We start from the raw sequence: 115,343 nt of genomic DNA, 5'->3' as shown, positions 1-115,343 counted from the left end.
GATAACTGGTGATCGGCAAGTTTCAGATCAGGAAAATCAATATGAAGCGACTACATAACAAAGTGGCATTGGTGACTGGCGGTGGGATGGGGATTGGACGTGCGATCGCCGAGCTTTTCGCCGAAGAAGGAGCCACCGTCATTGTTGGCGATGTGCACCAACCTGAGCCTTACAAGAACGATAGCGTCGTTGCCAGACATCTGGATGTTTCAAAACTGGAGGACTGGGAACTTCTCGTTAACGAGGTAATGCGTGAATACGGCAAGGTTGATGTACTCGTGAATAATGCGGGCTTGGTAGGTTCCTACCTTCCCATCGATGAGATCACCCTCGATGACTGGAACCGGGTCATTGATATTAATCAGAACGGCGTGTTCTACGGGATGAGAACCGTCATTCCTGTCATGAAGCGTCAGCACGCGGGCTCCATCGTTAACGTGTCTTCGATCTGGGGCATCGTCGGTGCCAGTGGTGTGTCGGCGTACCAGGCTAGCAAAGCAGCTGTACGCATGATGAGCAAGAACGCTGCTCTGTCCTACGTGGCCAATGGTATTCGCGTCAACTCGCTGCATCCGGGGCTGGTCGAAACACCAATGATTGATCGACAAGCCGCTGATATCACGGCAGCCGTAGTCGCAGCGACACCTATGAAACGTGCTGCGGATCCTAAAGAAATTGCCTACGCGGCTTTGTTTCTTGCCAGTGATGAAGCGAGTTTCATCACTGGGGCAGAACTCGTAGTCGACGGAGGTTACACGTCCCCCTAAGTGCTCTGTTCGCGCACCGAGCTTGCATCGCAGCGCTGGCAACCCCGTGTTGTAGTTTTGATACCCCTCTGAGGAGAACAAAAATAATGAAAGCGCAGAAAGGTGGTTTGTTGTGCAGTGTTGTTTTGGCAGCAGGTTTGACGTTCCAGCTATCACCAGCATTCGCAGCCGGTGAGAAGATTCTCATCAATTTCCAAACGTTATCCATTCCCTACTTTATCTACATGCATGAACAGGCCTCGCAGGAAGCCAAGGTTCTCAATGTAGAACTGCTTGTGCAGGATGCTCAGTCCTCTTCCACTAAGCAGTCCTCTGATGTCGAAAACGCCTTGACGCAAGGTGTTGATGCAATGGTCGTCGCACCCAATGATGTGACCGCCTTGGCACCTGCCTTGAACGAAGTGCTATCTGAAAAAGTACCCTTGGTGACAGTCGACCGCCGTGTCGAAGGAACCGATACCCCAGTGCCCTACGTCACTGCGGACAGTGTCGCAGGTGGCCGACTTATGGCCGAGTTGGTCACATCCAACGTGAAAAACGGTGCTCGTGTAGCGTTCATCGGCGGTACCCCAGGCTCGTCGACAGCCATTGACCGCGCTAAAGGCGTCCACGACGGACTCAAAGCTGGCGGGGGAAAATTCCAACTCGTGGCTGAGCAGTCAGGGGAGTGGGAGCGTGCCAAGGCCATGTCGGTGGCAGAAAACATCCTGACTTCGCTGAGTGCAAACCCTCCCGATGCAATTATCTGTGCGAGCGGCGACATGGCTCTGGGCGCTGCGGAAGCCGTGAGGGCCATGGGGCTGAAAGGCAAGGTCAAAGTTATCGGATTTGACGCCTACCCAGAGGTGCTGCGAGCCATTCGAGACGGAGATATCGCCGGTATCGTGGAGCAAAGCCCGAGCAAACAAATCAGAACGGCCCTTCAGATGGCGGTGAAGAAAGTACGTGGCGAAGGTGAACTCGAAACGGTCATCGTTCAGCCATTCATGGTCACCCAGGAAAACCTGAGTCAGGCAGAGCAATACAGCGCCATTCAATAGCCGGGCTGTTCTACGCCCAGTCAATCCGAATGCTTTATGTACCTATGCAATTTGAGGAATTCGAGAATGAAAACGAACAATAAACGTCGAGTGCTAACTACCGCAGTGGCCGCTGTCCTGCTGATGTCGAACGTATCCACGTTTGCCGCTGGCGAAAAGATTGCGGTCAGCTTCCAGACTCTTTCAATTCCCTTCTTCATCTTCATGCACGAGCAGGTTGTTCAAGAGGCTAAAACATTGGATGTCAAGCTGCTTGTCCAGGATGCCCAGGCTTCATCCTCCAAACAGAGTTCAGATATCGAAAATTCGCTGACACAAGGCGTGGCCGCAGTTGTATTGACGCCTAACGATGTCACGGCGCTCGCGCCTGCGATCAACGATGTATTGGACGAGAAGGTGCCGGTAATTGCAGTTGACCGCCGCGTGGAGGGAACTTCTTCACCGGTGCCATTCGTCACAGCAGACAACGTGGCAGGTGGTCGGCTTATGGGCGACTGGGTAGTAAAGAACCTGCCGACAGGCGCCAATGTGGTGCTCATCACCGGTCAGATCGGTTCCACGACTGCGATGGATCGGGCCAAGGGCGTGCATCAATCACTGAGCGCAGCCGGCAGCAAGTTCAAGCTCGTCGCTGAACAATCCGGGGAGGCTGATCGGGCCAAGGCGATGTCGGTGGTAGAGAACATTCTCACCGCTTCGGCGGGTAACCCACCTGATGTGATCATCTGCTCCACCGGCGATATGACGCTTGGAGCAGTCGAAGCCGTGCGAGGTATCGGGCTGAGCGACAAGATAAGGATTATTGGCTATGACGCCTATCCCGAAGTGCTCAAAAGCATCAAGGCCGGTGAGATTACAGGCATCGTCGAGCAGAGTCCAAGCAAGCAGATTCGCACTGCTCTGCGTCTGGCTGTGGACAACATCAGAAACGGCACCAAGATTGAGTCAGTGACGATTACGCCATTCATGGTTACTCGGGAAAACCTTGATCAGGCCGAGCAGTTCAGCGCTATCAAGTAATCCATGGGTTCACCTTTTGAAGGTGATGGGGGAGGGAGCAATGCTTCCTCCCGTGTCTAGCGAATCCAGAGCTGGGAGGCATCGAGATGAACGATAGGCTGCTGCAAGTTCGCAATATCAAGAAAACCTTTCCGGGTGTCGTCGCGCTCAACGGCGTACAGCTCGAAGTCGGGAAAGGTGAAGCCCATGCTTTGCTGGGTGAAAACGGGGCTGGCAAGTCCACCATTCTAAAGATCCTGGCCGGGGCTCAGCCTGCGGATGCTGGTCAAGGCTCACTTGAATTCAATGGTCACGTGCTTGGGGAGCATGACACCCCCATACGTCGCCAGGAGGTAGGCATCATTACGATCTACCAGGAATTCAATCTTATCGCCGACATGTCAGTCGCCGAAAATATGTACCTCGGTCGTGAACCACTACGACATGGTTTCGTTGACTGGAAGCAGATGTTCAGTGACGCGCAGCATGTTCTGGACGATCTTGGTCTGCACATTACGCCAAGGACGATGGTTCGCAAGCTGAGCGTGGCAGAGCAGCAAATGGTCGAGATCGCCAAGGCGCTCACCATGAATGCAAAGCTCATCATCATGGATGAACCTACTGCTGCGCTCAGTGGCCGTGAAGTCGACAAGCTGCACGAAATCATTGCAGATTTGAAGGCTAAAGGGATCAGCATCATCTATGTGTCGCACAAGCTCAACGAAGTGAAGGCTTGTTGTGATCGCTATACCATTTTTCGCGACGGAGCCTACATCACCTCTGGCGACGTTTGCGACGTTAGTGTTGATGACATTGTTCGACTGATGGTTGGCCGGGACGTGGAGTTTGTCCGCAAACCGCTCACGGGAGCACCAGGTGAGGTGATGCTGAAGGTGCAAAGTGTTTCCAGGACAGCCGCTGGTGGAGGACGGAGTCTTCATGCGACGCCATTGCTTGACATGTCCGTCGATGTACGGGCGGGGGAAATTGTTGGTTTCGCTGGGCTGGTGGGGGCAGGCCGCACTGAGTTGGCTCGCGTGATTTTCGGTGCCGACGGATGCGATGAAGGGATGATCTACGTCAATGGGCGCCAAGTCTCTCCGTTCAAATCTCCCAGAGAAGGTATCGCCGCTGGCGTTGCGCTTGTTCCGGAGGACAGGAAGCAACAGGCCTGCTTTTTGAGCCACTCAATCCGTTGGAATATGAGTTTGCCGAGTCTGGGCGGATTGCAGCGTTGGGGCATGTTTATCGATGACCGGGCTGAAACCCAGCTCATCCAGGACTACCAGAAGCGACTGCGCATCAAGATGCCTAACGACAGCGTGGCCATTGGAACCTTGTCTGGTGGCAACCAGCAGAAAGTGATCTTGGCCCGATGCATGGCCCTCAAGCCGAAGGTGCTCATCGTCGATGAGCCAACGCGCGGCATCGATGTAGGGGCCAAGGCGGAAGTTCATCAACTTCTGTTCGACATGGCCCGCGCCGGCATAGCCGTAATCGTCATTTCCTCCGAATTGCCTGAAGTCATGGCGGTCAGCGACAGGATTGTCACGTTCCGTGAAGGACAAATAACCGGAATTGTCTCCGCTGATGAGGCTACTGAAGAGCTTCTCATGGCGCGTATGGCTCAAGGAGTGAGTTCATCGTTTTCGCAGCAAGGCGTGGCCTGAACGGGTCGCACCCGCATCGTCTATCGAGTAAATAAAAATGATCAAGCCAGCATCGAGTGAATCAGTCGTGGAACGCCGGAAAAAGATTGAGATAGTCGGGTTCTTTGAGAAGTATGGCGTGTTGTTGTTTCTTGTCGCACTTATCGTCATTTTCACCCTATACAACCCAATGTTCTTGTCGGCGCGAAACATCAAAAACATTCTTACCGAAGTGTCGATCTACGGGATCATTGGTGTGGGAATGACCTATGTGATTCTCACCGGGGGAATCGATCTTGCAGTGGGGTCGCTGCTCGCATTCGCAGCCATCAGCGGTGCATTTTTGATGCAGGCACTGGGCGGCGACTTCTTCATGGGGTGGCTCGTTGCAATGCTCGCAGCGTGTGCTGTCGGCACTATGGCGGGCTACCTCCATGGCAAGGTGGTGACTCGGTTCGGCGTACCCGCATTCATTGTGACGCTTGGCGGTTTGACCGTATGGCGCGGTGCGACACTCATTGTGAATGATGGCGCGCCTGTGAGCGGTTTCAATGAAGCCTTCCGCTGGTGGGGAAGAGGGGACGTACTGGGCGTACCGGTACCTGTCCTGGTCTTTCTGGTTGTCGCTCTAGTGGGATACATCGCTCTGCGCTACACCCGATATGGCCGGCAGGTTTATGCTGTTGGCGGTAACCCCGAAGCAGCGCGACTCTCAGGCTTAAGTGTTCAATCCGTTGTTCTGAGTGTTTATGTAATCACCGGCTTCCTCGCAGGGCTGGCTGGATTCCTGCTCTCTGCCCGACTTGGATCGGCTGAGGCAGTTGCCGGCACGGGTTACGAACTGCGCATTATCGCTTCAGTGGTGATCGGTGGTACCAGTCTGTTTGGTGGTTTAGGCGGAGTCGGCGGCACGATTGTCGGAGCGTTGCTCATCGGCGTGCTCATCAATGGCCTCGTGATCATGAACGTGTCCGCGTACTACCAGCAAGTGGTCATTGGAATCATCATTGTTCTGGCGGTTGGTTTCGATACATATGCCAAATCCAGAGGCAAATCATGATTTGGCTGAAGCACCGGAGAAGGTGATCTTGTAATCGTCACACTGGAGCCGTATCTGTGGGTGTCTTTCCCGATCGACATCGCAAGGTTGGCTCCAGGCTGTAAACGCACTACCCAAACTTAAGAAAAGACCACGTCGCTGGAAGAGGAATCTTCCGGGCAGGGTTCGGCTGTGCCCAATAAAAATAAGAAGTGGAGACGCAATATGACGTTCAAGACTGTTTTCTGGAGTGTAGGTGTGGCTGTAGCGATGCCCCTATCTGCAAATGCGCTGGATTTCAGCGGCTATCTTCGTACTGGTACAGGTAACGCCCTGCAGGGCGGCCGTCAATCTTGCTTTCAGCTTCCGGGAGCGCAATCTAAGTATCGGTTGGGTAATGAGTGCGAACAGTACTTTGAACTTGATCTGCGGCAAGATCTTCTCAAGCTCGATGATGGCTCCGCCATTAGCGTCGAAGGTATGGCTCAGTTGTACAACCAGTACGGCCATACTCCAAAGTTTACGGGGGACTATGGCTTTGCACGAATGAATCAGATGTACGCTGAGTGGAGCAAAATGCCCGCTCTTAACGGAGGATCCTTTTGGGCGGGCCGCCGTTACTACAATCGAAACAGCATCGAAATGAGTGACTACTTCTATTGGAACCAGAGTTCGAATGGTTTCGGCTTTGATCAAGTAGGTATCGGTGATCTCAAGTACAGCTACGTTTTTTCGCGCAAAGACAACCTGTTCCAAGAGGACTACATCAACCGCCACGATTTCACCGTCAGTGGCTTCGATACCAACCCCGGCGGTGGTGTGCAACTGGGCGTGAGCTTTCTCGACAAGCCAGATAGCAAGGATGATGACTCCCACAGTGGTTGGTCGGCCATCGCGCAACACAAGCAGAAAGGCTTTCTTGGAGGGCTCAATACTTTCGCGGTGCAGTACGGACGAGGCCCGGGAACGGCTTTGAGTTACACCGGCGACCCAACCTTGGACAACAGCAACCAGAGTTGGCGCGTTGTGGAGTACTTCGACTGGCAAATGACTCCGCGATTCAGTGGGCAGTTCCAGGTGGTTTACCAAAAGGACAAACGTACAGATGGGGATGACCAAAACTGGCTTTCTGTGGGGGTACGTCCGGTCTATGCGTTCACTGATCAATTCAAATTGAGCACTGAGATTGGCCGAGACCAAGTGGAGGCTCCCGGTGGGACGCGCAAACTGACGAAATTCACCATTGCGCCAACTTGGTCTCCTGCAGGGCCTGGCTACTGGAATCGTCCAGAGCTTCGTCTGTATTACACCTATGCGTCCTGGAACGAAGCGGCCCAACGCGCAGCGAATCAAATGGCCGCCGGGTCAGCGCTTTCGGATACAGGTGCATTTGGTAACGCCTTGCATGGCTCGAACGTTGGTGTGCAGCTTGAGTATTGGTGGAAATAGGCGCGTCAGCCAACAGGGTTACGTCAACTGACCTCCGGGAAGCCCTACCGCCAGCTATCTCTAGGTAGGGCTTCGACTATCGAGTTGTAAGGGAGACCTGCACATGCTTTCGTTGTCTTCATTAATCGTTGCTGCTCCGAGCAAAGCCAGCGCGGATCCAACGAGTACGCACGATGAGGATTGATATGTTCAAGGTTAAAAAAACACGTCCAAAATTGCACGTTGTTGCTAGGGCATCCCGGGAGCTGGCACTCGCCTTCGCATTGGGAGGAGTGCCAGTTTTGTTAAATTCAGAGTCGTCAGCACAGTTCAAGGCAATGCTAGACCTTTTACTCGCCGCCCCTTTTTTGATGGGCTACTACGCGTGGCTGTGTTTAGCATTCGCGGTGGCTGCAATCGTTAAATACAAGTGGAGGTTCATGTCCGCTCGGTATCAGCGTTGGCTCGACGCTGTGCATCTTTTTTTAGGTGACATTGGTGGAAGTTTTTTGACAGCAGGCAGAACGGGTCTAGGAGCGATACTGGGATTCTTAACGGTTTGGCACTGGGTCGAACCGGACTCGTTGAGCGCTGAGAATGTAACTCGTACGCTTGTCATGGTTTTCAGTCTCACTTTACTTAGCGTGATGCTGGCGTTGGGCGAAGAGACTTTGAAAGATCCAAAGCAAGCAGCCGCCAGTAAATAGCTCAGGAAAGTGGGAGCACTCTGCCGAGGGCAAACATCTATGGGGGCTAGTACAGCCACTGAGCGGCATTCAGCGTTCGCTGCACGTTAAGGCCAAACTGAATTTGCTCGCAGACTGCTCTGGCTTGCATCGCAAGGGGGCATCCGCTGCTGAAATCAGCACCGCATAAGTAGCGGTTTCCACGTTCTCAAAAACGTAGCCAGCCATCTCACCTTTGATTACTTCATCACTCATGCTCGAACCGCCTATGGCTTGTCCCAACGCCATTAGCTTTCCGGTCACATCCTTGAGGTTCGAAGAACTGCCACCAAGGCGGGAAAGACATTCATCATTCAGTTTTGATGATTGTGACAAGCTGCTAAGGATGCTGGCAGCGTAGGCAAACTGGGGTTCTAGGTGTGGTAATTTCTCCGGCATCAGCACAGCACATAGCCAAAGGAATTCGTGTGGATAGGGAATGGGTAAGAGATTTCATTGAGAACATTTCGTCGGCCACTATCGGTGATATGGACATCCCGAAGCTAGTCAACGGGAAAATTCTGCACACGCCCAATCGGCTTTTCAAAATCAGAAAATGCGGCGAGTACGCATTCAAAAATTTGGCTGAGAAAACCCTCTATCTGGGCGTCGCCAATGAGTTCAACGACCCATACGACACGGCGTTCTGGATTGATTACCGGAAGCTCGCTGCTTGGAAAAAACTCGATGAACTGAGCTTCAGCGATGATCAGGTCGTCACTGCTCTGGCCTCCGATGACCCCATTGCAGCGGTAGTAGCACTGGCATCGGCTCAGGAGCCACCCCGCCTGAACGTGGATCAATGGCTCCATGAAGTAGAGGTTTTGGCGCCGAATCACCAGGCCGGGCAGCTCCCGACCCTCATTGATCAGCTCAAAACCAGCTACAAAATCTGCAGCCTAAGTGCGCGTGTGGATTCGGTGCTGATGTGGAGTCACTATGGCCACAACCACACCGGCTTTGCCATGGAGTACGACTTCACAAGGCTCCATCGGAATGAGCTTCCCACCCTCACGCTATGGCCGGTTGCCTATACAGACAAGCTGTTCGACGTCACCCCGATCCTCAGAGCCCACAACTTGGGCAAAGACTACAACGCTCTTTTTGGCATTGCTGCATCGTTGTGCAAGGCTGTCGACTGGCAGTACGAGCGTGAGTGGCGCTGGGTAGTTCCAGATGGCGATAGAGAGGTGAAAGGCTCCAACTTTCCCGCGCCCCTCAAGGCCGTTCATCTAGGGGCCAAAATCCCAGATGCTGATGCGCTCGAGATCTTGAAGATCTGCAGAGGCATCGATATACCAGTCTACAAAGTCACGCTTGCGCCAAACGAGTACCGGATGGTCTCGTTGCCTACCAGCTTGGACGATTGGTGTTCCAGGGGGGGACGGCAGCAGGGCAACATGCCTCGGTGGGAATTAATCCATGAGTAACCAGAAACTTCGCTTGGACGAGAAGTGGGAGCCACTGGTGGTACGAAACACCTGACTTGGCATTCTTTGGTGCTACCTGACGGAAGAGGGGATGCTACACGCCGAACGCTAATCTTGTAGACCTTGTTCCGGATGGAATGCTTTTCGTGGGCGAAGCTGTGAAACTCTGTGAGTGCCCTTATCGTCGACATGCCTCATCCGGTTGTTGGGAAATGGCTCAATGAGAATGTAGGTGAAACGCGTATCCGCCATTCATTACCTGAAAATGACGATTGCGGGCTAAGATCTAGCCTCCGATCTGATGACTGAGAACGCTCCGTCGATCATCAACTGAGGTAGCTGTATAGCGCTCTACGGCGGCTGGGGACAGCCGCGAGTGATATTTCGCGAAGGGAGTGTTGGACCTTGAACTGGGGGCATCTGTTTCAACGTCCCCAAAGCATGCCCTCCGATATGCCCCCAGGTATCTCATCCTCTGGAAGTGTGTAGATCTCCATGGTCTATGAAAAGCCAGAAATGATCAGCTAAACAGCCTGCCCGACGAAACCTAAAGACTCTCAGGATCGCCGAAGAACATCTGAATCCGCGACCTTAACCACCGCTCACCCGGGTCATTATCCTGCGACCCGCGCCAAGCCATGTGCAATTCAAAACTGCGCACCGGCAACGGCGGATCTTCGGCGCGTACACCGCCAGCCGCGGTCAACGCTTCAGCCGTGTAATCGGGCACGGTCGCGACAATATCGGTGCCACTGATCAGCGTACTGAGCCCGTTAAACTGCGGTACAGCCAGCACCACATGCCGTTTGCGGCCGAGTTTCTCGAGCTCTTCATCTATAAAGCCGCTCAGGTCGCCCGCGAACGAAACCAACGCGTGGGGGCGGGCGCAGAAATCATCCAGGCTCAATGGCCCCGGCACCGTGTCGGCTCGCAACAGTTTCGGCATGCTGCGGCGCAGCACTTTGCGCTTGGCGTTGGCCGGCAGGTCGGCGGTGTAGCTGACGCCGATGGAGATCTCGCCCGAAGCCAGCAGGCTGGGCATCAGGATGTAGTTGGCCCGACGCACCACCAGCACGATCCCCGGCGATTCAGCGCGCAGCCGTTTGAGCAGCATTGGCAGCAGCGCAAATTCAACATCGTCCGACAAGCCGATGCGGAACACCGTGGTGCTGGTCGCCGGGTCAAATTCCGCCGCACGACTGACAGCGGTGGAAATCGAATCCAGGGCCGGCGAGAGCAGGGCGAAGATTTCCACCGCCCGGGCGGAAGGCTCCATGCTGCGGCCGGTGCGCACGAAGAGCGGGTCATCGAACAGCCCGCGCAGGCGCGAGAGCGCCGCGCTGATGGCCGGTTGGCCGAGGAACAGTTTTTCCGCAGCGCGAGTCACGCTGCGTTCGTGCATCAGTGTTTCGAAAACGATCAACAGGTTCAGGTCGACACGACGCAGGTCATTACGATTCATCTGGAGTCCTGGCAGATTCAGCAAACTTGACGTGAGCGACCATATGAGAACAATGGCCGGCATGAATCTTACGGGCAAAGGCTGGTACTCTGCACAGGGTAATTCAGTTTTTTCTGAAAGGCTGCTTCGGTTTTTACGGCATTGGATGATGTCGCCGTCGCTGCGGAATCAATGACAGGCATGTCGACTATTAATAGCCACTGATGGTCTTGGGTAGAAAGCCCAGATAAAGTTCAGGGCATTAGAGGTTTCTTTGACGAGGTTTGCGATGTCCCGCACGATCCGTTTTCACAAGTTTGGTCCGGCCGAGGTGCTCAAATGCGAAGAGCATGCGGCAGCCCTGCCTGCGCCGGGCGAAGTGCAGGTGCGCGTCGAAGCGATTGGCATCAGCTGGTACGACATTCTCTGGCGCCAGAACCTGGCTTCATCCCATGCTCGTCTGCCTTCTGGCCTCGGTCATGAAATGGCCGGCGTGGTCACGATGGTCGGCGAAGGCGTCGATGACCTGGCTGTTGGTGACAAGGTCGCCAGCTTCCCGGCCGAGAGTCCCAACGATTACCCGGTCTACGGCGAACAGATCGTTCTGCCGCGCTCGGCACTGACTCTCTACCCGGACGTGCTCAGCCCGATCGAAGCCAGCGTGCACTACACGCCACTATTGATCGCTTATTTTGCCTACGCCGATCTGGCGCGAGTAAAACCCGGGCAATTTGCCCTGGTGACCGATGCCAGTCACTGTGCCGGACCGTCGTTCGTGCAACTGGGCAAAGCCCTCGGTGTGCGAGTGATCGCTGCGACTAAAACCGCGGATGAGCGTGAGTACCTGCTGTCCCTCGGCGCCGAGAAGGTCATCGTTACCGAGGAAGAAGATCTGCTCATGCGGATCAACAAAATTACCGACAATCGCGGTGTGGACGTAGTGTTCGATGGCCTTGGCGGGCCGCAGATGTCGCTGCTCGGCGATGTGCTGGCGCCTCGCGGCAGCCTGGTGCTCTATGGCCTGCAAGGGGGTAACCAGACGCCATTCCCCGCCTGCGCGGCGTTCCAGAAGAACATTCAGTTCTTCGTGCATTGCATCGGTAACTTCACCGGCAAGCCAGAACTGGGCATCATCCAGGACCAGGCCGCACTGCAACGTGCCCTGCGTGACATCAACCAGTTGACCGCGGACCGTGTGCTGCTGCCGCTCAAGACCCGGGTGTTCCCATTTTCCGAGTTTGTCGAAGCCCACCGCTATATGGACGAATGCCCATGCCGCGAACGGGTCGCCCTTCAGGTCGAGTCTGCCTGAGCCCTTCCTCTGCAAGAGTCCGTGTGAACACGGACTCTTCTGCTGGCAGTCGCTCCAAAATGAGACGTTCCATCGATCTGTCGGTGGTCTGGTTCAGCAACTGAACTGGTTTTTGCTCTCAATCTGTATCTTCTAATCATTATATAAGCCCTGATAATTGAATGATTATTTTCATCTCAAGGAAAGAGTCATGGCTGAGTATCTGGCTGAAACTCCTCAATGCGCGCCGGCAATATATGCTCAACAAATAATGCGGCGCCGCTCAGTTGTCTTACATTCATTGGCAACTTCTTTCTTTATTTCCTGTGCTAAGTGTCTGTGGGACGCTGTCGGAAATTTCCTAGGAAATCGCGCGGGAGCGCAAGAGGCCCATTCTGCCTGGCGTTGCGGCGATTTGTATCTCCTTGGGGTGCCCGTCAGATTCAATCATTTCAAATAATTACACAGTGCTTAAGTGCTAGCATTTGAACAACAACCCCGGCATTCCATTTCATGACAGATAACCTGTTGCGCACTCCATTTCGTTGTTTGCGTGGCACTGAACTTATGAGTTACAGGTAAATAATGATGACCGCTACCCATGATCAGGCAATGAACTATGTTTACCAGCAAATGTTGCAGCGTTTGCTGGGTTTTTTCTCTCGCGCCGAGCGCACGGCATTGCAATTGCTGATTCAGCGCCTGGTGGTGTCCGCAGGAGGTTTTGAGCGTATTGGCGATTACAAAGTGCTGGCAATCCAGTCCGGGTCTCGCGACAGCTGCTACACCCTGGCGCTACTGCGCGCCGCGCAGCTGAGTATCGCCGGCAGGGCTCCGGCGACGTTTCAATTGCGAGTGGCGACTTTGCGCTTGAACGGTACTGCTTCGACTGCCCTGGAAAATATTCATCGCAGCTGCTCTGCGTTGTTTCTCTACGACGATCCCCGGGTCGAAGTGTTGATGGTCGATAATCGTGAAGTCCTGCCGTTCAACCATCTGGCGCCGATTTCCGAAGCCGGTCGCGAGTCGAATCGGCTCAATCTGCTGATGGTCGGGCACCGCCGTGCCTGGGACGGGCCGCTTGATCTGTGGGATGACGGGTACCTGGCGACCGGTGAGTTTTACGGACAGATCGCCCGCTGGGACAAGGGGGTGGATGCATTGATCAGTAGCGATACGCCCCGTCGGCAGAAACAGTTTCTCGAGGGATTGAATCGTGCGGCGGCCAAAGCCGGGCTCAAGACACCGGACCCTCATGAAACGGGCTACGAGTGTCTGTTCGCGCGACTCGATGAACTGGGCAGCGATTGCTACCGCGAGTTTTATCCTGAATCGGCCCAGGCTGCGTGGCGTCCCTCCGATCGTTTTGAAACCTGTCGCCGCACGACCTTCATTGATATTCACGACATGCTGGTCAGTAATCTGGAAGATCGCTGGCCACTGCTCACCGATTTCCTCGGGTTCCAACCTGACGAGTTGTCGGCTCAGCTCAGTGATAACGACTACGTAAGTCTGTCGATATCCGCGCATCCTCGTGGCTTGCAAGCGTGCTTTGTACACGGTCGCACCTACGAGAGGGGCGTCGGCGAATACCTGCAGCGGGCGCTGGTGATGATGCGTCGTAAACAGGTTCCAGAGCGCTTTTGCGAACAGGCAATGGAGACCTTCGGCAACCCGATGACAATGACCGACCAGCGCGCATTGGCGGCGGCCGAAGCACAAAAGAACCTCGGTTTGAGCGAGGCTCAATTGGTGTGTCTGCTGTTCGCCCCTTTTGCCGATAACGGTGCGGCGCTTGAGCATTTTCTTCGTCAATGCCATCCCGGCATGCTCGTGGCGTTACCGGACTTGCACCGGGCGATGCAGGGCGGTCCGGCACCCGAGCAGGTTCTGCAGTGGATGGTCGATGTCAGCGGGTTGCCCGTGAGCCTGATCGGTACGCTTTACCGCATGGGGCCGCTGGTTCGGGATGAGGGCGGGGCGCTCGTCATGGAAAGCGGCGACGTGGGAGTGCAAGCTGAAACCACGGAACCCGATAGTGGAGCGACCGTGGCTGGCGAATGGTCGACGGGCCGGTGAAAGTGCCAGGTTTGACGGATTCAGCAAGGATGCGTCACGACGTTCGCAGCCTGTTCGGCCATTACCCATGAAAGGACCACGAGATACCGATTTTGCGTATCAGGCGGTGTACCGTTACCTGACTAACCTGATCAATGAGCCGGGCAGTGACGTGCAAGTGCGCCTGCCTTCATTGCGACAGCTGGCGCACCGCCTGAGCGTGTCGATCTCGACCATTCAGTACGCCTACTCGCTGTTGGAGAAGGAAGGGCGCGTCTACTCGGTGGCCAAGTCCGGCTACTACGCACTCCCCGTGTCCTCAATCGGCATACCCGGTAGCGGCAAGGACCTGCTCGAAACGGTTTATGTCAACGCCAGACGTCCCGGCATGCTGGTGCTGAGCGCCGATGAGCCGGCGTCATTACAACCCCTGGATAGCCCGTTGCTGCTGTTGGAGAGAGAACTGCTGCGCCAGTATCCGCGCCAGCCACAACCGTCCTCGCAACCCTGCGGCGAGCTGGAGCTGCGTACAGCTCTCGCGGCGCGCTACACCACTTCGCCGACACGTTGCTGGCATGCCGATGATGTCTATATCGGCGCCGACCTGCGAGGAGTCCTGGAAATATTGATCGCCATCCTTGACCTCAAAGACGCTGTGGTGGTGGTCGAATCGCCTTGCGACTGGGTCATTCTGCGCCTGCTCCAGGACGCGGACGTGCAGGTGATCGAGCTGCCGCTGCAAGCCAATGGCGGCCTGGATCTTGAGCAGTTGAAGGAGCTGCTTGAGACCAAGCGGGTGCGGCTGGTGATGCTTTCATCGGGGCTGAACATGCCCCGGGGCAGTGTGGCGCCTGACGGCCACAGGCAAACCACCGCACAACTTCTGGAACGACATGGCAGTTGGGTGCTGGAAAATGACTGTTACGGCGAGCTCGAATTCGAGCCTGGCGGCCTGCGGTTTCGCGATCTGCTGGACCCGGATCGGCTGATCGTGTTTTCCACATTCGAGAAGATCATCGGGTCGGAGGCGCCCTTCGGCTATCTGTTGTCACGACAACTGCGTGCCGAATTGCAACGGCACTTTTTGCTACGCGCTTTCCGTTTGTCGCTGATTCGTCAGAAGGCCATTGCGCGGCTGTACAGCAACGGACGCATTGATCAACACCTGCTGGTGTTGCGTCGATTACTCAAGGAACGCATGGTGCAGATGACTCAGTTGCTTGAAGAACGTCTGCCTGATGCGCTGCACTTCGTTGAACCCCAAGGCGGGGCGACGATCTGGATCCGCTCGTTGCGCCAGGTTGATGTGCGTCGAGTGTTCGAGCGTTTACTCAAGCAGCATGTAGTCATTGCGCCGGGAGAATTGTTCAGCTTGCAGGGCCTGCACCGGCAGCACTTGCGCCTGAGCCACACCTTCGGTGGGCACCACGACCTCGCCGACGCACTGGGACTTTTGGGGGATGCCTTGCGTCTGGAATCGCTCGACTGAGTCGAAGTGCAAATCCTCCCCTGAACCTGACAATCGATAACATCGCGCCAGGGGCAAACTGTCAGTAAACTGCGTTCTATTCCCGAACCACTCTCTCTCAGAGGTTTTGCATGACACTCAGTCCTTTTGCGGGCAAACCGGCACCGGCAGAACTGTTGGTCGACATCCCGCGACTGGTAACGGCCTATTACACCGGCCAGCCCGATGCAGCCATTTCTACCCAACGCGTCGCCTTCGGCACGTCCGGACACCGAGGTAGCTCGTTCGACCTGAGTTTCAACGAATGGCACGTTCTGGCCATCAGCCAGGCGATCTGCCTGTACCGCGAAGCCCAGGGCATCGACGGTCCGCTGTTCGTCGGGATCGACACCCACGCGCTGTCCACGCCGGCCGGTGCCAGTGCCCTGGAAGTCCTGGCGGCAAACGGTGTGACGGTGATGATCGCCGAAGGCGACGAATACACGCCGACCCCGGCCATTTCCCACGCGATTCTTTGCTACAACCGTGGGCGCACCTCGGGCCTGGCGGACGGTATCGTCATCACCCCGTCCCACAACCCGCCACAAAGCGGCGGCTACAAGTACAACCCTACCAACGGCGGCCCGGCCGATACCCACATCACCAAGTGGATCGAAGCCAAGGCCAACGAGTTGCTGGCGGCCAAACTCGCCGGTGTCAAACGCATCAGCTACGAGCAGGCGCTGAAGGCTAGCACCACCCATCGTCACGATTACCTCAACACCTATGTCGCCGACCTGATCAATGTGATCGACTTCGACGTCATCCGCGATGCGAAGCTGCGTCTGGGTGTCGATCCGCTGGGCGGAGCAGGGGTGCGCTACTGGTCGGCGATTGCCGAGCACTACCGCCTGGACCTGGAGGTGGTGAATAAAGAGGTTGATGCGACATTCCGTTTCATGACCGTCGACTGGGACGGGCAGATCCGCATGGACCCATCGTCCAGCCACGCCATGCAAGGCCTGATCGGCCTGAAAGAGCGTTTCGACGTGGCCTTTGCCTGTGACCCGGATCACGACCGCCATGGCATCGTGACCCCGTCCGGCGGTTTGCTGGCACCCAACAACTACCTCGCGGTGTCGATCGATTACCTGTTCCAGAACCGTCCGCTATGGCGCGCCGATGCGGCCGTGGGTAAAACCGTGGTCAGCAGTGGCTTGATCGATCGTGTTGCCAAGCGTCTGGGCCGTCGTCTGTACGAAGTGCCGGTCGGCTTCAAATGGTTTGCCGACGGCCTGTTCGACGGCTCCCTCGGTTTTGGCGGTGAAGAAAGTGCTGGCGCGTCGTTCCTGCGCAAGGACGGCAGTGTCTGGTGTACCGACAAAGACGGCTTGATTCCGGCATTGCTGGCCGCGGAAATGACCGCTCGCACGGGCCGTGACCCTAGCCAGGCCTATCGCGCATTGACCGATGAGCTGGGCGAACCTTTCTCGGTACGGGTCGATGCCAAGGCAAACCCTGAGCAGAAAGCGCTGCTGAGCAAATTGTCGCCGGATCAGGTCACCTCGACTCAACTGGCGGGTGAAGCGATCCAGAGCATCCTCAGTCATGCGCCGGGCAACGACCAGGCCATTGGCGGTCTGAAAGTCATGACCGAGAACGGTTGGTTCGCGGCGCGTCCGTCGGGCACTGAGGATATCTACAAGATCTATGCGGAAAGCTTTGTCAGCGACGACCACCTCAAACAGTTGGTAGCGGAAGCTCAGACACTTGTGGATGGCGCGATTTCTGCGAAGTGATTGAGGGCCCTGTGGCGAGGGAGCTTGCTCCCGCTGGGGCGCGAAGCGGCCCCAAATCGGTTGGCGAGGTGTAACAGGTACACCTCGCTGGTTGGATACAACTGCTTCGCAGCCGGACGGGAGCAAGCTCCCTCGCCACAAATGGAAAATGAAAAAAGGGGCGACCATTAACGGTCGCCCCTTTTTTGTCCCGCCTTTACCCCATCAAGCCACATCCACCAACACAATCTCACTGTCCTCAATCGCGGTCACGCGCAACACCTGCTCATCGGCAATCGCAACACCGTCTCGAGCTTGTGCACGTAAGCCATTGACTTCAATGACCCCAGTGGCTGGGACCAGATAGGCGCGACGGCCGCTATCCAGGTGATACTCCGCGGACTCACCGGCCTTCAGATTCGCCGCCACCAGACGCGCATCAGCGCGAATGTGCAGGCTTTGATCGTCGCCGGCCTTGCCGCTGGCCAGGGTCACGAAACCTTCGCGCTCGCCTTTAGGGAACGGTTTGGCACCCCACGACGGCGCCGAACCGACTTCGTTGGGGATGATCCAGATCTGAAAAATCCGGGTCTCGGTCGCTTCCAGGTTGTACTCACTGTGAGCGATCCCGGTGCCGGCGCTCATGACCTGCACGTCGCCCGCTTCGGTGCGGCCCTTGTTGCCAAGGTTGTCTTGGTGGGTAATCGCGCCTTCACGAACGTAGGTGATGATTTCCATGTCGCGGTGCGGGTGTTGCGGGAACCCGGTACCGGCGGCAATCACATCGTCGTTCCACACCCGCAGGTTGCCCCAGTTCATGCGTTTGGGGTCGTGGTATTCGGCGAACGAAAAGTGGTGATGGGCATCCAACCAGCCATGATGCGCGCCACCCAGCGAGTTGAAAGGTCTGAGTTCAAGCATGATCGTCTCCTGAAAAGGTTCGTCATGGGGCAGAACGCCTGAGCCACAAACGAGAACCGGTGGTTGATGGCAAGCATCATCTATCAGGCAATCATCGATAAAAAGCGTAAAAAATGCCTCAATACAATCGAATTAGCTGATATCAAATAACCTCGAAACATTCTCACCCAGCCTTCACTTCATCGTATAAGCCAATGACCTATAAGCATTTCACTAGAACTCAACGGCAAATGCAGACACCATAGCCCTCAACAGCCTCACACCCTGGAGTCCGTCAGCGTGCCGCAACACACCCCCGATCTTCCCCCCGAACTTCGTCCCTTGGCCGAGATGCCTTTGTTCAAGCGCCTGGCCGCCCGGTTCTTTGGCCACGGTCTTACCCGTCTGCGCGCGCAACACCGTGCGTCCTGGCTGCATGGCCAAGCCGACGGTTTTCGCAGCGGTCACAGCGCCGGCGTGGAGTACGGCTATAAGGAAGGCAAACTCGAGGGGCTGGAGGAAGGTCGGCAGGTTCTGTTGATTCGTGACTCGCGCTCAACCGAACATCGACCGCCCAATGTCGATGACAATCTGTTCGACGATTGGCGCCTGCCATTGAGTGCTGAGCTGAAGAAGCGCATGAAGGCCGACGTGGCGCGACTGCTGCCCGCGCATGCCCAACCGAGCGCCGCCCAATGGAAGATGATTTTCAGCGACACACCGTCGACCTCGGTGATCGCCGGGGCGGGCGCGGGCAAGTCGACCACCCTGGTGCTGCGAATTCTGCTGCTCAGCCACTACCTGGGGTTTGAGTTGAGCTCGATGACCGTGGTGACCTTCACTCGCGAATCGCGCAAGGACTTCATCAATAAGCTGATCGAGCTGTTTGCAGTGTGGGGCCGGGGAATCAACCTTAAAGAAGCGCGGGATCTGGTGCGCACTTTCCATTCGCGCATCCTGCCGATGGTCCGCAGCCTGCCGGGTTTCGAGCGGCTGCAAGCCTTCGAAAACCTCAGTCACCGCGCGCAAGGCGGCGACGAGGAGGTCGACAGCAACCCCTTCGACCTGCGCATCAACGACGCCCAGCGCCAGCAACTCAATGCCTGCTATCACAGCCTGCACACTCGCGATGAGCGTTTTCGCGAACTGATCAAGCCGTTGTCGCGTCACGCCTTGCAGCTCAAGGAGCTGGAGCGTGATCACCCGGACGTGCAGAAGCGCATGGCGGTGACCGAATTGGCCGCCAAGCGCGATGAAGAACTGTGCGACACAATCGAAGACCTATGGTTTCGCGCCGGTGCCTGGCCGATCAAGGGCATCGAACCGAATCGTCAGACCTTCGATATCAACGGTTCGACCTTTCATTGCCACGGCTACATTCCGACGCTCGACGCCTGGGTAGTGCTGGGTTTCGATCCCCGGGAAAATCCCCAGGTCAGCCGTCCGAATGCCAAACTCTCAGTGCGCGCAGAATGGGCGGTAAAGCGCACGTTGTTTCAAGCTTTCTGTCGTAAGCCTTTGATATGGTTAGACAGTTATGAGTCTTCACGGCGTGTTTTGGCATCGCTTGCCGGGGACGCCAGCGCCGGGCCGGGCTTCGATTACAAGGTCAAGGGCGAGCTCGGTTCCGCGCCGTTGCTGGACTGTTTTGTCGCGGCGGCCGGGTTTATTGAAAACCTCGGCCTGGATGTGCCGAATGCCGTGGGCCAGATGAGCTTCGCCAAGGATGACCCGGACCGGTTTTTCTTTGAGGCCTTGAGCCTGTTCTGGCGAGCGCTGGAAGATCATCTGCTGGATCAATCGCCACCGGTAATGACTTACAACCGGATGTTCGCCTTGTTCAGTGAGCATTCGCCGGAGAATCTCAAGCTGCTGAGCGATGAGCTGCTCAGGCCAATGTCGCACTTGATGATTGACGAGTTTCAGGACGTGTCGCCGCAGATCGTTTCCTGGATTCGCGCCAGCCTGGCCGAGATCCGCAGTCGCGGACCGACCATGCATGTGGGGCGCGGGGCGCAACGTTCGTCATTGCTTTGTGTCGGCGATGACTGGCAATCCATCTATGGCTGGCGCGGCAGCTCGCCGACGTACTTCATGGAGTTCAACAAGGAGTTCCCGTCGCCGAGCACGACCAAAGTGATGCTCAGTGACAATTACCGCAGCCATCAGCACATCATCGACGCGGCGGAGCATATTGTCCGCGCGGCGCCGGCGATCGCTGGCAAGAAGGCCAAGGCCAGTGGCGAGCCCAAGGCGCTGCTGCCGGTGAATGTGCTCGATCGGGATGACCAGGGTATGGCCCAGCGCTTGATCGAGCACTACAGAAAGGGCGATTCAATCTTGATGCTTTATCGAAAAAGCAGTGATAAGTCATTGATAGAAGAGCATATTCAATCTGTAGTTAATCTGGATTCAAGCTTGCCGTATGAGGCTCGACGGCTCAAACAACTGACTTACCACAGCGCCAAGGGCCTGCAGGCTGATGCGGTATTTCTGCTGGGCGATTGCCAGCACTTGACCAGTTCTCCTTACAAGAACCAGGTCTATCGCATGGCCGGGCTTGGCAAGGCTGGCGACAGCGAAGCTTACGACAGCGCACAGAAAGACGAGATTCTGCGACTGGCTTATGTGGGCATCACCCGGGCAGTCAGCCATTGCTACTGGTATGTCGATGGCCAGGATACCCAAGCGGCGAACATGCCCAAGGCCTCCGACCGGATCGGCAAAGGCAAGGCGTTCTTCGTGGATCATCGCCAAGGAAAAGTCTCTGCCTGACGCCTGAAGCCGTTCACTGAGAGTCTTGAGTCAGAAAAACCTGTGGCGAGCGAGCTTGCTCGCGTTGGGTCGCGTAGCGGCCCCAAAAAATCTGACAAACATTGCTGATTGTTTGTGAGCGCTGCGCACTCAAGCGTGAGCAAGCTCGCTCGCCACAGAGACAGTACCGAATGGCTGCGAAAAGTTGCGGGAGGCGCGATCCCGGCCTATGGTCCAAGGCGAGGCTTTGCTTGCGACTGGCGCGCAATGATTCGCCGCAGGTCGCTGTCCATCCAGTGCGGATACATGCAGCGAGGTGACGACATGCCGAACGACTCCCGTCCCGCCGTGCTCGAACTGATCGGCAATACGCCGCTGGTGCGCGTCAGCCGCTTCGATACCGGCCCATGTACGCTGTTTCTCAAGCTCGAATCGCAGAACCCCGGTGGCTCGATCAAGGACCGCATCGGCCTGGCAATGATCGACGCCGCCGAGCGCGATGGGCGCCTGCGCCCCGGTGGCACCATCGTCGAGGCCACCGCCGGCAACACCGGTCTGGGCCTGGCCCTGGTCGGTCGGGCCAAGGGTTATCGGGTGGTGTTGGTGGTGCCGGACAAGATGTCCACCGAGAAGGTCCTGCACCTCAAGGCAATGGGTGCCGAGGTGCATATCACTCGCTCCGATGTCGGCAAGGGTCATCCCGAGTATTACCAGGACGTCGCTGCGCGGCTGGCGCAGGAAATTCCCGACGCCTTCTTCGCCGATCAATTCAACAACCCGGCCAACCCGCTGGCCCACGAGTGCAGTACCGCTCCGGAGATCTGGGCGCAGACTCAGCATGATGTGGATGCCATCGTAGTCGGCGTCGGTTCGGCCGGCACGTTGACCGGGCTGACCCGTTTCTTTCAGCGCGTACAACCGAACCTGGAAATGGTGCTGGCCGATCCGGTCGGTTCGGTGATGGCCGAATACAGCCGCAGCGGCACCCTCGGTACGCCCGGTTCCTGGGCGGTGGAGGGCATTGGCGAAGACTTCATTCCGTCGATTGCCGACCTGTCCAGCGTGCGTAAGGCCTATTCGATCAGCGACGAGGAAAGCTTCGATCATGCCCGCCAACTGCTGCGCGCCGAAGGCATTCTCGGCGGCTCTTCGACCGGCACATTGCTGGCGGCGGCATTGCGTTACTGCCGCGAACAAACCGAGCCGAAGCGGGTGGTCAGTTTCGTCTGCGACACCGGCACCCGTTACCTGTCGAAGGTCTACAACGACCAGTGGATGAACGATCAGGGGCTGCTTGCGCGCAAGCGTTACGGTGATTTGCGAGACCTGATCGCGCGGCGCTTCGAGGATGGCCGGGTGGTCAGCGTGGGGCCGGACGACACGCTGCTCACCGCGTTCCAACGCATGCGCCTGGCGGATGTGTCGCAACTGCCGGTGCTGGTGGACGGGCAACGACTGGTCGGCGTGATCGACGAGTCCGATATCTTGCTTGGTGTGCATGAAGACGCTTCACACTTCCGTATGCCGGTGAGCAGTGCGATGACCGACAAGCTGGAAGTCCTGCCACCCGGCGCCAGTCTGGGCGAGCTGGAGGCGAAGCTCGACCGTGGGTTGGTGGCGATGATCGCCGACACCTCGGGTTTCCATGGGCTGATTACTCGTGTCGACATGCTCAATTACCTGCGGAGATCCCTTACATGAGTCAGCACGATGAAACCGCCAAGCCACGTGCCTTCGCCACCCGTGTGATCCATGCCGGACAGACGCCGGACCCGACCACCGGGGCGCTGATGCCGCCGATTTATGCAAACTCCACCTATCTGCAACAGAGCCCGGGTGTGCATAAGGGCTTCGATTACGGGCGCTCGCATAACCCGACGCGCTTTGCGCTGGAGCGTTGTGTGGCGGACCTCGAGGGCGGTACTCGGGCCTTCGCCTTCGCTTCCGGGCTGGCGGCGATCGCCAACGTGCTCGAATTGCTCGATGCTGGCGCCCACATCGTCTCCGGCAATGACTTGTATGGCGGTACATTCCGACTGTTCGACAAAGTGCGCCAGCGCAGTGCCGGGCATCGCTTCAGTTTTGTTGATCTGACCGAGCTGACGGCCTTCGAAGCGGCGCTTCAGGACGACACGCGGATGGTTTGGGTCGAGACGCCGAGCAATCCTTTGCTGAGCCTCACTGACCTCGCCGCCGTCGCGCGTATCTGCCGCGAGCGAGGCATCATTTGTGTGGCCGACAATACCTTCGCCAGCCCTTGGATTCAGCGTCCGCTGGAGTTGGGCTTCGATATCGTGCTGCACTCGACGACCAAGTACCTGAACGGTCACTCCGATGTGATCGGCGGCATTGCGGTGGTCGGGCAGAATGCTGAACTGGCCGAGCGCCTGGGTTTCCTGCAGAACGCGGTGGGGGCGATCGCCGGGCCATTCGACGCTTTTCTCACGTTGCGCGGGGTGAAGACATTGGCGCTGCGCATGGAGCGCCATTGCAGCAACGCGCTGGAGCTGGCGCAATGGCTGGAGCGTCAGCCGCAGGTGGCGCGCGTCTATTATCCAGGCCTGCCATCGCATCCACAGTACGAACTGGCGCGGCGACAGATGCGTGGATTCGGCGGGATGATTTCCCTCGACCTGAACTGCGACCTGGCCGGCGCCAGGCGTTTCCTCGAGAGTGTGCGGATCTTCGCCCTGGCCGAGAGCCTGGGCGGAGTGGAAAGCCTGATCGAGCACCCGGCGATCATGACCCATGCCAGCATCCCGGCAGAAACCCGTGCGCAACTCGGTATTGGCGATGCGCTGGTGCGTTTGTCAGTGGGTGTCGAGGATGTCGAAGACCTGCGCGCCGATCTGGCACAGGCCCTGATGCAGATTAGTTAAACGCAATCAATGTGGGAGCGGGCTTGTGTGGCGAGGGGGCTTGCCCCCGTTGGGCCGCGCAGCTGCCCCCCCAAAAAACACCCACCGCGATCCTCCAGCTAAAAACGCATCAACCGGTTTTGCGACTGCTTCGCAGCCGAACGGGGGCAAGCCCCCTCGCCAAAGGCAAGCCCTATAGCCACAGGCCGCTCTCACAGGGCCGACCATCAGGCATAGCTTCTGAGGGCCTCCGGTGGAATGAACGCCTCCAGCTCAGCTTCCACAGCTTCGATGATTCGTTCTACATCCGCCGCATTCATGACCGTTGCGCAAGGAATGCCGGCAATGGCGATCATGGTTTCGCCACTGGCGCGGTCGAACAGCCGGGCAACCATACTGCCCGGTGCATCCATGGTCGCCTCGAAACCCATGGGATGAAAATGCCAGCGCATCAGCTGGCAGGCATTGGGAAAAGTGACTTTGCTGAAAGACCTTTCATTCATGTGTTGCCCACCTTCATCATCGAGCGCTTCCTTTAGCTCATGTTAGGAGGGAAGAACCTTCAATGGCTCAACCGGTGACTGTCTTTAAAAGTAGCATCCAGATGTGAAAATCATGTGGATTTTTTCAGTCCGTTTAGCGATTGGTTCATTTTTTTTTGACGCAGATCACGAGATACCGATTTTGTGGCGAAAGGCCAATATTGCCGGGGCATTCCACGGGGCCACAGACCAGCGGCATCGCCTTGTCCGGCGGTTATGGCGGGGAGGGCGTCGGTGCCAGCAACCTCGGCGGGCGAACCCTGGCCGACCTGATTCTTCAGCGCGATACCGAGTTGGTCCGCCAGCCGTGGGTCATTCCTCAGGGCGGTCTCGACATGCTCAAGGCCTGGGAGCCGGAGCCCTGCCGCTGGCTGGGCTACAACGCAATCATCCGGCCTGCCAGCTCTCCAATAATAAAGAAACAGCACCAGCGACCTCGCCAACGGTGACATCTGCGTGGCTGTCTACAACTAACTGATCGTTTAATTTATTTGATGGCAATGCGCTGGCACTTATATTAATAAGTCCAGAAAAATGCGAACTCATCTACAGAAAAACAACTTACCCCTATTTAATATTTAGATAGAAGATTGTCAGACAATCCGGCTAAAACCTTCAACTAAAAACTATATTTCGACAGCGCACGTACTGTTTGCTGGAGTTCGCCGGAACAGATCAATTTGACGTCAAAAAAAATGTAGACGTTTGATTTCGAATTGTGTCAGTTTTTATACGCCTTCATTGGGCGAGTGATAGGACGATCTCGCCAGAGATTGTCGTATCGGACAAAAACTGTTCCATTGCTAAACAAGGAAGTGTGTTTATGTCGAAAGTAAAAGACAACGCTATTGATCTTGCCGAACAGGCCTTTGCGCCATTGCAAGCGCTGGCTGCACCCAGTTCCGCCTACAACCAGATCGATAGTTTCAGCCATCAGTATGATCGGGGTGGCAATCTCACGGTCAATGGCAAACCCTCCTTCTCCGTCGACGAGGCTGCTACCCAGCTGCTGCGTGACGGCGCTGCCTACCAGGACAAGGACGGCAGCGGCAAAATCGAACTCACCTACACGTTCCTGACCTCGGCTTCGTCGAGCACCATGAACAAGCACGGCATCACCGGGTTCAGTCAGTTCAGCGCGCAACAGAAAGCACAGGCTGCACTCGCCATGCAATCCTGGGCCGATGTGGCCAATGTCACTTTTACCGAGAAGTCCTCAGGTGGTGACGGTCACATGACCTTCGGTAACTACAGCGGCGGTCAGGACGGCGCGGCGGCATTCGCCTACCTGCCTGGCACGGGTGCAGGTTATGACGGTACTTCCTGGTACCTGACCAACAGCAGCTACACGCCGAACAAGACGCCGGACCTGAACAACTACGGCCGTCAGACCCTGACCCACGAAATCGGTCACACCCTGGGCCTCGCTCACCCTGGTGATTACAACGCTGGTGAAGGCGCACCCACTTACAATGACGCGACTTACGGGGAAGACACCCGCGGCTACAGCGTCATGAGCTACTGGAGCGAAAGCAATACCGACCAGAATTTCAGCAAGAGTGGTGTGGAAGCCTATGCGTCCGGCCCGCTGATGGACGATATCGCCGCCATCCAGAAACTCTACGGTGCCAACACCACCACCCGTACCGGTGATACCACCTACGGCTTCAACTCCAACGCCGGTCGCGACTTCCTGAGCGCGTCTTCGTCGTCGGACAAAGTCGTGTTCTCGGTCTGGGATGCGGGCGGCAAGGACACCCTGGACTTCTCCGGGTTCACCCAAAACCAGAAGATCAGCCTCAATGAAGCCTCATTCTCCGACGTTGGCGGCATGGTGGGTAACGTGTCCATCGCCAAGGGCGTCACCGTCGAAAACGCGATTGGCGGTTCGGGTAGCGACCTGCTGATCGGTAACGGCGTGGCCAACGAATTGAAGGGCGGTGCCGGCAACGACATCCTCTTCGGCGCGGGCGGTGCGGACAAACTCTGGGGCGGTTCGGGTTCGGACACCTTTGTGTTTGCGGCCAGCAGCGACTCCAAGCCAGGTGCCGTCGACCAGATCCTCGATTTTGTCAGTGGCCTGGACAAGATCGACCTGACCGGCATCACCAACGGCGCAGGCCTGCACTTCGTGAATTCGTTCACCGGCGCGGCAGGTGATGCGGTATTGACCACTTCAGGCGGCAACAGCCTGTTGTCGGTGGACTTCTCCGGGCACGGCGTGGCTGACTTCCTGGTCAGCACCGTTGGCCAGGCGGCGTTCTCGGACATCGTGGCCTGATTCAGGGCAAAAAGGAGGGCGGCGCTTGAGGCGTCGTTCTCTGTCCCTTGTAGGCAGGTGCCATAAGTAAGGCTACAACATGAGTAAAACGCCCTATGATCCAGAACGCTTTTACCTACAAAGCAACCGCGTGGCTGTTGGCGACGCTGATGATGTTTCTTGGAGATGTAGCCATGGCACGCAGTCTTAAATTAGCCGATCCGTCGGAACTCGCCGGGAAATGGCAGGCCACCTTGAACACCGCGCAAGATTCGCCAGAGTCCCAGGCGCTGCAGGACAAACCGTCGAATGTTTGCTCGATCGAGCTCAAAGTGAACGAGACCCTGGGTGAGGGGGCTGACTGCCTCGGCGCCTGGCTGAACGAATCGGCGATTGGCTGGTTCCCGGAACCGGACGGTATTGCGGTGACCGGAAAAGAAGGCTCAAGAATTGTGTTTTTCAGCCGACAGCATGAGGGGTTTTATAAAAGCACCTTGAAGTCAGGTCTGATCATTACGCTCGAGCGCGCAGCGCTTAAGTGAGAAATGCCGGACCGGCACCAGGCGCTGAATATAAAGCTCGTTATTGCCGTTATAAGCAGCCGTTCAATAACCGGAGCTCTTTGAAGAACACAAAGAGTTGTTATTAATGTGTAAGCAATATCGGCGAAAGAACGTCTCGACCCATGTGCGGACAGTTAATTGGAACCTCGCCAAGTAAGGCGAGGATTAATACCTCAGGAAAAACCAATGAAGATGGCGAAGAGCCCGGCCACTGCACCGTTATTCAAGGCGCTGGGCGACTATAAAAGCATCCTGATCAGCGTCGGGTGTTTTACCGCACTGATTAATGTGCTGATGTTGGTCCCGTCGATTTATATGCTCCAGGTCTATGACCGGGTACTGTCTTCGCAAAATGAAACCACACTGGCGATGTTGTCGTTGATGGTGGTCGGATTCTTTGCCTTCATCGGTCTGCTGGAGATCGTGCGCAGCTTTATCGTCATTCGTATCGGCAGCCAACTGGAGCGCCGTTTTAACCTGCGGGTGTATCAAGCCGCTTTCGAACGCAACCTGTTCAAAGGCGAGGGCAACGCCGGGCAATCCTTGGGCGACCTGACCCATATTCGCCAATTCGTCACCGGCCCGGCGCTGTTTGCCTTCTTCGATGCACCGTGGTTTCCGGTCTATCTGTTTGTGATCTTTCTGTTCAACGTCTGGCTCGGTGTATTGGCCACCGCAGGTGCGGTGCTGCTGATCGGTCTGGCCTGCCTCAACGAGGCGATGACCAAAAAGCCTTTGGGCGAAGCCGCGGGGTTTTCCCAGAAATCCAGCCAACTGGCCACCAGTCACCTGCATAACGCCGAAACCATTCAGGCCATGGGCATGCTCGGTGTCTTGCGCAAGCGCTGGTTTGGGGTTCACTCGCGTTTTCTCGGCTTGCAGAATCAGGCCAGCGACACCGGCGCGGTCATCAGTTCCCTGAGCAAAACCCTGCGCCTGTGCCTGCAATCCCTGGTGCTGGGGTTGGGCGCCTTGCTGGTGATCAAGGGTGACATGACCGCCGGGATGATGATCGCCGGTTCCATCCTGATGGGCCGGGTACTGAGCCCCATCGATCAGTTGATCGCCGTGTGGAAACAGTGGAGCGGCGCCAAACTCGCTTACCGCCGTCTCGATGCCTTGCTGCAAGCCTTTCCACCGAGTGACGAGGCCATGGCGCTGCCGGCGCCGAAAGGCCAGATCACGTTCGAACAAGTCAGCGCCGGCCCGCCAGGGCAACGGGCAGCGACCTTGCACATGGTCAATTTCAACCTGGGCGCCGGGGAAGTGTTGGGCGTGCTCGGGGCTTCCGGCTCCGGTAAATCGACCCTGGCCCGGGTGCTGGTCGGCGTCTGGCCGACGTTGGGCGGCACGGTACGCCTCGACGGCGCGGACATTCATCGCTGGAACCGCGATGACCTTGGCCCCTACATCGGTTACCTGCCCCAGGACATCGAATTGTTCAGCGGCAGCATCGCCGAAAACATCGCCCGATTCCGTGAGGCGGACCCGCAAAAAGTCGTCGAAGCCGCGCAACAGGCCGGCGTTCATGAACTGATCCTGCGCATGCCGCAGGGCTACGACACGGTGCTTGGCGAGGACGGCAGCGGTTTGTCCGGCGGCCAGAAGCAACGTGTGGCCCTGGCTCGTGCGCTGTACGGCAACCCGAGCCTGGTGGTGCTGGATGAACCGAACTCCAACCTCGACACCGTCGGCGAAGCGGCACTGGCCGGCGCCATCGCGCACATGAAGGCCCGAGGCACCAGCGTGATTCTGGTCACCCATCGCTCTTCGGCCCTGGCCCAGGCCGACAAGTTGCTGGTGCTCAACGAAGGTCGCTTGCAGGCCTTCGGCCCAAGCCAGGAAGTGCTCAAGGCGCTTGCCGGTAACCAGTCAGGAGCCCAGGAGCAACAACGTGAAAAACCTGCGCAAGCACCGGGCGGGCTCAGCATGAGCCGGCAGTATCAGCCCACGACAAGGAATTCGGGTGTATGAGCAGCGCACGCATGAACGACGACAGCGAAGCGACCATGGAACACGATTATATCGCTGCACGCCCTGAGCGCGACGCGCGTTTCTTCGCCCGCATGGGCTGGATTCTGGCGATTGTCGGCGCCGGCAGTTTCTTCACCTGGGCGAGCCTTGCGCCGCTCGATCAAGGGATTCCGGTGCAGGGGACCGTGGTGGTCTCGGGCAAGCGCAAAGCCGTGCAATCGATGAGCAGCGGTGTGGTCAGCCAGATTCTGGTGCGCGAAGGCCAAGTGGTGAAGCAGGGTCAGCCGCTGTTCCGCCTCGACCAGACCCAGGTCGCGGCAGACGTTCAATCGCTGCAAGCGCAATACCGCATGGCGTGGGCCAGCCTGGCACGGTGGCAGAGTGAACGGGACAACCTCAAACAGGTGAATTTCCCCGTCGAACTGAGCAACGATCCTGACCCGCGTCTGGCCTTGGTACTCGAAGGCCAACGGCAATTGTTCAGCAGCCGTCGCGAAGCCTTTTCCCGTGAGCAAGCCGCCCTGCGCGCCAACATCGAAGGCGCGAGCGCGCAACTGGCCGGCATGCGCCGCGCGCGCACCGACCTGACGGCCCAGGCCAGTTCACTGCAACAACAATTGAGCAATCTGCAGCCCTTGGCGGATAACGGTTACATCCCGCGCAACCGCTTGATGGATTACCAGCGTCAGTTGTCGCAAGTGCAGCAACAGCTGGCAGAAAACACCGGCGAAAGTGGCCGCGTGGAGCAGGGCATCCTTGAATCCCGCCTGAAACTGCAACAGCACAGCGAGGAATACCAGAAGGAAGTCCGCAGCCAGCTGGCCGACGCGCAGCTCAAAAGCGTGACCCTGGAAGAGCAACTGACTTCCGCCGGCTTCGACCTGCAACACAGCGAAATCATCGCCACTGCCGACGGCATCGCCGTTAACCTTGGGGTTCACACCGAAGGCGCGGTGGTACGTCAGGGCGAGACACTGCTGGAGATCGTCCCGCAAGGCACCCGCCTGGAAGTGGAAGGGCACCTGCCGATCAACCTGATTGACAAGGTCGGCACGCACTTGCCGGTGGACATTCTGTTCACCGCGTTCAACCAGAGCCGCACCCCGCGGGTCCCCGGCGAAGTCAGCCTGATCTCCGCCGACCAAATGGTCGACGAAAAAACCGGTGTGCCGTACTACGTGCTGCGCAGCAGCGTCAGCGATCAGGCCATGGAAAAACTCAACGGTCTGGTGATCAAGCCCGGCATGCCGGCAGAAATGTTCGTGCGCACCGGTGAACGTTCACTCCTCAACTATTTGTTCAAACCGCTGCTCGACCGGGCAGGCTCCGCGTTGACCGAGGAATAAGGATGTTCGGCTGTATGAATAAGCTTTCCCTGCTCGCAGCGACCCTGGCGTTGCTGACATGCAACAGCGCGATGGCCATGGGGCCGTTCGACATTTATGAGCAAGCGTTACGCAATGATCCAGTGTTCCTCGGCGCCATCAAGGAGCGCGATGCAGGCCTTGAAAACCGTGCCATCGGCCGCGCCGGGCTGCTGCCGAGACTGGGTTACAACTACAACAAGGGGCGTAACACCTCCAAGGTCACTCAAATTAATGAGGGGAGACCAGACTTCACCGAGGACCGCAACTACAGCAGTTACGGCTCGACCTTGACCCTGCAACAGCCGCTGCTGGACTACGAGGCCTACGCGGCGTACCGCAAAGGCGTGGCGCAATCGCTGTTCGCTGACGAAAATTTTCGTGGCAAGAGCCAGGAACTGCTGGTTCGCGTGCTGGAAAATTACACCAAGGCGCTGTTCGCTCAGGACCAGATCGACATCGCGCGGGCCAAGAAAAAAGCCTTCGAACAGCAGTTTCAGCAGAACGAGCAGATGTTCCGCCAAGGGGAGGGTACGCGCACCGATATCCTCGAAGCCGAGTCACGTTACGAGCTGGCGACCGCCGAGGAAATCGAGGCGCGCGATGAACAGGATGCGTCCTTGCGGGAGCTGGGCGCACTGATTGGCGTGCCAGCCATCGACATCGGCGACCTGACGCCGCTGGATCAGAACTTCCAGACGTTCACCCTGCAACCGGCCAATTACGACACCTGGCACGAGATGGCGGTGGCCAACAACCCGAACCTGGCCTCCCAGCGCCAGGCGGTGGAAGTGGCGCGTTACGAGGTCGAACGCAATCGCGCTGGCCACCTGCCAAAAGTCAGCGCTTACGCCTCGGTGCGCCAGAACGAATCGGAAAGCGGCAACACCTATAACCAGCGCTACGACACCAACACCATCGGTATCGAAGTCAATGTGCCGCTGTATGCCGGTGGCGGGGTCTCGGCCTCGACCCGCCAGGCCAGCCGCACCATGGAACAGGCCGAGTACGAGCTGGACGGCAAGACCCGGGAAACCTTGATTCAGCTGCGCCGCCAGTTCAGCGCCTGCTTGTCGGGGATCAACAAGTTACGGGCTTATCAGAAAGCGTTGACGTCGGCGGAAGCGCTGGTGGTCTCGACCAAACAAAGCATTTTGGGCGGTGAGCGGGTCAACCTCGATGCGCTGAACGCAGAACAACAACTGTTCACCACCCGCCGGGATCTGGCCCAGGCGCGTTACGACTATTTGATGGCCTGGACCAAGTTGCACTACTACGCGGGAACCTTGAACGAGCAAGACCTGGCCAAGGTGGATGAGGCCTTCGGCCAGGGCCCGAACATGGAAAATCGCACATCCCCGTAGGAGCTGCCGAAGGCTGCGATCTTTTGATCTTCCGGCGTCTTGCTGACGCTAAAAGATCGCAGCCTGCGGCAGCTCCTACAAAAAACAAAAAAAGCGAGAGTCATGAACATGGACGTACAGATCAAGCCGATGTCGGTCGGCACGCTATTGCTCTTGATTTCATCAGTACCAGGCCCAGCCCAGGCGCTTTACCTGGAAACCGGCAAACCCGGCGATCCCGCCAGTTGGCGCTCGGCAGAGTTCCAGCGCGATTGGGGGCTGGCGCGCATGCAGGCCGATCAAGCCTATGCCGCCGGCATCACCGGCAAGGGCGTGAAAATTGGCGCGCTGGATTCCGGTTTCGATTCCAGCCATCCCGAATTTGCCGCCGACCGTTATCACTCAGTGACCGCCAGTGGCAGCTATGTCGATGGCTCGGCGTTCAATGTCGACGGCACGCTCAACACCAACAACGACTCCCACGGCACCCACGTCACCGGCACCATGGGCGCTTCCCGGGATGGCAGCGGCATGCACGGCGTGGCGTACAACGCGCAAATCTACGTTGGCAACACAAACAAGAACGACAGCTTCCTGTTCGGCCCCAATCCGGACCCGCGCTATTTCAAAGCGGTCTATAACGCCCTGGCAGATGTCGGTGTACGCGCGATCAACAACAGCTGGGGCAGCCAGCCGCCGGATGTCAGCTACCGAACCCTCGACGACCTGCACGCCGCCTACGCCCAGCACTGGAACAAAGGCACCTGGCTCGATGCCGCCGCCGACGTTTCGCGCCGCGGCGTGATCAACGTGTTCAGTGCCGGCAACAGCGGTTACCCGAATGCCAGCGTGCGTTCAGCCTTGCCGTATTTCCAGCCGGACCTGGAAGGCCACTGGCTGGCGGTGTCGGGGCTGGATCAAAGCAATCAGCAGAAATACAACCAGTGCGGGATCGCCAAGTACTGGTGCATCACCACACCGGGCGCGAAGATCGACAGCACCATTCCCGGCGGCGGTTACGCGATCAAGTCCGGCACCTCCATGGCTGCGCCGCATGCCACCGGAGCACTGGCGCTGGTGATGGAACGCTATCCGTACATGAACAATCAGCAGGCGCTTGAGGTGCTGCTGACCACCGCGACCCAGCTCGACGGTTCGGTCACCGACGCACCGAGCACGCGCATCGGTTGGGGGGTGGCCAACCTTGAACGGGCGATGCGCGGGCCGGGGCAATTGCTCGGGGCGTTCGACGCCAATCTGGGGGCAGGGCAAAGCGATGTCTGGAGCAACGGCATTTCCGACAAGGCGCTGATTCAGCGTCAGGCCGAAGACGCCGCCGAACGCAGCGCCTGGCAACAGACGTTGAAGGACAAGGGCTGGGAGAACGGTGTCCCGGCTGGCGCCAGTCAGCAGGATCAGACCGATTACGCAGTGGGCACAGCTCGCGATTCCGCCGCCGCCAACCGAGTCTACGAAGGCAGCCTGATCAAGTCCGGTGCCGGGCGGTTGATGCTCACTGGCGACAACACTTATCGCGGCCCGACTACGGTCAACGGCGGGTTGCTGGCGGTGAACGGCTCGCTGACGTCGGCGGTCACCGTCAATGACAGTGGCACCCTCGGCGGTAACGGACGAATCGCTGCCTTGACCGCCAATCCCGGCGGCACCGTGGCGCCCGGTAATTCCATCGGTACGTTGCAAGTCAGCGGCGATGTGACGTTTGCGCCGGGTTCGACCTATGCCGTCGAACTGTCACCCACCAGCAGCGACCAGATTATTGCGGGCGGTACGGCCACGATCAGCGGCGCCACCGTGAGCCTGTCGCTGGAAAACAGCCCGACCTTGCTCAGCACCCAACAAGTGCAAAGCCTGCTGGGCAATCAGTACAACATCCTGCAAGCGGCGGGCGGTATTCAAGGCCAGTTCGGCGCGGTGCTGCCTAACTACCTGTTCATCGGCGGCAGCCTTGATTACGCCGCCACCGGCATTCAGCTGAGCGTTGAACGCAACGCCACAACCTTCGCCAGCGTCGGGCAAACCCCAAATCAGCGTTCTGTCGCCGCCGCAGTGGAAGGGCTTGGCGCGGGTAACGCCGTCTACGAAAGCCTGCTGCTGTCGCCCACCGCAAGTTCGGCGCAACAGGCGTTCCAGCAGTTGTCGGGAGAAATTTACCCGGCGCTGGGCTCGGTACTGATCAACGACAGCCGTTATCTGCGGGATGCGGTCGGTGAGCGTCTCAACGACGCCAACAGTTCCCGAAGCAACGGCTGGATCAAAGCGTTGGGCGCTTGGGGCAAGACCGATGACAGCCACGACACCGCCGGCTACACCACCTCGATTGGCGGTTTGCTGGCGGGTGTCGATGGTGCGGTGGATGACCAAACCCGTGTGGGCCTGGTCGCCGGTTATAGCGACAGCTCGGTCAGCATGGGCTCCGGAACTCATTCATCAGCGCAGGTCGACAGTTATCACCTGGGCGCCTATGCCGGCCACGAAATGGGCGCCTGGCGTCTGAGTGCCGGCGGCGCCTACAGCTGGCATCGGGCCGACGTCAAACGTGACCTGCAATACGGCGACGTCAGCGCCAAACAGAAAGCCAAAGTCGATGCCGGGACCACCCAGGTGTTTGGCGAAGCGGCCTATCGCTTGAACCTGCAAACACTGGCTTTGGAGCCGTTCGCCAACCTGGCTTACGTACACCTCGACACTGAGGGCTTCACCGAAAAAGGTGACGCCGCAGCGCTCAAAAGCAGCGGCGACCGGCGTGACGCGGTACTCAGCACCTTGGGCATGCGAGCTCTGAAAACCCTGAGGCTGTCCGGTCAGCAACAGCTGGACCTGAGCGGCAGCCTTGGCTGGCAGCACAACCTGAGCAACACCGATTCCGAGGAACACCTGGCGTTTGCCAGCGGTGGCACTCCGTTCGTGGTGGAAAGCTCGCCACTGGTTCGCGATGCGGCGCTGGTGGGCGCCCATGCCAGCCTGGCCTTGAGCCGAGATGTTCGGCTGAACCTCGATTACACCGGCCAACTGGCCAGCCGCGAGAAAAGCCACGGCGTCGGGCTGAGTCTCAATTGGCAGTTTTAACGGCGGCGAAGGGATTGCCCTCATGCCTAGTCAAGGTGCGCAAACCTGTGGGAGCGAGCCTGCTCGCGATGACGGCGGAACATTCAGCATCAATATTGACTGACCCGACGCTATCGCGAGCAGGCTCGCTCCCACAGGTTCCGAGCCTTGACTGACAGGAATTGGGTGGGCCTTGAGGCACAAGGATTTTGGCAACATAACTAAGGATGGTCGCTGGATGAGAGCTGAAAACAACAATTCGCCCGCTCGGTCGGGCAGCACGTTTACTACTTTAAAAACCCTCAATCGCGCCTTGCTCTGCGCATTGGCCACCCTGGGCACCGCACACGCGGCGCCCTACGTGGAAAACGGCCGGACAGGCGATCCCGATAGCTGGCGCAGCACGGAGTTCAACGCCGACTGGGGCCTGGGTGCGATCAATGCTCAGGAGGCCTACGCCGCCGGTTACACCGGCAAAGGCGTGAAACTGGGGATCTTCGACCAACCGGTTTACGCCTTGCACCCGGAATTTTCCGGGGCCAATAAGGTGATCACGCTGGTCACCAGCGGCATCCGCGAATACACCGACCCGTACATTCCGGTCAAAGCCGGGGACGCCTTTCTGTATGACGGTTCGCCCTCGGTGGGCTCCAACGGCAAACTCGGCGCCCACGGCACTCACGTCGGCGGGATCGCCGCGGGCAGTCGCGATGGCGGGCCGATGCACGGCGTCGCCTTTGGTGCGCAAATCATCAGCGCCGACAACGGTGACCCGGGCCCGGAAGACGGCATCATTCGCGGCAACGACGGCGCGGTGTACAAGGCCGGTTGGGATGCCCTGATCGCCAGCGGCGCGCGGATCATCAACAACAGCTGGGGCATCGGTATCACTGATCGCTTCGACCTGGGTGGTCGGGACCCGGCGTACCCGCACTTCACCGTGCAGGACGCACAACTGCAATTCAACGAGATCCAGACTTTGCTGGGGACCAAACCCGGCGGTGCCTACGACGGCGCCATCGCGGCGGCCCGCAGTGGCATCGTGACGATCTTCGCCGCCGGCAACGACTACAACCTCAACAACCCGGACGCCATCGCCGGCCTCGGTTACTTCGTCCCGGAGATCGCGCCGAACTGGATGACCGTCGCCGCGTTGCAGAGGAATCCGGACACCAGCAGCTCCGATCCTTATAACATCAGCACCTTCTCGTCGCGCTGCGGCTACACCGCGAGCTTCTGCGTGTCGGCGCCGGGCAGCCGGATCTACAGCTCGATCATCAGCGGCACCAATGCCGACAACCTGACCACCGGCTACGCCAATTACAACGGCACCTCCATGGCGGCGCCGCACGTTGCAGGCTCGGTGGCGGTGTTGATGGAACGCTTCCCGTACATGACCGGCGCGCAAGTCGCCAGTGTGCTGCGCACCACCGCCACCGACCTCGGCGCACCCGGCGTCGACTCGCTGTACGGCTGGGGCATGATCAACCTGCGCAAAGGCATCGATGGCCCGGCGATGTTCGTGACCGAGCAGGACATTCCCGAGGAATTTCGCATCGAAGGCGCCTACGGCTCCAGCCAGTTTGTCGCGGACTTGCCAGGTATCGGCGCGATCATCGACGCCGGCAAACCCACCGAGCGCGTGTGCAATGACGTGCACTGCGGGCTCGACGTCTGGCGCAACGACATTTCCGGTCATGGCGGCCTGACCAAGCAGGGCATCGGCACGCTGGTGCTGACCGGCGCCAACACCTACGCCGGCCCGACCCTGGTCAATCAGGGCCGGTTGGCGATCAACGGTTCACTGCTTTCAGCCGTCACCGTCAATGACAGCGGGATCCTCGGCGGTAACGGCAGCATTGCGGCGCTGACCGCGAAAAGCGGCGGTACCGTGGCGCCCGGCAACTCCATCGGCACCTTGCAAGTGGCGGGCGACGTGACCTTCGAGCCTGGTTCGACCTACGCGGTAGAACTGTCGCCCACCAGCAGCGACCAGATCATTGCCGGCGGCAAGGCGATCATCGAGGGCGCAACCGTCAGCCTGTCCCTGGAAAACAGCCCGACATTGCTGACCACCGGCGAAGCGAAAACCCTGCTCGGTAATCAGTACAACATTCTGCAAGCGGCCGGTGGGATCGAAGGGCGCTTCGGTGCGGTGGTGCCGGACTACCTGTTCCTCGGCGGCACCCTCGACTATGCGGCTAACGGCATTCAACTGGCTGTGGTGCGCAACGCGACGTCCTTCACCAGCGTGGGCCAAACCCCGAACCAACGCGCCGTGGCCGCTGCCGCCGAACAATTGGGCGCAGGCAATCCGCTCTACGAAACCCTGCTGCTGTCGCCGACCGCCGCTGTCGCGCAACAAGCGTTCCAGCAACTCTCCGGTGAGATTCATCCGGCAATCGGCACGCTGCTGATCAACGACAGCCGTTACCTGCGAGATGCAGTCGGCGAGCGTCTGCGCGAACACGATCTGTTCGACGCGGCGGCACCCACCGATGATCGCAGCAATGCCTGGCTCAAAGTGCTCGGCGCCTGGGGCAAGAGCGATGGCGGGCATGACAACGCCAGTTCCAACAGCTCCATTGGCGGGTTGCTGGCCGGTGTCGATGGCCTGATCACTGAAGATACGCGGCTGGGTTTCGTCACCGGTTATAGCGACAGTTCATTGAGCATGGGCGATGGCACACATTCGTCGGCCTCGGTCGACAGCTACCACTTGGGTGCCTACCTGGGCCATGAAATCGACGCGCTGCGCCTGAGCGTCGGTGGCGCCTACAGCTGGCATCGCATCGACGTCAAACGTGACCTGCAATTTAACGGCGTCAGCGGCAAGCAGAAATCCAAACGCGATGCGACCTCCGCGCAACTGTTCACCGAAGCGGCGTATCGCCTGGACCTGCAACCGATCGCTCTGGAGCCGTTCGTTAACTTGGCTTACGTGCATTTGAACACTGAAAGCTTCAGCGAAAAAGGTGATGCCGCAGCACTCAAGGGCGGTGAAAACAACCGCGACGTGGTGCTTTCGACCCTTGGCCTGCGGGCGAGCAAAGCCATTGCATTGTCCGACCAGCAACAGCTGGAACTGTCCGGCACGCTCGGTTGGCAGCACAACCTGAGCAACACCCGTTCCGAAGACCACCTGGCCTTCGTCAACGGCAACACCGTGTTCAGCGTGCAAAGCGTGTCCATGGACCGTGATGCCGCAGTGGTCGGTGTCCGTGCCGGCTTGGCGCTGGGCCGCGATACCCGTTTGAACCTGGATTACAACGGGCTGCTCGGCTCCCGGGAAAAAGACCACGGTGTGGGCCTGACCCTGGACTGGCAGTTCTGATTTGACGCTAAGGAAGCAAGAAGATGGGACTGTTTGATTACAAAAATGCCGGCAGTGAGGCCGGCAAGGCGCTGTACTCCGACGCGATCGCTTTGACGCTCTATGCGTACACGCCGACCGGCCAGCCACTGCCGGCGACCGCTTGGGCGCCGATTGGCGCGGCCGCGTTGGGCTATCAGGGCAACGTCGGCGCTCAAGGCACCTTCTATGGCGAGAAGGACGGCTTCACCAGCGCCGAAGCCGAAGTGCTCGGTAAATACGACGGGGCAGGGAAGCTGATCGGCATCGGTATCGCCTTCCGTGGCACCGGTGGCCTGGGCTACAGCGACACTTTCGGCGACATGAAAAACAATCTGTTGGCCGCGGTCGGCCCGGTGGATTACGCGACGAACTACGCGAAAAACGCCTTCGACACTTTGCTCAAGGACGTCGCCGCGTTTGCCATCGCCCATGGCCTGAGTGCCAAGGACGTATTGGTCAGCGGGCATAGCCTCGGCGGATTAGGGGTCAACAGCCTGGCGGAGTTGAGCGGGAACAATTGGGGCGGTTTCTTCAAGGACGCCAACTACATTGCCTTCGCCTCGCCGACCCAAAGCGCCACCGGCAACAACGTGCTGAACATCGGCTACGAGAATGATCCGGTGTTTCGAGTGCTCGACGGCACCACCTTCAGCAGTGGCTCGCTGGGCAAGCACGACGGTCATCAGGATTCGGCGACCAACAACATCGTCAACTTCAATGACCAATATGCCTCCACCGCGCAGAACCTGGTGCCGTTCAGCATCCTCAACCCGCTGAACTGGTCGGCCCACGGTTCGTTGGGCTATGCCGATGGCTTGAACCGGGTGATCGACTCGCGCTTCTACGACCTCACCGACAAGGACTCGACGCTGATCGTGTCCAACCTGTCGGAATCGTCTCGAGGCAGCACCTGGGTCGAGGACCTGGGCCGTAGCGGCGAGCCCCACACCGGCAGCACGTTCATTATCGGCACCGACAGCAATGACTTGCTCAAGGGCGGCGCGGGCAATGACTTCATCGAAGGCCGTGATGGTAACGACCGGTTCCGCGATGACGGTGGCTACAACCTGCTGCTGGGTGGCAAGGGCAGCAACACCTTCGAGCTGCAGAAGCCGTTGCAGAACTTCAGCTTTGCCAATGACGGCGACGGCACGCTGTATGTGCGCGATGCCTACGGCGGCATCAGCATGACCCGCGACATCGGCGCGCTAGTGAGCAAGGAATCGGGTTCGTGGTGGGGCAGCAAGGACATCACCTACAACGTCACCGCCAATGGCTTGCTCAATGGCACGGAACTGACCCATTACAACCACTCGCTCAACGGCGACGCCTACGGCAACACGCTGATGGCCAGTGTCGACGGTGACTGGCTGTTCGGCAACGCCGGCGACGACCTGCTGCGCAGCGACAAGAGCCACGTGACCTTCGTCGCTGGTACAGGCAATGACGTGATGCATGCCTCGGGGAGCGGCAACAACACCTTCCTGTTCAGCGGCGCCTTCGGCTTCGATGCGATCAATGGCTACCAGGGCAGCGACAAACTGGTGTTCATGGGCGTCCAGGGCGCGGGGCAGGGCTATGACTACACCCAACACGCGACCCAGGCCGGCAACGACACTGTGCTCAAGATTGGCGATTACGCCGTAACGCTGGTGGGCGTGGGTCTGGATAATCTCTCGGCTTCGGGAATTACGTTTGCGTAAAGGCTGCATGCACTAGAGGCTCCGGGGCGCCTCGTCAGTGAGGCGTCCTGGTTGTGAGCTATCTCTGACAATTCCAACAAAGAGAGAGGCAATACCAATGGGTGTGTATGACTACAAAAACTTCGGCACAGCAGACTCCAAGGCGTTGTTCAGCGACGCCATGGCGATCACGCTGTATTCCTATCACAACCTCGACAACGGTTTTGCCACTGGTTACCAGCAAAACGGCTTCGGCCTGGGCTTGCCGGCAACCCTGGTTACCGCACTGATTGGCGGCACCGATTCCCAAGGCGTTATTCCCGGCATTCCCTGGAACCCCGATTCGGAGAAGGCTGCTCTCGAAGCTGTGCAAAAAGCCGGATGGACGCCGATCACCGCCGCGCAATTGGGCTATGACGGCAAGACCGATGCTCGCGGAACCTTCTTCGGCGAGAAGGCCGGTTACACCAGCGCTCAAGTCGAGATCCTCGGCAAGTACGACGCCCAAGGCCATCTCACCGAAATCGGCATCGCTTTTCGCGGCACCAGCGGCCCGCGAGAAATCCAGATCGGCGACTCCATCGGTGACGTGATCAACGATTTGCTGGCGGCCTTGGGTCCCAAGGATTATGCGAAAAACTATGTGGGCGAAGCCTTCGGCAATCTGCTCGGCGACGTTGCAGCATTTGCCCAGGCCAATGGGCTGTCGGGCAAGGACGTGCTGGTCAGCGGCCATAGTCTCGGTGGCCTGGCGGTCAACAGCCTGGCGGACTTGAGCAGTGAAAAATGGTCCGGGTTCTACCAGGATTCCAACTACATCGCCTACGCATCGCCGACCCAAAGCAGCAGCGACAAAGTGCTGAACATCGGTTATGAAAACGACCCGGTATTCCGCGCCCTCGATGGCTCGTCGTTCAACCTGTCCTCGGTTGGCGTGCACGATGCCGCCAAGGATTCGACGACCGATAACATCGTCAGCTTCAACGACCACTACGCCTCGACGGCGTGGAACGTGCTGCCGTATTCCATCCTCAACATCCCCACCTGGATTTCACACTTGCCCACCGGTTACGGCGACGGCATGATCCGGGTGCTGGAGTCGCAGTTCTACGACCTGACCAGCAAAGATTCGACCATCATCGTCGCCAACCTCTCGGACCCGGCGCGCAGCAACACGTGGGTCCAGGACTTGAACCGCAACGCCGAAACCCATAAAGGCAGCACCTTCATCATCGGCAGCGACGGCAATGACCTGATCCAGGGCGGCAAGGGCAGCGACTACCTGGAGGGCCGCGACGGCAACGACACCTTCCGTGATGGCGGCGGCTACAACATCCTGTTGGGCGGCAAGGGCAGCAACGTGCTGGACCTGCAGCAGTCGGTGAAGAACTTCACCTTCGCCAATGACGGTGCCGGCAACCTGTACGTGCGCGACGCCAATGGCGGCATCAGCATCACTCGCGACATCGGCAGTATCGTCACCAAGGAGCCGGGTTTTCTCTGGGGGGTGTTCAAGGATGACGTGACCCACAGCGTCACCGCCAATGGCCTTGCGGTTGGCAGCAACCTGACCCAATACACTTCAAGCGTGAAGGGCACGACCGGCGCCGACACCCTCAACGCACACACAACGGGCGACTGGTTGTTTGGCCTCGATGGCAACGACCATTTGATTGGCAGCACCGGCAATGACGTGTTTGTCGGCGGGACGGGTAATGACCTGATGGAGTCGGGTGGCGGCGTCGATACGTTCCTGTTCAGCGGTGCGTTTGGCCAGGACCGGGTGGTGGGCTATCAAGCCAACGACAAACTGGTGTTCTTCGGGGTTCAGGGCGTTGCGCCGAACGACGATTATCGGGCCCATGCCACGGCGGTGGGGCAGGATACGCTGCTGACATTTGGCAGTGATTCGGTGACTTTGGTGGGTGTCGGGCTGGACAGTTTGGCCAGTGGGGGGATTGTGATCGCCTGAGGGTGATGCGGCGCCGGTAAAGGCCTCTTCGCGAGCAAGCCCGCTCCCACATTTTGATCGCAGGCGTACCCATATTGGGTGCTCACTGAAGATCGAATGTGGGAGCGGGCTTGCTCGCGAAGAACGATAACGCGGTAATCCTGTCTACCTACGTGACTCGTTGGGCACTCCTTGGCTCCAATACCTGCACCAACAGGAACCTGGCACTAAACCATCAGCCCATCCACGCGTTATCCCTATGACGCCGGTGCTGCATGCCGCCATTGAGTACAGGAGATTTTGCAACGTGAGTAACAGCAAGAGGTACACCTTCGGTTTGGCGCTGGCCTTGTTATCGGCAACCGCCGCCGCAGAACTGCCTCAAAGCTCGATTCTGACCCGTTACGGGGTCACCTCCGATCAACTGCCAAAACCGGCCGCGATCGAAACCACCAAACCCACCACGCCCGTCGAAGGAAAAAGCCGCTTTCAGGTCCAGCCGGAACAGCCCTGGGTGACGTTGCGCCTGGGCGACCGCAAACAACCGGAGAAGACCGGCAATATCAGCATCGATCGTTCGATGCAGCAGGAACGGGAGCGTTGCCAGCGGATGCAGGAACGACTGATGCTGAAAGGAGGGCAGTCCTTTTCCTGCGACAACAGTATTCCGGGAATTCACTGAGCATAACGGGTGTCTTTGAGAACAATGCTGTTCACTTAAGAGCGTCTTGAGTCAGAGAAACCTGTGGCGAGGGAGCTTGCTCCCGCTTGAGTGCGTAGCACTCACAAAAATCGGCAATGGTTGTCAGATCTTTGGGGCCGCTACGCAGCCCAACGCGAGCAAGCTCGCTCGCCACATACTGCAGGGCAGATCAATAACCCTGCGCACGATCGATCTCACCGAGCATCGGCTCCCCCCGTTGATGTCGGCGAATGTTCTCCAGCAACACCCCAAAGGCACTTTCTGGCTGGGTCATCGCCGCGATGTGCGGTGTCAGCAGAATCTGCGGGTGGTGCCAGAACGGATGATCCACCGGTGCCGGTTCCTGCTGCAGCACATCAAGGACCGCGCCGCTCAAATGCCCGCTGTCCAATGCCTCAAGCAAATCATCCTCAACCAAATGCCCGCCACGGCCCATGTTGATCAGCGCTGCGCCACGGGGCAGTTGTTCAAACAACCTGCGATCAAGAATGCCCTGGGTCTGTTCGGTCAACGGCAATACACACAACAGAATGTCGCACTGGCTGAGGAACGCTGGCAGCTGCTGGTTGCCGGCATAGCAATCGACTCCCGGAATTTGATGGGCACTGCGCGCCCAGCCTGACAAGGCAAAGCCCAGCGGTTGCAAGGTCGCCAGAATCTGCTGCGCCTGAGCGCCAAGCCCCATGACGCCGACCCGACGCCTGGCGGCCGGTTGCAGCAAGTGCGCTTGCCAGCAGCGGGCCATTTGTTGCTGGCGATAGCGCAACATGTCCCGGTGCAGGCTGAGCACGGCAAAACTGGCGTATTCGCACATGCCACGGGTGATGCCGGGGTCCAGCAGGCGCACCACTGGCAAGCTCGTCGGCAGGCGATTGAGGTCGAGTTGATCGACGCCGGCGGACAAGGCAAACAGCACTTGCAGATTGGGCAGCACAACCTCGAGATCGTCGGGTGCCTGCCACGCGGCCAGGTATTGAATGTCCTTCGGGTCGCCGATGTCCGGCCACGCGCGCCATTCGATATCCGGGGCGTGTTCGGCGAACAGCGCTTGCCACTGTTCGCCGCGCACAGGGTCAGCTTTATACAGCAGGGCCATGGGCATTTCCTGATAGGTGAAGGTGCTGCCCATCATCGCGCAACGCCAGCGCAGGATCTGTCGAAAGCAGCAGGTTTAACGCGTTGCGTAACGTTGTATCGGCCACGCACCGGCAGATTCGGCCGGCTAAAGGAATCTGCCGTTTGGCGGGGTGAAAACAGTCGATCCGAACTTCTCAGGGGGCAAGTTCGGCGTAGTTCGTTTCGCGCAAGCCTTAACCTGAACACCATCGCAACCACTTCCCGGTTGCCGGACTCACGATGGGAAATGCCATGAATAGCAAAGTCGACGAAACCCCTCATTTGCTCCGTCAGCGCGATCAATTCGTGCCACGTGGCCTGGTTACCGCGCATCCGTTGGTGATCGATCGGGCCCAAGGTTCAGAGTTGTGGGACGTGGACGGCAAGCGCTACCTGGACTTTGTCGGCGGTATCGGTGTGCTGAACATCGGTCACAACCACCCAAAGGTGGTCGCGGCGGTGCAGGCGCAGTTGCAAAAAATCTCCCACGCCTGTTTCCAGGTGGTGGCCTACAAGCCTTATCTCGACCTGGCTCAGCGCCTGTGCGAAATGATCGGCGGCCAGGAATCCTATAAAGCCGCGTTCTTCACCTCCGGCGCCGAAGCCGTGGAAAACGCGGTGAAAATCGCCCGCGCCCACACCAACCGCTCGGCGGTAATCGCCTTTCGCGGCGGGTTCCACGGCCGGACCTTGCTCGGCACCACGCTGACCGGCATGAGCCAGCCCTATAAGCAGAACTTCGGGCCGTTTGCACCGGAGGTCTTCCACACTCCGTATCCGAATGCTTATCGCGGCGTGACTAGCGACATGGCGCTCAAGGCGCTGGACGAATTGTTGGCCACCCAAGTGGCGCCCGAGCGGGTCGCGGCAATCATCATCGAACCGGTGCAGGGCGATGGCGGTTTCCTCTCGGCACCGACAGAGTTTCTCCAGGCCCTGCGTGCCCTGACTGAAAAACACGGCATCGTGCTGATCCTTGATGAAATCCAGACCGGTTTCGGTCGCACCGGCAAATGGTTCGGCTTCCAGCACGCGGGCATTCAGCCGGACCTGGTCACTGTCGCCAAAAGCCTGGCCGGTGGTTTGCCGCTGTCCGGTGTGGTCGGCAAGGCCGAGATCATGGACGCGCCGTTACCCGGCGGCCTCGGTGGCACTTACGGCGGTAACGCGCTGTCGTGCGCGGCGGCGCTGGCGGTGATCGAGGCTTATGAACAAGAGCAGTTGCTGGCCCGCGGTGATGCTTTGGGCGAACGTCTGCGTCAGGGCTTGTTGAGCTTGCAGGCTCGTTACCCGCGCATCGGCGACGTGCGCGGCAGCGGCTTCATGCTGGCGATCGAGCTGATCAAGGATGACGACGCGCGCACCCCTGATGCCGACCTGAACCAACGGCTGATCGACGAAGCCCGGGCCGGTGGCCTGCTGGTGATCAAGTGCGGCGTGTACCGCAACGTGCTGCGCTTCCTCGCGCCGCTGGTGACCACCGAAGCGCAGGTCGACGAAGCGCTGCAGATTCTCGACGCGGCGCTGGCACGAGTCTTGAACTGAGCTCACGCCTGCTCCGGGCGGTGCCACTTGGCATCGCCCGTGAGCACTTATGGAGCATGGATTGATGGAATGCATCATCGGAGGCTTTACACACCATGGGGCTGACTGATTATCGAGCGTTGTTGATCGATTGCGATGAGGTCCTGGTGGATCGCGATTCCGGGGTCTGGACGGCGTTGCAGCCGCTGCTCGACAGCCGTGGCGGCCACCCGGACAAAACACAGGTGCTGGCCGAGTTCAGCGAGGTGGTGCATGCGCTGTACCCGCGCTTCGGCGAACTGGGTTTCAGCGGTTTGCTGTGTTTCGCGCACCGTCAGTTGGCCGAGCGCTGGGGGCTGAAAGCCAGTTGGGAGGAGGGCATGAGCTTTGCCCGCTCGGTGGCGGGTTGGTCGTTGTTCGAAGACGCACCCGGCGCCATGCTGTACCTGCGCAAGTTCTATCGCCTGTTGGTGCATGGCGATCGTGATGCCGAGGATCGTGGCCTGCTGTGTGAACGCCTGGGGATCATGCCCGACGATTTTATTTCACTGGCCAGTGATCCCCTGCGGGATCACGATTGGCTGGCGGCCAATGAGCTGGACGCCAAAACCATCCTCCAGGTGACCCGGCCTTCCGCCCGGCAGCAGGGCGCGGGCGCTGTCTGTCTGATCTGTCGCGGCCGGGGCAAACACCCGACGCCGTGCGCTGCGGATTACTGCATCAACAGCATGGCGGATCTGGTGGCTCAGCATCAGCTGTCTTTACGGCGCTGATTTTGCTAGAAGATTGTCTTACAAACGGCAGTCAAGAGGTACGCAATGGAAGGTTTAGTAAAACTGGACCGGATCGACATCAGCATCTTGGTTGAGCTGCAAAAGGATGGGCGCATGACCAACGTCAGCCTGGCCGATGCCGTGGGCCTGTCGGCCAGCCCCTGCCTGCAACGGGTCAAACGGCTTGAGTCGGCCGGGTATATCTCCAGCTACAAGGCTCACCTGAACCTGGCCAAGATCACCGATTCGGTCACAGTGTTCACCGAAATCACCTTGAGCGACCACAAGCGCGAAGACTTCGCCAAGTTCGAGTCCAATATCCGTCTGGTCGATGAAGTGCTCGAATGCCACCTGATCAGTGGCGGCTACGATTATCTGGTGCGCTTCATGACCCGTAGCATTCAGCATTATCAGGAAGTGATCGAAAGCCTGCTGGACAAGAACATCGGCATCTCCAAGTACTTCAGCTACATCGTCATCAAGTCACCCGTGCTCAAGGACGGCGTGCCGCTGCGCAAATTACTGCGTCACTGAAACTGACTCGGCCATTCCCTTGCAGCCTGCCGCAATCCCTGTGGGAGCGAGCCTGCTCGCGATGACGGCGGTACATTCACATCAGTGTTGACTGACACGCCGCTATCGCGAGCAGGCTCGCTCCCACAGGGGCTGCGGTGTTCAATTCCTTTACTGATTGGCATTAGGGCTTGCCCGCGATGGCGGCGTCACATTCAACACATTCGTTGACTGACATTCCGCAATCGCGAGCAAGCCCGCTCCCACAGGTTCCTCACCTGACTGACATTGTGCATGCACCCCGATTGGACATCGGCCGCGCCAAACCCCTCTACGCGCGTCATGCTGGCGCAGGCCGCATAAATAGCTGTTTACGCCACGAAAACAGTCTTCGTTTGCGTTATGAGCGATGAATTCGGCGCAAAGCACAAAATAGCCTGCGTTGTAATGCGTTCAGAGAGAGGGGCAGATCGTTGCGGGGCTGCGACGATCCGTTGAACAACACCAATCGGAGCGCAAAAAAATGCGAATGAGCCACGCAAAAAAAGCACTGTTGGGTTACGGCGTCTTCATGCTGGCAAGCAGCAGCGAAGCGCATCAAATCTGGTACGAGCAGCCACCGGGGCAACCCCTGGCGTTGTACTACGGGGAATATGACAAGAACATGCTGGAAGTCACACCGGGCGGGATGGACCGGTTTCGGCAACTCAAGGGCTGGTCGATCAGCAACAAGTCTCAACCGTTGAGCCTGACCTTGCAGCGCCAGGCATTTGCCGTGACGCATCAATCCAAGGTGGATGACTCGCTGCTGGCCGAGGACGCGCATTACCCGATCTTCGACCTTCACGACGGCGATAAAACCCAAAAGGCTTACTGGACGCCCGCCACCCGTTGGGTCGGTGACTTGCGCGCCCGCACGCCGGAACTGACGCTGGATATCGTGCCCACCGGTGTCGCCGATGCCGGCAAGGCGCAGTTCCAGGTGTTCTATGCGCACAAGCCCTTGGCCGATCACGACGTGGTGCTGGAAACCGGTTCCGGCGAAGTGTTTACCCGGCGCACCGATGCGACCGGCAAGGTCAGTTTCGAGCTGCCTTGGCAGGGCATCTATGTGGTGGCCGTCGAATACAAGGACCACACCGCCGGCGAGCGCATCAATCCCCAGGGCCAGGCCGAACCCTTTGACGTGAAGAGCTTCAGTTCGACGTTGTCGTTCTATCGAAAGGAAGGTCAGGTACCTTTGCCGCGGGCGCCGTCGCAGCTGCCGGCATCGGAAGTTGCCAAGCTGAAGAAACAGGGCTGAGCCAGCGGTAGTCCACTGACCACGACATGAGTGACTGATATGACCTTATCCACAAGCGTGGCAGGGCAGGCGGGAAGTGTTTCCCCTGCGCTTGCCTCCAGCGCTGCAAAAACCAACACCCGGATGCTCGCCATCGATGCCCTGCGCGGCTTCGTCATGCTCTGCATGCTCGTCGACCATGTGCGGGAAACCTTTTTGCTGCACCGCCAGGTGACCGACCCGATCGACGCCTTGAGCGTGACCCCGGACCTGTTCTTCACCCGATTGCTGAGCACCATCTGCGCCCCGGTGTTCATCTTCCTCACCGGTTTGTCGGCCTGGCTCTACAGCCAGAAACACACGGCCAATGAGACTTCAGTGTTCCTGCTCAAACGCGGGCTGTTTCTGGTGCTTCTGGAACTCACGTTCGTCTGCTTTGCCTGGAACGCCGAGTTCCCGCCCAAGACGTTGTGGCTGCAAGTGATCTGGTGCATCGGCATCTGCATGATCGTGCTCGCCGGGTTGCTGCACTTCAAGCGCGGTTGGTTGATCGTGCTCGGGGTGGCGATTGTCGCCGGGCACAACCTGCTCGACGGCGTGACTATTGGGCCGGAGTCGCCGTTCTACGTGCCGTGGTCGATCCTGCATCAGCGGGTGTTCATCGACATCACCGAGTTCACCCGGGCTCGCACCACGTATCCGGTGTTGCCGTGGATCGGGGTGATTCTGCTGGGCTGGGCCATCGGGCCGTGGTTTGGCAAGGACATGGAACCAGCCGAGCGGATTTCCCGTTTGCTGAAAGTCGGCGTTGGCCTGCTGGTGGCGTTCGTATTCATCCGTTACCTGAACGTCTACGGCGAGAAGCCTTGGATGCAGACCGGTGATTCCCTGCGCACGTTCATGAGCTTCATGAGCGCGAAGAAATACCCGCCGTCGCTGATGTTTCTGATGCCGACCCTCGGCCTGGGGCTGATCCTTTTGGCGTTGTTCGAGAAGGCCCAGGATCGCTGGTCCACCGCGACTCTGGCGATCTACGGCGGTGCGCCAATGTTCTTCTATTTGCTGCACCTGTACGTGCTCAAGGCCATGTACCTGGTGTCCGTTGCGATCTGGGGCGCCAATCAGGGCACCTATTATGGTTTCGATAACCTGCCCATGGTCTGGCTGTGGAGCGTGATCCTCGGGGTGTTGCTGTTCTTCCCGACGCGCTGGTTCGCCAACCTAAAACAGCGCCGTCGCGACATCGCGATTCTCAAATACCTCTGATTTACAGACGCTGATTCCCAGAGAAGTTCTGAGGCTCTGAAAAATAAAAGCAGCGCAACCGGCTGATGGCAGTCAGTTAAGGACTGAATATCGCAGTGCTGCGGGGGGCATGGCTGACTGCAAGTTTTGCGGTGTTTTTCAGGCCTCATCGCGAGCAGGCTCGCTCCCACATTGAATCGGCGTCGTTCACGAATAATGTGTTCACAGCAGATCCCCTGTGGGAGCGAGCCTGCTCGCGATAGCGTAGGTTCAGCCAACAATAATGCTGAATGCTCTCTCCCACAGGTTGCACTGCGTCAAATCGGTCAGCGTTATTTAACGGCATACACCTTGCGCACATACCGCGCACTGCTCCAGGCGCACGGTGCGCCTTGCGGTACGAACACGGTGTCACCGGGGTTGACGGTTACGCTGGTTCCATCCGGTGCCTGCAAGGTCACGCTGCCTTCGATCAAGTGCATCAGCTCATTGAGTTTATGCGCTCGGCCATGGCGGGTGTACGGCGTCGAATCCCAGACACCGACGCGCAGATCAGTGGCGTCATCTTCGAAGGCATTGCGGGATCGGCACTGCGGTGTAGGTCCGATCAGTATTTGCGGTTCCGGTGCCGCCGAAGGTGACAGCATCGCCAACGGGTCGAGGGCTGTCAGCCCCGGCGTCGGTTCGGCAGTGGGGATGCTGACGGCGCAGAAGGCCCAGCAAGTATCGGGTTGTGCCTGAAGCTTGAGTGCCGTACCGCGACCGATCACAGCGCTGGCACCGATCCCCAGTTCCAGCGTCTGTTCCCGGGATTGCAGCACGACATGCCCGGCGTGGACCACGATCACTTCGGTGTGCGGAAAGTCATCGATATCGACGGTTTTACTGGTGTGAACAATGCCCGCCGATGCGCCGTCGGGCCCGGTGTAGGCGACCTGACGACTGTCCATGAACGGATCGATGGAGCTCAAGGGGGCTGCTTTGAAAGGCGTAGAAATACGGCTGCCGTCGGCGCGAGCCAACAGCAGAACGGTAGGTTGAGACATACGGGTGACGCTCCCTGCAAATGGGGGATAGAAGGTGTTGGATGGCGCTTGCTTCATCGCGCGCCGGGGTCAACCAATGGCTTGGGTGACGAGGGCAAATTGGCGGACGCCGTTGACCGCTTGCGGCGGTGTGCCGAGTGCCATTTGTGCCACCGTGTCGACCTGCTTGAGGCCGGCCAGCTCCAGCCATTCGCCCAAGACACTGTCCGCCGGAATGTCGATCCGCACGAAGGCATCCGGCACCTGGGCCAACAACACGGCGATCAGGTGTTTGGCCTGCTCAGGAGTCTCGGCGATGACCGGGCCGAGGCAACGACCACGACCGAAAGGGCGCAGCAAGGCGAAGGCACGCAATTGACCGTCGCGCTCAATGCCCACCGAATGCTCGACCACCTCGAACAGATCCGTAAGCACCGCTTGGCGGTCCAGCCCGCTGCCGGCGTTGGCCAGTTCCAGTTGACGTGCCTGATCAGCCGCGCGCAGTGGACGACATTCTTCACCGTCCGCCAGTGCTTCCAGCGCGGGTGCTTGCGCCTGGCCTTGATGCTGCTGAACCCGGCCGAATTCGACAAAACCCTGGCTGGCGTAAAGCGGTGCGCCGGCGAGGGTGGCATTGAGCATCGGCATGCATGACTGGCAAGCCTCCATCGCGTATTCCATCAATCGACGACCAATCCCCTTGCCCTGATAGTCGTCACTGACGATCACCAGGCCGATGGTCGCGAACTTGCCTTGCGGGCAGGTGAATGCGCTGCCGATCAGTCGCTCACCATCGAGCACCACAAAGCCTTCGCTGACCCGCTGCAACATCGCCCAGTCTTCCTGGCGATGGGGCCACTTCAACTGCACGGACAAGGCATGGGCCGAAGGAATATCGGCGGCGGTCATCGGCCGATAGACATAAGTGGAAGGTTGCGAGGCGGACATGGCGAGTCTCCGTTTTCAGTGTGCGCGATCAACCGGTTTTCCGGCGCTAGGGTGCCTGTATCCCATCTGCGTGAAGGCCTGACAAGGGGGCCTGGAAGATTCGGCAGATTCCTCACGTCGCAGGCCTGCAGACCACACTTACTACTTAATTGCCCCATAAGGTCGGCAGCAAATGCTTGGGCTTTTTTTCTACGATGGAAGCCTGAGTTCACGCCTCGCCGTCCCTTTTTGGAGTGCTCCATGGATAGCTTCGATCCTCGCCTTATCGCTGTGCGCAGTGCTCACTTTATTGCCGGTCAATACCGCGATGCCCAACCGGGACTGGAGGTGGTTCGTCCTTCGGACGGCCAGGCCTATGCCCAGTTGCCGATCGCCGATGCCGACCTGGTGGATGAGGCGGTCAATGATACCTGGCAGGCTTTTAATCGCAGCGACTGGGCCAGTCGTCCACCCCGGGAACGGGCGCGTGTCATGCGCCGCTGGGCCGATCTGATCGAAGCCGATGCCGCCGTCCTGGCACCGTTGGAAGCGATGGGGTCGACCCGCCCGCATAAAGATGTGATCGCTTGGGATATTCCTTATGTCGCCGAGGGCATTCGCTTCTTTGCCGAACTGGCGGACAAGCACGGCGGCCATGTCGCGGCCACCCAGACTGATCGATTGGGCATGCAGATCGCCGAACCGTACGGCGTGATTGCCGCCATTGCGCCGTGGAATTTCCCGTTGAGCATGGCCTCCTGGAAAGTCGCTCCGGCACTGGCCGCCGGTAATGCCGTGGTGCTCAAGCCGTCGGAGCTGACGCCGTTCTCCAGCCTGCGCTTCGCCGAGCTGGCGGTGCAGGCGGGTATTCCAGCAGGGATTTTCAATGTGGTGCAGGGTGATGGCCGCGTCACCGGCGATGCCTTGTGCCGTCATCCTCGGGTGGGCAAGGTGACCTTCACCGGCTCCACGGCGACCGGGTCGAGCATCATGTCTACCTGCGCGCTGGTGGGGCCGAAACCGGTGACGCTGGAGCTGGGCGGCAAGAGCCCGCAACTGGTGTTCGCCGACGTGCCGGACATCGCGAAAACCGCGCGCACCGTGGCACTGGCAATTACCGGTAACGCCGGGCAGGTGTGCGTGTCCGGTTCGCGGCTGTTGATTGAACGCTCGATCATGGAACCGTTCATTGCGCACTTGCAGGCGTATTTCGAAGAGCTGCGCCCGGGGCCGACCTGGTCTTCCGAGAGCACACTGTCGCCGATCATTTCCCGGCTGCAGGCCAGCCGCATTGATGGCATCGTCCAGCGCTCGCGTCAGGCCGGGGCCGAGGTGTTGACTGGCGGTGGGTTGTTCGAAGGGCTGGGCGGGGCTTATTACCGACCGACCTTGCTGGCTGGTCTGGACAACCACAACCCGGCGGTTTGCGAAGAGATCTTCGGCCCGGTGCTGACGGTGCAGGCGTTCGATGATGAAGAGCAGGCGTTGAGCCTGGCCGCACACGCCACCTACGGCCTGGCGGCGGGGGTGCACACCGCTGACATCAATCGTGCGTTGCGGCTGGTCCGGCGCCTGGAGGCGGGGACGGTGTGGGTCAACCGTTACGGACGCAGCAACGACTACATCCTGCCGACCGGCGGCTACAAACGCTCCGGCATCGGCAAGGACCTGGGGCGCGAAGCGTTCGAAGCCAACTTGCGCTTCAAGAGCGTGCTGATCGATATCGTGCAGTAGCGCCCACTGATTGTCCCCTGTGGGAGCGAGCCTGCTCGCGAAGAGGGAGGGTCAGTCGACATTAATTTTGCCTGACACTCCGCTATCGCGAGCAGGCTCGCTCCCACAGGTTCCATATAACCTCCGGATCTTCAACACTCTTTAATCAGCACCCAAACGGGCGCTTCCTGACGGATGCGCCCGTTTTCGTTCCGCCCGGCGCAGGTTCTGCCGTGAATGCGGGCGTTTTTGAGCCTCGCGCGGCCATCAAGGTCCATAAAAGCGCACAAATACGGGGTTTGCCCAAGGCTGGAGCGAGCCGCAAAGTCTGCTGAGGGGGATGGCTAAAACGGTGGTTTGTATCAAGCAGAGGTCGCTTTTAACGCCATCTGCTGGTTTCACGGTGTTGTAATGACGGTGTGCTGCAGCGTTGCATCGCCGCTCCCGAAACGCAGCGAATGCCTGTCGCGCCATGACCTCAACGAACTTCAGGACCGCACTCAATGAGCTTTCTTCGCCCCAAATTCATTACGTTCGACTGCTACGGTACGCTGACCAATTTCCACATGGGCACGATGACTCGCGAACTGTTCGCCGATCGCGTGGTACCCGAGCAGATGGATCAGTTCGTCAAGGATTTCTCCGCCTATCGTCTGGATCAAGTGATGGGTGACTGGATGCCATATGACGAAATCCTCAAGACCTCACTGGCGCGAGTCTGTAAGCGTTGGGGCATCGAGTACCGTGACGAAGGTCAGCTGTATTACGACGCCGTACCGACCTGGGGCCCACACCCGGACGTGCCGGCCGGCCTGTCGAAAATTGCTGACAAGATTCCTCTGGTGATTTTCTCCAACGCCAGCGACAGCCAGATCATGTCCAACGTCGACAAGCTCGGCGCGCCGTTTCACAAAGTCTTCACCGCCGAACAGGCCCAGGCCTACAAGCCGCGTCTGGCCGCATTCGAGTTCATGCTCGACAACCTCAACTGCGGCCCGGAAGACATCTTGCATGTGTCTTCGAGTTTCCGTTACGACCTGATGCCGGCCCACGACATGAAGATCAAGAACAAGGCCTTTGTCGCCCGCGGTCACGAGGTTCCGGGCAATGCGTTCTACGGCTACCAGCAGATCACCGACATCGGTGGGCTGGCGGCGCTGGTCGGTCTCTGAGTCGAACGGTAACGGCATTCTTCATTTGGCATAGGCGGGTTAGACATGGGCAGTGAATCCTACTGGCTCGACACCGCACCGGCGTTTACCGGTGCTCAGCTCGGTGCATTGCCCGGGCAGGTTGACGTGGCCATCGTCGGTGGTGGTTTCACCGGCCTGGCGGCGGCGCGGGCATTGGCGCTGAAGGGCGCCAGTGTGGTGGTGCTGGAAGCCGGAAGGGTGATCGGCGAAGCCTCCGGGCGCAACGGCGGCCAGTGCAATACCGGCGTTGCCCAGGACTACGCCGGGCTGAGCGCCAGCCTCGGTGCCGACAAGGCCCGCGCTTATTACCAGGCCTATGAAAGCGCGGTGCAGAGCGTGGTGTCGCTGGTGGAGCAGGAGCAGATCGCCTGCGACCTCAAGCGCAACGGCAAGCTCAAGCTGGCGGCCAAACCGATGCACTACGAAGGCCTGGCGCGCACCTGCGAATTGATTAGCCAGGAAGTCGATGCCGAGGTCGAGTTGCTGACCGCCGAACAGACCCGCGCTGAAGTGAATTCCGCTCAGTTCCACGGCGGCTTGCTGCAGCGCAACGGCGTGCAGATGCACGTTGGGCGTTTCGGCGTCGGGCTGGCCGAGGCCGCTGCACGTCACGGTGCGCTGATCCATCAAGGGACGCCGGTGACGGATTGGAAAGCCCAGGTCGGCGGCTATCGGGTCAATACCAGCAAGGGTTCGCTGCACGCCGGGCAAGTATTGCTGGCGACCGGCGCCTGCCAGCACGGCGGTTTGGGTTGGTATCGGCGGCGGATCGTACCGGTCGGCAGTTTCGTGATCGTCACCGAGGTGCTGCCACAGGTCCTGATCGATCAGCTGCTGCCCGGTCGGCGTGCCTATGTCACCAGCCGCATGATTGGTAACTACTTTCGCCTGACCCCGGACAACCGCTTGCTGTTCGGCGGGCGTGCGCGGTTTGCGATGTCCGACAGCGTGTCCGACGCCAAGAGCGGCAAGGTGCTGCAAGCGGCGATGGTGCAGATGTTCCCGCAGTTGGCCAACGTCAAGATCGATTACTGCTGGGGCGGACTGGTGGACATGACCTCCGACCGCTTGCCTCGCGCCGGTCAGCACGGCGGGGTTTATCACTCCATGGGCTACAGCGGCCATGGGGTGCAGATGTCGGTGCACATGGGCCAGGTCATGGCCGAGGTGATGGCTGGCAAGGTCGAGGCCAACCCCTGGCGCGAACTCGACTGGCCGGCGATTCCCGGGCATTTCGGCAAGCCGTGGTTCCTGCCGTTCGTGGGCGCTTATTACCGCTTCCAGGACTATTTGCATTGAGTTGATGTTGTGGCGTCACCGTCGTTTGCGTTTCCAGGACGCCCCGGATATCCGTGGGCACTCGAGCCTCATTTTTTCGACAGGTACAACTGATATGACTGACAACAAAATCGACTCGACACTGATTTCCGGCCAGGAAAGCCTGCGGGTATTCGAAGGCCTCAATCGCGGCATGTCGCGCCGCAGCGCCTTGCAGATGCTCGGCGTGGCAGGTGTCGCCGCAGCGGGTGCCGGTAGCCTGTTCGGCGCCGCCGGCAAATTGTTCGCCGAAGAAGCGGCGACCCCGGGCAAAGGCAAGCCGGGCGGGCGGATTCGCGTCGCCGGCATGTCCAGCTCCACCGCCGATACCCTGGACCCGGCCAAGGGTGCGCTGTCCACCGACTACGTGCGCCACTTCATGTTCTACAACGGCCTGACCCGTTTCGACAGCCATCTGGTGCCGCAACTGGAACTGGCCGAGCGCATCGACAACACCGACGCGACGCTGTGGATCATCACCCTGCGCAAGGACGTGACCTTCCACAACGGCAAAACCCTGAGCGCCGCCGACGTGGTGTACTCGCTGTCGCGCCACAAGGATCCGCTGACCGGTTCCAAGGTCATGCCGCTGATGGCGCAGTTCGAGGAGATCAAGGCCACCGGCACCCACGAAGTGCAGATCCGCCTGAGCGCGCCGAACGCCGAACTGCCGTCGATCCTCGCCGTGTCGCACCTGATGATCGTTCCCGAAGGCACCACCGACTTCAATCAGGGCATCGGCACCGGGCCATTCAAGGTCAAGGAATTCAAACCGGGCGTGCGCTCGATTGCCGCGCGCAACACCGGCTATTGGAAACCGGGCCTGCCGTACCTGGACGAGATCGAGTTCATCGCGATTGCCGACGAACCGTCACGGATCAATGCGTTGCTGTCGGGCGACGTGCACATCATCAACGAGGTCAACCCGCGCTCGACCACGCGGATCAAGGCCAGCACCACCCACCGCGTCGTCGATGCACCGTCGGGCAACTACACGGACCTGATCATCCGTCAGGACCAGATGCCGGGTAAAAGTGCGGAATTCACTCAGGCCATGAAGTACCTGCTGGACCGTGAGCAGGTCAAATCCGCGGTGTTCCGTGGCTTTGCCGTGGTCGGTAACGACCATCCGATTTCCCCCGGTTCGCGCTATTACAACGCCGACCTGCCGCAGCGGGTCTACGACCCGGAAAAAGCCAAATTCCTGCTGAAGAAGGCCGGCATGGAAAGTATCAGCATGCCGCTGATGTGCTCACCGGCCGCGACCGGTTCGGTGGACATCGCCGTGCTGTTGCAGCAATCGGCGAAACAGGCCGGGCTCAAACTCGACGTCAACCGCCTGCCCAGTGATGGCTACTGGTCCAACCACTGGATGAAGCACCCGCTGAGCTTCGGCAACATCAACCCGCGGCCGAACGCCGACGTGATGTTCTCGCAGTTCTTCCAGTCGAGCGCGCCATGGAACGAATCGGGCTGGAAGAACGATCAGTTCGACCAGTTGCTGATGCTCGCCCGCGGTGAAACCGACGACGCCAAGCGCAGCAAGATGTACGCCGACATGCAGGCCCTGGTGCACGACAACAGCGGCATCGGCGTGCCGGTGTTCATCAGCAACATCGATGGCGTCGACCAGCGCATCAAAGGCTACGGCAGCAACCCGTTGGGCGGTTTCATGGGCTACATGTTCGCCGAGCAGATCTGGCTGGATGCTTGATCGGCCGCACACGCGTGTAAGCGGGGATATTGCATGAGGGTAGGGCGATGAATAGCAACACACTGTGGTTGATCGGCCGGCGCCTGGGCGCGGCGGTCGTGACCTTGTTGATCGTGTCCATGGTGGTTTTCGCCATCACGGCGGTACTGCCGGGGGACGCGGCGCAACAGGCTCTCGGGCAATTCGCCACGCCGGAACAGGTGGCGGCCTTGCGCCTGAAACTGGGGTTGGATCAACCCGGTGTGGTGCGTTACCTGCATTGGTTGATGAACCTGCTCAGCGGTGACATGGGGCAGTCGGTGTCCAACGCCATGCCGGTCAGCGACTTGATGGCCGGGCGGGTGCCCAACACGTTGATGCTGGCGGCCGTCACGGCGCTGGTGTCGGTGCCGGTGGCGCTGATCCTCGGCATCGGTTCGGCCATGGGCCGCGGCGGGCGCATCGACAGCTTCCTCAGCTTTGTCACCCTGGCGCTGGTCGCGGTGCCGGAGTTTCTGGTCGCAACCCTGGCGGTGCTGATCTTTGCGGTGAACCTGGGCTGGCTGTCGGCGTTGTCCTATGCCAGCGACATCACCTCACCGCTGCAATTTCTGCGCACCTACGCCTTGCCGGTGATGACGCTGTGCTGCGTGATTGTCGCGCAAATGGCGCGCATGACCCGGGCGGCGGTGATCGATCAACTCGACAGTGCCTATGTGGAAATGGCCCGGCTCAAAGGCGTGAGCCCGATGCGAATCGTCCTGCGCCATGCCTTGCCCAACGCCATCGGGCCGATTGCCAATGCCATCGCCCTGAGCCTGTCCTACCTGCTGGGCGGGGTAGTGATCGTCGAGACCATCTTCAACTACCCCGGCATCGCCAGCCTGATGGTCGATGCGGTGACCAACCGCGACATGGCGCTGGTTCAGGCCTGCACCATGCTGTTTTGTACGGCGTACCTGGGGTTGGTGCTGATTGCCGACCTGTGCGCGATTCTTTCCAATCCGAGGCTGAGAAACCAATGAACGATCTCATTGCGAAATCGGCGCCTGCCGGCCCCGAGCTGGCGCTAGGCAAGGTCTCCCATGGGCCGTCGTGGCTCGGTCTGGTCGGCGCTGCGATGTGTGTGATCTGGTTGCTGGTGGCCATCTTCGGTCCGTGGCTGGCGCCGCACCCGGTGGGCGAAGTGATTTCCGACAACGTCTTCGACAGCCTCAGCGCGGCTTACCCGCTGGGCACCGATTACCTGGGCCGCGACATGCTCAGCCGCATCCTCGTCGGCGCGCGGTTCACCGTTGGCCTGGCGTTGATTTCGGCAGTGCTGGCCAGCACGCTGGGCACCGGATGTGCGTTGCTGTCGGTGGTCTCGCCAAAGTGGCTGGACGAGGTGATCAGTCGTTTGATGGATGCCTTTATCTCCATCCCGAGCAAGATGCTGGCGCTGATCATGGTCTCGGCTTTCGGCTCCTCGGTGCTGTTGCTGATCTGCACCGCGGTGCTGAGTTTCACCCCCGGTGCATTCCGCATCGCCCGCAGCATGGCGGTGAACATCGAAGCGCTGGAATACGTGCAAGTGGCCCGCACCCGTGGCGAACGCCGACTGTACATCGCTTGCGTGGAAATCCTGCCGAACATGCTCAACCCGGTGTTGACGGATCTGGGGCTGCGCTTCGGTTTCATTGTGCTGCTGCTCAGTGGCATGAGCTTCCTCGGCCTGGGTGTGCAACCACCGGATGCAGATCTTGGCTCGCTGGTACGGGAAAATATCGGCGGCCTCAATCAGGGTGCGCCAGCCATCGTGATTCCGGCGCTGGCCATCGGCACCCTGACCATCGGCGTGAATCTGTTCATCGACCGGCTGTCGTCACGGCGTAGTCGACGTGCGGGAGGTCATTGAAATGAGTGATTTGATTCGAGTCGAAGACCTGCGCGTGGTGGCTTGTGGTGAGCGCGGCGAGGTGGAAATCGTCAAGGGCGTGTGCTTCTCCCTGGCAAAAGGTGAAGTGCTGGCGCTGATCGGTGAGTCTGGCTCCGGCAAGACCACCATCGCCCTGGCGTTGCTCGGCTATGCCCGGCGCGGTTGCCGGTTGGCGGGCGGGGTGGTGCAGGTTGGTGAACACGACATGCTGGCGTTGAGCGAAAGCGAGCTGCAAGGTCTGCGCGGTAACCGCGTTTCGTATATCGCCCAGAGTGCCGCCGCCGCGTTCAACCCGGCGAAAAAGCTTATCGACCAAGTAGTGGAGGGCGCCTTGATTCATGGTTTGGGCAGTCGGGCCGCGCTGGAAGCCAAAGCCATCGAACTGTTCCGCGACCTGGCCCTGCCGGACCCTGATCACATCGGCCAGCGTTATCCGCATCAGGTATCCGGCGGGCAGTTGCAACGAGTAATGGCGGCCATGGCGCTGATCAGCGATCCATTGCTGGTGGTGCTCGACGAGCCAACCACTGCCCTCGACGTGACCACCCAGATCGACGTGCTGCGTGCCTTCAAACGCGTGGTCCGCGAGCGTGGGGCGACGGCGGTCTATGTGTCCCACGACTTGGCGGTCGTAGCGCAAATGGCCGATCAGATTGTGGTGCTCAACGGCGGGCAAATCTTCGAGCAGAACGCCACCGCGCCGTTGCTCAAAGCCCCGGCCCATGAATACACCCGCAGCCTGCTGCTGGCTGCCCGCCCGGACACGACAATTCGCCCGCCCTGCGGCATCGCCGAAGAAGCGCCGCTGCTGACCATTCAGGGGCTGACCGCCGGTTACGGCAACAAGAATATGCAAGGCATGCCGGCAATCCGCGTGCTGGAAGACATCGACCTGACCGTGCGCCGGGGCCAGGCCATCGGCGTGATCGGGGAGTCGGGTTCCGGCAAGTCGACCCTGGCGCGGGTGGTGGCCGGGTTGCTGATGCCCGCATTGGGCGGCCTGACGTTCGATGGCCAGCCATTGGGCGGCAGTTTGTCCGAGCGCACTGACGAACAGTTCCGGCGGATTCAGATGGTGTTCCAGAACGCCGACACAGCGCTCAACCCGATGCACAGTGTTGGCACCATTCTGAGTCGTCCGCTGAAGATGTACTTCGGCCTCAAGGGCGCCGCACTGCGCGAGCGTATCGGCGAACTGCTGGACCTGGTGCGCCTGCCGCGGGCCATGGCGGAACGACGCCCGAATGAACTCTCCGGCGGGCAAAAGCAGCGGGTCAACCTGGCCCGGGCCCTGGCGGCCAAACCGGACCTGATCCTTTGCGATGAAGTGACCTCTGCGCTGGACACCGTGGTCGGTGCGGCGATTCTTGAACTGCTGCGCGATCTTCGTCAGCAACTGGGCGTGTCGTATCTGTTCATCAGCCATGACATCTCCACGGTGCGGGCGCTGTGCGACGACATTGTGGTGATGTACAGCGGCCACAAGGTTCAGGCCGGCACTCGGCAGTCTTTCGCGCAGGCACCGTTTCACCCCTACACCGACCTGTTGATCCATTCGGTGCCGGAGCTGCGACAGGGCTGGCTGGAAAACTGCGGCACCACTTGCGGCACGCTGCCGCCGATCGGCGCCAAGGCCAATGTGCCAGAGCTGTGCACCTTCCTCAGTCGCTGCCCGGTGCGGGTCGACGGCCTGTGCAATCGCACCGCGCCGAACCGCCGGATCATCGACGGCGGCAGTGAAATCCTTTGCCATCACGACAGTGCCGAGTTGCGAAAGACTCAGCAGGATTTAACCACCATGACCTTGGGAGCCTACGCATGAGCGGGCGTTTTGTGAGGCTGGCCGAGCAGGGCCGGCCGACAGTCAAACTGACGGTGGACGGTTCGCCCATCGAGGCATTGCGGGGCGATACGCTGATGGTCGCATTGCTGATCCAGGGCAACGCGCTGCGCCAATCGGAATTCGATTCAGGCCGTCGCGCCGGTTTCTGCCTGATGGGCGCGTGCCAGGATTGCTGGGTCTGGACCCGCAGCGGCGAACGCCTGCGTGCCTGCTCCAATGAAGTCCGCGAAGGGCTGGACATCGTCACCACACAACCGGAGGCGATATGGCCACTGCACGGCTGAGCACTCATCGGGTCGTTATCGTCGGGGCCGGGCCGGCCGGCATTCGCTGTGCCGAGACGCTGTTGGCGGCCGGCCTCAAACCGATCCTGATCGACGAGAATCGCCGGGATGGCGGGCAGATCTACCGTCGCCAGCCTGAAGGGTTTACCCGGGACTACGTCACCTTGTATGGCACCGAAGCCGCCAAGGCCAAGGATTTGCACCAGAGCTTCGACCGCTTGCGCGGGCAGATCGACTACCGTCCGGACACCCTTGTGTGGAACCTGACGCCGGGGCAATTGTGCTGCGTCAGTCAGGGCAAGCACTCGACGGTGGATTACGACGAACTGATCCTCTGTACCGGCGCCACCGACCGTTTGATGCCGATTGAAGGCTGGCAGTTGGCGGGTACCTACAGCCTCGGCGGGGCGCAGATCGCACTGAAGTCCCAGGCGGTTTCCATCGGCCACCGCGTGGCGTTCATGGGTAGCGGGCCGTTGCTGTATCTGGTTGCCAGTCAATACGTCAAAGCCGGAGCCACGGTTGCGGCGGTGCTCGATACTTCGCCGCTAAGTAAACGGATCGGCGCCTTGCCCAAGTTGTTGGCGCGGCCGGGGTTGCTGTTCACCGGGATGAAACTGCTGGCGCAGCTTTATCGGGCGAAGATCCCGGTGCACTTGGGGATCAACCCCCTGCAAGTGCTGGGGAACGCCGCCAGCGGGGTCAGTGGTGTGCGGATCAGCACGGCGAAAGGCGAAACCCTGACGATCGATTGCGATGCCGTGGCCTTGGGTTATCACTTGCGCCCGGAAACCCAATTGGCCGACCTGGCAGGTTGCCGCATGCGTTTTGACGAGGCTTCCAGCCAATGGTGGCTGGCCGTCGATGAAGCGGGCCGGACCTCGGTCAGCGGTGTGTATGCCGCCGGGGACGGTTCGAAGATTCGCGGTGCCGATGCCGCCGAGCATGCCGGGCGATTGGTGGCGATGGCGTTGCTGGAAGATTTGCAGCAACCGGTGAACGTCGGGTTGCGCGACGAACAACGGCACGCCTTGGCGGTGATGGATCAGTTTCGCCTCGGCCTGGCCCAGGCGTTTCCCTGGCCTGCGGCGCAAGCCAAAGCGCTACCGGATTCAGCCATCGTCTGCCGCTGCGAGATGATCAGTGCCGGCGAGTTGCGCCGCACCGTGAGCGAGAAGGGCGCCTGTGAAGTCAATCGGGCCAAGGCCTTCAGTCGGGTCGGCATGGGCCGCTGTCAGGGCCGTTATTGCTCCCAGGCCGGGGCCGAAGTGATTGCCGCCGCTGCGGGCGTCAGTGTGCAACAGGTCGGTCGGCAGCGTGGCCAGGCGCCGGTCAAACCCCTTTCGATGCTCACCGAGGAGGTGTCGCCATGACGCTACACAAAGCCGATGTGGTGATTGTCGGCGGCGGCCTGATGGGCTCGGCGGCGGCGTTTTTCCTGCGCCAGCGCGGGCAGTCGGTGATTCTGCTGGAACGCGACCAGATCGGTCAGTACGCCAGCGGGGTGAACTTCGGCAATGTCCGGCGTCAGGGGCGATTTCTCGGTCAACTGGAGTTGGCCAATCGATCCTGGGCGTTGTGGAAACGCCTGCCGGAATTGATCGACGACGACCTCGAGTTCATCGCCAGCGGGCACATGCGCGTGTGTTATCGCGAAGACGAAATCCCTGAGCTGGAAGCCTACGCAGCGGCGCCCGAGGCGGCGCAGCTGGATTTGAAGATCTATCGCGGCGCTGAGCTGCACGAGCGCTTCCCGTTCCTCGGGCCGGATGTGAAGGGCGGTTCCTATGCGCCTCATGATGGCCACGCCAACCCGCGTCTGGCCGCGCCGGCCTTCGCCCGGGCGGCACGACGCCTCGGAGCGCGGATCGAGGAACAGACCGAAGTCGCCGACGTGCAGAAGGTCGGCGGCGAGTTCACGGTGACCACCACCGATGGCCGTCAATTCATCGCCGAGCGCTTGCTGATCACGGCCGGTGCCTGGGGCCAGAAACTCTCGGCGCAGTTCGGCGAACCGGTGCCGCTGGACACCCACGGCCCGCAAATGGCCGTGACCGAACCGGTGCCCTACGCCTTGCCAACGGTGATTGGCGTGTACACCAAAATTCCCGAGGAAGTGATCTACTTCCGGCAAATTCCGCGCGGCAACATCATCATCGGCGGCGGTTACCGGAGCAAACCGGACATGCTCAACCGCCGCGCCTATGTCGAGCCGCGCAGTATTCTCAATCAGATGGACCAGATGCGTCGCCTGCTGCCGGGTGTCGGCAACCTGAACATCATCCGTGTGTGGAGCGGCATCGAAGGCTATCTACCCGATTCCCTGCCGGTGATGGGACCGAGCGGCAACGTTGACGGCTTGTACTACGCGTTCGGCTTCTGCGGTCACGGCTTCCAGCTCGGCCCCGGCGTCGGCGACGTGATGGCTGAACTGATCAGCACCGGCAGCACTAGCACCTCGATTGAGCCGTTCTCCATCCGCCGGTTCGCCCCTTCAGCCGAGCAACGGACAACTGAGCAAAGGAGCAGGGCCTCATGAAACCCCGTGTACTGGAAATTCTCAAACGCCTGATGGCCTTCGACACCGTATCGTCGGAGTCGAACATGGGCCTGATCGAGTACGTGCGCGACCTGTTGCTGAGCAAGGGCATCGAGTCGCTGATCGTCAAGGACGAAACAGGCAAAAAGGCCAATCTGTTCGCCAGCACCGGCCCCAAGGAATTGCCGGGGATTTTGCTGTCCGGGCACACCGATGTAGTGCCGGCAGCGGGGCAGGCCTGGACCTTTCCAGCGTTTCAGGCGACGGTGCAGGACGGGCGGATTTACGGCCGTGGCAGTTGCGACATGAAGGGGTTTATTGCTTTGGCGATCGACGCCATGCTCGATGCCGCCGACCATTCCTTGAGCCGACCGCTTCAAATCGCCCTGTCCCATGACGAAGAGACTGGTTGCGTCGGTGTTCGACGTTTGCTCGACGTGCTACACCTGGCGCCGGTGCGGCCGTTTTTGTGCCTGATCGGTGAGCCGACCAATATGCAGTTCGTGCTGGGGCACAAGGGCAAGGGTTCTTATCGCACTTACTGCCGTGGGCTGGAGGCCCATTCCTCCCTGGCACCGCGTTCGGTCAACGCGATTCACGTGGCGTGCGATTTCATCGCGGCACTGCGCCAGAGCCAGCAGCAACTGCAAGCGCAGGGCGCGCAGGATGCCGACTACGACGTGCCTTATAGCACTGTGCATGTCGGGCAGATTGTCGGCGGCAAGGCGCTGAACATCGTGCCCAACCTGTGCACCCTGGATTTCGAAGTGCGCAACTTGCCGGCGGACAATCTTGATCAGTTCCTGGAACAGATGCGCGAGCGTGCCGAAGTGATCGTGCGCGAGGCGAAAAAGCTGTCCAGTGTCGCAGCGATCGAAATTGAAACGGTCAACGTCTATCCCGGCCTCGATACCCACCCAAGCGTCGAAGCGGTGCGCTTCCTGAAAAACTTTGCCGCCCCGGACACCGGCACCGCCAAAGTCTCGTTCGGCACCGAGGGCGGGTTGTTCAAACAGCGTCTGGATGTGCCCGTGGTGGTCTGCGGCCCGGGCTCGATCGAACAGGCGCACAAGCCGGACGAGTTTATCGAGATCAGCCAGATGGAGGCTGGGGAGCGGTTTCTTGAGGGCCTGCTCGGTTCCCTGAAGTTGTAAAAAATCAAATGTGGGAGCGAGCCTGCTCGCGATTGCAATTTATCAATCAACATCAATGTTGCCTGATCCACCGCTATCGCGAGCAGGCTCGCTCCCACATGGGTTTTGTGTTTGTCTGAAGGGCCATGCCCCTCGGTAGAGCCTGCCGTCCCACCGCAAATTTCAGCATCCAACACTGCCCATCAAACGCTTTCAGCATCCTCATCCGTGGCACCTCCCTAGACTGGAAAGGTCTCGGATCAGGACTCGACCATGCTCAAGAATCGTTTGAAAGACCCCAGCCTTTTGGCAGAACTCGCTTACCTCGACGGTCAGTGGATCGGCGCCGATAACGCCGCAACCCTGGACGTCATCGACCCGGCCACCGGCCAATTGCTCGCCCGAGTCCCGGCCATGCAAGGCGCGGAAACCCGGCGTGCCATCGAAGCTGCCGAACGCGCCTGGCCTGCATGGCGCGCACGCCCGGCGGCGGAACGTGCGGCGCTGCTGGAGCGCTGGTATCTGGCGATGATCGACAACCTCGATGACCTCGCCTTGATCATGACCTGCGAGCAGGGCAAACCGCTGAACGAGGCCAAGGGCGAAATCCGCTACGGCGCCGGCTTCGTCAAGTGGTTCGCCGAAGAGGCCCGCCGGGTCTACGGCGAAACCATGCCGGCCCCCAGTGGCGACCGCCGCCTGCTGACGCTCAAGCAACCGGTTGGCGTGTGCGCCGCCATCACCCCGTGGAATTTCCCCAACGCGATGATCACGCGCAAGTGCGCGCCGGCCTTGGCTGCCGGATGCCCTATCATCGTCAAACCTTCGGACCTGACCCCGCTGTCGGCCCTGGCCCTGGCGGTGCTGGCCGAGCGCGTCGGCATTCCGGCCGGGGTATTCAACGTGTTGACCGGGATGCCCGCCGGCATCGGCGAAGAGCTGACCGGCAACCCGACGGTGCGCAAAATCTCCTTCACCGGCTCCACCGCGGTCGGTCGTCTGCTGATGCGCCAGAGCGCCGAACACATCAAACGCTTGAGCCTGGAACTGGGCGGCAACGCGCCATTCATCGTGTTCGACGACGCCGATCTGGAGCAGGCAGTCGCCGGCATCATGCTCAGCAAATTCCGCAATGCCGGGCAGACCTGCGTCTGCGCCAACCGCATTCTGGTGCAGGACGGCATCTACGAGCGCTTCGCCCAGCGTTTGGTGGAGGAGGTGGGCAAGCTCAAAGTCGGCAATGGCCTTGACGCCGACGTCACCATCGGCCCGCTGATCAATCCGGCAGCGGTGAGCAAGGTCGCCCGGCACATCGACGATGCCCTGAGCCAGGGTGCGCGTTTGCTCTGCGGCGGTATTCCCGAAGGCGACAACCAGTTCGTTCAGCCAACCGTCCTCGGCGACACCCACGCCGGCATGCTCCTGGCCAACGAAGAAACCTTCGGCCCGGTGGCGCCGTTGATGCGTTTTACCGATGAAGCCGAAGCGCTCGCATTGGCCAATGCCACGCCTTATGGTCTGGGCGCCTACTATTTCACTCAGGACTTGCGCCGTTCCTGGCGTTTCGGCGAGGCGCTGGAGTTCGGCATGGTCGGTCTCAACACCGGGATCATTTCCATGGAAGTCGCGCCGTTCGGCGGCATCAAGCAGTCGGGCGTTGGCCGTGAAGGCAGCAAGTACGGCCTGGACGAATACCTTGAAGTCAAAGCCTTCCACATCGGCGGGCTGTGATAACGATTGCACAGCCATTTTGCGAGGCATGATTAATGAGTAAACCATTCAGAATCGCCGCGATTGCCGGCGATGGCATCGGCAAGGAAGTCCTGCCGGAAGGATTGCGGGTATTGGAGCAGGCCGCGAAGAAGTGGCAGCTGGATTTGAGCATCGAAGTGCTCGACTGGGCTCACTGTGATTACTACCTGGAACACGGGCAGATGATGCCCGATGACTGGTTCGAGCAGCTCAAGGGTTTCGACGCCATCTACTTCGGCGCCGTGGGCTGGCCGGACAAGGTGCCGGACCACATTTCCCTGTGGGGCTCGCTGCTGAAGTTTCGCCGCGACTTCGACCAGTACGTGAACATTCGCCCGGTGCGGCTGTTTCCCGGCGTACCGTGCCCGCTGGCCGGACGCAAACCGGGCGACATCGATTTCGTGGTGATCCGCGAGAACACCGAGGGCGAGTATTCCTCGGTCGGCGGCAAGATGTTTGAAGGCACCGAGCATGAATTCGTGCTGCAAGAGTCGGTGTTCACCCGGCGTGGCGTGGACCGGATTCTCAAGTTCGCCTTCGACCTGGCCCAGACCCGACCGCGCAAGCGCCTGACGGCGGCGACCAAGTCCAACGGGATTTCCATCAGCATGCCGTACTGGGACGAGCGCACGGCGTTGATGGCCGCGCAGTACCCGGACATCACCTGGGACAAGCAACACATCGACATCCTCTGCGCGCGTTTTGTGCTGCAACCGGACCGGTTCGATGTGGTGGTGGCGTCGAACCTGTTCGGCGACATCCTGTCCGACCTCGGTCCGGCTTGCGCCGGTACCATCGGCATTGCGCCGTCGGCCAACCTTGATCCCGAGCGGCGTTTTCCGTCGCTGTTCGAACCGGTGCATGGTTCGGCCCCGGACATCTACGGGCGCAACACCGCCAACCCGATCGCCATGATCTGGTCCGGTGCGTTGATGCTGGATTTTCTGGGGAACGGTGATGAGCGCTATCGCGCCGCGCACGACGGGATTCTGCAGGCGATCGAACGGGTGATTGCCGAGGGGCCGATCACGCCGGATCTGGGCGGGAAGGGCTCGACCCAGGAGGTCGGAAAGGCGATTGCAGAAGCGCTTTAAAGACCAAACCAAAGCGGGCAGCGCTAATGCCGGTAAGTTAAAACGCAGAACCTGTGGGAGCGTGGCTTGCCCGCGAAGAACGATGACGCGTAATACCTGAAAAACCGCGGTGCATTCTTCGCGGGCAAGCCACGCTCCCACAGGATTTGCGTCGCTTAGCTTACCGCCAAGGGAGATCAGTCTTCCTTGCGAACCGTGGCCACGTCATCCGCCCGGACTTTCACCTTCGCCCCGGAAATATCTTCGAATTCAAAGAAGCCGTCCTTGGTTTTGGTGTTCGGCATGTCCTTGGTCAAATACTGGGTGCCGTTCTGCAGGGTCACGACCGTTGGCGTCGAGCAGCCGGCCAGGGCCAAAAAGGCCGCTACTGCCAGGGGCAAACCCAGAGTCTTGATATTCATACACACCTCTCATCACTGAATAAAAACAGCGCGGCAGCCTCGCTTGAGGTCAATCGTCGCTGTGCCTCTAACGCGGTTGGTGCGATGGAATGGCAGAAAGTTCGATGGTCACCCGAAAATTGCCGAATAGCGTCGCCACTGATCCTTTTCCGTTTGCACCGGGTGGGGCATAGCTGGTATCTGTACGCATAACCAGTACTCGTTTGCCATGGCCCTTTTGCCCGTGATTGTAAATCCTCTCGATGATCCGTTCTATTACTTGAACAACTTCATGCAAGTGCTTGATTGGCTTGAGCATCGTTATGCCGATGTGTTGAGCGTCGAGGAGCAGGATTTCATCTGCGACTTCAATCGACTGCCCCGCGAGTCCCAGGCCTTGCTGGTCAGACTGGTGATGCGCAAGGGCGTGCATTTCAGGGCCGGTAAATTGAGTTACGTCGAGATCGGCGACATCGACAGCGCTGCGGCGCCGCTGCTGGCATCGGGCTGGATCGATGAGCAGTCGCCATTGCACATCGAGGACTTGTTCGAGGTGTTGCTCAAGGCCGAGATTCTGCAGTGCTTTGGCAGCGCCATCGATCAGCCCAAGGGCAAAAAGACCGATTGGCTGCCGACCCTGAGCGAGCAGTTTCCCGAAGCGCAAAGTTTTGCCCAATGGTGTCCGGCACTGAATGACCGGTTGTTCAGCCTGACCGTCATGGGCCTGTGCGACCGGCTGCGGCTGATGTTCTTTGGCAACCTCTACCAAGACTGGTCGGAGTTCGTGCTGGCCGACCTGGGCATCTTTACCTACGAAAAAGTCGAGTTCTGCACCGAGTCCCGAGGGTTGCGCAGTCGCGAGGACGTCGATGCCTGTCTGTTTCTGCACAGCTATCAGCAGCGTTTCGAGGCCGGTGAAGACGTGGCGGACATTGTCGAGCAGATCAACGGTCTGCCGCTCGACAATCCCTGGCTGCAAAGACGTCGCGGCAAACTGCTGTTCCAGATCGGTCAGCACTGCGAGCGCGTCGCGGATTTTTCCACCTCCCTGAGCCTTTACCGCGAATGCGCCTACCCCGGCGCGCGTCTACGGCTGATTCGCGTGCTGGAGCGCTGTGCTGAATACCAACTGGCGATGGACCTGGCCATCCACGCCGAGCAAGCCCCTGAAAGCGCTGCCGAGCATCAGCATCTATCGCGTGTGCTGCCCAGATTGCGGCGCAAACTGGGCGGGCCGCCGATCAAGCGGCCAGCTCCTCGGGCCATGCAGCGTCTGGACCTGCAACTGCCCAGGCACGATCCGGCGTTGTCGGTGGAGTCTTACGTTCAGGCCCACCTGGCGGACGAGTCGGCGCCGGTGCATTACGTCGAGAACAGCCTGATCAATTCACTGTTCGGGCTGCTGTGCTGGCCGGCAATCTTCGCGCCGTTGCCGGGGGCGTTTTTTCACCCGTTCCAGCGCGGGCCGGTGGACCTGCTCAACGAAGATTTTCATGCGCGGCGCGCGGATCTGTTCCAGGCCTGCCTGGCCGAACTCGATGACGGGCGTTATGTGCAAACGGTTCGCGAGCGTTACAGCGCCAAGTGGGGCGTGCAGTCACCGTTCGTCTTTTGGGGCGTGCTGAGCGAGGAACTGCTGGAGCAGGCACTCGACTGTCTGCCTGCCGAACACCTCAAGCACTGGTTCAATCGACTGTTGCTCGACATCAAGGCCAACCGCGCCGGCATGCCGGACCTGATTCAGTTTTGGCCACAAGACAAAACCTACCGCATGATCGAAGTCAAAGGCCCCGGCGATCGGTTGCAAGACAATCAATTACGCTGGCTGGAATTCTGTCACGAGCACCAGATGCCGATCGCCGTGTGCTACGTGCAATGGGCGGAGCAGGGCGCGTGAGCTACAGCATTGCGGTGCGGGCGCTGTGTGAATTCACCGCCAAGGTCGGCGACCTCGACCTGCGCTTCACCCCGTCACCGACTGCGCTGGAAGGCATCGTCGGGCATCGCACCGTGGCGTCACGGCGCAGCGAGGGTTACCAGAGCGAGGTCGCGCTTGAGGGCCAGTATCGAACCTTGACGGTGAAGGGCCGGGCGGACGGCTACGATCCGGCGCAAAACTGCCTCGAAGAAGTCAAAACCTACCGTGGCGACCTGAGCAAGCAACCGGCCAACCACCGGCAGCTGCATTGGGCGCAGGCGAAGATCTACGGTGGGTTGATGTGCCAGAAACTGCAGTTGGAGCAGATTAATCTGGCGCTGGTGTACTTCGACATCGTCAGCGAAAAGGAAACCTGCCTGGTCGAGACCTTCAGCGCCGCCGAACTACAGCTGTTTTTCGAACACCGTTGCGGGTTGTTCCTGCACTGGGCCGAGCAGGAAATGGCCCATCGCGAAGGGCGCAATCTGGCGGCGCAACAGCTGGCATTTCCTCATACCGATTTTCGTCCCGGGCAACGGCATCTGGCCGAATCGGTGTTCAAGGCTGTCAGCACCGGTCGCTGCCTGATGGCCCAGGCACCGACCGGTATCGGCAAGACGGTCGGCACGCTGTTCCCGATGCTCAAGGCCCTGGCACCGCAACAACTGGACAAGGTGTTTTTCCTTACGGCGAAAACCCCGGGGCGCAAATTGGCGCTGGACGCCGCGCAGGTCATCCTCGACAGCGCCGACGCTCCGCCCTTGCGAGTCCTCGAGATGATCGCCCGGGACAAGGCTTGCGAGCACCCGGACAAGGCCTGCCATGGCGAGTCCTGCCCGTTGGCCCAGGGTTTTTATGATCGTTTGCCCGCCGCGCGTCAGGCCGCCAGCCAACTGAGCCTGCTGAACCAGAGTGCGTTGCGCGAGGTTGCCCTGCAGCATGAGATCTGCCCCTACTACCTCAGCCAGGAAATGGCCCGCTGGGCGGACGTGGTGGTCGCTGACTACAACTACTATTTCGACTTCAGTGCGTTGCTGTTCGGGCTGGCCCAGGCCAATAACTGGAAAGTCGCGGTGCTGGTGGACGAAGCCCACAATCTGGTGGAGCGTGGCCGGCAGATGTACAGCGCCAGCCTCGACCAGGCGACGTTGAACAGCGTGCGAAAAACTGCGCCTGAGCCACTGAAGAGATCCTTGCAACGGGTCAATCGTGAATGGAATGCCCTGCATGATCAGCAACTGAGCCCCTATCAAGCCTACGACAAAGCCCCGGAAAAACTGCTTCAGGCGCTGTCCTTATGCTGCGCGAGCATCGGCGACTACCTCAACGATCACCCTCAGGGTCTGGACAGCGGGTTGCAGAATTTTTACTTCGACATGCTGCAATTCGGCCGCGTGGCTGAACTGTTCGATGAGCATTTCCTGTTCGACATCAGCAAACGCGACCTCGACCGCAAGCGCAACCTGTCGCAGCTGTGCCTGCGCAATGTGGTGCCCGCCGCTTTCATTCGCCCGCGCCTGACTGCTGCGCGTAGCGCCGTGTTGTTTTCCGCCACCCTGAGCCCTCGGCATTACTACGCCGATTTGCTGGGAACACCGGCGAATACAGTCTGGATCGATGTGGAGTCGCCGTTCAGCGCCGAACAGCTGCAAGTGCATATCGTCAGCCAGATTTCGACCCGCTATGTCCATCGTCAGGCATCCCTTGAGCCCATCGTCGAGCTGATCGCCAAACAGTTCACCCAACGCCCCGGTAACTATTTGGCGTTTTTCAGCAGTTTCGATTACTTGCAGCAAGTGGCCCAGTTGCTGGCCGAACGGCATCCGCACATCACGCTGTGGTCGCAGTCCCGGGGAATGGGGGAAGGGCCGCGTCAGGCGTTTCTCGATCAATTCACCGTCCATAGTCAGGGCGTAGGGTTTGCGGTGCTGGGTGGAGCATTCGGCGAAGGCATCGATTTACCCGGCGCGCGGTTGATTGGTGCTTTCATTGCCACCCTGGGGCTGGCGCAACTGAATCCGGTCAACGAACAGATGAAACAGCGCATGGCGGCGATTTTCGGTGCCGGTTATGACTACACCTACCTGTTTCCTGGCGTGCAGAAAGTCGTGCAAGCAGCGGGGCGGGTGATCCGCACCCAGCAGGATCAAGGGGTGGTGATGCTGATCGATGACCGGTTTGGCGAGAGCAAGGTCAAGCAATTGTTGCCGCGCTGGTGGTCAGTTGAATCGACGCATTTTCCTTCTGGCTTGTAGGAATTATTACGTTATAAAACAGCGACATATCTTGAAAGACACGCTCATTTGAACAAACAACGAATCAGCGCTTTATTCAAAAAGGCAGCAATCACTTTCAAGCGAATCTTTGATAAGGAAATCAAGGTATGTCAGCAGCCCCGAATGTAGCCCCGAACTACACTTACACCCCAGACCAAGTCACTGCAGCATTCACTGAAATCACCGCGACGCTGTTCACCGGCATCACTGCCGAGGCAATCCCCAAAATGCTGATCGTTGCCGGACTGCAAGGGTCAGGTAAAACGTATCTGCTGGAAAAAACCCTTCTGCCCTCCAACCGCTATGACAAGTATGTTCGTCTGTATCTACCCGACTACCGAGAAAAACACCCTCAATACGCCGAGATGATCAAACTCGGTGTCCTGCACGCTTATGAGCATACGGAGGCTTTCGTCAGGGAGGTCAGCGCGAAGATCTTCGAGGAGGCATTCAAGCGCAAATACAACATCATCATGGAGTGTGCCTTCGACAGTATCGATTTCGCCGCCTTTCCACCGATGGCAACGGCAGCCGGTTACCAATTCGAGACTCATATTGTTGCCTGCAATCAAGAGTTCGCTCATGCATCGAGCATCAAAAGAGCGCTCAAGAGCCTGGAAAAGCAGGAAATGGAAAGGTTCGTCACGGTGTCGATGCTGAATGCCAGCATGAGTAACGCGCTAGCGATCATCCTGGCCTTCGAAACGGCCGCCAAAGCGGTCAGCGGCTCGCAAATCACCTTGTACGAGCGAGGGTTCGGGGCGTTGAAGGAACGGACCTTGCGCGCTCAAAGTACTTATACCAAAGCCGCCGACGGGAGCTTGACCATCACCGGAACAACGGCGCCTTATATGTACAGCGCTTACGGGACGATCGTAGACAATCACATCTACACCATGAGTGATCGCGACGAAATGATAAAAGAGTGTCATCTGGCACTGCTCAAAACGCAAACCTACGCTGAGCACGTGCCGGACTTTGTCTACAACGATCTATACGCCTATATCGTCAAATACGTGTACCGATAATCCATCGCGCCACTGCGGCATACCAACGTATTGGTTTTTTTGAATTTCCAAACGTGCGGTTTGTCGCATACTCCAGAAGAACAACAACAAGGACAGGGATCCATGAGCGATGACCGGACCAAGACCAATGCCATCGAGGAGATGCGCTTTCGTCTGCTGATCGATGCCGTGGTCGACTACGCGATCTACATGATCGACCCTGACGGCATCATCACCAGTTGGAACGCTGGCGCCAAGCGTTTCAAAGGGTATGAGGAAGCGGAGATTCTCGGTCAGCATTTCTCGCGTTTTTATACCGAGGAGGACCGCAAGGCCGGTTTGCCTCAGCGCGCCCTTGATACCGCTATTCACGAAGGGCGTTTCGAGGGTGAAGGCTGGCGGGTTCGCAAGGACGGCACGCATTTCTGGTCCCACGTCATCATCGATCCCATTCTGGATCCGTCGGGAAAATTGCTGGGTTTTGCCAAGATCACCCGGGATTTGACCGACCGCAAAATGGCCGAAGAAACCCTCAAACAAAGTGAGCAGCAGTTCCGGCTACTGGTGCAGAGCGTCACCGACTACGCCATCTACATGCTCGCCCCGGATGGACGTTTGACCAACTGGAATCTGGGGGCTCAGCGAATCAAGGGATATCGCCCCGAAGAAGTGATCGGCCAGCATTTCTCGATGTTTTACACCCCTGAAGACCGCGAAGCCGGTGAACCGCAACGGGCGCTGGCGATTGCTACGCGCGAGGGGCGATTTGAAAACAAGGCCTGGCGCGTACGCAAGGATGGCACACGGTTTTTTGCGCATGTTGTCGTCGATCCGATTTGGGGCGACACCGGTACGTTGCTTGGATTTGCCAAGATCACTCGGGACATCACCGAGGTCACCCAAGCCCAGCAAGCGCTTGAAAAAACCCGCGAAGCGTTGTTTCAGGCGCAGAAAATGCAGGCCATCGGTCAACTCAGCGGGGGGATTGCCCACGACTTCAATAATCTGCTGACCGTTATCCTTGGCAATCTGGAAGTCGTTCGCAAACGTGCGGCGGACGACCCGAGAATTACCCGTTTGCTCGACAACGCCACTCAAGGCGCCTTGCGTGGTGTTTCCTTGACCCAGCGCATGCTGGCATTTGCCAGGCGTCAGGAGCTCAAGACCGAATCCGTCGAAATCCCGACTCTGATTCAGGGGATTACCGGGCTATTGCGCAGCTCTCTGGGGCCTTCGGTGAGCATAGAAACGCGCTTTGCGCCTGGACTTGAACCGGTCATGGCCGACGTCAATCAGCTCGAACTGGCGGTACTGAACCTGGCGACCAACGCCCGCGATGCCATGCCCGACGGTGGGAAACTTGTCATCAGCGCACAGACCGAAGAGATCTGCGATCAGGCGAAATTAGCCTTGGCGCCAGGCCGCTATGTCTGCCTGAGTGTCACGGATATAGGGGAGGGCATGGATGACGCTACCCTGGCGTCGGCAATGGACCCTTTCTTCACCACAAAAGGCGTCGGCAAAGGCACTGGCCTGGGGTTGTCGATGGTTCACGGGTTTACTGAACAACTGGGTGGACGCTTCATTCTGAAAAGCCAGAAGGATATCGGCACCACCGCCGAACTCTGGTTACCCGTTGCGCTAGCCGATTCGACCACCGAACCCGCTATTGAGGAGGCCGTCATGTCGCGGGTGCCTCGTTTGTGTGTATTGGTCGTGGACGACGACAGTCTGGTGTTGACCAGTACCAGCCTGTTGCTTGAGGACCTGGGCCATCGGGTGATCAGTGCAGCGTCCGGCGCACAGGCACTGGGGCTGTTCGACAGCGAGCACGATTTTGACCTGGTCATTACGGACATGGTCATGCCCAAGATGAGTGGCGCTCAATTGGCGCAGGCTATTCGGGTGATAAGACCACACCTGCCGATCATCCTCGCTACCGGTTACGCCGAGCGCCTGGAAGGCTTCGCGGCCAGACTTCCACGCCTGTCCAAGCCTTTTACCCAACTTAATCTGGTGGAAGTCATTGCCTTGGCGATGAAGTGACACCTTCCATTCGGGGCATGGTGGTGCTCCTTTGTGGCGAGCGAGCTTGCTCGCGCCGGGCTGCGCAGCGGCCCCAAAAATCTGACAACCATTGCCGATTTTTTGTGAGTGCTACGCACTCAAGCGGGAGAAAGCTCTCTCACCACAGGTTTCTCACTGACTCAAGACTCTCGTAAGTATCGCCGGGCTTTGCTATTCCCCCATCAAGCAGCGAGATTGGGCACGCCCAGCTCTTTTTTGTATCGGGCTTTCAGGCTTTCCATCTCTGCACCCAATTCGTCGAGCGTCGTTTTGCCCAGCAGTTTTTTGGCCTGAGGAAACATTTCCTTTTCCTCTTCTTCAATGTGATGTTCCAGCAACTCCTTGACCACTTTCACTCGACCGGCAAATTCGACGGTAGAGGGATCAGTGGTTTTCAGGTCGGGAAGCACCAGCGTATCGACGGTGCGATGTTCTTCCTTGGCTTCGTAATACATGATGTCCTGCTCCTTGCCGCCGGCTTTTTTATACGCCGGATACAAGACTTCCTCTTCCAGACGGGTATGGATCTTGATTTCCATTTCCAGTTTGGCCAGCAACTCGGTGCGCTTTTTAACCCCACGCTCGGTGGACTCACTCAACTGGGCCAGGATGCCTTTTACGCGTTCATGGTCGGCTTTCAACAGCTCAATGGCGTTCATGGTCAAACCTCTTGTTTAGTCACGGGTCATGCGCAAACGGTCTTCCTGCCGTTGTCGCTCACACTGCTGGAGCATTTCTCGTGCCTGTTTCAAGGATTACCAAAAAGCCATAAAAAACAGTGGGATGCGATCGAATAGAAACGACGTTTGTCGTGCAACCTGCATGAATATTCGTTGCTGCTCAATGCAGGTTGACCGAAGGAGGAAACCGTCAGACGTCCTGCTGATTGCGCCGCTCATAACGAGCCAGCATCGGTTGAGTACTGATGCCATGCGCCAGAATGCTCAGCGCCACCACCGACAACGTCAGGTCGGTGCACAGCGTTGCCGCCGCCGGACCGAGGTCATGGTTCAAGGCGTAGAACAGGTAATAAAAGCTCCCGATCCCGCGAATCCCGAACCAGCCGATCAACAACCGCTGACGGCTGTCCAGCAAGCGCCCCCACGGCATGAGCCATACGCACAAGGGCCGAATGGCACAGAACAACACCAGCGCTACCACCAACGCTCGCCAATCCCAGTGGCCCACCAGCACCACGCCCAGCAGGGTGACCAGAAACACTTCCATGGCGCGTTCCACCAAACTGCCGAATGCCAGCATGTCGCCCATCATGATGCCGGCCGCGACTTGGGTTTCTGGCAGATTCGCCACATCGCCGTGGACGGCGGCCTCAGGTTCGACGTTCTGGTGACCGACCACCGGTTGCACCAGATGCTCGGCGGGCATCTGGGCGTCACCGGTGGATTTGACTTCGGCCTGCCGCAACCCAAGGCCGGCGGCGAATACCGACAAAAAGCCATAGGCATGTATCTCCTCGGCCGCGACATAAGCGAGGGCGATCAGGGCCAGGGTCAGGTAATCGTTGGGAGAAATGGTGCTGTCGGCATTGCGGATGCGCATCGACAAGGTCAAGCGACCGATGCCGTGGCCCATCCAGTAACCGGTGAACAAACCGGCAGGCACGGCCCACAGCACACTTTTCAATGCCCACTCACCGAGCCAGGCCTCGCTATTGCCGCTCTGTTGCACAAACAACAAACCGAGGATCACGAAGGGGAAGGCGATGCCGTCGTTGAGGCCCGCCTCACCGGAGAGCCCGAAACGCACCGAATCGTAATCCCTGGCGTCGTTGACCTGCACCAGCGAGGCCAGTACCGGATCGGTGGGGGCCAGAATCGCCCCGATCAGCAGCGACGGCCCCCAGGCCACGGCGAAGCCGTAATGCAGCAACAGGCCCACGCCAATGATGGTCAGGATCATCACCGGTCCCGCCAGGCCAAACGCTATTCGCCATTGGCGATCCTTGAGCGGCAGGCGCAATTTGAGTCCGCAGACAAACAGCGAAAAGAGCACCGCGACCTCAGTCAGGTGCTCCATCCAGACCGCCGCGTCCTTGATGTCCAGCTTCAGCCAGCCCAGGCCCGCCGGACCGATTGCCACGCCCAGCGCCAGGCACACCGCCGACGTGGTCACCGGCATCCAGCGCAGATAGGACGAGGTCAGTGCCAGGGTCAGCAGCACCGCACCCAACACCGCCACCCATACAATGAAGCTCATGCCCGGTTCTCGGAGGTGTGCCGCCGACCGCCGGCGGATGGCGGAATCAGGAGAGTCACACGCCGGTCACGCGCACGTACTCAGGCCCCAGATAGTTGAACCAGAGCAGAATCATCTCCACCAGGATAGTCACCAGCACCAATAGCCCGACGCCCCATACGCTCGCCGCATTCAGCAAGCCTTCCTCTTTGCGCTCGTGCATGAAGATCGGCAAACCGACGAACAGCAGAAACGTCGAATAGAGGGAGGCGGCCCCCAGGACGGTGATCGCCAGCCAGCGGCTCGGGTAGAGCCCGGCGATACCTGCGAGGAAGAACGGGGTGACGGTGTAGGCGGCAAAACCGATGCACTGATTGACGTTGGGGCGTGAGTCGAAGGTGCGCGACATCCAGCGGATGAACAGCCCCATCAGCACCACGCCGGCAATAATGCTCAGGTACAGCAGCCCGCAGAGTTGCAGGGCGCTGGTGGTACTGAGCTTGACCGTTTCGTTCTCGGCCAGGCTCCAGCCGACGTAGGTGGTCCCGATAAACAGGCACACGGCGGGGATCAGGGCGAGCAACAGCAAATGAGCGAGGTAATGGCGCGGATGCGCTTCCTCTTCCTTACGAATATCTGTCCAGACGAAATTGGGCTGAGTGAACAGCCTGACGAAAGGTGCGGACATGACGACCTCCAGATAGCGAGCGGCCCGGCATAGGGGCCCCTAGAAGTATTGAGGTGCATCCATCGCCGGGGGTTCATTTTTTATCAGGGGCGTCATGGGCGGTCTGCCCGAGGGAATGTTTGCAAGCGTCGAAGGTCAACCGAGCAGTTCCTCTTGCTGGATGCCTGGTCATGAGCGTCAGCCAAACCGTCGTCGAATATTTGCGGCAACACAAGTTGCGTCTGACAACGGCCGAGTCCTGTACTGCCGGAAAGATTGTGACCTTGCTGGCCGAAGTGCCGGGCAGCGGGGATCTGATCGAGAGCGGCTACGTGGTTTATTCCCCCGAAGCGAAACAACGGTTGCTCAACGTCAGTCCCCTTACGATCAAAACCTTCAACCTGACCAGTTGCGAAGTGGCTCGCGAAATGGCCTTGGGGGCCTTGCTCGACAGTCCCGCCAATGTTGCCGTGGCCACCACCGGCATCCTGGGGCCGGAGGATGTCGACGGGATTCCGGCCGGCACCATCTGTTTCGCCTGGGCGTACCAGACTGAGCAAGGGAAGCGCGTATTCACTCACCAGCACCGGTTTTTCGGATCCCGCAGCAAGGTTCAGTTACTGGCCGCAGAACATGCCTTGAAGCGGGTGTCGTTTTTTCATAAACGTGCGCTAGCCGGTGAACAAGATCAGGTAAATCAATGAACGACGAATCCCGCCGCACCGAATACCACAGCCGCGATTTTCCGGTGCGCGAAGACATGGCGTATCAGGTCAAGGTCTGGCGATTCGAGCGCTGGGGCTGGTATGTGTTGGTGCTGCTGGTGGTGCTGGCCTTGCTCGGTTTGTTTTCACGCGGCCCGCTCAGCTCCCGGGACGTTCATGGCAGCGATGGCAAGGTACGGGTGGAGTACGAGATGTTCCACCGTCATGGCTCGACCAATCCGATGAAGCTCAGCGTGATCGGCCAGCCGGATGCCACGGTTGAACTGGAGCTGACTGGAGAACTGCTGGAAGGCTTCGACATCGAAACCCTGCAACCGGAACCTGTGCGTGCACTCAGTGGCGAGCAGGGCATGAAACTGTGGGTGCAAACCGACGCGCAAGGGCAGGCCAGCCTTTACCTGACGTTGCGCGGGGATGGGCTGGGACTGTTTCGCAGCCGTATCGCCTCGCCCGGTGCCGCCCCCGTCAAGGTGGATCAATTCATTTTCCCTTAGGTGACTTATGGATTCGGTATTGCGCGCGGCCGTGATGTACCTGGCGTTGATGGTGCTGTTCAAGATCGCCGGTCGGCGCTCGCTGGCCGAACTGACGACGTTTGATTTCGTGCTGCTGATGATCATCGGCGAGGCGACGCAACAGGCGCTGTTGGGCAATGATTTTTCCCTGACCAATTCGATGCTGGTGATCGTTACGCTGATTGCCATTGACGTCGGGCTTTCATTGCTCAAACAGCGCTCGCAATGGGTGCAGCGGCTGATCGATGGTGGGCCGACGATCATCGTCGAGAACGGCAAGATCCTGCACAAACGCCTGCGTCATGCGCGACTGGTCGAAGCGGATGTCATGGAGGCCGCGCGTTCGAGCCAGGGTATTGAAACCCTTGAGCAGATCAAATTCGCCATCATCGAGCGCAACGGCAAGATTTCGGTGATTGCTCAAGAGCCCTGATTCACCGCGATCCCCGTAGGAGCTGCCGAAGGCTGCGATCTTTTGATCTTGCTTTCGCTGACATCAAAATCAAAAGATCGCAGCCTTCGGCAGCTCCTACAGGGGCCGAACGCAGGCCAGGCCAGCAGCATCAAAGCATCGGCTTGCCACCCGTGACGCCATACCGTTGCCCGGTGATGTAGCTGGCTTCATCCGAGGCCAGCAGCACATAAATCGGCGCGACTTCCACCGGTTGACCGGGACGGCCGAGCGGGGTTTGCGATCCGAAGTTTTGCACTTCTTCATCGGGCATGGTCGAGACAATCAGCGGCGTCCAGATCGGCCCCGGTGCCACGCTGTTTACCCGAATGTTTTTCGGGCCGAGCATCTGCGCCAGGCCGCCGGTGAAGTTGGCAATCGCGCCCTTGGTGGTCGCGTAGGCCAGCAATGTCGGCTTGGGCATGTCGGAGTTGATCGAGCTGGTGTTGATGATCGAACTGCCGGGCTTCATGTGCTTGAGCGCGGCCTGACAGAGCCTGAACATGGCCGTGACGTTCACATCGAAGGTCATCACCCATTCTTCGTCCGGGATGTCCTCGATGTTTTCGTGGGTCATCTGAAACGCGGCGTTGTTGACCAGAATGTCGATCCGGCCAAAGCGCTCGACCGTTTTGTCGATCAGCGCCTGGCAGTGCGCTTTCTGCGCCACATCACCGGGCAGCAGCAGGCATTGACGACCGGCCTGTTCGACCCAGCGCGCGGTTTCCTGCGCGTCTTCAGTTTCATTCAAGTAGGCAACCACCACATCCGCGCCTTCCCGGGCGAATGCAATCGCCACCGCACGGCCGATGCCACTGTCGGCCCCGGTGATCAGGGCGATCTTGCCCTCCAGCCGACCCGAACCTTTGTAGCTCTGCTCGCCACAATCCGGGTAAGGGTCCATTTTCGTTTGAACCCCGGGGACTGGCTGGCTTTGTTTGGGGAAGGGTGGTTTTGGATAGTCAGTCATCGGGAAATCTCCTCTGTTCAAGGCAAAAGACTCAAGCGCCACAAGCGCTCGTTGAGGGTTGACCCCGGTCTTTTGTCTTGAGTTCGGTTGGATTTCCGCAATCCACAAAAGCACACAAATCCCTTGTGGGAGCGGGCTTGCTCGCGAAGACTGCCTTACAGTCAAGAGGGATGTCGCCTGACACTCCGCCTTCGCGAGCAAGCCCGCTCCCACATTTGATCCTTGTTGTTCTTGAGTTCGTGAAAGAGTCAGCGGTTACGCAAACTACGCTCCATCCGCGCGATTCCTTCCTCCAGCAGCGCCCGCGGGCAGCCGAAGTTCAAGCGCACGAACTGCCGGGCGTTATCGCCGAAATCCAGCCCTGCGCTCAGCCCGACCTTGGCCTGTTCGAGGAAGAATTGCTGCGGGTTATCCAGCCCCAGCGCCGTGCAGTCGAACCACGCCAGGTAAGTGCCCTGAGGAATGTTCATGGTCACACCCGGCAACCGCGTGCGAACCGCCTCCACCAGATAATCCCGATTGCTTTGCAGGTAGGCCATGAGTTCAGCCAGCCACGGACCGCCTTCGCTGTAGGCGACGCGGGTGGCTTCCAGGCCCAGCGGGTTGACGCTGTCGACCATGCCGCAACGGGCGCTGTTGACCCGATGGCGCAGCGCCGCGTCTTGAATGATCATGAACGCCGTCTTCAAACCGGCGATGTTGTAGGCCTTGCTCGCCGACATCAGGGTGATGGTGTGCTTGGCGATCTGCGGGCTGAGCGAGGCGGTCGGAATGTGTACGCGCCCGTCGAAGCACAGTTCGGAATGGATCTCGTCGGAGATGATCCAGGCGTCCTGCTCCAGGCAAATGTCGGCGACCGCTTGCAGTTCCTCGCGCGGGAAGACCTTGCCCAGCGGGTTATGCGGGTTGCTCAGCAACAGCGCGCCGCCCCCTTGCAGCGCCTGGCGCAAGGCTTCGAGTGGCGTCGCGTACGTACCATCGGCCAACGCGTCGAAGTCCAGCTCGACCTTGTTCAACTGCCAGTGGCCCGGTGCATGGCGCAGCGGCGGGTAGTTTGGCGTCTGCACGACCACGTTCTGCTGCGGCTGAACCAGCGCATGCAGGGCCATGTTGAAACCCGACTCGATACCCGGCAGGAATATCAGCTCTTGAGGTTGCACACGCCAGGCGTACTTGTTCCAGAGGTCGGCGACGATGGCGTCACGCAAGTCATCCTGAGCCACGCTGTAACCGAGCATCGGGTGTTCCAGGCGTTTTTGCAGCGCCTGAATGATCGCTGGTGGCGCGGCAAAGTCCATGTCGGCGACCCACATCGGCAACACGTCGGCCGGGTAGCGGCTCCATTTGGTACTGCCGGTGCCATGGCGGTCGAACACCTGATCAAAATCGAAAGTCATGCTCAGTCTCATAAAAGGCAGGGGGTTAATCCGGCGGCCATGATAAGCGCCAACCTTGATCGCTGGCGAATTGCGCAACAGAGCATGACCGGCAAGCCGCCGACGGTCGGTTTTCAGACGGCGCACGGCAACATTGTCTAAAGTTCTAAGTGGCGGTAGATAGGTTACCGTCACCGTGATCGTCCAGAAAAACCCGGCCAACGCACCGGGTTTCCACCTGATCAGGAGTGCACGATGGACCTCAACCGTCGTCAGTTCTTCAAGGTCGCTGGTCTCGGCCTTGCGGGCTCAAGCCTCGGCGCGCTGGGCATGGCCCCGACGCCGGCTTTCGCCGAACAAGTGCGTCATTTCAAGCTCGCCCATACCCATGAAACCCGCAACACCTGCCCGTACTGCTCGGTCGGTTGCGGCTTGATCATGTACAGCCAGGGCGACAACGCGAAGAATGTCGCCCAGAGCATCATCCACATCGAAGGCGATGCCGACCACCCCGTCAATCGCGGCACCCTCTGCCCCAAAGGCGCAGGCCTGCTCGATTTCATTCACAGCCCCAGCCGTCTCCAGTACCCGCAGGTGCGCAAGCCCGGCACCACGGAGTGGACGCGAATCTCCTGGGATGAAGCGCTGGATCGCATCGCCGACCTGATGAAGGCCGACCGCGACGCCAACTTCATCGAGAAGAACGCTCAAGGGCAAACGGTGAACCGCTGGCTGAGCACCGGTTTCCTCGCGGCGTCGGCATCGTCCAACGAAGCGGGGTACATCACCCACAAGGTAATTCGCAGTCTCGGCATGCTGGGGTTTGATAACCAGGCACGTGTCTGACATGGCCCGACGGTGGCAAGTCTTGCCCCGACGTATGGCCGTGGTGCCATGACCAACCACTGGACCGATATCGCCAACGCGAATCTGGTTCTGGTGATGGGTGGCAACGCCGCGGAAGCGCACCCTTGCGGTTTCAAATGGGTGACCGAAGCCAAAGCCCACAACAAGGCGCGGCTGATTGTGGTCGACCCGCGTTTCACCCGCACCGCCTCGGTGGCCGACTATTACGCACCGATCCGCACCGGCACCGACATCGCCTTCATGGGCGGGCTGATCAATTACCTGCTGACCGAAGACAAGATCCAGCACGAATACGTACGCGCCTATACGGACGTGTCGTTCATCGTCAAGGCCAACTACGGCTTCGAAGACGGGTTGTTCAGCGGTTACGACGCAAGCAAGCGCACCTACACCGACAAGTCCGGCTGGGGCTATGAAATCGGCGAGGACGGTTTCGCCAAAGTCGACCCGACCTTGCAAGACCCACGCTGCGTCTACCAATTAATGAAGCAGCATTACAGCCGCTACACCCTGGAGCTGGCCAGTCAGGTCTGCGGCATGCCCGTGGACGCGATGAAGAAAATCTGGGAGGAGATCGCCACCTGCTCGCAACCGGGCAAAACCATGACGATTCTCTACGCGCTAGGCTGGACCCAGCATTCGACCGGCTCGCAGATGATCCGCAGCGCGGCCATGGTGCAACTGCTGCTGGGCAACGTCGGCATGCCGGGCGGGGGCGTCAACGCCCTGCGCGGGCACTCCAACATCCAGGGCCTGACCGACCTGGGCTTGCTGTCCAACCTGCTGCCCGGTTACCTGACCCTGCCGGCCGAAGCCGAACAGGATTACAACACCTATATCGCCAAGCGCGCACTCAAGCCGTTGCGTCCCGGGCAGATGTCCTACTGGCAGAACTACGGCAAGTTTCACGTCAGCCTGATGAAAGCCTGGTACGGCGCCAATGCCACCGCCGAGAATAACTGGGGCTACGACTGGCTGCCCAAGCTGGATATTCCCGGCTACGACATCCTGAAAATGTTCGACATGATGGGCAAGGGCGAGGTCAATGGCTACATGTGCCAGGGCTTCAACCCGATCGCCGCCTTGCCGGACAAGAACCGGGTGATGAAGGCGCTGGCCAAACTCAAGTGGCTGGTGGTGATGGACCCACTGGCCACCGAAACTTCGGAGTTCTGGCGCAACGCCGGGCCTTACAACGATGTGCAAACGGCCGAGATCCAGACCGAAGTCATCCGTCTACCCACCACCTGTTTCGCCGAAGAAAACGGTTCGCTGGTCAACAGCGGTCGCTGGCTGCAATGGCACTGGAAGGGTGCTGATGGCCCGGGGCAGGCGCGCACGGACGTGAAGATCATGGCCGAGCTGTTCTTGCGCCTGCGCAAGCGTTACCAGGCCAACGGCGGTGCCTGGGCCGAGCCGATCCTCAAGCTCGACTGGCCCTACAAGGTACCGGATGACCCGACGCCGGAAGAGCTGGCCCGGGAATTCAACGGCTACGCCATCGCCGATGTCACTGACGCCTCGGGCGCGGTGGTCAAGGCCGGTCAGCAGCTGTCCGGCTTCGGCCAACTCAAGGACGATGGCAGCACGGCGTCCGGGTGCTGGATCTTCTGCGGCAGCTGGACCGAGCAGGGCAACAACATGGCCCGGCGTGACAACAGCGATCCTTTCGGCATGAAGCAGAACCTGGGCTGGGCCTGGGCCTGGCCGATGAACCGACGGATTCTCTACAACCGCGCCTCTTGCGACCCTCAAGGCAAACCATGGGACCCGAACAAGCGGCTGGTGTGGTGGAACGGCAAGGTCTGGACCGGCACCGACGTGCCTGACTACAAGGCCGATGTGCCGCCGGAAGCCGGGATGAACCCGTTCATCATGAACCCCGAAGGCGTGGCGCGTTTCTTCGCCCTCGACAAGATGAACGAAGGGCCGTTCCCCGAACACTATGAGCCGTTCGAGACGCCCATTGGCATCAACCCGATGCACCCCAACAACAAGCAGGCGACCAGCAACCCGGCCGGGCGGATCTTCGATTCAGTCTGGGACACCCTCGGGCAGGCCAAGGACTTCCCTTATGCGGCGACCAGCTACCGGCTGACCGAACACTTCCACTTCTGGACCAAGCATTGCCCGATCAATGCCGTGACCCAACCTGAGCAGTTTGTCGAAATCGGCGAGGTGCTGGCCAAGGAGAAGGGCATTGCTGCCGGTGACAGGGTGCGGGTCAGTTCCAAGCGCGGGCATATCGAAGCGGTGGCGGTGGTGACCAAGCGGATTCGTCCGCTACAGGTCAACAACCAGGTGGTGCATCAGATCGGTATCCCGTTGCACTGGGGCTTCACCGGCGCCACCCGTCACGGTTACCTGACCAACACCCTGGTGCCGTTCCTCGGCGATGGCAACACACAGACCCCGGAATCCAAGTCATTCCTGGTCAACGTGGAGAAAGTCTAAATGGCCAGCCAAGACATCATCGCCCGTTCGGCCACCACCACCATGCCACCCTCGGTGCGCACGCAAGAGGAAGTGGCCAAGCTGATCGACACCACCAAGTGCATCGGCTGCAAGGCCTGCCAGGTCGCCTGTTCGGAATGGAACGAGCTGCGCGACGATGTCGGTCACAACCTCGGCACTTACGACAACCCTCAAGACCTCAGCGCAGACACCTGGACCTTGATGCGCTTCACCGAGCATGAGACCGACGCCGGCAACCTCGAATGGTTGATCCGCAAGGACGGCTGCATGCACTGCGCCGAGCCCGGCTGCCTGGCGGCGTGCCCGAGCCCCGGCGCGATCATCAAGCACGCCAACGGCATCGTCGATTTCGATCAGGACCATTGCATCGGCTGCGGGTATTGCATCACCGGGTGCCCGTTCAACATTCCGCGCATCTCGCAAAAGGACCACAAGGCTTATAAATGCACGCTGTGCTCGGACCGGGTGGCGGTGGGGCTGGAGCCGGCCTGTGTGAAAACCTGCCCGACCGGCGCCATCGTTTTCGGCAGCAAGGAAGACATGAAAGAACACGCCGCCGAACGTATCGTCGACCTCAAGAGTCGCGGTTTCGAAAACGCCGGTTTGTATGACCCCGCAGGCGTCGGCGGCACCCACGTTATGTATGTGCTGCACCATGCCGACACGCCCAGGTTGTATGCCGGGTTGCCGGATCACCCGGCGATCAGTCCGCTGGTGGACCTGTGGAAAGGCCTGAGCAAACCCCTGGCGTTGCTGGCCATGGGCGCGGCGGTGCTGGCCGGGTTCTTCCATTACGTGCGCGTTGGGCCGCAGTTGGTCGAGGAAGACGAACATCCAGTCATCATCGACCCGGCGGTGCATGAATTCGATCCATCGGTGCACACCTTTGATCCGACGAAACCCGGCGGGGAGGACAGGCCATGAACGACAAACCGATCCTGCGCTACACCTCCAACCAGCGCACCAACCACTGGCTGGTGGCAATTGTGTTTTTCATGGCCGCGCTGTCGGGGCTGGCCTTGTTCCATCCGGGGTTGTTCTGGCTCAGCAACCTGTTTGGCGGCGGTTCGTGGACGCGCATTTTGCACCCGTATATGGGCGTGGCGATGTTTGTGCTGTTCCTCGGCCTGGTGTTCAGTTTCGGGCGGGCGAATTACTTCAGCGCCAACGATCGGTTGTGGCTCAGGCGCGTCGGGACGGTCATTCGAAACGAGGAGGAGGGCGTGCCTCCGATCGGCAAATACAACCCGGGGCAGAAGCTACTGTTTTGGGTGTTGCTGATTTGCATGCTGGTGCTGCTGTTCAGCGGGTTGGTGATCTGGCGTGCCTGGTTCAGCGCGTACTTCGGTATCACCAGCATTCGCTGGGCGATGCTGCTGCATGCACTGGCGGGGTTCATCCTGGTGCTGAGCATCATCGTTCACGTTTATGCCGGTATCTGGATTCGCGGCTCGGTCCACGCCATGGTGCGTGGCAGGGTCAGCCGCGCCTGGGCGAGAAAACACCATGAGCTCTGGTACCGGGAAGTGACCCAAGACGAGACGCCCGAGCGACCGATCAGCAAAAAAGGATGACCCCTTGGCCACGATCCTCGAGCCTGGGCAGATAGAAGCGGCGGCGAGTTCACCGCCGTTTCTGTACCTGCCACCGAACAACCTGTTCACCTTGCGCGCGCTGCGCCTGGAACGCCTGGCCGATGGGCATCCATTGGCGGATTACCTGCGTTTGGTTGCCGGACTGTGCCACGTTCAGCAGAACCTGATGGACGATCCGCCCATGGCCGCCATGCCCGATCCCGAACGTCTTCGGGTGTGCGTGGAACATGGCTTGCCACCGTTCGCCGCCGACAGTCTGGTGCGTGAAAATGTTTGGCTACCCTTTCTCGAAGCCTTGTTGCAACGCTATCAGCCACCGCCACAACCAGCGGTAGAAAACGCCGTGGCGACGTTGCGCAGTGCCAACCCAGGGCTGCTCAAAGCCTGGGCGATTGCCTTGGTCAGCGGCCAGTATTCAATGCTGCCGGCAGAGCTGGTGCCGTTCCTCGGTGCAGCGCTGCAAGCGGCCTGGAGCCATTGGCTGCTGAGTTCACCCAACCTTGAACTCAAGCGCGGCGACAGCCTCAGCCAATGCCCGGCCTGCGGTTCGCCGGCGATGGCCGGGGTGATTCGTCATCGCGGCAAATACAACGGTTTGCGTTATCTGGTGTGCTCGTTGTGTGCCTGCGAATGGCACGCGGTGCGGGTCAAGTGCGTGTATTGCGAACAGAGCAAGGGGCTTCAATACATCAGTTTCGAGGATGACCGTCATGCTGCCAATCAGGCGCCGTTGCGGGCGGAAGTCTGCCCCGGCTGTAACAGCTACCTGAAGCTGATCTACCTGGAAAACGACGCCGAAGCCGAAGCACTCTCGGCGGACCTGTCCAGCCTGATGCTGGACATGCGCCTGGAGGAGGAAGGCTACCAGCGCCTATCGCCCAATTTGATGTTGGCACCGGGAGCATAGGTATATACACATCTTTGGGGTTACAAAGATTCACTTTACACGCATTACCCTGTAGGAGCTGTCGAGCGAAGCGAGGCTGCGATCTTTTGATGTTGCCGTTGCTGTGGGAGCAGGCTTGCGCGCGAAGGGGTAGGCAGATCAAAAGCCAAAGCCACGGCAAGATCAAAAGATCGCAGCCTCGCTTCGCTCGACGGCTCCTACAGGGACAGGCCGGTAGGCCGCCTCGCTTTTACGGTGCACCTCCATCGAGAGGCCCACGGAGCAGGACCGGAGCGAGGGAGAGACGACTGAGCTTATCCCTTTGAGCAATGAGCCCAGCGGCTACACTCAGACGCGACGGTCAATCGCTTCCGGGAGCCTCTGATGTCTGCAACCTCCGCCAGCCACGCCTTGCGGCTGCCCTCCATCGACAGCTTGCTGCGCCATCCCGCCTGCCAGGCATTGGCCGAGCGTTATGGGCGTGATGCGCTGCTGGCCGGCCTGCGGCAACTGCTTGATGACTTGCGCGAACCGGTGCTCAAGGGTGAACTCAATGCCGTTGAAATCGCCCCCGACGTATTGGCGGGCAGGGCGGGTGAGCGTCTGGCGATCCAGCATCGCAGCCAGGTCCGGCGGGTATTCAACCTCACCGGCACGGTGCTGCACACCAACCTCGGCCGCGCGTTGTTGCCGGAGTCGGCTATCGAAGCCGTTCAGCTCGCCGCCCGCTATCCGCTCAATCTGGAATTCGACCTGCACAGCGGCAAGCGCGGCGATCGCGATGATTTGATCGAAGGGTTGATCCGCGAGCTGACCGGCGCCGAAGCGGTGACCGTGGTCAACAATAATGCCGCCGCCGTGTTGCTGACGCTCAACAGCCTGGGCGCTCGCAAGGAAGGCATCATTTCCCGTGGTGAACTGATCGAAATCGGCGGTGCGTTTCGCATTCCCGACATCATGGTCCGCGCCGGGGTGCGGCTGCACGAAGTGGGCACCACCAACCGCACCCATGCCCGCGATTACGAGGCCGCCATCGGTCCGCGCAGTGGCCTGGTGATGCGTGTACATGCGAGCAATTACTCCATTGAAGGTTTCACCGCCCGGGTGCCGACGGCGGAGTTGGCGGAACTGGCTCACCGTCACGGGCTGCCGCTGCTCGAAGACCTGGGCAGCGGCAGCCTGCTGGACCTGACTCGCTGGGGCTTGCCCGCCGAACCGACGGTGCGCCAGGCGCTGCTTGATGGCGCGGACATCGTTACTTTCAGTGGCGACAAACTGCTCGGCGGTCCCCAGGCCGGGCTGATAGTCGGCCGTAAAGACCTGATCGCGAAGATCAAGAAGAACCCGCTCAAGCGCGCGCTGCGGGTCGACAAACTGACCCTCGCCGCCCTCGAAGCCGTATTGGCGCTGTACCGCGATCCTGATCGACTGGCCGAGCGCCTGCCGAGTCTGCGCCTGCTGACCCGACCCCAGGCCGACATCTTCGCCCAGGCCGAGCGCTTGCAACCGTCTCTGGCACGAGTGTTGGGTGACGGCTGGAGCGTCAGCGCGGAGCCGGCGCTGGGCATGATCGGCAGCGGCAGCCAACCGGTGGCGCGACTGCCCAGTGCCGCGTTATGCCTGCGGCCGAACGTTTCCAAACGTCTGCGCGGGCGGCGATTGCTGGGGCTGGAGGCCGCGTTTCGCTGGCTGCCGATTCCCGTGCTCGGTCGCATCGACGGCGATGCACTTTGGCTGGACCTGCGCCAACTGGACGACGAAGCCGCGTGGCTGGCGCAACTCGATCAGCTGGCGCAATTCGATCAACTGCAGGAGGAGGGCGCGCACGGGTGATTGTCGGCACGGCGGGGCACATTGATCACGGCAAGACCTCCTTGCTCCAGGCATTGACCGGCCAGGCCGGTGACCGTCGTCGGGAAGAACGTGAACGCGGCATGACCATCGACCTCGGCTACATCTACGCGGCACTGGAACCGGGCGGCGCCCTGACCGGTTTTATCGACGTGCCGGGCCATGAACGCTTCACCCACAACATGCTGGCCGGGGCTCAGGGCATTGATCTGGTGTTGTTGGTGGTGGCGGCTGATGACGGTGTGATGCCTCAGACCCGCGAACATTTGGCGATTGTCGAGTTGCTGGGCATCCCTCGGGCACTTATTGCGATCACCAAATGCGACCGGGTCGATCCTGCTCGTGTGCAAGCCGTCCGTGAACAGATCGAAGCATTGCTCGCACCCGGCCCTTATGCCGATGCGCCGCAAATCGCGCTGTCGAGTGTGACCGGCGAAGGCGTCGAGGCACTGCGTAAGGCCTTGCTGGATGCGCAACATGAGGTGCTTCAACGCAGCGCCAGCGGCGGTTTCCGCCTGGCGATTGATCGGGCTTTCAGCGTGGCCGGTGCCGGTATTGTGGTGACCGGTACGGCGTTGTCCGGCCAGGTGGTCGTGGGCGATACGCTGATGTTGAGTCCGCTGGGCAAACCGGTACGGGTGCGAGGCCTGCATGCGCAGAATCAGGCGGCTGACAGCGCAACGGCCGGGCAGCGAGTCGCGCTGAACCTGAGTGCCGACCGTTTGGCCCTGGAGCAGATTCACCGGGGCCACTGGCTGTTGGCCGAATGGCTGCATGCGCCGACCCAGCGTCTGGATATCGAGATGACCTTGTTGGTCAGCGAGGCGCGAAGCTTCGAGCACTTTCAGCCAGTGCACGTGCATCTCGGCACTCAAGACGTGACCGGGCGAGTGGCGTTGCTGGAGGGCAGCAGCCTGGCGCCGGGTGAGCAGATGTTTGCGCAACTGCTGGTGAACGCGCCGGTGCTGGCGGTGAAGGGCGACCGTTTGATCCTGCGCGATCAAAGCGCGCAACGGACCCTCGGTGGTGGACGGGTGCTCGACCCGTTCGCCCCGGCCCGACACCGTCGCAGTCCCGAACGATTGGCGCAGCTACAAGCGCTGTCCACCACGAACAGCCTGGAAGAAGCACTGCCGACGCTGCTGGCCAACAGCGACACAGGGCTCGACCCGCAACGTCTGGAGCGTCAGTTCAATCGCCCGCGCGAAACTTGGGAGCTGCCCGACGACGTGCGCTTGATCGATACGCGGCAGGGGCCGTTGCTGTTCAGCGCGGTGCGCTGGGAAGCCCTGAAGGCGCCGCTGCTGGAACACCTCGCCCGCTTTCATCAACTCGAACCGGATCAAATGGGACCGGACAGGGATCGCCTGCGTCGCTTCGCCGGCACCGCGCTGGACCGGCCGACCTTTATCAGCCTGCTCGATGAATTACTGGCCAGCGGTGCGATCGTTGCCAGTGGCCCCTGGCTGCATTTGCCCGATCACCAAGTGCGTTTGAGCGAGGATGACGAAACCCTGTGGCAACAATTACAGCCGCTGTTCGAACAGGCGGGTTTCGATCCACCGTGGGTGCGTGATCTGGCTAAAGCGACAGGCTATCAAGAGGCGGTCGTACGCCTGCTGCTGCGCAAGATGGCGCGGCTGGGGCTGGTGCATCAAGTGGTTCGCGACTTGTTTTATACCGAGACGCTGGTGTGCCGATTGGCGGCTATGCTGGTGCAACTGGCCAGCGATGACCCGGTGATTCAGGTCATCGCGTTTCGCGATGCCGTAGGCCTGGGGCGCAAACGCAGCATTCAGATTCTTGAGTACTTCGACCGGATCGGCCTGACCCGACGCTTTGGCGACCGGCGCCATATCCGGCTCGACAATGCACTGGCCCAACAAACAGAAGACTGAGTTCAAGGAAGGCAATCGCGCCCGGTGGCGCGGCCGGGCTTCAAACCCGGTTGGGGACGGCATCCGTTCCCGGGCAGGTTCGACTCCGGCTGCCTTCCGCCATTTGGTAGAACACAGGGACAGGCGCAATCCCTGTGGGAGCGAGCCTGCTCGCGATAGCGGTGTATCAGCTGATAGAAATGTTGAATGTGAGTCCGCCATCGCGAGCAGGCTCGCTCCCACAAGTTTGCGCACCTTAACTTACCGGCATTGGGGCTGCCCCCTCGCCACAGGTTCTGCAGTTGTCATGCATTAGGGGCAGACAGCCCATTGAAAGCACGCCAACAAACACAACTATGACCTACGCTTATTCCAGACGCATGTTCAACGAACAGGGGCTCTTCCCTGATCGAAAACAACAAGAACAGCTATCCGGAGACGACTCATGTTTGCATTGGCCCGTCGATTCAGCAGCAACCTCGCCGTTTTAGTTACCGCCGCCGCGCTCGCATCACCGGTGTTTGCGCTGGACACCGTCAAGTTCATGGCCCCGGGCTCCGTCGGTGGTGGTTATGACCAGACCGCACGCGTCCTGGGCAAAGCCATGGTCGAGGCCAAAACGGCAAAGGCCGTCACCTTTGAGAACAAGGGCGGCGCCGGTGGCACCCTGGGGTTGGCGCAATTTGCCAACGGCACCAAGGGCGACGCCAATGCCCTGATTGTGGTCGGCGCGATCATGGTCGCGGCCATCGAGCAGAACAAACCGCAAATCACTTTGAAGGACGTGACACCGATCGCCCGGTTGTTTACCGAATACAACGTGATTGCCGTGCGGGACGACTCCCCGTACAAAACCCTGGACGACTTGCTCAAAGACTTCAAAGCCAACCCGTCCAATATCAAATGGGGCGGTGGCTCCAAGGGTTCGATCGACCACATTGGCATCGCCGAACTGGCGAGCAAAATGGACGTCCCCGTCAATAAGGTGAATTACGTTGCCTTCGCAGGTGGTGGCGAAGTCGTCGCCGCGGTGCTGGGCGGCCACATCACGGTGATCACCGGCGGCTACGCCGAGCTTGCCAAATACATCCAGTCCAAGCAGTTCCGCTTACTCGCCATCGGCGCACCCAGCCGCGTTGAAGGCATCGATGCACCGACCCTCAAAGAAAGTGGCTATGACGTGACGATCGGCAACTGGCGTGGCGTTTACGGTGCAGCGGGCCTGACACCTGACCAGCGCAAAGAACTGACCGAAGCCGTCCTGACCGCCACCAAAAGCAACGTCTGGCAAGAAAACGTAAAAACCAATGCATGGTCACCGAGCATTCTGACCGGGGATGACTTCGGCAAATTCGTCGAAGAAGAACATGGGCGCCTGCGCGCGATGCTGGTCAAGGTCGGGCTGCTTTGAGATGGCCGGGCGCTGGAGAGTCATGCCGGCCCAACTGGCAATTGGCTTAGCTGTCGTCGCCATCAGCGCGGTATTGGCGTTCGGCGCCTCGCGGTTTCCTGCCGAAATGGGCTTCGTCATCATGGCGGCGTACGTCTATCCCTACGCCGTCGCGGCGTTTCTGGGCGTCGTCGGTCTGTTGATGTGCTATCAGGCGCTCACCGGTGGTTTTCGCAACCTTCCCGACGACCATGAGACCACCCAGGCTCAGCCCGGCGGCAAACTCGGCGCAACCTGGGTCACGGCGGGGCTTGTGGGCGTTGCCTTGCTCATTACCTACATCGGCTTCGTATTGGCGGCCGCACTGCTGTTTGCCTGTTCTGCACGGGGTTTTGGCAGTCGCAGCCCGCTGCGGGACCTGGCCATCGGCATCGCCCTGACGCTGCCGATTTACTGGCTTTTCACTGCCGGGCTAGGGGTTTCCCTTCCGCCCTTGATCAACGCCTGGATCTGATCCGGGCCGAAGGAGGTCGAAAAGGTGGACATTCTCTCGAGTCTGGCAACCGGCTTCGGTGCCGCGTTGGCGCCGATCAATCTGATGTGGGGTTTTATCGGCTGTCTGCTGGGTACCGCGATCGGTGTTTTGCCGGGGATCGGCCCGGCGCTGACCGTCGCCTTGTTGCTGCCGATCACCGCCAAGGTCGATCCTACCGGCGCGCTGATCATGTTTGCCGGTATCTATTACGGCGCTCAGTTTGGCGGCTCCACCACCTCGATTCTGCTCAACACCCCGGGGGAGTCGTCCTCGATGGTCACGGCCCTGGAAGGCAACCTCATGGCCCGCAACGGGCGGGCAGGCCCGGCCTTGGCGACGGCTGCTATCGGTTCATTTGTGGCCGGCACCATCGCGACGATCTTGCTGACCCTGTTCGCTCCCCTCGTTGCGACGCTGGCACTGAAGTTCGGGCCGGCGGAGTATTTTGCGATTCTGGTGCTGGCCTTCACCACGGTGTCGGCGGTGCTCGGTGCATCGATGTTGCGCGGCTTTGCCTCATTGGGCATCGGATTGACCATCGGCTTGATCGGCCTGGACTCGACCTCAGGCATAGCCCGCTACACATTGGCGGTGCCCGAACTGGTCGATGGCATCGAAGTGGTGCTGGTGGCGGTCGGCTTGTTTGCCGTCGGTGAGGCCTTGTACAGCGTGCTCTACCAAAAGGAAGAAATGGGCAGCCGACACCGCATGACCTCGTTGTGGATGACCCGCGCCGACTGGAAACGCTCGATTCCCGCGTGGCTACGGGGCACCTTGATTGGCTTTCCATTCGGCTCGATTCCGGCCGGTGGCGCGGAAATTCCGACGTTCCTGTCTTATTCGACCGAACGCAAACTCAGCAAATACCCGAAAGAGTTCGCCGCCAGCAAAGGCGAGGGCGCCATCGAAGGTGTCGCCGGCCCCGAGGCGGCGAACAACGCCAGCGCCACCGGTTCGCTGGTTCCGCTTCTGACCCTGGGCATACCGACCTCCGCGACGGCGGCGATTCTGTTGGCCGCGTTCCAGAACTACAACCTGCAACCGGGGCCGCTGCTGTTCCAGACCTCGGGCGAGCTGGTCTGGACGCTGGTGGCCTCGCTGTACATCGGCAACGTCATCCTGCTGGTGTTGAACCTGCCGTTGGTGGGCCTGTGGGTCAAACTCTTGCAGATTCCGCGACCGTACCTGAACGCCGGCATTCTGGTGTTCGCCACCATCGGCGTGTACGGCATGCGCCACTCATCATTCGACCTGTTTCTGATGCTGGGCATCGGCTGGGCCGGGGTGTTGATGCGGCGTTTCGATTTCCCCGTCGCCCCGGTGATCGTCGGCATGCTGCTGGGGCCGATGGCGGAAAAACAACTGCGCAACGCTTTGTCCATCAGCCAGGGCGACTGGATGGTGTTTGTGACACAACCCATTGCGGCTTCGGTCCTGGTGCTGACGCTGTTGGTGTTGCTGGTGCCCTACCTGCTGCATAAACGTGGCATCAAATTGCATGAGGATGATTGAGTGCCGATCGTTCCCACGCGATCGTAAGAACGATCAACTTTGTGGCGCACAACTTTCCAAGACGTTTCCTACAACGTACCCTGTTGCCGCGTTTCGGTATCGACCCCTATAGTTCGGGCTCGCGGAAAACACCGCGAACGACCTTGGCCGGTCGATAACCTGAAATGCAACAGCGTCATTGTTCAGACCGTTTTATGTCTGGACATGTCTTATGGCAGCTGTGCGCGGGACACCTTCGGGTGTGCCGGATCTTTCAGGTGTCTGGTCGGCCAACCCGCACACAGCCGCCACCTTTATTCGCTTGGCCGCGAACGGTGGTAGCTTTACCTGGAGTTACACCATGTCCGACCAAGTCATGCCCCGTTACCTCCCCATCGACACCTACGACGCCGATAACCCGGTGCTCTTCATCAACACCCATAAAGAACTCAGCGACATGGCCGCTTGCGCCATGCACCGCTTCACCGTGGTTCGCGATCTGACCGACACCTTGTCCAGCCTTAACCTCAACGGCATTTCCGACTGCGACCTGACCCGTGTTACCCGTGCGGTGCATCTGCTGATGCGCGAAGGTTGCGCAATACTGAATGTGATTCAGGCTCGGGCGTTGCAGCGGGAGGAGGGGTTCAAGACTGCTGTTTAGCGGTGTTTCATCTGACGTCATCGCGAGCAGGCTCACTCCCACACTGAACCGTATCCACCTTGAGAACGCGGTCAAATGTGGGAGCGAGCCTGCTCGCGAATGGGCCTCAAGATCGCCAACGCTTAACTGATTGTCAGAAATCAGAAGCGGAACGCTTGTCGTCCTACCAGTAGCCATTTGCCTTTCTGTTTTTGCCAGATCTGGAAGTTCTCGATTTCCGTCGGAACGATCTCTTCACCCTTGATGGCTTGTGCCGAAAAATGATGACGGACCAACGCCACATCACCCGAGAGCGTAATGGTCTGCCCCTGCATTTCCAGTGTCTTGAAAGCGCTTTTGCCGGTTTCGATGTCGGCGATGAACGCTTTCTTGTCCTGGATTTTCCCGCTGGAATGGCCGTAGGTGAGGTTTTCAGCGGTGAGCGCATTCAGTTGGGGAATGTTCTTGGTCAACATGGCTTGAGTCAGATGGTCTACCGCCACGGCGACATCCTTCTCGCCCGATGAAGGGGCTGCCATCACATAGCCGCTGAAGAGGCACAAAAAGCCGATAAGCAATTTCGTTTTTTTCATGGGTATTTTTCCTTGTTGTTATAGGGATGACAGACGCGAGACAGGTATCTCGTCTGTCATCGTACAACTTAGCAGATTTTTGTTAGGGGATGCATCCACTGAATAAAACGCAACCCTGTGGGAGCGAGCCTGCTCGCGATAGCGTCATGTCAGTCGACATCTTCGTTGCCTGTCACTGTGCTATCGCGAGCAGGCTCGCTCCCACAGGTTCCGCTCTCGCGAGTACCTTCGGTGCCGCTTTTCATCACTTCATCATCTGCTTGGAACTCCCCGCCAGACACCCTCGTCATCTGCAATGAAGCACCACCGCGGACACCCCGCGGCCACTTCCTGACGTGTTCATTACGAAGGCGAGGGATGACATGACTATTCCAGACAGCAGAACCGGACAACCGGATGCCCCTCGGGATCCCGCAGGCTCCGAACAAAACTTTCAGCATTTAAAGGAGGAGGTTACCGAAGCGATAGGCGGTGCGCGGCATCAGGCCGATGAGCAGTTCGGCCAATACCGCGATACCGCAGCGGATCAGATTGAAGCTTTGGCCAGAGGCGCCCAGTCAGTCGTTTCCGAGATCAGGACGAACGATACGTTTGGGATGTCCGATTACCTGGCAGACATGGCCGACAGCATGAGCAGCCTGGCGGGAAAACTGCGCAGCAAAAGTGCCGAAGAGCTTCTGCACGATGGCGCTGACCTGGCGCGCGACAATCCGGGGTTGTTCATTGTCGGCAGCATCGCGGTGGGGTTTGGTTTGTCGCGGTTCCTGAAAGCGGGCACGGCGACCCTGCCGACAACAACCGACCGTGAGTTCGCTGCCCAGAGCAGCACAGCCACGTTCACCGGCGATGGCTCGCAAGGACTTTATGAAACGTCGATGCCGCCCGGAGGCGAGCTGTCGCCCGGATTGGCCTCCAGCATCACGCCGTCCTCGCCGAGCGCGCCCGACCATCGTGGCGACAGTTCCTCAATGCCGGGGTCCAGCCCCTTCTCAGGAGAACGGTGATGAACAGAGAAGATCCAGAACTGCAACGCACACCACCCGTCACACCGTCTGTCACGACGGTTGATCATGACGTTTCCGTGGTCGGTTTATTGCGGCAGCTAACTCGGGAAGTACCGGCGTTATTCACCAAGGAGCTGGCGTTGGCCAAAGTGGAATTGCAGGCCAGCCTGACGACATTGAAAGCAGGGATTGCCGGGGTCGCCGGTGGCGCCATTGTGCTGCTCGCCGGGTTCATCATCCTGCTGATGGCTGTGGTCTATGCCTTGAGCCTGGTGATGGCGCCCTGGCTGGCCGCGCTGATTGTCGGCGTCGTGGTGATGGTCATCGGCTTCGTGATGCTGCAGGCAGGCAAGAAACAATTCGAGCCTTCCCACTTCAAGCCTGATCGCACCCTGGACGCGTTGAACAAAGACCAGGAAGCCCTGCGGAGGAAAGTGTCATGAACCGTGAATTCGAAACCGAAGCGGCCAAGAGCCCGGAAACCATCGAGCGTGAAATCGATGCGCAACGGGAGAACATCGGGCATATCGTCGACGCGCTGGAAAGCAAGTTCACCCCTGGCCAGATGTTCGATCAGGCGCTGCTGATGATGCAAAGCAACGGCTCGACCTTTCTGACCAATCTGGGCACCAGTGTGCGCAACAATCCCGTGCCCGCGGTGCTGACCTCGGTCGGGCTGATGTGGTTGATGATGAGCCAGAATCGCCCGCCAACGCCCCGGGAATATCGCGTCGAGCCGGATGTCGACTGGGCCGATGACTTGGGTGAAGGGCTCTCTGAGGGGCTGGACAGCGCGCGACAGCGTCTGCACGACACCACCGATTCGCTCAAGGACAGCTATCAGGCGGTCAAGGGCAAGGCCGCGCATCTGGGCGACAGCCTGCATGCGAAGACCGATCAGCTCAGTCACACCGTCCATGACACCACTGATCGCCTGACGCGCAGGACTCATGAAATGGGCGACCAGTTCAGTCATCTGCTCAAGGAGCAACCATTGATGATGGCCGCGGTCGGTATGGCGGTGGGCGCATTGCTGGGCGCGGCGCTACCGACCACCGCGACGGAACGCCGTTATCTGGGCAGGACCAGCGCAAGCCTCACCGGCAAGGTCAAACAGCAAGCACGGGAGGGCTATGAGGCGGTGCGCGAAAAGGTGATGGAAACCACGGAGCCCCACGAGGCAATCGCTGGAGAAACGGGCGAGATGCGCAAGACCGCGTCCGAAACCCCGGCCGATCTGTCGCGTGGGCTGGGAACTTCTTGACAGGTATCAGGGCAAGACGGGAGGTCTGATGCACAGACGTCCCGTCGAGCCCGCTTTGTCGACGCCTTGAATCAGGCAGGGCGCCAAGATCCGACACCCTGACGAGGTACACATCATGATTGATGAATCCACAGGAATGACTCCCGGCGTGCGCTATGAAGTCGAGAATCGGGAAAGGGTAGAACCGTTTGCCGGTTTTTTTCTGGACGGCAAGTATTACCTCACGCCAGCACTGCAAACAGCCATCGGCTGGCTCGAGGGCAACCGCTTTATCTACGATGAACTTGATCCCGAGGGCGAGCCGGTTTTCAAGGACCGTGTGGCCGGCACTATCAAGGATTTGAAACTCACGTTGAGTGACGGAATGACCTTGGAGATTCACCCCGTTTCTGGCACCTGACTCATCGGTAGCGAAAAACTCAGGGCCGTCTCGAACATGCGTCAGCCGCCACTGATTTTCCAGTGTTTGACGTTATCGGCAAACACCATCTGATGCATTTCGTGGGCGATTCCGTAGGCCAGGGATTCATGCGCCGCAATGACTTTCTCTTCCGCTGAAAGGCAATGAAAAATATCCAGTTTGGTCTCTGCGTGGGCAGTTTCCAGGGCAAAGATTTGCACGTAACGCGCGAGGTCGTTATCCAGGCTCAAGAGGTATTCGCGCAGGCGTTGATGGTCGACCGAGCTTTGGGGGAAGTACCAATTCATTGGGTGAATCAGAAACCGCGAATGGGGCGCGGTGATACGTCGGCCGGCGGCCAGGTACATGATGATGCCCATCGACTCGATGTTGCCGGCATTAATCGCGCACAGCGGCACTGGCAGGGATTTGAGGAAGGTATAGAGGGCGAAGCCAAAATTGGTGCTGCCACCGCTGGTGGAGAGATTCAGCAGCAAGGAGGAGGCGCCCTGGTCGATGGCGTCGAGGCAGCAGTCCCTGAAGCGTTCCATCGTGCCCTGATCAATCTGGCAATGAAAGTGGACGATGTGCTCTGTCATCGACGTACCTCCATACAGGATAAATTAGAGAGCTGATGATTCAGCGCAACTGCTTGAATGATGCCAGACCTCACCGCTCTTTTCTTTCATGAATTTGTATAAGCAAAGCCCATTTTTATACTCGTTTGACTCACCCCCATTAGTCGCCGCGGCAGGAGTTTTCCGGAACTAATAACCCTAATCCGTTGGTCGCAAGAATGCCGCATCAGTTCAAACTTTTAATCCAGGAAAACCTCGGAATAAGACGAGCCTAGAAAGGTTCGCGAGAAACAATGAGGAGAACGAAAATGGCTAACACCGGTAACAAGAACCCTGGCAATTTTGCCAACGACCCTCAAAAAGCCTCCGAAGCTGGCAAAAAAGGCGGGGAGTCGGGCGGCGGGATGATGAACGATCCGCAACGCACCTCCGACGCCGGCAAAAAAGGTGGACAGGCCTCAGGGGGACGTCAATCCAGCGATACCAATCGTCCCGGCAGTGGACAGGGCGCAGGGCGCCAAGGCAACTTGGTCGAAGACAGAGAGAAAATGTCTGACGCAGACAAAAAAGGAGGAGGGCAAACTCCCGGCGGCGGGCGTAAACCCTGATGCCGTGTGAAATACATCAAGCCCCGCTTATGGCGGGGCTTGGTTTTATCCAGGTCAGCTTCCCGACGCCTCACGAATCATGACAGGCGCATGCTGTGCCATCAGCTCAGCGACCCAATCAATGAATACGCGCAACTTGAAGCTGATATGCCGGTTCGGCGCAAAGGCCACGTAGATCGGCATCGGATCAAGGCGCCAATCTTCGAACAAACGGACCAACTCGTCGCGCGCTTCGTAGGTTTTGGACATGTAGTCTGGCAGCCAAAGAACGCCGAGGCCGGCCAGCCCGGCCGCGATGTAGGCATTGCCATCGTCGACCGCCAACACATAGCGACCCTTGATATGGACACTCTCACTCTTGCTGCGCATGGCATAAGGCACAGCTTTGCCTGTGCGTGCCCACAGGAAACCGACGACACGATGATGCGAATCTTCCAGCTCTTGCGGATGCGACGGCGTACCCACGCGTTCCAGGTAGCTCGGCGCCGCATAAACGCCCAACTGGAGTTCGCCTACCCGCCGGGCCATCAGAGACTGATCGGTTAATTCGCCGCCGCGCACAACGCAATCTACATTCTCACCGATCATGTCCACGATGCGATCGCTGACGCCCATGTCGATCTGGATGTCAGGGTATCGAGCATGAAACGCAGGCAACGCCGGTACCAGAATCATGCTGGCCAACGGGCTGGGCACATCCACTCGCAGCCGGCCCCTGGGCAGGGCCGAGGCGCTGGACAGGCTGGTCTCGGCATCGTCCATGTCGGCTAGCAGCCTTACCACACGCTCGTAATAGACGGCGCCATCGGCGGTTACGTTGACCTTGCGCGTCGTGCGGTTGAGTAATTTGACGCGTAACCGGGCCTCCAACTGCTGCACCAGTTGCGTCACGCTCGTCTTGCTCATATGCAGTGTTTCGGCTGCCTTGGTGAAGCTGCCCGTTTCCACCACCCGAGCAAATGCCAGCATCGCATCGAAACGGTCCATTTCTGCCCCGGATATCTATTGGATTGTTTGGGTTTTACAAACAGTGATGGCTACAGTTGCTCGTTTATCGGGCATGCACAAGTCCTTAAAGTCTCTTCATCATTAATTGCGGGTCGTCTTTGACCCGTTGCTGGAGGCACTTTATGAGCAAGCGTGATGTTGTTTTTCCGCCCGGACGCCAAGCGCTTTATGAGCGCAATCGCTATTCGCCGGCTATCCGGTCCAATGGCTTTTTATTCGTATCGGGGCAAGTCGGTAGCACCGAAGACGGCTCACCCGAGCCCGACCTGGAGACTCAGGTTCGGCTCGCGTTCAACAATCTGAACGCGATCCTGGGATCTGCCGGTTGCACCTTCGACGACGTGATTGACATAACGGTCTTCATCGTCGATCCGCAAGAGAAGTTCGAGACGATCTGGAGGGTTGTGCCGGAGTTCTGGGGTAATGCACCGCACCCGACATTAACTGCTGTCGGGGTAACGTGGCTGTATGGTTTTCAGTTCGAGATCAAGGTGATCGCCAAGCTTCCTGAAACCACCAGCAGCTGACCTGACCAGCGATAGCGCGGTGCAACTATCGGTTCAAGTAATAGTGACAATCAAGAAACGCAAGTTCTGCTTTGTCGGGCAAAGTCGGAAAATCGCCTCCATCGAGACGCTCAACGACCCCGACTTTTTATTTTCAGGACTTCACCAATGCGCCCTTTATTTGTTCCTGTCATGGCTTTCGCCTCCTTGCTGCTGGCCGGTTGCGCTTCCGCGCCGAACGCCCCGACGCTGACTTTCCAGACGAAAAAAACGCCTGCCGAGTACGCCGACTGCGTAGTGCCGAAGTTGCAGGGCAGCGCACTGAACCCGACGGTCTCGCAAACCCAGCGCAGCTACCGGATCGTGGTGCCGAGCAAAGTCGCGGCAGACAACGTTCTCGAAGCCTACAAGGCCCCGAATGGCGGCAAGGTGTTTTTGTATGAGCGCCACTTGCTGGCGTCGAACTTCATGCCTTCGAGTTTCGAACGTGCCGCGCAGGAATGCCTGTAACCGCTTTTAAAAATGCTCCTTTGGTTGGCCGCAACCAACCAAATTTTTTGTCCCGTGACTCATTCGGTCACGGGACTTTTTTTTGCGTGAAGGTTTTGGTGGGCAATGGATCATTCTTTGAGAAGTGACCCTGCCGCATGGCTGGCCTGGTTCCTGCTCCTGAAATGTGAGAGTTGGTAGGCGATTGCCAACCAAATGAACCATGCAGGCATCACGCACAGTGCTAGGCGGGTGTCTGGCCGAAGGGCAAGCAGGCACAGCACAAATGCGAGAAATGCGAGGGAGAGCCATGCCATCGGTACGCCTCCAGGCATTTTGTACCGAGATTGCGCATGAAGATCGGGTCTTGCTTTGCGATAAGCGATGTAGGAAGCCAGGATGGTCGACCAGGTAAAGATCACCAGGATGGCCGACACCGTCGACACGATGGTAAAGGCGGTCATGACTTCAGGGATGATAAACAGCAGCAGCACCCCCAGCAGCATCAGAAAGGTCGTGAAGGCCAGGCTGATGAGCGGAACACTGTTTTTCGATAGCCGTCTGAAGATACCGGGCGCGCTGCCCAGATCAGCCAGGCCGAACAACATGCGGCTGGACGAGAAGACGCCGCTGTTGGCGGATGACGCCGCAGAGGTCAGCACCACAAAGTTCACAATGCCGGCCGCCGCTGGAAAACCCGCGATCAGGAACAGTTCGACAAAAGGACTTTTGTTAGGCGATACCTGCTGCCATGAGGTCACCGCGATGATGCAGACCAGGGACAGAACATAAAAAAGGATGATCCGGAGCGGTATGGAATTGATGGCTTTGGGCAACGTTTTTTCGGGCGACTTGGTTTCGGCGGCCGCGGTGCCGATTAATTCTGTGCCCGCGAACGAAAAGATCGCCATCTGAAAGCCTGCGAAGAAACCGAACAGGCCGTTGGGAAAGGCGGCCTGCTGGTCCAGTAGGTGCGTCAGGGAAGCCGTGACTCCCGTGGGGGAGACGAAGGAGCTGGCGATCATCAGCACACTGACGGAGATCAGCGCGACGACGGCGATTATCTTGATGATCGCGAACCAGAATTCAACCTCGCCGAACAGTTTGACGGTGAGCACATTCAAGGCAAATAGCGTCAGCATCATGCCGATGGCGGGGATCCAGGCCGGTACATCAGGGAACCAGTATTGAAAGAAACCCCCAACGACCACTGCATCTCCCACAACGGCCACGCTCCAGCTCAACCAGTATGACCATCCGAGAAAGAAGGCTGCACGAGGGCCAAGGTAGGCCCCGGCAAAGTCAGCAAAACTTTTGAAGTTCAGGTTAGATAAAAGCAGCTCTCCCATGGCACGCATGACGAAGTAAACAAAAAGACCGATGATCATGTAGATAAGTATGATCGAAGTGCCGGACAGGGCGATGATCTTGCCGGAGCCCATGAACAGCCCCGTACCAATAGCGCCGCCCATGGCCATTAGTTGAATGTGGCGATTGCTGAGCGTGCGCTGCAATGCGGGTTGTTCAGTTATTTCATGCGTGTCTGATTTCATCACAAAACCTCTTGATTTTATGTTTTTTGAGTTTTGGCAGAGAAATAGTGTGTGTGTTTTATTGTTGTAAGTTCGCCGTACATCAGGATGGTGACTCAAACGTTTGCAGTATCGGTTAATCAGTAAAGTGTTCGTGGCTCGTCACCTGACTTGATAACGAGCTATCGCGTGTCTTAGCTTGTTGCTAGCTGCTGTCGTTGCGGGGGCGATGCCGATGAAAGATCAGACTTTTCCTCAATCAATTGATACAGGTTCTTGATATTGGCAGGCGTGGGTACAAGATGGATTTTCTCACCGATCGCGTATTTTCTAGCCTGGTCATGCAAATAACGAAGTGAAGAAAAGTCTTCAAGTGCAAATCCCACCGAGTCGAACACCGTGACTTGCGTGTCATTTTCCCGGCCTGGTTCGTTATCCCGAACGATGCGGAAATATTCGATGACAGGATGGTCTGCGTCCAGTTGCTGAATGTCGCCTTCAATGCGCGTCTGCGGTTCAAACTCGACAATGATCCGGGCGTTGCGCAGGATATCGGCATGAAGTTCGGTTTTCCCGGGGCAGTCACCGCCAACCGCGTTGATATGCATGCCGGGCTCGATCATGTCGGGCGTCAAGATTGTCGCGTAGGCCTTGTCCGCCGTGACCGTGGTGATGATATCAACGCCTTTGACGGCTTCATGCACCGAGGCGGCTATGGTGACATTGATGCCGGTATAGCTTTCAAGGTTTTGTTTCAATTTCAATGAAGCAGCGCTGTCGATATCAAATATCCGCACCTCGTTGATCCCGAGCATTTCATAAAAGGCAATGGCCTGGAATTCGCTCTGGGCGCCATTTCCGATAATGGCCATGCGTGTCGAACCCTTGCGTGCCAGGGACTGGGCTACCAGGGCGGACGTTGCCGCTGTGCGAACCGCGGTGGTCAGGGTGAGTTCGCTGAGAACGGCGGGGTATCCGCTATCGACGTTCGCCAATACACCAAAGGCCATGACTGTCAGCAAGTTGTTGCCAGCATTTCCTGGGTGGCCGTTTACGTATTTGAATGAATACTGTTTGCCGTCGTCAGTCGGCATCAGTTCGATCACCCCGCAAATGGAGTGATTGGCGGTGCGTGGGGATTTATCAAAGACAGCCCAGCGGCAATAATCAGCCTTGATGTAGTTGGCCATTTGCGTGATGGCCTGACCGATACCAATCTTGCCAAAAAGCGTGGCGGCGTGATCAACGTCTATGAATAGAGTCATATGTGTTTATCTCTTAGTTGTAAGTCAAGGAAGGTTGTCTCGGTCACCGAAACTTAGAATTGTTTGCTCTCATACCCATGAAGTACATTGACCGCATTGATGCCGATTTCATCGACCATGTATCCGCCTTCCATGACGAAGAGCGTCGGTGCGCCGACAGTGGCGATGATTTCACCCATGCCAAGGAAGTCCTGGCTTTCCAGAAGAAAGTGGCTGATCGGATCGTCCTTGAACGTATCGACGCCCAGGGAAATCACTAAGAGTTCAGGCGAGAAGTTACGAAGTTTTTTGCAGGCGTGGATCAGGGCGTTTTGATAACTATGCCAGGTGGTATTTTTCGGCAACGGGTAGTTCAGGTTATAACCGTCACCGGCACCTGCTCCAGACTCGGTACTGAAACCCGAGTAATAAGGATAGGAAACCGAGGGGTCTCCATGCAGGGAAGCAAACATCACATCGTTGCGATCGTAGAAAATGTTCTGCGTCCCGTTGCCATGATGGAAGTCAACGTCCAGCACCGCGACACGTTTAGCGCCTTGAGTCAGTGCATGTTGCGCGGCAATGGCCGCGTTATTGAGGTAGCAGTAGCCTCCCATGTATTCACGAGCAGCGTGGTGTCCGGGTGGACGACACAGGGCAAAGGCGCTGTTGTGGCCTTCGTTGATCAACGACAGTCCAGTGAGTGCAATGTCTGCGCTGGTTTTGACGGCTTCCCAAGTGGTCGCGGTGATCGGCGAGCCGGCATCCATGGCAAAGAAACCGAGCTTGCCATCAATGAACGCGGGGACGTGTTCATTGGACAAGTCGCGCACCGGCCAGACCAGGGGAAGGGCGTCATGCTCCCGACCGGTTGCCGTCCATTCGGACCACGCGGTTTCCAGAAAGGAAACATAGCGCTCACTGTGTGCATTGACGTAGCACGCCCGGTCAAACGTTCGCGGGACGATGATATCGCCGAGCCCAACATGCTGGACTCGGTCGCGAACGGTATCCGCTCGGCTTGGCTGTTCGAAAGAAGGTTTGAGAACGCCGTCCTTCAATTCGGTCCCATGGTGCAAGCGATGGGAATCGCTGAAAACTGTAAGCATTTATACGCATCCGTCGTGGTGGTCCAGTGCCAATAGTTTGTTCTGGTACGGATGCACTTTCTTTGCTTTTTGTTCTCGCTCTGCTAGCGTAATCGGGATTATTTTCCCGTGGATGGCACCATGCAGAAAAAAAATACCCATCGGGCAATGCTTGACGATACCGACCTTTCCATCCTGGCTTTGTTGCAGGAGGACGCCAGCATTTCCAACGCGGAGTTGAGTGAGCGCCTCTCGCTAAGCCTTACTCCATGCTGGAGGCGGCGCAAGAGACTGGAAGAGGAGGGAGTGATCAAGGATTACCAGGCAAACCTGGACCGGCGCAAGCTGGGGCTGGACATCATGGCGTTCGTGCATATCCGCTTTGCCACGCACACTGACCACACCCCCGAGGCCTTTGAAGCCGTCATCATGCAGCTCCCGGAGGTCTTGTCTTGTCACAAGATAACCGGGGATGCCGATTACCTTTTGCAAGTGTTGGCTCAGGATCTTGATAGCTACAGCGATTTTGTCGAGAGCGTATTGAGGCGACAACTCGGTATCGCCTCTATCCAGTCAAGTCTTGCATTGCGTGAAGTCAAAACGACCAGTCGTATCGCCATTCCGGGGCGGACAAAGCAGTAAACGGGCGTTCTGAAGCGTCCAACCCGAAGCCTGGCTGCCCGGACTGGTTCCTCTCATTGCATCACATAACGCCCCGGCGCCGACTCAAGTGCCGGGTATTGCGCGTTCCCGGTGCTCAGCACTGAAGGCTGGCGTTCCCCTGCGTGTTCGGCCAGCCAGACGAACCAGTCGTTCCACCAGCTACCCGGATGCTGCTCGGCATTCTTGAACCAGGTTTCAGGGTTCTTGGTGACGCGATTGTTGGTCCAGTAATGGCGTTTTTCCTTGGCCGGTGGGTTGATCACCCCCGCGATATGCCCTGAGGCGCCGAGTACGAAACGCTTGGTTCCAGACAGTAGTTCGGTGCTGGCGTACGCGCTTTTCCATGGCACGATGTGGTCGTCATGGGTGGCGAGGATGTACGCCGGGGCATCGATGGCGCGCAGGTCCAGCTTGACCCCGCAGCAATCCAGCTCGCCGGATTTCAGATCGTTCTGCAGGTAGGTATGGCGCAGGTACCAGCAGTACATCGGCCCGGGCAGGTTGGTGCTGTCGTTGTTCCAGAACAGCAGGTCAAGGGGTATCGATTTCTGCCCCTTGAGGTATTTGTCGACGTTGTAGTTCCACCACAAATCATTGGGGCGCAGCAATGAGAATGTATTGCCCATGTCCTCGCCCTTGAACAGGCCGATGGGGCCATTGAGGCCGCCGATGGTGCGCTCGCGATAAGCCACCAGTTGCTCGTCGACGAAGATGTCGATGGGGCCGGTATCGAGGTAGTCGAGGAAGGTGGTCAGCAGGCTCACGCTGGCGATCTCTTTGTCGCCACGAGCCGCCAACACGGCCAGCGCCGAGCTCAACAACGTGCCACCAATGCAGAAACCCACGCAGTTGGGCCGTTGCTCGCCGCTGATTTCGCGGGTCAGCTGCAGGCCTTTGATAATCCCGGTTTCAATCAGGTCATCCCAGGTGGTGCCGGCATGTTCCTGGTCGAAGTTGCGCCACGACATCAGGTATACCGGGTGGCCTTGCAGCAGCAGGTGACGAACCATCGAATTGTCGGGACGCAGGTCAAGGATGTAGTACTTGTTGATTGATGGCGGAACGATAAATACCGGGCGCCGGTACTGGGTTTCACTTTGCGGATAGTACTGGATGAGCTGGAAGAGTTCGTTCTCGAAGACCACTTCGCCGGGGGTGTTTGCCAGGTCGACACCCACTTTGAACGCGCCGGCGTCGCACTGGCGCATCTTGCCTTCCTGCAGGTCGCTGGCCAGGTGCATCAGGCCTGTGAGCAGGCTGCTTCCCTGGGTGTCAACGACCCGTTGCAGCGCATCGGGGTTACTCGCCAGAAAATTGCTCGGCGCGCCGGCGGCGATGGCTTGCTCCGCCAGATAGAGCAAGCGTTGACGCGGTTTCTTGCCGTCGATCGGCAGCTGATCGAGCAGCTTCAGCAGAAAGCCGGCATTGAGCAGATAAAACGCCGCGAGGGAACCGAACAGCGGTTGGCTCCAGTTGCCGCTGGCGAAACGCCGATCTTCGAAGCTGAAGGGCTGACCGGTCAACAGACGCTGGCCGAGTTCACACCATTGTTGCTGATAGTCTGATTGGAGGCTGTCCAGGGTTTCGCGTGGCAGCTCAAACCAAGCGTTGTAGTCCTGCCCGGTAAACCAGGGATTGGTGCTGACCCAAAGCCTTAATTGTTGCACTGCAAAGGAAGCAACGAACGGAACCTGGCCCGACCAGAGTGTGTTTAAGGTATGCGCGTTGTCCATGGAACTCCTTGCCCACATGAATAAACCGGACGGAAAAAAACGCGGCGCCGGACGTCGGCGCCGCGTCTGACAACTCAGCCTGTGTTTCTAACGCTCGATGACCAGGCTGACGCCCTGGCCGCCACCGATGCACAAGGTGGCCAGACCTTTTTTGCCATCGCGACGGATCAGTTCATGTACCAGCGACACCAGAATCCGCGCGCCTGATGCGCCGATCGGATGACCAAGGGCAATGGCGCCACCGTTGACATTGACCTTGTTCATGTCCCAGCCCAGTTCCTTGCCGACGGCCAGTGACTGCGCGGCGAACGCTTCGTTGGCTTCGATCAGGTCCAGGTCGTCCAGGCTCCAGCCGGCTTTCGTCAATACCAGACGGGTAGCGGGCACCGGGCCGATGCCCATGATCGACGGGTCCACGCCCGCGCTGGCATACGCCTTGATGCGCGCAAGTACCGGCAAGCCCAGAGCCAGGGCCTTGGCGGCGCTGGCCAGCATCAGCACGGCGGCGCCGTCATTGAGGGTCGACGAGTTGCCCGCGGTCACGCTGCCGTTTTTCTGGAACGCGGGTTTGAGGTTGCCCAGTGCCTGGAGCGTGCTGTCCGGACGCGGCTGTTCATCGGTGTCGAAGACCAGCGGCTCGCCCTTGCGCTGGGGAATCAGGATCGGGGTGATTTCACCCTTGAAGTAACCCGCCTCGATGGCCGCGGAGGCTTTCTGTTGCGAGATCGCGGCGAAGGCGTCCTGATCTTCGCGACTGATGCTGTATTGATTCGCCAGATTCTCGGCAGTGATGCCCATGTGGTAGTCGTTGAAGGCATCCCACAAACCATCCTGAATCACGCTGTCTTGCAGTTGCGCATGACCCAGGCGCAAACCGGTGCGCGCCTTGGGCAGAACATAGGGCGCCAGGCTCATGTTTTCCTGACCGCCGGCAATCACCAATTCGGCGTCGCCGCAACGGATCGCCTGGACCGCGAGCTGGACCGCCTTGAGGCCTGAACCGCAGACTTTATTCAGGGTCAGGGCAGGGGTGGTATGGGGCAGGCCGGCCTTGATCGCGGTCTGGCGTGCCGGGTTTTGCCCGGAGCCTGCAGTCAGCACTTGGCCGAGGATGACCTCATCAATCTGCGCAGCGTCGATCCCGGTCTGTTCGAGCAGGCGACGAATCACCGCCGCGCCCAATTCGGTAGCTGGAATGGCGGACAGTGAACCTTGAAAACTGCCAATGGCGGTGCGAGTAGCGGCAACGATTACGACTTCGTTCATGCATGACCTCATTAGGATTCTGTCGAGCGGGAGCAGGGCATCCATGCCCTGACAGGCTTACTGCATGTTCATGCCGCCGTTGACCGAGAAGTCGGCACCGGTGCTGTAGGCCGATTCATCGGACGCCAGCCAGGCGACGATCGAAGCGATTTCTTCGGGTTGACCAAGGCGACCGACCGGTGTGGCTGCGATCATGGTCTCGAGAATGTCCGGGCGGATGGCCGCGGTCATGCTGGTCTGGATGTAGCCGGGCGATACGGTATTGACGGTCACGCCCTTGCCCGAGACTTCCCGGGCCAGTGCCATGGTGAAGCCATGGATACCGGCTTTGGCCGCGCTGTAATTGGTCTGGCCGAACTGGCCGCGCTGACCGTTGATCGACGAAATGTTGATGACCCTTCCCCAGCCCTTGGCCAACATGCCTTCAATCACCTGTTTGGTGGTGTTGAACAGGCCGCTGAGGTTGGTCCCGATCACCGCGTTCCAGTCTTCTGGAGTGAGTTTGCGAAAGGAGGCATCCCGAGTGATGCCGGCGTTATTGACCAGCACATCGATCGGGCCGAATTGCTCTCGTGCCATCTCGAAGGCCTTGCGGGTCGATTCCCAATCGGTGATGTCGCCGAAGATGCATTCGAACTGATAACCCGCCGCCAGTTGGGTGGCTATCCATTCGTTCTTGCGGGCGGAATCCGAGCTGCAGCCGACGATGACCTTGAATCCTTCCTTGTACAGGCGTTGGCTTATCGCAGTGCCAATCCCACCCATACCACCCGTGACCAACGCAATACGACCAAGCGACTTCATACAATCCCTTCCTTTCTTTGTTTTGCGTTGCAAGATGGGGGGATTGTTCGGTATTGGCCGGGTGTGCGGAAGTGTTGAGAGGTGACGCTCTGGTGTCCAACGGTGCCATGCCCCGGTTAATGACGGGTGGCGAAAAACGCTGGTTACCTATACTGGGATCAATATTGGCAACTGAAAAACCCGTTAGTCTTTGATTTATCGCAGATCAGTTATGGCTCCGGACAGGATGTTCGGTTCCACAGGTCATTGAGGACGCCATGTATAGAATGAGTTCAGGCTATGCCAGCGTGCTGGTAAATACGCTCTCGGCTCAAGGACTGGATATTGCCAGTCTGTGTCGGGAGGCTGGACTAGACATGAAGCTTGCGAACAAACCAGGAGCGTTTTGCGAGCGAAGGGCGATTTATCGATTATGGGATCTGGCCGCTCAGGCCTCGGGCGATTCGGACATCGGCTTGAAGGCCTATGGAAGTTTCCACCCTGGTAGCTTTCAGATCGTCGGCTACACCATGATGTCCAGCCTGAATCTGAAAAAAGCCCTTGAGCGCCTGGTCCGTTTCAGTCCGTTGATTGGCACCGGATTCAGCCTTTTCTTTACATCGGAGCCGCAGAGTTACCGACTTTCCGGCCTCGATCATCACCAAAAAGGTTCGGTCAAACCTCGGCAATACACCGATGCAGCGCTGGCTTCGTTGCTGGGCTTCTGCCGTAAGCTGGCGGGCGGTAATTCTCCGCAACCCTTGAGTGTGGAGTTCACCTATCCCGAACCTGAAGACACCTCCGAGCATCGACGGTTGTTTGGCTGCGACCTGCGTTTCGACGCGGCTTACGACAGCATTTTGTTTGATGGGCAGGAGCTGCTGCGTCCGTTGAGCATGGCCAACGAAGCGCTGGCGGTGCTGCATGACAGTTTTGCCGAGGCGCAACTGGATCTGCTGTTTGGTTTTTGCGTAGTCGGCAGGATTCGCGCGCTGATTACCGAGCGCTTGAGTCAGGGCCAGGGGCAATGCGATATGGAGTCGATCGCGGCGGCATTGAACGTTAGCAAACGCACGCTGCAACGCGCGCTGGAAAAGGAAGGGACGCAATTCAAGGACGTGCAGAACGCTGTGCGCCGGCAATTGGCCGACTTCTACCTGCGCCATTCTCACTTCAACATGAAGCATGTCGCGTATCTCCTTGGTTTTCATGATCACAGCAGCTTTAACAAAGCCTGTAGCCGCTGGTTTGGCATGACACCCGGTCAGTATCGGGCCGATGAATCGTTGGCAATCGAGGAAGCCGTGCTGGTTTGACACGGCCTTCCGTCAGCGTTCAACGTTATTTCATCGGAGGTTTTTTTACGGCTTTCTTGCCCTTGGCAGGTTGGCGCACCGGACTTGCCACCTTGGCGATGGGGTCTGGGGTCACTGCGGGGATTTTCTGCTTGATCGGCTCAGGGATGGCCACCGGGATGGGTGGCTTGATCGGCTCTGGTGTTATCACCAAGACTTTCACTTCGATGGCATCGGCTGCACCGGGTGGCTGGGTCAGGCTGAAACCTGGCAGCGGAACGTCGAGTAGCGTGTGCAGCTCACACCAGCATGGGTTGTTTGCGCCGCTGGTCAGCAGTTGCGGCAGCAAATTGGCGACGGCCGCCAGCACTTGTTGGCGCTCTTGGGCCTCAACCAGCATCAAGGGCAGGCTGTGCAGGCTTTCTTGCGGGTGGGTGGCGACCAGCAGTTTTTGCAGGCGCAGGGTTTCGCGCAAATCAAGTGGCTTGGCACTGTAGTCCTGGAGCAGCACCTGCAGTTGCAGGATCAATTTCTCGACGCTTTCCTTGCCCGGTTCGTCGCTGTCGCGGCCCAGCAGGAACAGGATCCGTATCAAGGCTTCCATCAGACCGCCAAGAGGCAGAGCATCCTGCAGACGCTCGATCAGAACCTGGTCGTGCTGCTCGGCGTGTTCCTGCAGATTTCGCCCGGGTGCATTGCCGGCGAAGCTATTGAGTACGCCATACACGCCGTAGAAACACATTTCGTGAGCCGCATCACGCAGGTCCCGATAGCCGTTCAAGGCGTCCTGCATCTGGTTGGAAAACAGTTCCTGCCAGACCAGTAACGGGTTGTTCTGACTGGCGGGATGACGATCCTTGCTCACTTGGGCGGCACTGCCAGTCAGCCACCACAGTGCCGGGTTCAAACTGCTCCAGGCCACTTGCTGCTGATGGAAAGGGTGCGCGCGGCGCAGCATTTCGGCGCTCGGTTCGTTGATCAGCAGGCGCAACCATGGGCGTATGAACTCGTCGTACACGCTGTTGTTGATGGCGGATGCGCGCTGCACCAGCGCGAATTCGCGATCGTCATCACGGGGCGGCGTCACTTGGCCATGAATGTCGGCGATATGCCGGGGCTCGAAACGCACGGTATACGGCGTCGCCGAGTGCTCCGGCAGGTCGTCGATCAGCATTTCGTACAACCCGGCCGGCAGCGCATTGATCGCATCGACTGCACCCAGCAACTCGCGGTGCTCACGCCGCGCCACTTCACCGGACACGAAGATGCCCAGGTGACCGATGCTTGCATGTCGCAGGTAAACGATGGTGCGTCCGGCATTTTGCAACGCGAGATCGCTGGGATAGACGTCGGTGATCCAGTCCAGTGCCTGCTGCGGGGAGGTGATGTTGTCGCCATAGGAACAGAACACCACCACCGGCACTTCGATCAATTTGAGGTCGAGCCCGCTGCTTTTGCGCCCCAGGCCGCCGGACAGCTGATTACCGATGAACAGGTCGTCGACAATCATCTCGATTTCTTCGCTATTGAGCAGGGTCGGGCTGCCCCACCAGCGTTCGAAATCCAGAAAGCGTGCGGCCTCGCTGTCGACTTCACTGAACAGGTGGTAGTACTTGCCCCAATAGGTATTGGCCGGGTCCAGGTTTTCGAAATTGCTCACCAGCCAGGTGCCGTCGAAGCGGTCATTACCGAGGTCGCTCCCCAGGCGCGCCATCCAGCCACCGCCCAGCAAACCGCCGGTGTAACGCATCGGATTGCGGCCATTGACGCCGGCCCAGTACGACAACGGCGCACCGTTGACGATGATCAGCCCCGGCAACTCCGGCCGAGTGGCCGCCAGGCCCATTAACGCCCAGCCCGCTTGGCAGTTACCAATGACGACAGGTTTGGCGCTGTCCGGATGCCGAGCGCTGACGACCTCGATGAACCGTGCCTGGGCGTCTGTGATATCGGCAAGGGTTTGCCCTGGGCGTGGTGAGTGACTGAAGGCGATGAAGTAGGTGGGATGGCCGGCTCTCAGGCTTTCGCCGATGACCGAGTCCTGTTTGAAACCGCCGATCCCCGAGCCATGACCGCCGCGGGGGTCAATGATGATCACGGGCTGTTTTTTACTGTCGATTTGTTGCCCCGGGCCGCCGAGGATTTGCAACAACGAATAGTTGACCGCACGAGGCAGGTCTTCACCCGCGACCAGCGTTTCATGATTGAACTTGAGCAGCAGCGGATACCCGGCGCGTTCGTGGGCCAGGGTGTTGTCGCCGCGCTGACGCAAGGTGTCCCAGAACAGCACGCTGCGCTGGCCAAGGTCAGTGAAGTATTCCTGCCAGTCAGCCGGTGTCGGCTGTCTGAGTTGCCCAAGGCTAAAAGGCGCGAAAGTTTTTGCCTGGCGCTTCTGCACGGCGTCGAGGACGTTGTGGGTATTGAGGCGTTGCAGATGATTAAGGTGTTCGAACAAGCCGGCGGGGTCGCTGCGCTCTTCATCTTGCAGCGCAATATTTACTTCCTGACCCATGGTGATCTCCTGCTGCTATGCGTGGGAACCTGCGCATCTGAACCCTTTAGTTAGAGAGGGCTAGGCTGGCCGTTCGATGAGCAGGAGTCTACAGCGAATAAGGAGGGCGTTAGCAACGTTTATTTTGCACCGCACAAAAATAGGCGTTGCCAAATAGTTTTGTGCACTGCAATATCAAGGCTAACGCGATGACTGGCCGGATCGCTATCGCGTCCTCAGGCCCATCAGGGCCTTCCAGTACCAGGAGATTCAAGCATGTCTTTTTTCAATTCGGAAAAACTGCAAACCGCTCAGAAAGCCAACCTCGACCTTTTGCAGCAAATCAGCGGCAAAGTGTTCGCCAGCGTTGAACAGCTCAGCCAGTTGCAGTTCAAGGCACTGCGCGACTCCACCGAAGAGCAGTTCGAAGGTGTTCGCAAGCTGCTGGCCGTCCGTGATCCACAAGGTTTCGCCGAGCTGCAGGCTTCTTTCACCCAGCCGAGCGCGCAAACCGAACGCCTGGCCGAATTCAATCGTCAGGTTCAAGCACTGATCGTCGGTACTCAATCGGACATCGCCAAATTGACCTCGAGTCAGGTCGAAGCGGGCACCCAGCAGTTGCATGAGTTCGTTGAAACGATCAGCAAGAATGCACCGGCCGGCTCCGAGCCTGTTGTGGCCGCGTTCAAGTCGGGCCTGGCGAATGCCGGTACTGTGTTCGAAAGCGCACAGAAAGCCGTAAAACAGGCTGCCGATGTGGCTCAGAGTGGTTTTGACGCAGCGACTGCCGCGGGCACTAAAGCTGCCCCGGAAGCTAGCGCCAAGCCTAACAGCGGTAACAAGTAAGTCACGTAAGACCAGCAATACCAATGGCGACGGGTTTATTCCCCATCGCCATTTTTTTTCGTTCCGCCATCGGCACCGGGCTTGCCGCCAAACATGCCGAACAGGTTCTGGGTGTTCAGGTACAGCGCCTTCGACTGGTCGACATATTGCCGCATCAAATCCTGCATCACTGGCGCCTGCTGATGCATGAACGTGCTCCAGGCCTCGGAGGATTGCGCACCCGTCTGGGACTGGATGTCGATTACGGTCTGAATGCTCTTGTCCAGGTAACTGCCGAGTACGCCCTGATAAGGGCCGTAGAACTGGATAATCCCCATCAGCATCTCGCTGGTGAAGATCGGCTCACCGCCGCTTTCGGCTTCCAGAATCACTTGCAGCAAGATGCTGCGCGTCAGATCCTCGCCGCTCTTGGCATCGACCACCTGAAAGGCAATTTTATCGACCACCAACTGGCGTATGTCCGCCAGCGTCAGATGACTGCTGGTGTGGGTGTCATACAGTCG

The 115,343-nt window shown here is 59.2% G+C and carries 93 protein-coding genes, 1 tRNA gene and 2 pseudogenes (1 of these 96 only partly in view); 72 read left to right on the top strand and 24 right to left on the bottom strand.

Translation table 11 applies throughout. The features are described from left to right. The first annotated feature begins 41 nt into the window (after positions 1-41). The 7 genes from BK662_RS20070 (at position 42) to BK662_RS20040 (ending at position 7,629) form a co-directional block, all read left to right on the top strand. The gene (locus BK662_RS20070; protein ID WP_123359505.1) at positions 42-767 is read left to right on the top strand and encodes an SDR family NAD(P)-dependent oxidoreductase; all 726 of its coding nucleotides are present in this window, start codon (positions 42-44) and stop codon (positions 765-767) included. Positions 768-853: 86 nt separating this feature from the next. After that, positions 854-1,807 carry a sugar ABC transporter substrate-binding protein gene (locus BK662_RS20065; RefSeq protein WP_123359504.1) on the top strand — a complete coding sequence of 318 codons (954 nt, stop codon included), beginning with the start codon at positions 854-856 and terminating at the stop codon, positions 1,805-1,807. Positions 1,808-1,873: 66 nt separating this feature from the next. Further along, positions 1,874-2,827, top strand: a complete 954-nt coding sequence (locus BK662_RS20060) for a substrate-binding domain-containing protein (RefSeq protein WP_123359503.1) — start codon at positions 1,874-1,876, stop codon at positions 2,825-2,827. An 86-nt stretch (positions 2,828-2,913) separates the two neighbouring features. Beyond that, positions 2,914-4,476: a sugar ABC transporter ATP-binding protein gene (locus BK662_RS20055; protein ID WP_123359502.1), complete on the top strand. Its 1,563-nt coding sequence runs from the start codon at positions 2,914-2,916 to the stop codon at positions 4,474-4,476. Between the two features lie 37 nt (positions 4,477-4,513). Further along, positions 4,514-5,515 carry an ABC transporter permease gene (locus BK662_RS20050; protein ID WP_123359501.1) on the top strand — a complete coding sequence of 334 codons (1,002 nt, stop codon included), beginning with the start codon at positions 4,514-4,516 and terminating at the stop codon, positions 5,513-5,515. 204 nt (positions 5,516-5,719) lie between these two features. After that, a complete protein-coding gene (locus tag BK662_RS20045; RefSeq protein WP_123359500.1) occupies positions 5,720-6,943 on the top strand; it encodes a maltoporin in 1,224 nt (407 codons plus the stop codon). A 185-nt stretch (positions 6,944-7,128) separates the two neighbouring features. Continuing rightward, the gene (locus tag BK662_RS20040; RefSeq protein WP_148057942.1) at positions 7,129-7,629 is read left to right on the top strand and encodes a hypothetical protein; all 501 of its coding nucleotides are present in this window, start codon (positions 7,129-7,131) and stop codon (positions 7,627-7,629) included. Between the two features lie 46 nt (positions 7,630-7,675). Here the strand turns inward: BK662_RS20040 and BK662_RS35520 are convergent. Further along, positions 7,676-7,968, bottom strand: a pseudogene (locus BK662_RS35520) (DUF892 family protein); the annotation flags it as partial. A gap of 107 nt (positions 7,969-8,075) precedes the next feature. Between BK662_RS35520 and BK662_RS20030 the strand changes: the two are divergent. Next, complete coding sequence (locus BK662_RS20030) at positions 8,076-9,077, top strand: DUF2971 domain-containing protein (RefSeq protein ID WP_123359497.1); 1,002 nt, start codon at positions 8,076-8,078, stop codon at positions 9,075-9,077. Positions 9,078-9,624: 547 nt separating this feature from the next. Here the strand turns inward: BK662_RS20030 and BK662_RS20025 are convergent. Then, entirely contained in the window at positions 9,625-10,539 is a 915-nt protein-coding gene (locus BK662_RS20025) for a LysR family transcriptional regulator (RefSeq protein ID WP_123359496.1), read from the bottom strand. A 268-nt stretch (positions 10,540-10,807) separates the two neighbouring features. Here BK662_RS20025 and BK662_RS20020 point away from each other — a divergent pair, with 268 nt between their 5' ends. The 4 genes from BK662_RS20020 (at position 10,808) to pgm (ending at position 17,113) form a co-directional block, all read left to right on the top strand. After that, positions 10,808-11,830, top strand: coding sequence for a zinc-dependent alcohol dehydrogenase family protein (locus BK662_RS20020; protein WP_123359495.1), 1,023 nt, complete (start codon positions 10,808-10,810; stop codon positions 11,828-11,830). A gap of 567 nt (positions 11,831-12,397) precedes the next feature. Beyond that, on the top strand, positions 12,398-13,888 hold the full coding sequence (locus BK662_RS20015) for a hypothetical protein (protein ID WP_185047168.1): 1,491 nt from the start codon (positions 12,398-12,400) through the stop codon (positions 13,886-13,888). Positions 13,889-13,955: 67 nt separating this feature from the next. Next, positions 13,956-15,356 (top strand): aminotransferase-like domain-containing protein, encoded by a 1,401-nt coding sequence (locus BK662_RS20010; protein WP_123359493.1) that lies wholly within the window; start codon positions 13,956-13,958, stop codon positions 15,354-15,356. 110 nt (positions 15,357-15,466) lie between these two features. Then, a complete protein-coding gene (pgm, locus tag BK662_RS20005) occupies positions 15,467-17,113 on the top strand; it encodes a phosphoglucomutase (alpha-D-glucose-1,6-bisphosphate-dependent) (protein ID WP_123359492.1) in 1,647 nt (548 codons plus the stop codon). A 204-nt stretch (positions 17,114-17,317) separates the two neighbouring features. Here pgm and BK662_RS20000 read toward each other — a convergent pair whose 3' ends face one another. Beyond that, entirely contained in the window at positions 17,318-18,013 is a 696-nt protein-coding gene (locus BK662_RS20000; protein ID WP_123359491.1) for a pirin family protein, read from the bottom strand. Positions 18,014-18,292: 279 nt separating this feature from the next. On the opposite strand from BK662_RS20000, the gene BK662_RS19995 reads away from it, so the two are divergent. The 3 genes from BK662_RS19995 (at position 18,293) to BK662_RS19980 (ending at position 23,625) form a co-directional block, all read left to right on the top strand. Then, complete coding sequence (locus BK662_RS19995; protein WP_123359490.1) at positions 18,293-20,767, top strand: UvrD-helicase domain-containing protein; 2,475 nt, start codon at positions 18,293-18,295, stop codon at positions 20,765-20,767. Positions 20,768-21,070: 303 nt separating this feature from the next. Then, a complete protein-coding gene (locus BK662_RS19985; RefSeq protein ID WP_123359926.1) occupies positions 21,071-22,447 on the top strand; it encodes a pyridoxal-phosphate dependent enzyme in 1,377 nt (458 codons plus the stop codon). Next, positions 22,444-23,625: a cystathionine gamma-synthase gene (locus tag BK662_RS19980; RefSeq protein ID WP_123359488.1), complete on the top strand. Its 1,182-nt coding sequence runs from the start codon at positions 22,444-22,446 to the stop codon at positions 23,623-23,625. Before BK662_RS19985 ends, BK662_RS19980 begins: the two co-directional genes overlap by 4 nt. Positions 23,626-23,831: 206 nt before the next feature. On the opposite strand, the gene BK662_RS19970 is transcribed toward BK662_RS19980, so the two are convergent. After that, complete coding sequence (locus BK662_RS19970; RefSeq protein ID WP_123359486.1) at positions 23,832-24,107, bottom strand: DUF1652 domain-containing protein; 276 nt, start codon at positions 24,105-24,107, stop codon at positions 23,832-23,834. Between the two features lie 227 nt (positions 24,108-24,334). On the opposite strand from BK662_RS19970, the pseudogene BK662_RS19965 reads away from it, so the two are divergent. The 11 genes and pseudogenes from BK662_RS19965 to BK662_RS19915 form a co-directional block, all read left to right on the top strand. Then, positions 24,335-24,595: pseudogene (locus BK662_RS19965) on the top strand (hypothetical protein); the annotation flags it as partial. Positions 24,596-24,969: 374 nt separating this feature from the next. After that, positions 24,970-26,427, top strand: coding sequence for a serralysin family metalloprotease (locus tag BK662_RS19960; protein ID WP_123359485.1), 1,458 nt, complete (start codon positions 24,970-24,972; stop codon positions 26,425-26,427). Between the two features lie 95 nt (positions 26,428-26,522). Beyond that, positions 26,523-26,948 carry an AprI/Inh family metalloprotease inhibitor gene (locus BK662_RS19955; RefSeq protein WP_123359484.1) on the top strand — a complete coding sequence of 142 codons (426 nt, stop codon included), beginning with the start codon at positions 26,523-26,525 and terminating at the stop codon, positions 26,946-26,948. Between the two features lie 207 nt (positions 26,949-27,155). Next, positions 27,156-28,943: a type I secretion system permease/ATPase gene (locus BK662_RS19950; RefSeq protein WP_123359483.1), complete on the top strand. Its 1,788-nt coding sequence runs from the start codon at positions 27,156-27,158 to the stop codon at positions 28,941-28,943. Then, positions 28,940-30,289: an HlyD family type I secretion periplasmic adaptor subunit gene (locus tag BK662_RS19945; protein ID WP_123359482.1), complete on the top strand. Its 1,350-nt coding sequence runs from the start codon at positions 28,940-28,942 to the stop codon at positions 30,287-30,289. Before BK662_RS19950 ends, BK662_RS19945 begins: the two co-directional genes overlap by 4 nt. 2 nt (positions 30,290-30,291) lie before the next feature. Next, positions 30,292-31,671: a TolC family outer membrane protein gene (locus BK662_RS19940; protein WP_123359481.1), complete on the top strand. Its 1,380-nt coding sequence runs from the start codon at positions 30,292-30,294 to the stop codon at positions 31,669-31,671. Positions 31,672-31,779: 108 nt separating this feature from the next. Next, positions 31,780-34,737, top strand: coding sequence for an autotransporter serine peptidase EprS (gene eprS, locus BK662_RS19935; protein WP_123359925.1), 2,958 nt, complete (start codon positions 31,780-31,782; stop codon positions 34,735-34,737). A 217-nt stretch (positions 34,738-34,954) separates the two neighbouring features. Continuing rightward, positions 34,955-38,050: an autotransporter serine protease gene (locus BK662_RS19930; protein ID WP_123359480.1), complete on the top strand. Its 3,096-nt coding sequence runs from the start codon at positions 34,955-34,957 to the stop codon at positions 38,048-38,050. A gap of 23 nt (positions 38,051-38,073) precedes the next feature. After that, positions 38,074-39,774 (top strand): polyurethane esterase, encoded by a 1,701-nt coding sequence (locus tag BK662_RS19925; RefSeq protein ID WP_123359479.1) that lies wholly within the window; start codon positions 38,074-38,076, stop codon positions 39,772-39,774. Between the two features lie 97 nt (positions 39,775-39,871). Continuing rightward, the gene (locus BK662_RS19920; protein WP_123359478.1) at positions 39,872-41,725 is read left to right on the top strand and encodes a polyurethane esterase; all 1,854 of its coding nucleotides are present in this window, start codon (positions 39,872-39,874) and stop codon (positions 41,723-41,725) included. Positions 41,726-42,011: 286 nt separating this feature from the next. Then, the gene (locus tag BK662_RS19915) at positions 42,012-42,386 is read left to right on the top strand and encodes a hypothetical protein (protein ID WP_123359477.1); all 375 of its coding nucleotides are present in this window, start codon (positions 42,012-42,014) and stop codon (positions 42,384-42,386) included. 190 nt (positions 42,387-42,576) lie between these two features. Here BK662_RS19915 and BK662_RS19910 read toward each other — a convergent pair whose 3' ends face one another. After that, positions 42,577-43,503, bottom strand: a complete 927-nt coding sequence (locus tag BK662_RS19910; RefSeq protein ID WP_123359924.1) for a 2-hydroxyacid dehydrogenase — start codon at positions 43,501-43,503, stop codon at positions 42,577-42,579. 272 nt (positions 43,504-43,775) lie between these two features. Between BK662_RS19910 and gabT the strand changes: the two genes are divergently transcribed. The 5 genes from gabT (at position 43,776) to BK662_RS19880 (ending at position 48,881) form a co-directional block, all read left to right on the top strand. Continuing rightward, complete coding sequence (gene gabT, locus BK662_RS19905) at positions 43,776-45,068, top strand: 4-aminobutyrate--2-oxoglutarate transaminase (RefSeq protein ID WP_123359476.1); 1,293 nt, start codon at positions 43,776-43,778, stop codon at positions 45,066-45,068. Positions 45,069-45,163: 95 nt separating this feature from the next. Then, entirely contained in the window at positions 45,164-45,820 is a 657-nt protein-coding gene (locus tag BK662_RS19900; RefSeq protein WP_123359475.1) for an HAD family hydrolase, read from the top strand. A gap of 45 nt (positions 45,821-45,865) precedes the next feature. Beyond that, the gene (locus tag BK662_RS19895; RefSeq protein WP_008055821.1) at positions 45,866-46,354 is read left to right on the top strand and encodes an Lrp/AsnC family transcriptional regulator; all 489 of its coding nucleotides are present in this window, start codon (positions 45,866-45,868) and stop codon (positions 46,352-46,354) included. 508 nt (positions 46,355-46,862) lie between these two features. Continuing rightward, on the top strand, positions 46,863-47,636 hold the full coding sequence (locus BK662_RS19885; RefSeq protein ID WP_259695943.1) for a DUF4198 domain-containing protein: 774 nt from the start codon (positions 46,863-46,865) through the stop codon (positions 47,634-47,636). A gap of 39 nt (positions 47,637-47,675) precedes the next feature. Next, on the top strand, positions 47,676-48,881 hold the full coding sequence (locus BK662_RS19880) for an acetyltransferase domain-containing protein (protein ID WP_123359473.1): 1,206 nt from the start codon (positions 47,676-47,678) through the stop codon (positions 48,879-48,881). A 311-nt stretch (positions 48,882-49,192) separates the two neighbouring features. Here BK662_RS19880 and BK662_RS19870 read toward each other — a convergent pair whose 3' ends face one another. Both BK662_RS19870 and BK662_RS19865 read right to left on the bottom strand, forming a co-directional pair. Then, on the bottom strand, positions 49,193-49,906 hold the full coding sequence (locus BK662_RS19870; protein ID WP_123359471.1) for a cupin domain-containing protein: 714 nt from the start codon (positions 49,904-49,906) through the stop codon (positions 49,193-49,195). A 69-nt stretch (positions 49,907-49,975) separates the two neighbouring features. Next, positions 49,976-50,833: a GNAT family N-acetyltransferase gene (locus tag BK662_RS19865; protein WP_123359470.1), complete on the bottom strand. Its 858-nt coding sequence runs from the start codon at positions 50,831-50,833 to the stop codon at positions 49,976-49,978. 240 nt (positions 50,834-51,073) lie between these two features. Between BK662_RS19865 and BK662_RS19860 the strand changes: the two genes are divergently transcribed. The 13 genes from BK662_RS19860 to BK662_RS19800 all read left to right on the top strand — a co-directional run bounded on the left by BK662_RS19860 (position 51,074) and on the right by BK662_RS19800 (position 67,291). After that, positions 51,074-52,546 (top strand): aldehyde dehydrogenase family protein, encoded by a 1,473-nt coding sequence (locus tag BK662_RS19860; protein WP_123359469.1) that lies wholly within the window; start codon positions 51,074-51,076, stop codon positions 52,544-52,546. A gap of 482 nt (positions 52,547-53,028) precedes the next feature. After that, complete coding sequence (locus BK662_RS19855) at positions 53,029-53,697, top strand: haloacid dehalogenase type II (RefSeq protein WP_123359468.1); 669 nt, start codon at positions 53,029-53,031, stop codon at positions 53,695-53,697. A gap of 45 nt (positions 53,698-53,742) precedes the next feature. Continuing rightward, positions 53,743-55,017, top strand: coding sequence for an NAD(P)/FAD-dependent oxidoreductase (locus BK662_RS19850; protein WP_123359467.1), 1,275 nt, complete (start codon positions 53,743-53,745; stop codon positions 55,015-55,017). 94 nt (positions 55,018-55,111) lie between these two features. After that, on the top strand, positions 55,112-56,749 hold the full coding sequence (locus BK662_RS19845; RefSeq protein WP_123359466.1) for an ABC transporter substrate-binding protein: 1,638 nt from the start codon (positions 55,112-55,114) through the stop codon (positions 56,747-56,749). 47 nt (positions 56,750-56,796) lie between these two features. Next, complete coding sequence (locus BK662_RS19840) at positions 56,797-57,753, top strand: ABC transporter permease (protein ID WP_123359465.1); 957 nt, start codon at positions 56,797-56,799, stop codon at positions 57,751-57,753. Further along, positions 57,750-58,625 carry an ABC transporter permease gene (locus BK662_RS19835; protein WP_123359464.1) on the top strand — a complete coding sequence of 292 codons (876 nt, stop codon included), beginning with the start codon at positions 57,750-57,752 and terminating at the stop codon, positions 58,623-58,625. Before BK662_RS19840 ends, BK662_RS19835 begins: the two co-directional genes overlap by 4 nt. 1 nt (position 58,626) lies before the next feature. Beyond that, positions 58,627-60,468: an ABC transporter ATP-binding protein gene (locus tag BK662_RS19830; protein WP_123359463.1), complete on the top strand. Its 1,842-nt coding sequence runs from the start codon at positions 58,627-58,629 to the stop codon at positions 60,466-60,468. Then, the gene (locus tag BK662_RS19825; RefSeq protein ID WP_123359462.1) at positions 60,465-60,773 is read left to right on the top strand and encodes a (2Fe-2S)-binding protein; all 309 of its coding nucleotides are present in this window, start codon (positions 60,465-60,467) and stop codon (positions 60,771-60,773) included. Before BK662_RS19830 ends, BK662_RS19825 begins: the two co-directional genes overlap by 4 nt. Further along, positions 60,755-62,146: an FAD/NAD(P)-dependent oxidoreductase gene (locus tag BK662_RS19820; RefSeq protein ID WP_123359461.1), complete on the top strand. Its 1,392-nt coding sequence runs from the start codon at positions 60,755-60,757 to the stop codon at positions 62,144-62,146. Before BK662_RS19825 ends, BK662_RS19820 begins: the two co-directional genes overlap by 19 nt. Beyond that, the gene (locus tag BK662_RS19815) at positions 62,143-63,312 is read left to right on the top strand and encodes an NAD(P)/FAD-dependent oxidoreductase (RefSeq protein WP_123359460.1); all 1,170 of its coding nucleotides are present in this window, start codon (positions 62,143-62,145) and stop codon (positions 63,310-63,312) included. Before BK662_RS19820 ends, BK662_RS19815 begins: the two co-directional genes overlap by 4 nt. Continuing rightward, positions 63,309-64,466 (top strand): acetylornithine deacetylase, encoded by a 1,158-nt coding sequence (argE, locus tag BK662_RS19810; protein WP_123359459.1) that lies wholly within the window; start codon positions 63,309-63,311, stop codon positions 64,464-64,466. Before BK662_RS19815 ends, argE begins: the two co-directional genes overlap by 4 nt. A 252-nt stretch (positions 64,467-64,718) precedes the next feature. Continuing rightward, positions 64,719-66,176 (top strand): NAD-dependent succinate-semialdehyde dehydrogenase, encoded by a 1,458-nt coding sequence (locus tag BK662_RS19805; RefSeq protein ID WP_123359458.1) that lies wholly within the window; start codon positions 64,719-64,721, stop codon positions 66,174-66,176. Positions 66,177-66,211: 35 nt separating this feature from the next. Beyond that, positions 66,212-67,291, top strand: a complete 1,080-nt coding sequence (locus tag BK662_RS19800; protein ID WP_123359457.1) for a tartrate dehydrogenase — start codon at positions 66,212-66,214, stop codon at positions 67,289-67,291. Positions 67,292-67,467: 176 nt separating this feature from the next. On the opposite strand, the gene BK662_RS19795 is transcribed toward BK662_RS19800, so the two are convergent. Then, positions 67,468-67,692 carry a YgdI/YgdR family lipoprotein gene (locus BK662_RS19795; protein ID WP_008012287.1) on the bottom strand — a complete coding sequence of 75 codons (225 nt, stop codon included), beginning with the start codon at positions 67,690-67,692 and terminating at the stop codon, positions 67,468-67,470. A gap of 208 nt (positions 67,693-67,900) precedes the next feature. On the opposite strand from BK662_RS19795, the gene BK662_RS19790 reads away from it, so the two are divergent. The 4 genes from BK662_RS19790 to BK662_RS19775 all read left to right on the top strand — a co-directional run bounded on the left by BK662_RS19790 (position 67,901) and on the right by BK662_RS19775 (position 74,918). After that, positions 67,901-69,568 carry a VRR-NUC domain-containing protein gene (locus BK662_RS19790; protein ID WP_123359456.1) on the top strand — a complete coding sequence of 556 codons (1,668 nt, stop codon included), beginning with the start codon at positions 67,901-67,903 and terminating at the stop codon, positions 69,566-69,568. Next, positions 69,565-71,844: an ATP-dependent DNA helicase gene (locus BK662_RS19785; RefSeq protein ID WP_123359455.1), complete on the top strand. Its 2,280-nt coding sequence runs from the start codon at positions 69,565-69,567 to the stop codon at positions 71,842-71,844. Before BK662_RS19790 ends, BK662_RS19785 begins: the two co-directional genes overlap by 4 nt. A gap of 128 nt (positions 71,845-71,972) precedes the next feature. Further along, a complete protein-coding gene (locus BK662_RS19780; RefSeq protein WP_123359454.1) occupies positions 71,973-72,893 on the top strand; it encodes a zeta toxin family protein in 921 nt (306 codons plus the stop codon). Positions 72,894-72,995: 102 nt separating this feature from the next. After that, positions 72,996-74,918 carry a hybrid sensor histidine kinase/response regulator gene (locus BK662_RS19775; RefSeq protein ID WP_123359453.1) on the top strand — a complete coding sequence of 641 codons (1,923 nt, stop codon included), beginning with the start codon at positions 72,996-72,998 and terminating at the stop codon, positions 74,916-74,918. A gap of 203 nt (positions 74,919-75,121) precedes the next feature. On the opposite strand, the gene BK662_RS19770 is transcribed toward BK662_RS19775, so the two are convergent. From BK662_RS19770 to BK662_RS19760, 3 genes are all read right to left on the bottom strand, one after another. Further along, entirely contained in the window at positions 75,122-75,598 is a 477-nt protein-coding gene (locus tag BK662_RS19770; RefSeq protein WP_123359452.1) for a PA2171 family ribosome-binding persister protein, read from the bottom strand. Positions 75,599-75,809: 211 nt separating this feature from the next. After that, complete coding sequence (locus BK662_RS19765) at positions 75,810-77,156, bottom strand: cation:proton antiporter (RefSeq protein WP_123359451.1); 1,347 nt, start codon at positions 77,154-77,156, stop codon at positions 75,810-75,812. Between the two features lie 55 nt (positions 77,157-77,211). Beyond that, on the bottom strand, positions 77,212-77,823 hold the full coding sequence (locus tag BK662_RS19760) for a Yip1 family protein (RefSeq protein ID WP_123359450.1): 612 nt from the start codon (positions 77,821-77,823) through the stop codon (positions 77,212-77,214). Between the two features lie 170 nt (positions 77,824-77,993). On the opposite strand from BK662_RS19760, the gene BK662_RS19755 reads away from it, so the two are divergent. Genes BK662_RS19755 through BK662_RS19745 form a run of 3 tightly spaced genes read left to right on the top strand, consistent with a single transcriptional unit; the run spans position 77,994 to position 79,475 of the window. Then, positions 77,994-78,506: a CinA family protein gene (locus tag BK662_RS19755; protein WP_123359449.1), complete on the top strand. Its 513-nt coding sequence runs from the start codon at positions 77,994-77,996 to the stop codon at positions 78,504-78,506. After that, positions 78,503-79,021, top strand: a complete 519-nt coding sequence (locus tag BK662_RS19750; RefSeq protein ID WP_123359448.1) for a hypothetical protein — start codon at positions 78,503-78,505, stop codon at positions 79,019-79,021. Before BK662_RS19755 ends, BK662_RS19750 begins: the two co-directional genes overlap by 4 nt. 7 nt (positions 79,022-79,028) lie before the next feature. Further along, the gene (locus BK662_RS19745; protein ID WP_123359447.1) at positions 79,029-79,475 is read left to right on the top strand and encodes a DUF421 domain-containing protein; all 447 of its coding nucleotides are present in this window, start codon (positions 79,029-79,031) and stop codon (positions 79,473-79,475) included. A 130-nt stretch (positions 79,476-79,605) separates the two neighbouring features. Here the strand turns inward: BK662_RS19745 and BK662_RS19740 are convergent, their stop codons facing one another. Together BK662_RS19740 and BK662_RS19735 are read right to left on the bottom strand one after the other, a co-directional pair. Then, positions 79,606-80,463 (bottom strand): SDR family oxidoreductase, encoded by an 858-nt coding sequence (locus tag BK662_RS19740; protein ID WP_123359446.1) that lies wholly within the window; start codon positions 80,461-80,463, stop codon positions 79,606-79,608. A 248-nt stretch (positions 80,464-80,711) separates the two neighbouring features. Then, on the bottom strand, positions 80,712-81,860 hold the full coding sequence (locus BK662_RS19735) for a MalY/PatB family protein (protein WP_123359445.1): 1,149 nt from the start codon (positions 81,858-81,860) through the stop codon (positions 80,712-80,714). Between the two features lie 234 nt (positions 81,861-82,094). Here BK662_RS19735 and fdnG point away from each other — a divergent pair, with 234 nt between their 5' ends. The 11 genes from fdnG to BK662_RS19675 all read left to right on the top strand — a co-directional run bounded on the left by fdnG (position 82,095) and on the right by BK662_RS19675 (position 95,470). Then, on the top strand, positions 82,095-85,160 hold the full coding sequence (fdnG, locus tag BK662_RS19725; protein WP_148057941.1) for a formate dehydrogenase-N subunit alpha: 3,066 nt from the start codon (positions 82,095-82,097) through the stop codon (positions 85,158-85,160). Further along, the gene (gene fdxH, locus BK662_RS19720) at positions 85,161-86,105 is read left to right on the top strand and encodes a formate dehydrogenase subunit beta (RefSeq protein ID WP_123359442.1); all 945 of its coding nucleotides are present in this window, start codon (positions 85,161-85,163) and stop codon (positions 86,103-86,105) included. Then, positions 86,102-86,755 (top strand): formate dehydrogenase subunit gamma, encoded by a 654-nt coding sequence (locus tag BK662_RS19715; protein ID WP_123359441.1) that lies wholly within the window; start codon positions 86,102-86,104, stop codon positions 86,753-86,755. The genes fdxH and BK662_RS19715 overlap by 4 nt, the downstream gene beginning before the upstream one ends. A gap of 4 nt (positions 86,756-86,759) precedes the next feature. Next, the gene (gene fdhE / locus BK662_RS19710) at positions 86,760-87,683 is read left to right on the top strand and encodes a formate dehydrogenase accessory protein FdhE (RefSeq protein ID WP_123359440.1); all 924 of its coding nucleotides are present in this window, start codon (positions 86,760-86,762) and stop codon (positions 87,681-87,683) included. Between the two features lie 363 nt (positions 87,684-88,046). Further along, positions 88,047-89,495, top strand: a complete 1,449-nt coding sequence (gene selA, locus BK662_RS19705; RefSeq protein ID WP_123359439.1) for an L-seryl-tRNA(Sec) selenium transferase — start codon at positions 88,047-88,049, stop codon at positions 89,493-89,495. Beyond that, the gene (gene selB, locus BK662_RS19700; protein ID WP_123359438.1) at positions 89,492-91,411 is read left to right on the top strand and encodes a selenocysteine-specific translation elongation factor; all 1,920 of its coding nucleotides are present in this window, start codon (positions 89,492-89,494) and stop codon (positions 91,409-91,411) included. The genes selA and selB overlap by 4 nt, the downstream gene beginning before the upstream one ends. A 6-nt stretch (positions 91,412-91,417) precedes the next feature. Then, positions 91,418-91,513, top strand: a tRNA-Sec gene (locus BK662_RS19695). A 322-nt stretch (positions 91,514-91,835) separates the two neighbouring features. Further along, on the top strand, positions 91,836-92,801 hold the full coding sequence (locus BK662_RS19690) for a tripartite tricarboxylate transporter substrate binding protein (protein ID WP_123359437.1): 966 nt from the start codon (positions 91,836-91,838) through the stop codon (positions 92,799-92,801). Position 92,802: 1 nt separating this feature from the next. Then, entirely contained in the window at positions 92,803-93,294 is a 492-nt protein-coding gene (locus BK662_RS19685) for a tripartite tricarboxylate transporter TctB family protein (protein ID WP_123359436.1), read from the top strand. A gap of 24 nt (positions 93,295-93,318) precedes the next feature. Next, positions 93,319-94,827, top strand: a complete 1,509-nt coding sequence (locus tag BK662_RS19680) for a tripartite tricarboxylate transporter permease (protein WP_123359435.1) — start codon at positions 93,319-93,321, stop codon at positions 94,825-94,827. A 340-nt stretch (positions 94,828-95,167) separates the two neighbouring features. Continuing rightward, complete coding sequence (locus BK662_RS19675; RefSeq protein WP_123359434.1) at positions 95,168-95,470, top strand: hypothetical protein; 303 nt, start codon at positions 95,168-95,170, stop codon at positions 95,468-95,470. 140 nt (positions 95,471-95,610) lie between these two features. Here the strand turns inward: BK662_RS19675 and BK662_RS19670 are convergent, their stop codons facing one another. Then, positions 95,611-96,042, bottom strand: a complete 432-nt coding sequence (locus BK662_RS19670; RefSeq protein WP_123359433.1) for a nuclear transport factor 2 family protein — start codon at positions 96,040-96,042, stop codon at positions 95,611-95,613. A gap of 362 nt (positions 96,043-96,404) precedes the next feature. Here BK662_RS19670 and BK662_RS19660 point away from each other — a divergent pair, with 362 nt between their 5' ends. The 4 genes from BK662_RS19660 to BK662_RS19645 all read left to right on the top strand — a co-directional run bounded on the left by BK662_RS19660 (position 96,405) and on the right by BK662_RS19645 (position 98,710). Beyond that, the gene (locus BK662_RS19660; protein ID WP_123359432.1) at positions 96,405-97,046 is read left to right on the top strand and encodes a hypothetical protein; all 642 of its coding nucleotides are present in this window, start codon (positions 96,405-96,407) and stop codon (positions 97,044-97,046) included. Next, positions 97,046-97,489, top strand: coding sequence for a phage holin family protein (locus BK662_RS19655; protein ID WP_185047167.1), 444 nt, complete (start codon positions 97,046-97,048; stop codon positions 97,487-97,489). The genes BK662_RS19660 and BK662_RS19655 overlap by 1 nt, the downstream gene beginning before the upstream one ends. After that, positions 97,486-98,310: a DUF3618 domain-containing protein gene (locus BK662_RS19650; protein ID WP_123359431.1), complete on the top strand. Its 825-nt coding sequence runs from the start codon at positions 97,486-97,488 to the stop codon at positions 98,308-98,310. The genes BK662_RS19655 and BK662_RS19650 overlap by 4 nt, the downstream gene beginning before the upstream one ends. Positions 98,311-98,425: 115 nt before the next feature. Continuing rightward, the gene (locus BK662_RS19645; RefSeq protein WP_123359430.1) at positions 98,426-98,710 is read left to right on the top strand and encodes a hypothetical protein; all 285 of its coding nucleotides are present in this window, start codon (positions 98,426-98,428) and stop codon (positions 98,708-98,710) included. Between the two features lie 41 nt (positions 98,711-98,751). Here the strand turns inward: BK662_RS19645 and BK662_RS19640 are convergent, their stop codons facing one another. Then, a complete protein-coding gene (locus tag BK662_RS19640; protein WP_123359429.1) occupies positions 98,752-99,309 on the bottom strand; it encodes an ATP-dependent Clp protease proteolytic subunit in 558 nt (185 codons plus the stop codon). A gap of 287 nt (positions 99,310-99,596) precedes the next feature. Between BK662_RS19640 and BK662_RS19635 the strand changes: the two genes are divergently transcribed. Further along, positions 99,597-99,896 (top strand): con-10 family general stress protein, encoded by a 300-nt coding sequence (locus BK662_RS19635; RefSeq protein ID WP_123359428.1) that lies wholly within the window; start codon positions 99,597-99,599, stop codon positions 99,894-99,896. Positions 99,897-99,950: 54 nt separating this feature from the next. Here the strand turns inward: BK662_RS19635 and BK662_RS19630 are convergent, their stop codons facing one another. Beyond that, positions 99,951-100,883: a LysR family transcriptional regulator gene (locus BK662_RS19630; RefSeq protein ID WP_123359427.1), complete on the bottom strand. Its 933-nt coding sequence runs from the start codon at positions 100,881-100,883 to the stop codon at positions 99,951-99,953. Between the two features lie 143 nt (positions 100,884-101,026). On the opposite strand from BK662_RS19630, the gene BK662_RS19625 reads away from it, so the two are divergent. Beyond that, positions 101,027-101,431 carry a RidA family protein gene (locus BK662_RS19625; protein WP_123359426.1) on the top strand — a complete coding sequence of 135 codons (405 nt, stop codon included), beginning with the start codon at positions 101,027-101,029 and terminating at the stop codon, positions 101,429-101,431. Between the two features lie 147 nt (positions 101,432-101,578). Then, entirely contained in the window at positions 101,579-101,920 is a 342-nt protein-coding gene (locus BK662_RS19620) for a YajG family lipoprotein (RefSeq protein WP_123359425.1), read from the top strand. 110 nt (positions 101,921-102,030) lie between these two features. Here the strand turns inward: BK662_RS19620 and BK662_RS19615 are convergent, their stop codons facing one another. The 3 genes from BK662_RS19615 to BK662_RS19605 all read right to left on the bottom strand — a co-directional run bounded on the left by BK662_RS19615 (position 102,031) and on the right by BK662_RS19605 (position 105,784). Continuing rightward, positions 102,031-103,452, bottom strand: coding sequence for an amino acid permease (locus tag BK662_RS19615; RefSeq protein ID WP_123359424.1), 1,422 nt, complete (start codon positions 103,450-103,452; stop codon positions 102,031-102,033). Between the two features lie 173 nt (positions 103,453-103,625). Beyond that, positions 103,626-104,696, bottom strand: coding sequence for an ornithine cyclodeaminase (gene ocd / locus BK662_RS19610; RefSeq protein ID WP_123359423.1), 1,071 nt, complete (start codon positions 104,694-104,696; stop codon positions 103,626-103,628). A 53-nt stretch (positions 104,697-104,749) separates the two neighbouring features. Beyond that, on the bottom strand, positions 104,750-105,784 hold the full coding sequence (locus BK662_RS19605; RefSeq protein WP_123359422.1) for a histone deacetylase family protein: 1,035 nt from the start codon (positions 105,782-105,784) through the stop codon (positions 104,750-104,752). Positions 105,785-105,904: 120 nt separating this feature from the next. On the opposite strand from BK662_RS19605, the gene BK662_RS19600 reads away from it, so the two are divergent. After that, positions 105,905-106,405: an Lrp/AsnC family transcriptional regulator gene (locus BK662_RS19600; RefSeq protein WP_008013211.1), complete on the top strand. Its 501-nt coding sequence runs from the start codon at positions 105,905-105,907 to the stop codon at positions 106,403-106,405. A 53-nt stretch (positions 106,406-106,458) separates the two neighbouring features. Here BK662_RS19600 and phaC read toward each other — a convergent pair whose 3' ends face one another. The 3 genes from phaC to phbB form a co-directional block, all read right to left on the bottom strand. Beyond that, complete coding sequence (phaC, locus tag BK662_RS19595) at positions 106,459-108,159, bottom strand: class I poly(R)-hydroxyalkanoic acid synthase (RefSeq protein WP_123359421.1); 1,701 nt, start codon at positions 108,157-108,159, stop codon at positions 106,459-106,461. An 87-nt stretch (positions 108,160-108,246) separates the two neighbouring features. Next, positions 108,247-109,425, bottom strand: coding sequence for an acetyl-CoA C-acetyltransferase (locus tag BK662_RS19590; RefSeq protein WP_123359420.1), 1,179 nt, complete (start codon positions 109,423-109,425; stop codon positions 108,247-108,249). Positions 109,426-109,482: 57 nt separating this feature from the next. Further along, a complete protein-coding gene (gene phbB / locus BK662_RS19585) occupies positions 109,483-110,229 on the bottom strand; it encodes an acetoacetyl-CoA reductase (protein ID WP_123359419.1) in 747 nt (248 codons plus the stop codon). 257 nt (positions 110,230-110,486) lie between these two features. On the opposite strand from phbB, the gene BK662_RS19580 reads away from it, so the two are divergent. After that, positions 110,487-111,524, top strand: coding sequence for an AraC family transcriptional regulator (locus BK662_RS19580; RefSeq protein WP_123359418.1), 1,038 nt, complete (start codon positions 110,487-110,489; stop codon positions 111,522-111,524). Positions 111,525-111,549: 25 nt separating this feature from the next. Here the strand turns inward: BK662_RS19580 and BK662_RS19575 are convergent, their stop codons facing one another. After that, positions 111,550-114,015 carry a DUF3141 domain-containing protein gene (locus tag BK662_RS19575; RefSeq protein ID WP_123359417.1) on the bottom strand — a complete coding sequence of 822 codons (2,466 nt, stop codon included), beginning with the start codon at positions 114,013-114,015 and terminating at the stop codon, positions 111,550-111,552. 255 nt (positions 114,016-114,270) lie between these two features. Between BK662_RS19575 and phaP the strand changes: the two genes are divergently transcribed. Next, a complete protein-coding gene (phaP, locus tag BK662_RS19570; protein ID WP_123359416.1) occupies positions 114,271-114,840 on the top strand; it encodes a TIGR01841 family phasin in 570 nt (189 codons plus the stop codon). Between the two features lie 35 nt (positions 114,841-114,875). Here phaP and phaR read toward each other — a convergent pair whose 3' ends face one another. After that, a protein-coding gene (gene phaR / locus BK662_RS19565; protein ID WP_123359415.1) for a polyhydroxyalkanoate synthesis repressor PhaR crosses the window boundary here: on the bottom strand, positions 114,876-115,343 show its 3' portion. 81 nt of this gene lie beyond the right edge of the window; the window shows 468 of its 549 coding nt (coding positions 82-549); the start codon falls outside the window, past its right edge; its stop codon occupies positions 114,876-114,878.

This window comes from Pseudomonas frederiksbergensis (assembly GCF_003732275.1).
Lineage (GTDB): Bacteria > Pseudomonadota > Gammaproteobacteria > Pseudomonadales > Pseudomonadaceae > Aquipseudomonas > Aquipseudomonas frederiksbergensis_H.
Note: the sequence above shows the minus strand (reverse complement) of the source record. Positions and strands in the feature narration are given on the sequence as shown.

Coding starts and splice junctions, on each gene's coding strand:
- ocd (WP_123359423.1), bottom strand. CDS start 104,696: ATGACTCTATTCATAGACGTTGATCACGCCGCCACGCTTTTTGGCAAG.
- argE (WP_123359459.1), top strand. CDS start 63,309: ATGAAACCCCGTGTACTGGAAATTCTCAAACGCCTGATGGCCTTCGAC.
- gabT (WP_123359476.1), top strand. CDS start 43,776: ATGAATAGCAAAGTCGACGAAACCCCTCATTTGCTCCGTCAGCGCGAT.
- BK662_RS19690 (WP_123359437.1), top strand. CDS start 91,836: ATGTTTGCATTGGCCCGTCGATTCAGCAGCAACCTCGCCGTTTTAGTT.
- eprS (WP_123359925.1), top strand. CDS start 31,780: ATGGACGTACAGATCAAGCCGATGTCGGTCGGCACGCTATTGCTCTTG.
- BK662_RS20025 (WP_123359496.1), bottom strand. CDS start 10,539: ATGAATCGTAATGACCTGCGTCGTGTCGACCTGAACCTGTTGATCGTT.
- BK662_RS19855 (WP_123359468.1), top strand. CDS start 53,029: ATGAGCTTTCTTCGCCCCAAATTCATTACGTTCGACTGCTACGGTACG.
- BK662_RS20015 (WP_185047168.1), top strand. CDS start 12,398: ATGACCGCTACCCATGATCAGGCAATGAACTATGTTTACCAGCAAATG.
- BK662_RS19835 (WP_123359464.1), top strand. CDS start 57,750: ATGAACGATCTCATTGCGAAATCGGCGCCTGCCGGCCCCGAGCTGGCG.
- BK662_RS19840 (WP_123359465.1), top strand. CDS start 56,797: ATGAATAGCAACACACTGTGGTTGATCGGCCGGCGCCTGGGCGCGGCG.
- BK662_RS19900 (WP_123359475.1), top strand. CDS start 45,164: ATGGGGCTGACTGATTATCGAGCGTTGTTGATCGATTGCGATGAGGTC.
- BK662_RS19580 (WP_123359418.1), top strand. CDS start 110,487: ATGTATAGAATGAGTTCAGGCTATGCCAGCGTGCTGGTAAATACGCTC.
- BK662_RS19865 (WP_123359470.1), bottom strand. CDS start 50,833: ATGTCCGCCTCGCAACCTTCCACTTATGTCTATCGGCCGATGACCGCC.
- BK662_RS19755 (WP_123359449.1), top strand. CDS start 77,994: ATGAGCGTCAGCCAAACCGTCGTCGAATATTTGCGGCAACACAAGTTG.
- BK662_RS19575 (WP_123359417.1), bottom strand. CDS start 114,015: ATGGGTCAGGAAGTAAATATTGCGCTGCAAGATGAAGAGCGCAGCGAC.
- BK662_RS19885 (WP_259695943.1), top strand. CDS start 46,863: ATGAGCCACGCAAAAAAAGCACTGTTGGGTTACGGCGTCTTCATGCTG.
- BK662_RS19615 (WP_123359424.1), bottom strand. CDS start 103,452: ATGAAATCAGACACGCATGAAATAACTGAACAACCCGCATTGCAGCGC.
- BK662_RS19870 (WP_123359471.1), bottom strand. CDS start 49,906: ATGTCTCAACCTACCGTTCTGCTGTTGGCTCGCGCCGACGGCAGCCGT.
- BK662_RS19590 (WP_123359420.1), bottom strand. CDS start 109,425: ATGAACGAAGTCGTAATCGTTGCCGCTACTCGCACCGCCATTGGCAGT.
- BK662_RS19655 (WP_185047167.1), top strand. CDS start 97,046: ATGAACAGAGAAGATCCAGAACTGCAACGCACACCACCCGTCACACCG.
- BK662_RS19620 (WP_123359425.1), top strand. CDS start 101,579: ATGCGCCCTTTATTTGTTCCTGTCATGGCTTTCGCCTCCTTGCTGCTG.
- BK662_RS19735 (WP_123359445.1), bottom strand. CDS start 81,860: ATGACTTTCGATTTTGATCAGGTGTTCGACCGCCATGGCACCGGCAGT.
- BK662_RS19850 (WP_123359467.1), top strand. CDS start 53,743: ATGGGCAGTGAATCCTACTGGCTCGACACCGCACCGGCGTTTACCGGT.
- BK662_RS19980 (WP_123359488.1), top strand. CDS start 22,444: ATGAGTCAGCACGATGAAACCGCCAAGCCACGTGCCTTCGCCACCCGT.
- BK662_RS19625 (WP_123359426.1), top strand. CDS start 101,027: ATGAGCAAGCGTGATGTTGTTTTTCCGCCCGGACGCCAAGCGCTTTAT.
- BK662_RS19650 (WP_123359431.1), top strand. CDS start 97,486: ATGAACCGTGAATTCGAAACCGAAGCGGCCAAGAGCCCGGAAACCATC.
- BK662_RS20060 (WP_123359503.1), top strand. CDS start 1,874: ATGAAAACGAACAATAAACGTCGAGTGCTAACTACCGCAGTGGCCGCT.
- BK662_RS19675 (WP_123359434.1), top strand. CDS start 95,168: ATGTCCGACCAAGTCATGCCCCGTTACCTCCCCATCGACACCTACGAC.
- BK662_RS19635 (WP_123359428.1), top strand. CDS start 99,597: ATGGCTAACACCGGTAACAAGAACCCTGGCAATTTTGCCAACGACCCT.
- BK662_RS19775 (WP_123359453.1), top strand. CDS start 72,996: ATGAGCGATGACCGGACCAAGACCAATGCCATCGAGGAGATGCGCTTT.
- BK662_RS19945 (WP_123359482.1), top strand. CDS start 28,940: ATGAGCAGCGCACGCATGAACGACGACAGCGAAGCGACCATGGAACAC.
- BK662_RS20070 (WP_123359505.1), top strand. CDS start 42: ATGAAGCGACTACATAACAAAGTGGCATTGGTGACTGGCGGTGGGATG.
- BK662_RS19795 (WP_008012287.1), bottom strand. CDS start 67,692: ATGAATATCAAGACTCTGGGTTTGCCCCTGGCAGTAGCGGCCTTTTTG.
- BK662_RS19740 (WP_123359446.1), bottom strand. CDS start 80,463: ATGACTGACTATCCAAAACCACCCTTCCCCAAACAAAGCCAGCCAGTC.
- BK662_RS19750 (WP_123359448.1), top strand. CDS start 78,503: ATGAACGACGAATCCCGCCGCACCGAATACCACAGCCGCGATTTTCCG.
- BK662_RS19985 (WP_123359926.1), top strand. CDS start 21,071: ATGCCGAACGACTCCCGTCCCGCCGTGCTCGAACTGATCGGCAATACG.
- BK662_RS19930 (WP_123359480.1), top strand. CDS start 34,955: ATGAGAGCTGAAAACAACAATTCGCCCGCTCGGTCGGGCAGCACGTTT.
- BK662_RS19950 (WP_123359483.1), top strand. CDS start 27,156: ATGAAGATGGCGAAGAGCCCGGCCACTGCACCGTTATTCAAGGCGCTG.
- BK662_RS19860 (WP_123359469.1), top strand. CDS start 51,074: ATGGATAGCTTCGATCCTCGCCTTATCGCTGTGCGCAGTGCTCACTTT.
- BK662_RS20055 (WP_123359502.1), top strand. CDS start 2,914: ATGAACGATAGGCTGCTGCAAGTTCGCAATATCAAGAAAACCTTTCCG.
- BK662_RS19760 (WP_123359450.1), bottom strand. CDS start 77,823: ATGTCCGCACCTTTCGTCAGGCTGTTCACTCAGCCCAATTTCGTCTGG.
- BK662_RS19815 (WP_123359460.1), top strand. CDS start 62,143: ATGACGCTACACAAAGCCGATGTGGTGATTGTCGGCGGCGGCCTGATG.
- BK662_RS19920 (WP_123359478.1), top strand. CDS start 39,872: ATGGGTGTGTATGACTACAAAAACTTCGGCACAGCAGACTCCAAGGCG.
- phaP (WP_123359416.1), top strand. CDS start 114,271: ATGTCTTTTTTCAATTCGGAAAAACTGCAAACCGCTCAGAAAGCCAAC.
- BK662_RS19645 (WP_123359430.1), top strand. CDS start 98,426: ATGATTGATGAATCCACAGGAATGACTCCCGGCGTGCGCTATGAAGTC.
- BK662_RS19660 (WP_123359432.1), top strand. CDS start 96,405: ATGACTATTCCAGACAGCAGAACCGGACAACCGGATGCCCCTCGGGAT.
- fdxH (WP_123359442.1), top strand. CDS start 85,161: ATGGCCAGCCAAGACATCATCGCCCGTTCGGCCACCACCACCATGCCA.
- BK662_RS19805 (WP_123359458.1), top strand. CDS start 64,719: ATGCTCAAGAATCGTTTGAAAGACCCCAGCCTTTTGGCAGAACTCGCT.
- selA (WP_123359439.1), top strand. CDS start 88,047: ATGTCTGCAACCTCCGCCAGCCACGCCTTGCGGCTGCCCTCCATCGAC.
- BK662_RS19825 (WP_123359462.1), top strand. CDS start 60,465: ATGAGCGGGCGTTTTGTGAGGCTGGCCGAGCAGGGCCGGCCGACAGTC.
- phbB (WP_123359419.1), bottom strand. CDS start 110,229: ATGAAGTCGCTTGGTCGTATTGCGTTGGTCACGGGTGGTATGGGTGGG.
- pgm (WP_123359492.1), top strand. CDS start 15,467: ATGACACTCAGTCCTTTTGCGGGCAAACCGGCACCGGCAGAACTGTTG.
- BK662_RS19880 (WP_123359473.1), top strand. CDS start 47,676: ATGACCTTATCCACAAGCGTGGCAGGGCAGGCGGGAAGTGTTTCCCCT.
- BK662_RS20040 (WP_148057942.1), top strand. CDS start 7,129: ATGTTCAAGGTTAAAAAAACACGTCCAAAATTGCACGTTGTTGCTAGG.
- BK662_RS19910 (WP_123359924.1), bottom strand. CDS start 43,503: ATGGCCCTGCTGTATAAAGCTGACCCTGTGCGCGGCGAACAGTGGCAA.
- BK662_RS20045 (WP_123359500.1), top strand. CDS start 5,720: ATGACGTTCAAGACTGTTTTCTGGAGTGTAGGTGTGGCTGTAGCGATG.
- BK662_RS19895 (WP_008055821.1), top strand. CDS start 45,866: ATGGAAGGTTTAGTAAAACTGGACCGGATCGACATCAGCATCTTGGTT.
- BK662_RS19820 (WP_123359461.1), top strand. CDS start 60,755: ATGGCCACTGCACGGCTGAGCACTCATCGGGTCGTTATCGTCGGGGCC.
- BK662_RS19600 (WP_008013211.1), top strand. CDS start 105,905: ATGCAGAAAAAAAATACCCATCGGGCAATGCTTGACGATACCGACCTT.
- BK662_RS20050 (WP_123359501.1), top strand. CDS start 4,514: ATGATCAAGCCAGCATCGAGTGAATCAGTCGTGGAACGCCGGAAAAAG.
- BK662_RS20000 (WP_123359491.1), bottom strand. CDS start 18,013: ATGCTTGAACTCAGACCTTTCAACTCGCTGGGTGGCGCGCATCATGGC.
- BK662_RS19670 (WP_123359433.1), bottom strand. CDS start 96,042: ATGAAAAAAACGAAATTGCTTATCGGCTTTTTGTGCCTCTTCAGCGGC.
- BK662_RS19685 (WP_123359436.1), top strand. CDS start 92,803: ATGGCCGGGCGCTGGAGAGTCATGCCGGCCCAACTGGCAATTGGCTTA.
- BK662_RS19925 (WP_123359479.1), top strand. CDS start 38,074: ATGGGACTGTTTGATTACAAAAATGCCGGCAGTGAGGCCGGCAAGGCG.
- phaC (WP_123359421.1), bottom strand. CDS start 108,159: ATGGACAACGCGCATACCTTAAACACACTCTGGTCGGGCCAGGTTCCG.
- BK662_RS19715 (WP_123359441.1), top strand. CDS start 86,102: ATGAACGACAAACCGATCCTGCGCTACACCTCCAACCAGCGCACCAAC.
- BK662_RS19765 (WP_123359451.1), bottom strand. CDS start 77,156: ATGAGCTTCATTGTATGGGTGGCGGTGTTGGGTGCGGTGCTGCTGACC.
- BK662_RS19630 (WP_123359427.1), bottom strand. CDS start 100,883: ATGGACCGTTTCGATGCGATGCTGGCATTTGCTCGGGTGGTGGAAACG.
- BK662_RS19745 (WP_123359447.1), top strand. CDS start 79,029: ATGGATTCGGTATTGCGCGCGGCCGTGATGTACCTGGCGTTGATGGTG.
- BK662_RS19830 (WP_123359463.1), top strand. CDS start 58,627: ATGAGTGATTTGATTCGAGTCGAAGACCTGCGCGTGGTGGCTTGTGGT.
- BK662_RS19970 (WP_123359486.1), bottom strand. CDS start 24,107: ATGAATGAAAGGTCTTTCAGCAAAGTCACTTTTCCCAATGCCTGCCAG.
- BK662_RS19800 (WP_123359457.1), top strand. CDS start 66,212: ATGAGTAAACCATTCAGAATCGCCGCGATTGCCGGCGATGGCATCGGC.
- BK662_RS19845 (WP_123359466.1), top strand. CDS start 55,112: ATGACTGACAACAAAATCGACTCGACACTGATTTCCGGCCAGGAAAGC.
- BK662_RS20065 (WP_123359504.1), top strand. CDS start 854: ATGAAAGCGCAGAAAGGTGGTTTGTTGTGCAGTGTTGTTTTGGCAGCA.
- BK662_RS19955 (WP_123359484.1), top strand. CDS start 26,523: ATGATCCAGAACGCTTTTACCTACAAAGCAACCGCGTGGCTGTTGGCG.
- BK662_RS19605 (WP_123359422.1), bottom strand. CDS start 105,784: ATGCTTACAGTTTTCAGCGATTCCCATCGCTTGCACCATGGGACCGAA.
- BK662_RS19940 (WP_123359481.1), top strand. CDS start 30,292: ATGTTCGGCTGTATGAATAAGCTTTCCCTGCTCGCAGCGACCCTGGCG.
- BK662_RS20020 (WP_123359495.1), top strand. CDS start 10,808: ATGTCCCGCACGATCCGTTTTCACAAGTTTGGTCCGGCCGAGGTGCTC.
- BK662_RS19770 (WP_123359452.1), bottom strand. CDS start 75,598: ATGAACGCCATTGAGCTGTTGAAAGCCGACCATGAACGCGTAAAAGGC.
- BK662_RS19960 (WP_123359485.1), top strand. CDS start 24,970: ATGTCGAAAGTAAAAGACAACGCTATTGATCTTGCCGAACAGGCCTTT.
- BK662_RS19790 (WP_123359456.1), top strand. CDS start 67,901: ATGGCCCTTTTGCCCGTGATTGTAAATCCTCTCGATGATCCGTTCTAT.
- BK662_RS20010 (WP_123359493.1), top strand. CDS start 13,956: ATGAAAGGACCACGAGATACCGATTTTGCGTATCAGGCGGTGTACCGT.
- BK662_RS19780 (WP_123359454.1), top strand. CDS start 71,973: ATGTCAGCAGCCCCGAATGTAGCCCCGAACTACACTTACACCCCAGAC.
- BK662_RS19640 (WP_123359429.1), bottom strand. CDS start 99,309: ATGACAGAGCACATCGTCCACTTTCATTGCCAGATTGATCAGGGCACG.